The organism is Gilliamella sp. B3023 (genome assembly GCF_026536845.1).
Taxonomy (GTDB): Bacteria; Pseudomonadota; Gammaproteobacteria; order Enterobacterales; family Orbaceae; genus Gilliamella; species Gilliamella apicola_E.
The window spans coordinates 1-115,343 of record NZ_JAFNNH010000003.1; the positions used below are offsets into that span (position 1 = coordinate 1).

A 115,343-nucleotide genomic window follows, 5' to 3' on the forward strand; every position below is an offset into this window, starting at 1 on the left:
TCAATTTATTATTTAGGGATATCATCATAAAAAACACTCTAGTTACATATCTTTTGTTATCGGACTCTTGTTATTAAATTTCAAAAAAACTAACGCCATTATAATGATTAGTTTTGAATGATTATTCTTTTTAATTTACTCATTTATATCGGTTTACTTACCACCGTTCATAATTATGAGAGTGATAAGCATAATAATCGTTTGTTTACTACACAACCTTTAATTCAATTCATCAATTTGTTTATCCACAAATTTGCGTTCGACAAGCTCACCGTCTTTATAGGTTTCTGTGTACAAAAGTTTGCCTTTTTTAGCAGAAGAATAGGGAACATAATAGGGAATAGAGCCGTCTTTTAACTTATATTCTAATTTATAAAACTTGCCTTCACCCTGTATTAACCCATTTTTATATTCGGCTTCAAAATATGAAGTACCAATTAAATGGTTTACTTTCTTCTCAATCCATAAACCTTCGCGAGTATGGTTTTTAACTAAACCTTGCTCTTGATTATCTTTATAGTTACCATTTTTAGGATAGTAACGAATAAATTTGCCTTCGTCATTTAGTTGATATTGATAAAACGGTGTTTGTGTTATTCCGTCCTCAGTAAAGGAATAGTCTCGGGTGGAAATGATCAGGTTTTCATCTATATAAAAAATTTTACCATCTGTAAAACCCATTTCTCCTGAGCGATTATAATAAATTCTTCTAGAATCAACCTGTACTCCATTTTTTAAGGATAACAGATATATAGATAGATTTAGATAACTGTTAGATTCTGATTTTTGTATTGCTAATTTTAAGATTTTATCGCCTTTTTTGAGGTATTTGAATGAAATAATAAAAGGTATCGCTTCTTCTTTATATAAATTATATCTGCTAAAAACCTCATCAGAATCTGAATATTCTATTTTAAAAAGTTTAGGATTATAATTTACGGTTTCCTCACAACCAAGTAAGGAACAAAAGCTATCCCTACTTCCATATCTATGAACAAAATTATTGTACAACTCTGCAATTGAATCTTCGTTTTTTGCTTTATGGAGTATTGCCCGCTGCCCTAATGGTGGTGATATAAGTGCACCTGACAAATCTTTTGCTGTGTCGGGAGTGGCAGGTGTATAAGTTATTATCGGTTGCCCATACGAACAACCCAACCATAGAGTCAATGTAAGTAAAATAATTATTTTATGCATAGATATTAGGGATTTCTCCAAAGTTATAAATAGATAAATGAATATTATATACGGTATGTATTTTATTTCTATTTAGTTAAACTAATACAATCCGCATAATCACTCATTTTTATTCAGGAACAAAATCACTAATATTATTAAAGACGATATGATAACCATCACCCATGTTTAACTTTATTTTTTTATAGGTAAATTCAACAAACAGGCTTTGTAATGAGTGAAAATCACGCTCTTTTTTAGATAAAAACTTTTTTGCATATTCAATATACTCAGGGCAACAATCCTTATATTTTTCTGGGTTATCGATTATTTCATTCTGATAGAACTGTTTTTGAACCAAATAAGACTCTTTTCGGATCTCATCAAAATATCTTTCATGGCAAATGGCTTCTAGCTGTGGTGTAGTTTTAATCGCTGTTGATAAAATAAATTTACCTTTATTGTTATGTAGCAGTATATCTTCTTTAAAAGAAAATGGTAAAAATACATTTCCCCTATCAATATCATCAATTAAGTTTTGAGAAACCGCATATTCTATTTCACCAGTTAATAGGAAATCTTGATCCTTGTTATCTATAAATTCTATTTGGAGATCATCTATACCCAGATACAGCTTTTTAATGATAAAAAGCGTCTTACCTTTTTGTACCAGTGAAAAGTCTTCAGGGTTTAATCCTTTTAATGCTAATTTTTTACTGCCTAACTGAATTAAAACAGGATCATGGTCTAACACAATGACTTTGCTAGAGTTTATGCTTGTTTTTTCCTCTTTATGCGCATAAGCACAAGAAGTCAAAAAGCTAATGAGTAAAAGTATAGCTATCGTTTTCATTATTTTCCTAATTAAATAGTAGTATGTATAAAATCTATATTAAATCCCCAATGTTCATGATCATAATGATTTTGAACACCTGAGTTTACACCGGAAAACTCTACCAAACTTGTCGAAACGCCTATTCACACGCAGTAAGGTATTAGAAAAATGGAACAAATTCGCGAGGGCGATCTGGTTTGGTCGCAGCACGAAACCATTGAAACCACCGCCGCCCCCCCTTTTTACACCAAAGAAGGCTGGAAAGACGCCGCCGACCTTACCAAACAATACCACATACAAACCAAAAATAAAAAATGGTATTGTGTAAAAGGACAAAATTTTCTTTATACTAAGAAAAAAGTCTATAATTTTGAAGTTGAAGATTGGCATACCTACTTTGTCGGCAAACTCGCTTACCCGGTAAAAACAGCAAAATCGGCAGGGAGGTATTTGAAAGGATGATGCAAGGATTAGAAAGGCAGGAAATCAGCGAATTAAAGAATTTTGGGATAAACATTCTAATAAGTGGAGAAATATAAAAGATGCGGATATGTCCCATATAGAAGATGCCGTAAGTTGGTGGAACAGAGAAGGACGAAAATTTGGCCCCAAAAGCAAAGAAGTACGCGAATGGATGCTTGATAGTAATAATTATGAATTAGAATATTATAAAATTAACCGCAGCAGGGGTGGAAAGCTAAACGAAACGTATAAACCTCCGCTAAAATAAAAACAGAGATAAAATATGGCAAGTATAGAATTACCGGAAGAACTACAAAGTAAAATTAATACATTAGTTTTAAAAGCAAGAGATAGCATACAAAAGAAACACTATTCAGAATTTATCAAATTTCAATATGAAAAGTGGGATCTATTACCTGAACCTAAAAGTCAATGGGAAGAAAGTTATAGAATAGCAAAAACAATGATTACATTTTTCATAAAATATAATATTAATTTTTCAGAAGCTAAAAAATGGTTAATGACGTTAAAAAAACTAGATGATATCCAAAAACAACATCCAGGTGAATTTTTTTTAATGAAAGGTAAAATTGAATATGAGGAAAAAAAATATGATGAAGCTTTTGAATCTTTTTCTATTGCTTTTACAAAATCAGAAGGTCATTGTTTTGGACAAGAAGATAAAATTTATCAAGAGTTTTATTTAGAATACAAGAAGTAGTAACAAATATACCTACAAACCTCCGCTGAAATAAAATATCGATTTTTTAAAAATTTTTCCTTAAAAGAAGTTCGTAAATTAAAAAATATAAATATTTATGTCGATGTGGGATGTGATGCTTTTACATTCTATGAAAATGACGAAATGAACGAGCAACTTCAATCCATATTCGGAAGCAATTATAAAAACTATGTTACTGTTGCCAAAACAGAATTTTCAGAAAACGAAAGAATTAATGCCGATTATTTATCAATTAAATCTAGTAAAATATTGGGATATCCTCAACCAGAAGACTTAGATGGAAATGATGAATTGGAAAAATTTCCTTTTAATGTTTTTCCTTATTTAAATAACGTATTTGAAATAACAAAAAAAGTGAAAATTTTGGAATTATTAGAGGAAAGCAAATTGGAAGTATCTCATTATTAAGCGAACCTAAATGGAATAAAAAAGGTATAGGAACAATATATTGGCTTGAAGATACATTTTTTACTACACCTTCAATTTATGAAAATATATTTAAACCACTAAATATACAAAGCAAAAGTGTAATTGGGTATGGTAATCAAAAACCTCTAGTTACAGTAGTTCAATTGTTACCACAAGGAATATCCTCATCTAAATTAAATATAAATGATAATAATATAGATGAGAAAACACATATCCCAGAGTGGGAAATTACTAGGTTTCATTTAAACAATAAAGGATTTTTTCCGTCTTTTGAAAATCATCCTGGAAATTTTGATTTTTTTGTATCTCAAGAAAATTTTGGTTCCGGTCATGCAAATTATAAAGAAGTCTTTGTATCGCAAAAGCTATATCAACTTTTAAAAAATAATAATATAAAAGGACTAGATTATTACCCAATAAAGAAGTAATAAACCGAAAATTCCACCGTTAGGGAAAGTAATGGAGAAAACCGTGAAAAATTATATTGATAATACTGCAAAATATTCCAACGCAAAACTAAACGGAGCAGAACTTTCAGAAGAAATTTTCCTTCAAGTTCAAAATATGAAAGGAGTTTTCCAAAAAGTATTAGACTATGCCAAAAAGAAAAACGTGACTATTATTTTTTGCTAGTTCAGCTTTTAAGTAAAATATTTTCAGACTTAAAAGCATAGCAATGAATAAGAACAACATTATCCAGTAAACATTTTTGTGGTTGTTTTGATGATGTGTTTCTCATTTAATTCATTACATGGATTAGAAATATGTGATATCTCTTTCCTCTTATTCTTTCCAATTAAATTTTTCACCCGACTGTTTTTTTTGTAAACACTCTTCAGTAGTATATTGTTGTGGGCAGGCAAAGCAGTCTTTTGTATTTTCATTGGTAAAATTTAAATCATCAGGGATTTTTATGATGCCATTTATTGGTTTTATCTCTTGACTTAAGCAGATCAAATTTGCATTTGTATTATCATAATCATCTTTTGCTATTTCAAATTTATAAGATATACGATCCCAACCAGTTTGTTTGAAAATTTCCAACTTATTATTTCTTTCTCGAATAAATAGCTCATAGGCGCTAACACCAATTCTGTTTTGTATTTCGACAATGACATAATCCAATTTATTTATCAAAGAAATTTCAAATACTTGATCATAGGTATTTAGATAATCTATAAAAAAAACTTCGGATTGCAAAATTAATTTCTGTGAAAAAACATTGAAAATATCTAAAATATAAGTATTTCCGAAATTATCTTTAATAATGGGTGACTTTGTATTAGCTGTTTCATTTATATTCTTTTTTTCATTAATGAAACCAACTTCCGAATTTTCGTTATTTGATTGTTTATTACTACAACTACATAGTAATACTATAATAAAAAAGTAACTTATTTTATTTTTCATCACGTTATCCATCTTATTAAGTATCATATTTCATCGATACTTTTTATATCATTAATCGCCAGTAAATTATATCTAGCTCCGTTTGAATAAACCTTTAATAAAAATGCGTTATTTCGTGTTCGTATATTTGTTTTACTACAATATTTTGTAATTATTTCATGGTTAGTAACGGTTAAGTAAAGATTTGCATTATCTTGTTTAAAGTTAAATGCAGTGGGTTCTGTATTATTTTTTTTATATTGATAATAAAGGATAAATTTGAGTTTTTTAGGTAAAAAACCATCCATTTTTTCTTCATCATATATATAGTTTCCTTTCCCACAATAATCAGATAATGTTGCTTCAAATTGCACATTATCCACTTGTATAGAATCTATATTGTTAGGTATAGCATATATATTTGATAATGAGATTTTTTCACCATTTATTAGGGTGAGGGAATTACTAAGAATGAAGTTTACTTCTTCTGATTCTATATTTTTTTTAATGGCGTTAGACACATTTCCTTTGCTGCAATTAGCGATAAAGGGAACAAGTAAACAGAGAGCTATTATTTTCATTTTCTTTTAGATTTTCTTATTTGGGATACTATATATTTTTTTATATCCGGTTGGTGAAAAATAAGTATTTCTTTTATTAGCTACACCTTCAACTTTATATTTTTTGCATATAAAATACAATTTATTTTCATTGAAGGCACCTACGTTTTTATTTCCAATAGCATTATCATAAAATAATAAATATTTTCTAGCTGAATCATTCCTCATTCTCACTATTACAATAAAATGATCGGTGGTTTCATCCTTAATAGGAGAGCTAGGGTGATTATTAACTCGGTATTTCATTTTTAATTGAATCTTTACTTCATAAATACATGCATCAAGCTAAAACTATTTACCTTTTGGGTTTAGCCATACATTTTTCCAGTATTATTTTCATCTACAATTTTGATATTTTGATAAGACTTGCTCATTTTGATGAAATAAAATAAGAATATCTGCACTATCAATCACACTTAATTTATTGAAAATTAGCGGGAATAATACAAGAAGTATGTTCAAGGCTTTTTATTTAGATTTCGAGGCAAAAAAATATATTTTATTGAGACATCTTTATAAATGAGGTATAAAATTTATACACTGAAATTTAATTCTCATTGAAGGCAAACATGAAACGTAACGCAATTATCGCAATGTTTATGCTAGCAAGCTTATCTTGCGCCGCAGCAGAACATCACCCACATTGGGGGTATGAAGGACAGGAAAAACCAGAAAACTGGGGAAAACTTTCACCGGAATATTCAACTTGTGAAAATGGTAAAAATCAATCGCCAATCAATATTGATCATGTATTAAAAACAGAACATAGCAAGCTTAAACTTACTTTTGAAGCCGGTCAGCAAAATATTATTAACAACGGCCATACTATTGAGATCGATGTTTCCGGAAATAACCAATTAGAAATAGACGATGAAATATTCACATTACAACAATTTCATTTCCATACACCGAGTGAAAACACCATTAAAGGTAAATATTTTCCAATGGCAGCACACTTTGTTTATAAAAACAAAGATAATGAATTGGCCGTAATCGCATTAATGTTTAATAAAGGTGAGACTAATTCAGAATTAGCAAAAGCATGGCAACAAATGCCCACAGAATCAGGAAAAAGCGCCATTTTAGCAAACGCCGTTGATATTAAAGCGTTATTCCCAAAGGAATTGAATTATTACCGTTTTAGCGGATCGTTAACAACACCTCCATGTACAGAAGGGGTAAGATGGATCGTGTTACAGCAACAATCCCAAGCTTCAGCAGAACAAATCGAAAAATTCCACTCGATCATGCACCATGATAATAATCGCCCAATTCAGCCATTACATGGACGGGTTATTGTTGATTAAAAAAGATTGGGGGGGTTTTAGGGGAAGCGATCACTAAAGCTTCTTTAAAATATATCTGTGCAAGATAGTTGTTTATAAAATAAATAAAAGTTTGTTTTTGTAACAAAAGAATGATTATTCGTTGAATTTTGAAAAAAAACGAAGTTGAGCGGTTTTTAAATAACTAACTAAAATCTAACTAAATCAGCAAAATTTTAACTGAATGTTAATCTTTAACTGTGAAGTACCAAATAAATTACCTGTTGCTATTGAATTTGAGTCAGACATCTCTAATGTTTAAGTCCAAATTAAAATTTTTTTAAATTAGCAAATCCTGAGGTTGTTTGTGTATTATTAAGAGTAACACGAAGATTTATCTTAGATCCTTTAATTTCACCTTGGTAGTAACGAGCATAATCTCCACCATTTTCTTTATTTTCATGGATTGTAATAATTACCACTCCACAATCAGACATGTTGCTATAAAATCTTGCAAGATAAAGGCCATTTTTTATTATTTTGTTTCCTGCTTTAATATATATAATATTTTTATGGATAATGCAAAAAAACATGGAATCGTTTATTCTATGAAAAGTGATGTAATTGATTAGGATGTAATAATGCAAATTTTCGGAAATAAAAATCAAAAATTGACTATCTTAAAAGAAAAGCCGTTCAAACTAGAAAAAGAGATCCAGTCATTATTTGAACATAATTTAGATATTATTGGTAATTTAACCTTTGTAAAATCTGAATTTAAAATTAAAGATTATCGCATCGATACCTTGGCTTATGATACCGAAGCAAATGCGTTTGTCATTATTGAATATAAACGTGAACGTAATTTTAGTGTTATCGATCAGGGTGTGACCTACCTAAATCTTATGCTGGATTATCAGGCTGATTTTATTGTCGAGTATAATGAATCTTGCCAAGCGAATTTAAAACGTCATCAAATTGATTGGTCGCAAAGTAAAATTATTTTTGTTTCTCCTGCGTTTACTGACTATCAAAAACAATCGACTAACTTTAAAGATTTAGCCATAGAACTATGGGAAATTAAACGGTTTGATAATGACTTAATTTCGATTAACCCAATCAAACGTTCTAAGTCAGCGCCAAGTATTAAACAAGTACAACATACTAAAGATTCGGCATTAGATAAAGTAACTAAAGCGTTAGTTGTTTATGATGAAGATTATCATTTGAATGATAAATCAGATGATGTTCTAGAGCTATATGAAAGCTTTAAGAATGCTATTTTGGCGTTATCGACAGATCTAGAAATTTCACCTAAAAAACTTTATATTGCATTTAAACAAGGTAAAAATAATATTGTCTCTATACACTTACAAAATAAATCATTAAAAATCTGGATTAATGCTAAAAAAGGCAATCTTGACGATCCTAAAAAATTAACAAAAGACGTTTCTAATGTTGGTCATTGGGCGACGGGTGATTATGAGTTGACGGTAACTGATACTAAGAATTTAGAATATATTATGAGTTTGGTAAAGCAGGTGTTGTAAGAAGCTACGCTCTACATGAGGAATAATAAATAGTATGTGGAACAAAATAAGTGATTATTTAAATAGAAATAGTTTTTTTAACATGCCACTAAAACTATTTTGGTGTTTTGTAATACTTTATCTGTTAGCAAATCAATATTATGTTATTGCTGGAATTATCTTTTATATTCCCACTATTATTTATATTGTTACTCATTATCAACAATTATTATCACGTATAAAAAAATGGTGGAAACTTTTACTTAGTTTTGGTGTTTTATTTTTTTTTGCTCGCATTTATGCCGAGAAATCATTAAGCTATATCTATGACATCAATCCTGAGTATTTAAATTACTCTGTTAGTATATATGCTACTTTAGTTGCATTGTGCATAGGTGTCATCTTAATTTTTCTATTCTATTTTATTCCTTATCAAATAAAATCTTCATGGTGGGGATTTCTTAATTTTTACACTACAAAGGATAGAAAAAAGACACAATCAATTGAGTTTTGCTTTGCACCATTTGTGATGATAGGAATGTTTAGTATCATTCTTCCATTATTTTATGTTGCCGATGAATTGAGGGATTATTATATTATCGCTGATGCTTTTCCTATTTCTGACTGTGGTGAGAAACGTAAGGATATTGTTTATATCAGGAAAAACAGTGCTGAATGTTATTCAATTAAGTTAACGATTCCACCAGTATTTAATACCATAGAAACAAAGAAATAAACTTGACTATAAATAATAAATAACCGTCTTTATTGATATTTATGGTTTGTAAGTAGAATGCTTATTCTTAATTAATTGATTTTAATTAACTTTTAAAATTTTAATCCTGTTTTTTAAATCTATTTCATGTCATGTTTCTGGTGAGGAATAGACATGCTCTCACGTAATTAATTATGGATATTATTTATTTGCTAGTCAATAAATTTAGAATGTTTTATCATTGCATCTAATTATCTCTTGTATCGACTTTCAATATTATGAAATGTACTTTCAAGCGCAGCTTCCCGCTCTCTTTGATAAGTTTCTACTTGATTTAATTTTATATGCAAAAAATACTCTTTTTCAACATATTCGATTAATTCATCCTTAAAATTGTCTATAATTGACAAAACAATATCTCTAAGTTTTTTTATTTCTTCAAGTTCCAATGAAAAATCTTCATCTTCCTTTTCTATATACTTCCCGCCATGTGCAATTAAATTTCTATTTTTTAATAAGTGAGCATTAATGTGGTTTTCTTTCAATTGTAGAGGTGGTTTATATTTTAGACCGATGATAGCGTGAATATTCTTTAATCTTTTAGGTGTTAGATTTCCAGCTGTATCAATAATGGAAGAGTCATGGTCATTATCAACATCAATGTCAACGTTAAAGTTAATGTTTTCTAATTTTTCTAATTTATTGATAATAGTTATTTCATTTTGGAGAGTCAGGTGCTCATTATTTTCAATACACTGTGCAATCATTTTTTTCAATGAAACAGCTTTGAAGTTCTGCGTTAATTCGCTAATTCTTTTTTTTGATTCAGCAATATATTTGAGATAAATTTTACTGCTTTTTTTTATATAACCTTCCCAATGAGCATATAATAGTAGGATAATTGATTTTAATATAGCTTTATTATCCTCATGCCCTTCTGCGATTAGAATAAGTGATGATAGTTCTTTTTTACGCCAAGCTAAATCTTCCTCAAGATAATTGGTAAATTGCTCACATTTCATTTAAAAAATTCTCTAGAAAACTTGATCATACCTTGAATCCTTGGAAGCGCTTTTTTGCCTCGAGTAGATAAGTTGATAAAAGCCTCATCCTGATATAGTGACTGTATTTTATTTATAAATTGTTCTTCTGAAAGATTTTCCAATTTATCAATATTTAATGCAACACCACTAACTATGGCTTCAAAACTTGAAACATTAAATGGCCCTTCAAATTCATTTTTTGTTACGTTGAATTTTCTGAAAGCATTTTCTTTTAATCTACTGTACATCAAGTCAAAAACTCTTTTAAATATAATTATTTCGTTATCGATATTAAAATCAGGGTTATTTATTAAGTTTATTGTCTCTTCATCAATAAAATCACTCAAAAGAGCAGTACTCATTTTGTATTTACGAAAATCTATATGATTAAACTTTGATATAAAATATCTAAGAATTAATTCAGTATGGTATTCTATAGAGGATTTACTTTCATGAATATTTAAAGAACCTGTAAATGAACTGTACCCTTTTATTTGTTCTAATTTTTCATAGAAATCTTCATTTAGCATCATAATTAGACAATTTCTAATTTCTTGTGGTTCTAAGTGTAGTCCCCCAGTATTTAATCGTTGGAATAGTTCATATTGTGCTTGAATACTATTCTCAGTTAGAATTATATTGAAGTTCAATTTGGAACGCTTAATAATTCTTTTAATATCTTCAGATAAAGTAAACCAAGTTAATCCTTCAATTGATGGTAGTTTTTTGGTTGAGGTTAAGATTAATGGGGTTATAAGTTCACCTTGTTCGTTCTTTAGCTCTCCAACCAATTGTAAAATTGTAGAAAGTCTTTGTAAGCCATCGACCACACTCCACTCTGCATTTTGTTGTTGTGCAACAAAGATTGGAGGTAAAGGGATTCCTAAAATAATTGATTCAATAAATTTCGATTTATGTTCATTGTCCCAACGAAAAAGTCTTTGATAAGCCGGTTTAAGCTCAATATCACCGTCATGATATAAATTGATAATTTCACCTATAGACATACTTAAATTATCTGTTTTTACTTCCTTGCGAGCTATTTGGACCTCTTCCGTTAAGAGCTCATTTTGCTTTTTTATTTGTTGTTCAGGCATATAATTCCCTTTTATTGATTATGAGGACCTAAAAATCTATCACCATTAAAATGAATCATGTGTGTAGGTGCTTCAGCAACCCATACTTCTGTTTCCCACGAAATTTCACTTAAATATCTACCCATAATTTTTCTATCAGGGAAAGCTGTAACATAAACTAAACCTGCTATAGATTTCTTAAATAAGTGAGCTAATTCTTCATGTCTTTTACCATCAACAGGACCATGAGATGTAACTGATTCTACAAGAATTAGCCAATTTTTCTTTGGCCAATAGAGCACGACATCAGGCAGTTTGCCTTTTCTATTAACAACTACACCAAGTTTTTCTAAATTATTTTTTCTAAAAAAGTTTTCTTTTGCGCCTGTATCGCCCAAATAAATAACTTGTGCACCTGGAATAAATCTAGGACCAAATTCAACAACAATATCGTGTATTAATTGGCTATGTTTACCCGGACTTAATTTCACCTCAGTACCATCATCTAAAGTAAGAGGAATCATCTTCATATCTCTTTGCTTTGCATATTTGGAGATTAATGTTTCTTTATTTTTTAACCAACTATCTAATTGCTTTTCCCAATCAGGGGTTCCGTATGTTTTTAAAACATTAAATAATTCTTCAGTGATCTGATAGCAAGCTTTGGGACTATTCACCGCACGGCTAGGATCATCTGGATTATATAAACATAAGCCACCACTCACAAACTGATGTAAGGTTTGTCGGCGAAAAGTTTCACGAGTATTTGGAGCATACTCTTTTCCATATACACTCTTACACCAATCCATTATTGGTGTGACGCCTTTCATTGGGCACTCTATTTCTTCCCATGTTTTTTCACTGTGAAGATTTAATAATGCTAATAAAGTAAGTGCGGAGCGTTCATTTTGTTGAGTCCTTGGCAGCCCTAATAACTTTATAATTTCAAGGGCATTATCTATTTTTTCTTGCATTAGCAAAACATTGTTATCTTTCTTTCCTGTCATATTATAAATTTCCGTTTCTATTAAATTATCGATATCTTGCTGAGACAAATTGGTATTCTTTATTTGAGAACCAATTCTATAGAGACTATCTAAGTCGGGATATATAATATTACGCAAGTCTGTTGCATTAACTTGAGTATGCCCACCAAATAATCTATAGAATTTATCTAGTAATGTTGAGTTCAAATATACATACAGACCAAAAGCAAGTTCTTTATTTATTCCTTTTTTATTAAAATGAAATACATTTAATTTATTATCAAATCCAATCATTTCTGTTTTAATACTACCATCATATATAGAAGCAACAATTCTATGTTTTTCTTCTTTACTACTGAATCGTCGAACAACTACATAATAGCCATCATTTTTCCAAAGGTATGGCTTTGATTTATCGGAAACCATTATTGCATTAGGCTTTTTTGATTTTTTAGGCCATTCAACTGTGTTTTTAAGATGTATTGGATAGATTAAAGGAACACTATTTTTTTCGGGATTTTCTCTAAGTTCTTCTCGCAATCTGAAATCAACAACAGCTCCAGTACTAACAGAAATATTCAAATCGTTTAAACAGCTATTAAATGTTTTTATATGATTGAGAGTATTTTGATCTCTATCATTTGCAGTAATATAAATGAATTTATGCTTGTCATTTGAATGTATAACCGTATTAAACTCTACTTCTCTAATTGTCATATCAGGAACAGTTAATGTCTTACTTTCTTCATCTATGCTAAAGTCAGAATTAGGACTAGAAGTGATTGTAACATTTCCTTGTTCCGCCCCTTTAATTAAATGAATAATAATATTTTCTTGTAATACTCCATCTTCTGAAAAAGCATTGTTCCTTTTTTCAAAAATATGAATATGCTTTATGGCAGTTTCATTTAATATTTGTTCTCTCAAGGATTTATAGTAAGGGCCATTACAAAATGAACGCGGAATAATTGCAACTAGCTCACCATATTTTTTTAATCTTTTTATGGCTATTGAAATAAAACCGGAATACAAATTAATACTATTGAGATTTATCTCAGTAAGTAATTTACTTTGCTCGCTATTTTTGTTTATTTTCTTATACGGTGGATTCATGATTACATGTGAATAAGATTCAATTTCTACTGAATTATTTTTATTATTGATAAACAGATCTCGCGAATGGCGAATAAAATCGCCTAAAATAAATTGAGCTTGTAATTTAACGCCCAGTTTATTTGCTTTTTTTTCACAAATATTAATTGTTTGTAATACCTCTTTCTTAATGTTACTTTCAATATCATAAGCATCGATTTTTAAGGATGAAGTTTTACCTCTTCTGAAACATTCATTAATAAAAGCTGCGGATAAAATACAAGAACCACATCCGGGATCCAGTAAAGTTATATTAGATTCCAATTTACTAAATAGTGAAGACATAAATAATGCGATAGGTGCAGACGTAAAAAACTGCCCTAGTTCTCCTTTTTTTGTGCTTACAAGCTTTTTACCGGCCGAAATTCTTATCGAATCTACTTCATCAATAAATATCATTTATAATTTTACAGTATATGAGGATTTAATATGAATATAATACCATAAGAATAGCTAGGAATAATGTTATAACTAAATTCTATCTATCTTTCAGATATTAAACATAAAAATATTCATTTCCTCAAATAAACCCTAACAACATTAATCCGCTTATTTATAAAATCTACGCTAATTATCTACCGAGCCTATTGATCTTGTTTTACTACTAGGTATTAGCTATTTATTAGTTAATCCCCTTGCTTTCGGTGATTTCCAACCAGTAAACGTTTTTTATCGTGTAAAGAGTAAGCGTGCCTTAAGCCATGCATTTTATTGCCCCCGACTTTTTAGTATTGTCCGTAATAGATATTAAATTGTTTCTATTCACATTTTTTAATTCGCAATGCCCGAATTTTCTTTTTATAACGAGAGGGCCAAATCCGTTTAGCCTCTACACCTAATGCATTGGCAATAATCAGCTCGCCTTTTGTCCATGGACGTACAAGTGCGTTGGCCAGTGTTGAAGGTGCATAGCCAGATTGTCTAGATAACGCAGATAGCGTTGTTCCTTTCTTTTTCATTGCTGCAATAATATCGGCAGGATGCCAGTCCTTTTTGCTATTCATAATACCTCCTAAAATCATAAATTACATGAATTATTAATGTAAAGCTTTAATTATGATTAAATTAAAATCAAAATTCAAGTTATACATGATTTATTAAAGCATTCCATTACGAAATTCAAATCGAAGAAGAGGATAATTATTAATCAAAACTATATAAAATGAGCAGCAATAATCATGATTGGTAAGCGATTAAAAATAGCTAGAATTAATGCAGATCTGACACAAACTGAACTTGGAGTGAAAGCAGGGTTAGACGAAGAATCAGCAAGTTCCCGCATTAGTTCTTATGAAAATGAAGTTCATTCACCTGATTTTACTCTTGTAAAACGTCTCGCAAAAGTTCTTGATGTACCTAGCGCTTATTTTTATGCTGAAGATGATGAATTAGCCGATTTTATTATTCAATATAACAAGCTAAAAAAACAAAAGCCTAATGCGTTTGTGAGTTTAACGGCTTCATAATTGTGATGACATCCATTTATTTAGAACAATATAGGCTTGTTATTCATACACTGAAAGAAGTAAGAATTAAGCAAAACATAACCCAAGAAAAACTAGCACAAGCATTAAATCGGCCACAATCTTTTATTGCCAAGGTTGAAAGTGGAGAACGCCAATTAGATGTGGTGGAGTTTGTGCATATTGCTCGATTACTATCAATTAACCCTGAAACTGTCGTTAAAAAGATTAAATAAAAGACTTATATGTTAATTAAAATAGAAAGTTTTTATGGAGATTCATTACTCTCTGGCTTAGTGTCATCTGTTGCACAATTAAAACACCGAGTGATGGCGGTATTAGCCGATTGTGACTTAGGCGATTTTATATCTATTTTCTGTGCTCGTTATGGTTATTATATTTATCCATATGATGAACGCATTCAAGTAGATTATGTGGTTGATCTCGATATTTATAAGGTATATAAACCAATTTATTAAAATATGAGAGGTTTATATTATGTTTCTATTGCTAGACTAAATTGAGCTGATGAGCTAATGTGTGAAGCTTTCGATGAACGATGAAATTAAATGATTTTAAAGTATAAAAAATGAAACACTGTCTTAATACTTTTTATGAACGTTTTTGGAAAAATTGTTGGTGGAGCTGGCGGGAGTTGAACCCGCGTCCGAAATCTCTACATCCTTGGTACTACATGCGTAGTTTGTCTTTGAATTTCGCCTACCTGCTGCGGACAAACACGCTACCGATAGACTAGCTTGATTAAGTTTAATGCTTCCGCCCCAAGCAAGGCTTCCACACGATCTCGTTTGGGTTTGACTCCTCTTTATCCCCGTCCTACGAGCGGAGGCTAGGGAGAGAAGGCTCTATGCAGGTTATTAAGCTGCTAGTGCGTAGTTTTCGTCGTTTGCGACTATTTTTTTGCGGTTTATTTACGAGGCCTACCGCACCTCGGCATGCACCTTGGGTTTCGCAAATCCCGTCGAATCCAGAATCAGCCCCAATTGTGGTATAAGTAATATTAGGGCATTATAGGTGAATTCAAGTAGTAATACAAGTTAACCTATTTCTGGATTTATCTATCTTTCCATTGGTCTTGCAGGTTTTAAAATAGCGATATTAATGGTATGCTTTTTTTGTTTTCTCTGAATTGAATAGTTAATATCAAATAGTGAAAACTGTATATTATTTTGATTTAGGATTGTTTTTAAATATTTAGCCAATCGATGAAGTAGAGGGAATAATAACAGATTTATCAATCCCTCCGTTTAGCTGGTTAATAGACATTATGTGTTCTTTGAGCTAGTTCTTTGATGATATCAGGATAAATTTTTTCTAAGGTATAAAACCGTAATAATATAATGGTGATTGCGCTTAATACTAAGGGTGCATAAATAAATAATACTTGTAAAGTAGTTAATACACTTTCAGGTTGATTAGCAATATCTGTCGCAATATATCCTGCCATTCCTAATATCCAACCAATTCCTCCGGAAGCAATACCACTGCCTAATATCGCGCTAAAGCTCCCTCCACTATAGACTAGTCCATCATTTCTAATGCCAAATTTCCATTCGCCATAATCGATGGTATTGGCTAGCATAGAATATGCATTTCCCATAATAGGTGCAAAACCTGCTCCTCGTAAGATAGTTCCAATTATTGCAATATAGGTATCATGAGGTGCAATTGCCATGATAATACTACCTAATATAATGGTTGCCATACCAACAATTATAAATGTTAAACGGCTCATTATTTTTAAAATATAAGCTGAGCACATTAATACTACAACTAACGGTAGTGCAAAAGCCATATTGATTAAACCGATAAGTTGGCTATCGGCCAAAAGATATTTTGCGTAGTAAACACCCACACCATTGATTAGTCCTAAAATACTAAAACTTACTAACATGGTGAAGAACATTGTGACCCAATACTTATTTGCTAAAAGAGTTTTTAATGAAACACCAAGTGATGGCGCATTGTACTTAAATTGGTTAATTGGTTTAATCCGCTCTTTAGTATTAAAAAAAGTATAGAAAAAGGTAAAAATTAAAATTGCGGCATAAATTATCATGGTAAACTGCCAACCGCGTTCACCTCCACCAAAAAATTCGACTAAAGGTAGTGTAATATACGGAATGATTAACATGCTTGCAAAATAGCAAAGCATACGATAAGTATTTAATCGACTGCGTTGGTAAGAGTTTTGGGTCATTAATGCTGCTAGCGTGCCATAAGGGATATTGCTTGAAGTGTAAATAATCCAATGTATATTGAGCGTAATGGCAGCAAAAATTAATAATGCAAATTCACTCCAATTTTCTGGTGCACTAAATACCATTATCAAAGATAAACCAAATGGAATTGTCGACCATAAAATCCATGCTCTAGCTTTGCCATGTTTGCTTTTTGTTCTATCAACAATAAAACCCATAACGACATTAATCACAGCATCAAAAACACGTGAAAATAGTAGTACAGCTCCTAGTAAAGTAGCTGAAACTCCCACAATATCGGTATAATAGTAAAGCGCAAAGGTTCCAACGGTAACACCCGAAAAGCCTGTTGCAAAATCACCTAGTCCATAAGCGAGTTTTTCTTTAAATGAGATGTCATGGTCAGCCATATGACCATTGTTATCAATTACTGTTGTATTCATTATGATATCTCCAATGAATTTTCCATATTTAAATTACTGAAGATAATCGCCTATCTAAATTAAGGCTTTGATCATAAATAGTTGATGAAAGCCTTGATCATGATGATCATCTAACCTGATAGTTAAGTGACCTGATAGGCACGATTACCATTTTTCTGGAAAACATCCTTCATTTGAAAAAGAATTATTTTTACAGCTTAAAGTTCCATCACTGACGGCGATTGCCAAGCTATTTCCTAATTGATCATAACCACGAACGTTTAGCGCAGTACCATCTATGTATAAAGTAAATAGCGTATCATCAGCGATAATCTGTAACTCATATTCACGATCCGCTTCAAGATGAATAGGGCGCTCTAAACCTTTATTCATCACGCGATACCAAGGATAACAAGGGGTTTTATCGAAAGTTAATCGGTTATCAACAAGCGAAAAAATAAAATCATATGATTCGCCAGTATGTTTATCTTTCATCAAACGGATGGAAAAATCTCGAGTACCTTTACTGAATTTAACTGTCGTTGAAAAACGGAATGTTTTGCCTGTATTTTCAATTAATAATTGTTCTTGACGTGCGTAAGGAGAATTAATTGAAAAATCATCAATTTTTTGGGGATGAATAAAAGCATTCCATAAACTATCCACTACTTTTACACCAAGTGTATGATCAGCTTTTTGATAAACTTCATGAGGTACAAAAGTTCCTGCCCATTGGAAATTTTTTAAATCATCATTATCTTCTTTTGTTGGTACCCAACCAAAAAGAATACGACGTTTACCGTCAAAAGCGGTTCTTGCTGCATAGTAAGCTCGCCCATCAAAGGCATCGTCGTTAGGGGTGATCCATGGACCTTCTAAAGATTGGCTCATGACGTAGCGAGTTTTACTTTGATCGCTATATTCGGTATAAATCAAATACCACCAATTTCCAATTTTGAATAAGTCAGGCATTTCAATCATGGTATATTTACCCGCTACCCAAAAATCACCTTGGAATTGCCAATTTTTTAAATCTTTTGATGTAAAAGCAACAACTCGACCAGATTGTTCTGTTTTCGGTCCTTTTAATCTTGCGCCTAGAATCAATAAATATTCTTGCTTTTCATCATTCCAAATTACCCAGGGATCTCGCCAATCACTAATGTCATAACCAGGTTGTGGTGTTAGTGTTATAAGTTGCGAGGATTTATGCCATGTTTTAAAATCGTCGCTCCAAGCATGTAATAATACTTGTGATGTTTTTCCCTCTTTCTCCCAATTGCGGTTGTAACCTGTATAAAAAGCATGTCCTTTACCTTTTGCTTCGAAGACACATCCAGCATAGATAAATTGATCGACATCTTGTTCACCACCTTTTTTAATAGAATCTCCCAAATTTTGGTAATTAACAAAATCAGTCGTAGTGGCAAGTGACCATCCAAACGGTTCACCAAAAGGGCAAGGGTTGCGATTGTCGCGTTGATCATAAAGATAAAAAACCCCGTCTTTTCCAAATGGCATAATATCGCCAACCCAGAAGCCTTTTGGTTGATAATGTAATTTTTGCATTTTTTACTCCTTTTATTTATATGTGAATAAATGACATTTCTTTGTCATTCACTTTTGAATAATTTATTTCATTTCATGTCAACCGCGTTCATATGTCAACCGCGTCCACAATTAGAATGCAAAATTTGTGAGGGATATCACTTATTCCGAAGTGATTTTGTGATGAATGTCACTAAAAAATTTGATCTTAAAATTACAAATCAACTGAATGATTTACGTCATTATAAAAAGCATTATAATTATCTCGTTATAATATTAATGATAGTTAAAGGATGATTATGAAATTAAGCAGAGATGATGTTGCTAAACTAGCGGGTGTTTCCGCTACTACTGTTTCACGGGTATTAAATAATCGTGGATATATTAGTGCAACAACTCGTCAACGTGTGCAAGAAGCAATGGAAACGTTGGGATACTATCCTAATGAATTAGCACGTTCATTATCAAATAATAAAAGTAATTTAATAGGCTTGATTTTTCCAAGTTTAACTAATCCATTCCAAATGGAATTAATCAGTTATTTAGAAAGAATATTATCTCGCCAAGGTTATAAAATATTAATTTGCAACAGTCATCATAATCAAGAAGAGGAAAAAAATTTTTTATCGATGCTAAGGCGTCATCAGGTTGAAGGAGTCATAGTTAACTCTATGAATGAAAATTTAGCTGATTACCTAATACCCGATCTGAATATCGTCTCGATAGATCGAAAAATAAATGAAAAAATACCTGTTATTTCATGTGACAACTATGCAGGAGGACTTCTAGCTAGCCAACATTTAATAAAAAATGGTTGTAAGAAAATTCTTTATATTGGTTCGATTACAAATGATAAACAAGTTGATATGGATGCTAATAAACGGTATCAAGCTTACAAAGATAGCATTCAAGTTGCAGGTCTTAAGTCAATTACACTTGATATGGATTTTTCAATTAGTTATGAAGAAAAATATCAGTTAATTAAAAAACGGTTACAGTCCCAAACTATTGATGGAGTATTAGCTGATGATTCATCAGCGATTGCAACAATTAATGCTGCGCGAGATTGTGGATTATCTTTACCTTCGCAATTACAAGTAGTTGGATTTGATGGTGCTGAATTAACTCTACAACATATGCCGTTTTTAACTACAATCCGTCAACCAATTCTACAAATTGCCCAAAATGCAGTATCGATACTGTTAGCAATGATTAATGGTGAACCCTATCAAAGCATAACTAATTTACCAATTAGCTTGTATCAAGGTTATGATAATTCATTTTAAGTGATTTTATATATAAAAAAATTCAACAAATAAATATTTATAAATCAATCGCATACAATAATTTATATAAAAACTTTAAATTTTTTTGAAATTATTTGGAACTTTTTATGATTTAGTCTGTCTATATATTCAGATTACGTTAATTCATTTTTTGCCTTCCACTCAATTTTTGAGTGGATTTTTTTTATCTACTGCTTTTACTAATTCAATTGCACGCTTTTCTAATATTCAAATAATCTACCTAAATAATTGATGTATGGAAACATATTGAAAAAAGATTAGCAGCAAGTTAATCTAGCCGATCTTAAATTTCTATTAAAATAGTGATATTTTTATCATGACCAAGCCTTTTTCCTATATTTTTATTTTTTGTATGTCCAATCTGACAACCAAATGATAGGGAAATGATTAACATATAAATAGTAGATGGAGAGTAAGAACTTAAATGCTATTTTCATTGAGGACAAGAGGGCATCTGATTGCTTTGATGACAGTGTTTCTTTGGGGAACCACTTTTATTGCCACCAAAGTATTGTTAATCGATTTTAAACCTATTGAAATCTTATTTTACCGGTTTGGGTTGGGTTATTTAACGCTTTGGATTTTAGCGCCACGGATCTTTGCTTGGCAAGGTTTAAAGCAAGAGTTAATGTTTTTGTGTGCCGGGTTTTGTGGTGTAACCTGTTATTTTTTATGTGAGAATATTGCCTTAACTTATACCACTGCCTCAAACGTAGGGGTGATTACCACATTAGCACCCGTGTTTACCGCACTTTTATCAATCTTCTTTTTAAAAACTGAACGGCCAGCTAAGCGATTTTATATCGGGTGTTTGTTTGCAATCTTCGGCGTTGGATTAATAAGTTTGAATGGTAAATTTGTACTGTCACTTAATCCATTGGGTGATCTGCTTGCGGTAGGTGCCTGCTTGTTTTGGGCATGTTATTCAATTTTGACTAAAAAATGCAGTCATTATGGATACAATACGATTTTATTAACACGACGCTTCTTTTTTTATGGTTTAGTGATGATGTTACCAGCGTTGTATCTGTTTGATTTCAAATGGGGACTGGAGCGCTTCACGCACACGGCTAATCTTTTTAATATTCTATTCTTAGGCGTAGGGGCTTCGGCTATCTGTTTTGCTTCCTGGAATTATGCGGTGAAATTAGTTGGTGCAGTAAAAATTAGTATCTATCTGTATTTAGTTCCAATTTTAACCATTATTGCTGCAGTCGTTATTTTAAATGAGCCTTTTACTTGGATCGCGGCTATCGGTACGTTATCAACCCTCATTGGGGTATTGTTATCAGAAGGAAAAATCAGAATCAGCAAGCATTGATCTTATAAATCAGGTGAATCACTAAAAGGGGCTATTGCCCCTTTTTTGCTTATTTTAAGGTGTTATGCGTTTATCGATCGCTTCCATAATGATTTGACCGAGATGCGTATAGTTTTCATCAAAATGGTGACCACCAGGTAATTTATAAGCCTCTCCTTTCATCTCTGGCTGTAGACAACCGGTATCTTCTTTTTCTTCTTCACCATAGATGCAAAATAATTTATTTGCTGGAATCTGATTTACTTCCGGCGCGGTTTTCATTTCATCGCCAGATTGACCAAGCCAGCCACTTACTTCTATTTCGAAATTAGCGTCTTTTGAAAAGGCAATCATAATTAAAGCTTGTACACTTTCTTGATCGTCTTTGGATAATCGATTGTATAGTGCAGGTAAGATATCACCACCAAATGAATAACCAGCTAAAATAAATTTATTAACGCCCCATTTATCCCGATATTCTTGCATTAAATGAGTAAGATCTTTAGCACTACGTTCAACGGAACGATGTTGCCAAAATAGTTTTAGTGCATCGACACCAACGACAGAATAACCATGAGAAGCCATATACTCTGCCGAAACCTTGTCTAAATCTCGCCAACCGCCATCACCTGAATAATAAAAAGTAACACTATTGGGATGCGATTGTTTACCTTTAGCGGGTAATTCTATTACTGGTAATGATTCATGCTCACCAAATAAAATAGATGGTAAATGTAAACTTAACAGTTCAATTGGTGATGCTTGATATTCGCCAATTTTGGTGGTTACTTTAATCTGCTTTTGTTGTCGAGGAAAAATGGCAACTTGTTCATCTGGTGGATTATTCCAAATTACTTGCCATTCTCCATGGTTTGCCTGAGCGGGTAAAGGTGCATCACAATCTTTATGATCTAATGTAAATTCAATCGATAAAGCTTTGGCATCATCATTTTGTTGGGTTAACCACCGATAAGCAAAGGCGGCACCTTCTTGCATACCAGCAACAACAAACTTATCTTCATTTAAGACTTTCTGTGCTTGCTCAAAACGAGTTTGCTGCTTTGCACAACTTCCTTGCGGTTCTAATTCAAACTGTACTAATTTAGCACCTGTTGATTCAGATAAACTTAATAATTGATCAGCCGTAAAATGATTATCTTTAGTGGCAACAATTATAGCAGCAGCCTCAGCTGATTGTTTTGGGGTAGCCGATAAGATAGAAAAGTTTTGATTAATGGCTATGGTATTTACAGAAGCGGTTCGTTGGTTTTTATAAAAATACCAACCTACGACTATGCAAACTGCAATGAATACTAAAATCATAAAGAATAAAATATAACGTATGATATTTTTCATCTTATTTGTTCTTATTGTGAGTTAAATTCGTTTTACCGCCAGAAATTAACATAGTGGTGTCAATCAAGGCGACCAAAGGATCAAGTCCATTGGGAACCGCCATATAACGTGGTTCCCAATGAGTAGCAAATTTTTCTTTAAAGCGACGTAAACCTTGGAAGTTATAAAAACGTCCACCACGTCGAAAAACTAACGCCCCTAAGCGTTGGATCATTGGCGCACCACGTCGCCTTTGCATACCCGCAAGCGGGACCATCCCTAAACTAAAGTACTGATAGCCTTTTTCCTGATAATGTAGAATCAATCCTACCATCAAAAATTCCATAGTGGATTTAGGAATATCTTGTAAAACTCGCATTAAATCAATGGTTGCACTGTAGTTTTGATTGGTTTCAAGTAAATTCACAAAAGCAATAATTTTGCCTTGGTATTCAATAACTGCAATGGTGAAATTATCTAAATAAGATTTGGAAAAAGCGCCTAACGAAAATTTCTTTTCTTTTGAGTGTTTATTTTTTAACCATGCATCCGAGACTATTTTTAGCTCATCAAGCGGTGCAGTACCTGGTGGATAAAATTTTAAACTAAGTCCATCACGTTGCCCGCGATTCCAAGTATATCGAAGATCTTTATAACCTTTTGATGTTAAATCAAATTCATTTAAATTAACTAACGCTTCTTCACCAAGTTTGACCACTCTAAGCCCTATATCCATATAGAATGGTAAATTGTTTGCTCTAACTTGGTAAAAAACTGGGCGTAAATGGTGTTGATCACAAAGATCCCTAAATTCCCATATTAAATCTGCGCGCGCACTATCATTACCAATCGGATCATAAAGCGCAACCATACTTCTTCCTCGCCTTGCATACATGATAAAAGCGGTTTTTGATTGATTGAAAAGTAATGATTTATCACCACTCATCACTAATCCGCCTTCAGGTTGCTTCGAGTTGAGGATGATTTGATGAGCTTCGCTCAATTCTTCTTTAGTGGGAATGGTTAAGATGGGTAATGCCGGTTTGAAAGACCAAAATAACATCACACCACTTAATAATATAAAACTCCCTAATGCTGCACGCAAGGCTCGAGGAACACGGCTATCTAATTCAAATTGCCACCATAAATTGTGACTATAAGGAATATCTTGATAAATAAATAAAATTAGCCAAACAAATAGGATAAGTAAGCCAAAAGTGATCACAAAGGATTTTAACGAAAAAGGCAAAATACTTAGTCGGCTTTTACGATAAAAGGCGTGTCTAAAATAGAACAATGATATTGCTATCGATAATAAAGTAAAGGCTTCAATCCAATGTAAACCTCTTAATAATGAGCAGATACTACCTAATATCAACAAGATAACGGACAATCCCCAAGCAGAATAAAGTCGGCGACGTAATCCCATCGCTAGTAATAAACATAAAACACCAATTAAGCTGGCAGTTAAATGGGCAAAATTGACGATTTTGTTAGGAATGAAGGTGTTGACAAAATGATGATTGAATCCAGGGATGACACTTGAAAACATCATCACTACGCCAGCAAAGAATACCGAGGCGGCCATAATTGTTGCAGCAATGCCAGTATCGGTTTCTTTTACTTGTGGAACAGAAAGAAAGTTTTTACCTTCATTAATTAACAGCAAAATTCCTGCGGGAATGAGTGGTAATATAATATAAATTAATCGATAAATAACTAAAGCAATAGTTAATGATGCCGCACCAATTTGAGATGAAAAAGCGGCTAATATAATTGCTTCAAATATACCAACCCCTCCCGGAACATGACTAAGCACCCCTGCTACTAAAGCGAGAATATAAATCATGATAAAAACAATAAAATTTGGCTTATTCGGTAATAAGAAATAGAGGATCGCACCAGCTAAAATAGCATCTAGTAAGGTAATTAAAAATTGACTACTAGCTAAACGCCAGTTAGGTAAACGGATTTTCCAATGAAAAAATTGGTATAAACGCGTATCTTTATTAGGTTTTTCAGACAATCGATGAGCATGTAAAAATAATAATACACCGGCATAAATGATAAATACTGCACTACATATTAACTCGATACTGATTGCTGAAGTATGTAGTGCTATCGTGGTTTTTTCAATATGAATTAGTGCCGCGATTGATGCTAATAAAGGTAAGGTAAAGCCTAATGAAAGAGTAACAAAAATTGACATCCTTGCTACATCTATAGTGGTTAATCCATATTTGAAATAGAGCCGACAACGAATGGCGCCACCTGATAATGCTGATAATCCGACAGCATTACCAATCGCCGAAGCACAAATACCGCCGACCGCAATTGTTGATAATTTTAGCTCAACGCCTGCATAACGTGCAGCTGACCATTCATAGCAGATAAGCATAATATAACTAGCTATTGCTGATAAAAACGAAAGTAAAATTGCATGGTAAGGGAGTTGATGTAGAGCTGACCTTAAATCATTAATATTGATGGTTTTTAATAAATGCCAACACACTATCAGTGCAATACAAAAAATAGATAGTCCAAATAGTAGAGCGATGAATTGACGATATCGAGTGAAGCATTCTATAAGTTGCCATGGCAAAACTTTACGTGTTGATATTTTCACTTAATCAACTCCAGTTAGTTGCACTGATTATGAATTTTGATTAGCGCATTCTACCTCTCGGAATTAGTGAAAACAATCGAAAGAAATTAAAAAAAATATAAAAAAAACATTAAATACTAGGCATTTTTTAGTAAATGAGGCCAAACAGTCATTAATTATGATACCAATTTAGGATTAATGATTTTTTTTAATTGATTTTATTCATTTTTTATAATTAATTTCTTTGTAAAAATTATTAATTAAAAGGATAAATAGCGGTTGAGTTTTAACTGCGGTAATATAAACAATATTCAGGTTTTAATAAAATCTTACACTAAATTTTAATAAGCATAATAAAATGACTATATCACCCCAAACCACTCTTAATAACGTTAAAATGTATGTAAAGCAAAAGCTCTCCCATGATTTTTCTGGTCATGATATGGCGCATATTGAGCGAGTGGTTAAATTAGCCCAAAAAATTCTTAACCACCAGCCACAAGCAAATGCTTTTATTGTGTTGATGAGTGCTTATTTACATGATGTTATTGATGAAAAAGTTACGGAAGATGTTGATAGTGCCATAATTGAATTAAAAGAGTATTTACGCAGTTTGAAATTAACATCAGCCGAAATTAATGCTATTTTCGATATTATTGAAAATATGTCCTATCGAAAAAATCTTTCACAAAAAGCCACATTATCGCTTGAAGGGCAAATTGTTCAAGACGCGGATCGACTTGATGCAATTGGCGCTATTGGCATTGGGCGCACTTTTTATTATGGTGGTAATAAACACAATATCATGCATGATCCCAATGTCCCACCTCGAATTAAACTTGATGAAAACAATTATAAACAGACCAATACCGTAATTAATCACTTCTATGAGAAATTATTTTTACTTAAAGATATGATGAATACTGACACCGCTAAACAAATGGCCGAACAGCGCCATGAAATATTGGTTAAATTTGTCAATCAATTTGAACAAGAATGGCTTGGCATTGATTGATTTTATCCATCTATTATTTTTATTTAGATAGGTATTGGCGCACCAATTATTGAAAGAACAATAGGTAATGTAATTAAACTTAACAAAGTACTCACCAAGGTTGCACTAGATACCAGTTCAGGATGAGTATCAAATTGAACTGACATTAAGGTCGTATTGGCTGCACTTGGCATTGCGGCTAAAACGATAAGAATTTGTTTATACATGGGTGACAGTGGCATAAAATAAACCATCGCAAAAGCCACTATTGGAGATATAACCATTCTTGCAGTTAAAGCAAATGAGAGCTTTGGGTAATCAAGTTGGGTAATTTTTATTTTAGCCAGCTGCATTCCGAGAATAATCATAATGATGACAATAGATGAGTCACCGATCATTCCAATTGAAGTCATAATAGATTTTGAAAGTGGAATGTGGCAAAGCTGGAAAATAATTCCGGCAAAAGCACCATAGGCAACTGGCATTCTAATCACTTTTTTTATTACATCTTTTTGACTCACAATATCACTATGTGCACTGCCTTTAGCCGCATAATAAATACCAACGGTGCTCATAACAAATTGTTGTAACACCATCATAATGACACCCAAATCGAATCCAAGCGATCCAAAAAACACCAGTAATACTGGGGTGCCATAATTACCATTGTTCATAAAGCATGAACTTAAAATCAACGCACAACGCTCTTTTACCGAATAGCGCATAGCAATTGACCACATGCTGACAATAAATACCAAAGAAAAGCAGAGTCCAAAAATATAGGCGATATAGATTAAATAGTCGCTGGTTAAGGTATGCGTGTAAAACGTTTTAAAAGCCAAAAAAGGTGAAAGCACATACAGCGACATTTTGGAAAGATTGGCGACATCAAACTTCAGAACTTTTTGGGCAATAAATCCTACAATAAAAATAGAAAAAATAGGAAATAAAATAATAAAAAATTGCATTGTGTTAACTTTTCGATAATTAGTTTATTGAATCTATAGCCAATACTATCGATTCGCGTAGTTTTTGACAGGTGTTATCATCAAGGGCTTTATTGTGTTTATCTGTTAGAATAAACAGATCTTCAATATGCTCACCAATTGTCGCTATTTTAGCACTACTCAACGATAAGTCTAACTTTGCAAAGACTTCACCAACACAAGCAAGTAATCCCGGTTTATCAAGTGCGATTAATTCCATATAAGTATCGTTAATTGAAGAGACAAAGTTAACTTGAGTCGGAACAGAAAATGATCGTAATCTTTGTTTAGTCGGCTTAATCGTCACACCTTTATAAACTGATTGATGAAGAACTTTATTTAAAGTTTGAATGATATCTTGGTGACGATTTTCAGGCACCACTTGCCCATTAGGTTCAAGTACAATAAAAGTATCAAGCGCAAATCCGTTTTTATTGGTAATAATTAAAGCATCATGAATACTTAAATTTAGCATACTTAAAGCATTACATGCCGCTGCAAATAGGAAAGGTCTATCTGATGAGTAGATAATTATTTCCGTACCACCATGATAAGGATTTGGATTAATTGAAACGAGTGTTTGATTCAATTCATGGTTCAAAAGAAGCTGTACATGCCAAGCAATCTGTTCAGCGGTATATCGCAAAAAGTAGTCAACACGATAGCTTTGCCAAAAATGTTTAATGGATTGTTCATCGTAATTTTGTGCAAGCAATTGAGCTAATGCTTGCTGTTTATGTTGACGTGCAATACTGCGTTGTTCTGGTATTTGATGAATGCCAGAATCAAGCGAGCGCTTCGCTGTTAGATAAAGCTCACGCATTAAGCTCTGTTTCCAGCTATTCCACAAGGTTTCATTGGTTGCACAAACATCGGCAACCGTTAAACAAAGCAAATATTGTAATCGTCGTTTGCTTTTAACCAGTTGAACAAATTCACGAATAACTTCCGGATCTTGCAGATCACGGTTTTGGGCAGTTACTGACATCAATAAATGATAACGAACTAACCAGACAATCAAATCAGTATCTTTCGCATCTAATTCATGTAATTGACAGAAAGATTCCACTAATTTTGCGCCAATTTCTGAATGATCGCCATGCCGTCCTTTGCCAATATCATGAAATAATCCGGTAATAATAAGCAATTCAGGTTTTGATAATTTAGCCAATGCCATTGAACTATTTGGATGTTTTTGTTTGCCATCTTCTGAACGTAAAAGATCCAGTTCTAACAATAAACGGATAGTATGTTCATCTACGGTATAAGCATGAAATAAATCAAACTGCATCATTCCTGAAATCTGTTGCCAACCGGGAATATAAACCGCCAGAATACCATATTGATGCATGGGTAAAATGGCTTTTTTGATTGCATCAGGATGTTTGATGATCTTCATAAACAACGTTCTTGCCTCTGGCTTTTCACATAATAAATACGTGAGTTTTCGCCTTGCAGAACGGAGTTGTCTAATGGTATTAGAGTAAAGTCCGGTAATTTGAGGATTAAGTAAAAGCGTATAGAACAGCTTAAGAATCGTTACCGGATCATCGGTAAAAACACTATTATGTTTAACATCAATAAGGTTATCTCTACTTTGGAAATGCTCATCGATATCATAAGTTTTATATTGTGAGTAACTTTTCAATATTGATTCATCAAATAACTGTAAAAGCATTTGATTGAGTTCAGTAATATTATGTGCTACCCGATAATAATCATGCATCATGTTTTCAACCGGGGCATTTCCTTCTCCACTATAACCTAACATTTTAGCGATGCTTAACTGGCGATCGAATAGTAGGCGGTTGTCATAGCGGTTAATAACACAATGCAGGGCAAAACGCATCCGCCATAAAAATTTGCGACAGGCTTTGAATTCTTCGACTTCCTCGGGTGTGAGATAATCAAAATGTCCAATTTTTTGCAAAAACTCTCCCCCGAAATGGCGAATAGCTAACCATTGGATAATTTGCATATCACGCAAGCCACCAGGACTATTTTTTAAATCGGGCTCTAAATTATAGGTAGTGCTATGATATTGCTGATGTCTTTCTTGTTGTTCCTTGATTTTTGCGCGATAAAACGCTGGCGAAGGCCAAATTTTATCGCTAAAAATTTGTGTTTGGAGCTCCTTAAGTAATGACTCACTTCCTGCAATCAATCTTGATTCAATTAAGTTTGTCATAATTGTGATATCATTTTTAGCTTCTTGCAGACAGGTCTTTAATGTCCTGACGCTGTGACCAATATCCAGATGAAGATCCCAAAGTAAACGAACTAGATCACCTATCTGTTTTTCAAGCTCTTTGGTGAGTGAGTTATCACTTAGTATCAAAATATCGATATCAGACAAAGGATGCAGTTCACAACGGCCATAACCACCAACAGCAATAAGTGCAATCCGATTTTTTTTAAATAGCGATGAAATTTGTTCTGGAATTTGATTGTAATGCCATAAACGTTCCAGTAGCTGATCGATAAATTGACTACGCAGATGTACTAAATCATCAATATCCGCATTGTTTTCGAATTGAGTAATCGACCATTGTTGAAACGCATTGAGTTGCTGTTTTATATAAGGAACTGTGATTTGGTTATCATTAAAATTAAGCGGAGAGACAGAATAAAACAAATGCGCATTAGCCATAGTCATCATATCAAATTGAGATAATTCAATTGTCATATCGTCTCCCGATTTTAAAAGAGTGTCAAGTTAGAATACCTTTACTTTTAATTAAAGAGCATTTGCACCTTTTAAAATTGATTTTTGTTTTTTTTTGTAAAAATAATTGAGGAGTGTATACCATTTGATAATGTTTATTAAAGACACATTCACCTAAAAACAAATCCTTTGTTACTCAGAATAAGTATTAATAAATCATAACTTGGTTCATTTCATACTTTATGAATAAGGTAAGTTAATACTTTGTGTAAAAATAATTGAGGAGTGTATACCGTTTTATAATATTTATTGAGGATACATTCACCTAATACAAATCCTTTGTTACTTAGAATAAGTATTAATAAATCATGACTTAGTTCATTTCATACTTAATGAATAAGGTAATTTGATACTTTGTGTAAAAATAATTGAGGAGTCTATACCATTTGCTGATATTTTATTTAATCTTAAGAATAGGGTAGATAAATTTGGAAGAACTAAATTACTTAAATTTATCAAAATGATAAATGTTTAGTTTGGCACTGATTGCGAATAATTAAACATAGCTTGCACAGTTTTATTTTTTCAATCCATGCAAGCTACTATCAATTATAATTTGAAATCACTTAAATCATCTTCGCTGATTTCTGAGTCAATCTGACCAACAAGATATGAGCTCATTTCTGCTTCTTGTGGTGCGACTTGTACGTTATCGGAAACAAGCCAATTGTTGATCCAAGGGATTGGGTTGGATTTTACTTCAAATGGTAATTTAAGCCCAACAGCTTGCATACGAATATTGGTGATGTATTCAACATATTGGCAAAGGATATCTTTATTTAATCCAATCATTGAGCCACCTTCAAATAGGTATTCTGCCCACTCTTTTTCTTGATTGGCTGCTTGTAAGAACAGGTCATAACAATCTTGTTCGCACTCTTTGGCGATTTCGGCCATTTCAGGATCGTCTTCACCACTTCTTAGGGTGTTGATCATAAATTGAGTACCAGTTAGATGAAGCGCTTCATCACGAGCTATCAATTTGATTATTTTGGCATTACCTTCCATTAATTCTCGTTCTGCAAAGGCAAATGAGCAAGCAAAACTTACATAAAAACGAATAGCTTCAAGGGCATTAACGCTCATTAAGCAGAGATAAAGTCGTCTTTTAAGTTCACGCAAGTCGATAGTGACGGTTCGATTATTGACAGTGTGTTTGCCTTCCCCAAGTAGATTGTAATAACTTGCGTAGCTAATTAGCTCATCATAGTAACCCGCAATATCACCGGCTCTTTTTTGGATCTCTTTATTGGTAACAATATCATCAAACACTACAGAGGGATCATTGACGATGTTACGGATGATATGCGTATAAGAACGTGAATGGATAGTTTCTGAGAACGACCAAGTCTCTACCCATGTTTCTAGTTCAGGGATAGATATTAGGGGAAGTAAGGCAACATTGGGGCTTCGTCCTTGTATTGAATCAAGCAATGTTTGATATTTTAAATTGCTAATAAAGATATGTTTTTCATGTTCAGGTAAAGCCGCATAATCGATACGATCTTGTGAAACGTCGACTTCTTCTGGGCGCCAAAAGAAAGAAAGTTGTTTTTCTATTAATTTTTCGAACATTTCATATTTTTGCTGATCATAACGAGCAACATTCACCGGTTGACCAAGAAACATTGGTTCTTTAAGTTGATCATTATGGACGTGTGAGAAGGTGCTGTAATTCATACTCATAGTCGAACTCCTAATTTTGTTTACTTTTTCACTAAATATTTGGAAAAAGTAGGAATAGTAAGGATAACTTATCGTTACCCTATACTTTTGTTATAGTGCTAAACAGGGCAATTAAATTTTACATGCTCCGCCTTCACAACCATCATCACTTGATGTGAGTTCAATATCGCCTTGAATATCTTCAGCACCATCACGTGTATTATGATAATAAAGGGTTTTTACACCGTATTTATAAGCTGTTAGTAAATCAGCTAAAAGTTGTTTCATTGGTACTTTGTCATTCGGAAATTTGGTTGGATCGTAATTAGTATTTGCCGAAATTGATTGGTCAATGAACTTCTGCATAATGCCTACTAAATGCAGATAACCTGTATTATTTGGAATTTGCCAAAGTAATTCATATAAATCTTTTAATTTATTATATTCAGGCACAACTTGTTTCAATATGCCATCTTTCGATGCTTTAATGCTGATATAACCACGTGGAGGTTCAATACCGTTAGTGGCATTGGAGATTTGGGATGATGTTTCAGAAGGCATTAATGCTGATAAAGTTGAATTACGTAAACCATGAGTTTTTATTGATTCACGTAAAGACTCCCAATCATAATGTAGTGGCTCTTTAGTGATTGTATCGAGATCTTGTTTATAGGTATCTATAGGTAAGATCCCTTGTGAATAAGTCGTCTCATTAAATAGTGGGCAGGCGCCTTTTTCTTTGGCTAAGTTATTCGATGCTTTTAATAAATAATATTGCATCGCTTCAAAAGTACGATGCGTTAAATTATTAGCACTGCCGTCAGAATATTTAACGCCATGTTTTGCTAAATAATAAGCATAATTAATCACACCAATACCAAGCGTACGGCGATTAAGTGATGCGTTTTTAGCCGCAGGAACAGGATAATCTTGATAATCAAGTAATGCATCAAGGGCTCGAACAGTTAAGTCGGCAAGTTCTTCAAAATCGTCAAGCGATTCGATTTTACCTAAATTGAAGGCAGATAGGGTGCAAAGTGCGATTTCGCCTTTATCGTCATTAACATTATTAAGTGGTTTGGTTGGTAACGCAATTTCCATACATAAATTAGATTGATGTACCGGCGCAAGTTGTGCATTAAACGGACTATGCGTGTTACAGTGATCAACGTTTTGTATATAAATTCGACCAGTCGATGCGCGTTCTTGCATTAATAATGAGAAGAGTTCTACTGCTTTTACTACGCGTTTTCTGATATTAACATCTTGTTCATATTGATGATAAAGCGCTTCAAATTTCTCTTGATCGGCGAAAAACGCATCATAAAGCCCTGGTACATCTGATGGGCTAAATAGTGTAATGTTTTCGTTTTTAATGAGGCGTTGATACATTAATTTATTGATTTGTACACCATAATCCAGATGTCGAACGCGGTTTTCTTCAACACCTCGGTTGTTACGTAATACTAATAAACTTTCAACCTCTAAATGCCAAATTGGATAAAATACGGTAGCCGCGCCACCACGAACACCACCTTGTGAACAAGATTTAACCGCGGTTTGGAAATACTTATAAAATGGGATACAACCAGTATGGAACGCTTCGCCACCACGAATAGAGCTACCTAATGCCCGAATTCGACCCGCGTTAATACCGATACCAGCTCGTTGAGAAACATATTTTACGATAGCACTTGCGGTGGCATTGATGGAATCTAAACTGTCATCACATTCAATTAGTACACAGGAACTAAATTGACGAGTCGGGGTACGAACACCTGCCATGATTGGCGTGGGTAGTGAGATTTTAAATGTCGAAACGGCATCATAGAATCGTTTGATATAATCTAGTCGACTATTTTTAGGGTAATTCGCAAATAAACATGCTGCCACTAAGATATATAGGAATTGGGCGCTTTCATAAATTTCCCCAGTCACTCGATTTTGAACTAAATATTTACCTTCAAGTTGTTTAACAGCTGCATAAGAGAAGTTCATGTCACGCCAGTGATCGATAATTTTATCCATTTGTTCAAACTCTTCTTGGCTATAATCTTCAAGAAGATGTTTGTCATAACGTTCGCTGGCAACAAGTTTTTTTACATGTTCATAAAGCGGTGGGGGGGTAAATTGGTTATAGGCTTTTTTACGTAAATGGAATATCGCTAATCGAGCAGCTAAGTATTGGTAATCTGGTGCATCTTGAGAGATGAGATCTGCTGCTGCACGAATGATTGTTTCATGAATGTCGGAAGTGCGAATACCATCATAAAACTGAATATGCGAACGTAATTCAACTTGAGAAACCGAAACATTTTCTAATCCTTCAGCTGCCCATGTAATGACTTTATGGATTTTGTCTAGGTTTATAGGTTCTTTTTTTCCATCACGTTTTGTGACTAGTATTGATTTATTCATTTTCCATCCATTTTTGTGGTTTTTAATGGTGATTATAATAATTGATATTTATCAAAATATACAATATATAGTGCCTATTAATCATTTTATTACTATATATAGTGTATTTAATAAGCGGTGATCTTTAATTTATTGACGAAAATCAATGACTACGGGTGATATTTAAAAATATGAACTTTTTTTGTCAAAAAAGGCAATGATAGGTAGTTACTTACTAAATGAGATATTGGGGAATGATAAGATCTACCTATCTATAATTACAACTCGAAATTCATATCATAAATATGAATCTATTTCGTTTATTGAGCTATATATATTTAGCAATATATTATTCATTTTTATCTTGAGATTTGCTTTTATAATGCTATCTCTCAAATATAATTTTAATTAAATATGCTCAAGAACTAGGATAAGCCTTTGCTAAGGATCTCTCATTTACCTATCAGTGAATCAATTTTTTAGGTATTTACAAATTTACCAAAAAGTTTGTTTAAACATGCATGATTTAGTTTGATCAATTTAAGATCAGTCAACATGTTTGCTCAAGCAAGAACTTTCGGTAACTATTAATATATTCAATCTAATTCTTTTTGTAGCGCTGATTTGTGCTAGCTTTATTTTGAGACTCTAGCCAAGCCAGTTTTTCCGAGTAATTTTTCTCAGCACCCCGTTGTGTTGGGTGGTAATATTTGCTGTCGGCCATTTCTGGAGGAAAGTAGTTTTCACCAGCTGCATAGGCATTAGGTTCATCATGTGCATAACGATATTGTGCACCATAACCTAAATTTTTCATTAAACTGGTTGGCGCATTGCGTAGGTGTTCTGGAACATCATAGTCAGGTTTGGATGTTGCATCTTTCATCGCTTGGTTAAATGCAAGATAAACCGCATTACTTTTAGGTGCACATGCTAGGTAAACAATTGCTTGTGCTATAGCTCGTTCGCCTTCTGCTGGTCCAACTCGAGTAAAACAGTCCCATGCTGCTAAAGCGACTTGCATTGCTCTTGGGTCGGCATTACCGATATCTTCTGATGCAATAGCCAATAATCGACGAGCGACATATAGCGGATCTCCACCGGCGGAAATGATTCTTGCATACCAATAAAGTGCTGCATCAGGTGCAGATCCTCTAATTGATTTATGAACCGCCGAGATTAGGTCATAATAACGGTCACCTTGATTATCAAATCTTGCACTACGTTCGCCGATGACTTCTTTTAGTAATTCAGGCGTTAATGGTTTTCCATCAGACATATCGACCAGCAATTCAAGCGTGTTGAGTGCGCGTCTTGCATCACCGTCAACAAATTCGGCAATCTGTTTTCTGGTTTCCTCAAGTAGCGTAATTTTTTGGTTGCCATAACCACGTTCCGGATCATCCATCGCTTGTTGTAAAATTTGCTCAATATCTTCATTAGTTAATGATTTAAGCAGATAGACTCTGGCACGGGATAGTAGTGCTGAATTTAACTCAAAAGAGGGGTTTTCAGTGGTAGCGCCAATAAAGGTTACAGTACCATTTTCGACATAAGGTAAAAAAGCATCTTGTTGGCTTTTATTAAAACGATGAACTTCATCAACAAATAAAATGGTTCTTACTCCTGATTGTTGATTAATTTTGGCGCGTTCAATCGCTTCGCGAATATCTTTAATCCCTGAAGTGACAGCTGAAATTCGTTCTACTTTAGCATTAGCATGATGCGCAATAATTTCTGCTAAAGTGGTTTTGCCGGTTCCAGGTGGTCCCCAAAGGATCATAGAATGTAAATGACCTGCTTCAATTGCTTTAGGCAGGGGTTTATCTTTACCAAGTAGTTGGCTTTGACCTATATATTCAGATAAATTACGTGGACGCATCCTTGCCGCTAAAGGTTTAAATTCATCTGACCCAAATTCAAAAGAGAGACTAGGCATGCTACACCATCCAAATTTACAAAATACAGTTATTATATACTGCTTAACTGATAAGTGAAAAAGAAAAGAAAATATCTTTCACAGCTAACAGAAAAACGGTAATATTTTGAACTAAATTAAAATGATTGTTTAATTTATTGTATTAAACAAAATGCATAAGGATTGGTAATGAAGAAGTTTTTAATTTTAATTGGGTTAATTACAAGCTGTGCAGCATGGGCTGGTGATAAAGAGGTGTTGCAAGAGCGATTAGCTAAAATTGATGGGTTTTATGCTCGATTTTCACAAGATGTGAAAACAGCCGATAAACAACCAGTTCAACAAGGTAAAGGTGATTTGTGGGTAACAAGGCCTTATTACTTTAATTGGACAATGACTGAGCCAGACGAGACGTCAATCATTTCAGATGGGCGTAACATGTGGGTCTATACTCCTGCCGTTGAACAAGTTAGTGTAATGAGCTTAAAAAAATCGGTGGATAATCGTTTAATGCTTTTGATTACGGATAGTCATAATCCTATTTGGAATGCATATACTGTTACACGTAAACAAGACTCTTTTACATTGAAACCAACTGATGGTTCTAACCAAGATTTTGTTATTTCTGTTTTGCCTACTGGGATGATTTCAAATTTTACGATTATCGAGGAAGATGGTCAGCGTAGTTTTTATGATTTATCTCGTCAAACCCTAGGTAAGGTAGCACTTGATAAGTTTAAGTTTACTCCACCAGCTGGAGTAACGGTTGATGATCAGCGTTAATAGTTTAAACAATAGTTAATTATTTAACTTTTGCGAATTAATACACTTTGCGCAATGGCGCAAAGTGTATTGCCTTTAATAGAATCTACTCATTTTCATTAATACTAATAACGGGGTTATCTGAAAATAGATAGTGATCTCGTTTTGTTTCAAAATCTTCGCTAGCAGCATCAAATAACATTTTTTTTGTGTTCTCTAGATGTTGCCACATGGCTAACTTAGCCGCTTTGGGATCACGATTAATTAGCGCATCTAATATTTTGTCATGTTCATCCCACCAGCTTTCAATGTCTTGTTGTTGTACATGTTCATGAAGTTTTTTCCATAATGGGTTTAATGTTCTTTGTTGCCAAGCTTCTTGAACGATGGTAATTAAAGCGGTATTCCGTGTGATCATGGCAATCTGTGTATGGAATTTTAGATCCCAATCAGAATCACGATAATGATCTTCTTTTTTAGCATTATGTTGAATTTCTAATAATTTGACGATGTCGTCTTTAGTAATTTGTGTTGCTGCAAATTCGGCAATGTTACTTTCAATAAGTTGTCGGGCTTGCAATAATTCAAAAGGCCCTGTCGTAGAAAAATTTAATCCTTTCTGTGAGGTTAGAATATTGGTCTGTAAACTATTTGCTATAACATGAATTCCAGAGCCTTTTCTTGCATCAACATAACCTTCAACTTCAAGCATAATAATAGCTTCACGGACAACTGAACGACTTACTTTTAGTTCTTCACATATCAATCTTTCAGATGGTAATTTGCTTCCTACTGGATAAATGCCGTCAATAATTCGGTTTTTAAGTTCAGTTGCGATAACTTGATAAAGTCTTTGATACTCGTGCTGTTCTTGGGTCATGATGAATTTTGCATAAATCCTTTAAGTTTTTTTAGACTTTTAAAATAACATCTAATTGCTTCAAATTAAATAATGTTGTTCCAATTTTTTTAATTAAATTTTTTAGTTACAAACTTTTTAGTTTAAAAAATATCCCTTTAATTATTAGGGATATAGTTCATTTTTGTGATGTATGTCAACTTTTTTAGTTGTCAGGCATGTTATTATGCGCCAAAATATCTATATATTTAGGAGCAATTAAAGATGTACAAAACGATAAAAAACCTACGATGGTATATGATAGCATTAGTCACTGTAGGGACAATTCTTGGTTATCTTACGCGAAATTCGATAGCGGTAGCCGCCCCAGTTCTTAATGAAGTAATGGGATTAACAACGCAGCAATATTCATATGTGGTAGCTTCTTATTCAGCTTGTTATACCATTATGCAACCAGTTGCCGGATATATTTTGGACTTGTTAGGCACGAGAGCGGGATATGCGGTTTTTGCTATTTTGTGGTCAGTATTTTGTGTTAGTACCGCATTTTCAGGTAGTTGGATCGGACTGGCTTTTGCTCGAGGTGCTGTTGGTGCAACAGAAGCAGCAATGATCCCTGCGGGACTTAAAGCGACTAGTGAATGGTTCCCGGCAAAAGAAAGGTCGATCGCGGTTGGTTGGTTTAATTTAGGTTCATCAGTGGGGGCCATGATCGCACCACCATTAGTTGCATGGGCAATTTGGTTCCATAGCTGGCAATGGGCATTTATATTGTGTGGTTTATTAAGTTTTATTTGGGGAATTTTTTGGTTAATCCTTTATCGCCATCCTACAAAACAGAAACGTCTCTCTGAAGAAGAGAAAAAATATATTTTATCTGGTCAAGAAGCAAGTCATCAAACTTCAAATAATGAAAAATTACCAGCGAGTAAAATTTTAACCAGCCGCCGTTTTTGGGGAATTGCTTTACCAAGATTTTTAGCAGAGCCTGCATGGGGTACCTTTAATGCGTGGATTCCATTATTCATGTTCACAGCTTATGGTTTTGATTTGAAACAAATCGCTATTTTTGCTTGGATGCCAATGCTTTTTGCTGATGTTGGATGTGTTCTTGGTGGTTATATGTCACCATTTTTCCAAAAACATTTTAAAGTAAGCTTAATTAATTCAAGAAAAATGGTAGTGACGGTTGGTGGTGTGCTTATGATTGCACCTGGTCTGATAGGTCTATTTTCAAGTCCTTATGTTGCTATCTTTTTATTCTGTATTGGTGGTTTTGCTCACCAAGCATTATCAGGAGCATTAATTACTTTATCGTCTGATGTATTTGGCCGTAATGAAGTGGCAACAGCGAATGGATTTACCGGCATGGCTGCATGGCTAGCTAGTACTATTTTTGCACTTATTGTTGGTGCACTTGCTGATACTGTTGGCTTTAGTCCTTTATTTGTAATTTTATCTTGTTTAGATCTTTTAGCTGCCTTAGCGGTTTGGACTATTTTGAAAGAACCAACATCAGATCAAAATTAATCAATAAATTAATAAGATTACAGGATGTATTTTCCTGTAATCTTTTAATAGTTAACTACTATTTATGGAGAATAAAATGAGTTTTTTAACTGAAAACTTTTTACTAGATACCGAATTTTCTCGTCAGCTTTATCATGATTTTGCTGCTGATCAGCCAATTTTTGATTATCACTGCCATTTACCACCGGAACAAATTGCTAAAGATTATCAATTCAAGAATTTATACGATATTTGGTTAAAAGGTGATCATTATAAATGGCGTGCAATGCGTACCAATGGTGTTGCCGAAAAATTCTGTACTGGTACTGATATTAGTGATTTAGACAAATTCAAGGCTTGGGCAGAAACTGTTCCTCATACTATTGGTAATCCTTTATATCATTGGACTCATTTAGAGCTTCGTCGTCCTTTCGGTATTGATAACGTTCTATTATCTCCTTCTACAGCAGAGCAAATTTGGAATACTTGTAATGAGATGTTAGCGACTCCAGAGTTTACAGCTCGTAGCATCATGAAAAAAATGAATGTTAAGATGGCAGGTACAACAGATGATCCTATTGATGATTTAGCTCATCATAAAACTATTGCAGAAGATAGTTCATTTGATGTTAAAGTTTTACCAAGCTGGCGTCCAGATAAAGCATTCAATATTGATTCAGAATTCTTTGCGGCATATATGGAAAAACTTTCTGCAGTAGCCGATGTTGAAATTTCATCATTCCAAGCGCTTTGTCAGGCTTTATCAAAACGTATGGATCATTTTGCTGCTCATGGTTGTAAGATTTCTGACCATGCATTAGATACAGTTGTTTATGAAGAAGCTACTGAAAAAGAGTTAGATACCATTTTAACTAAACGTTTATCTGGCGAAGTTTTAACCGCTAAAGAAGTTGCTCAATTTAAAACTGCTGTACTTATTTTCTTAGGTGTTGAATACAACAAACGTGAATGGGTTCAACAATATCATATAGGTGCATTGCGTAATAATAATTCAAGAATGTTTAATTTAATGGGGCCTGATGTTGGGTTCGATTCTATTAATGATTCACCTATTGCTCAACCACTTTCTCGTCTATTAGATGCTCAAGCAAAACAAGATGCATTGCCAAAAACGATTTTGTATTGTTTAAACCCTTCTGATAATGAAATTCTTGGTACGATGATTGGTAACTTCCAAGGAGCAGGTATTCAAGGAAAAATGCAATTTGGTTCAGGCTGGTGGTTTAATGATCAAAAAGACGGCATGATTCGTCAAATGACACAGCTTGCTCAACTTGGATTATTAAGCCGTTTTGTTGGTATGTTAACCGATAGTCGTAGTTTCTTATCTTACACTCGCCATGAATATTTTAGACGTATTTTATGTCGAATGATTGGACGTTGGGTTGAAGATGGCGAAGCACCACGTGATATCCAATTATTAGGTCAAATGGTTAAAAATATTAGTTTTGATAATGCTAAAAACTATTTTGGTATTGAACTAAGCTAAAAAGCATTAAGTCGTTGTGATTAGATTAATTAAAGAAGAGTTAGAGTAATGAAAACATTAAACAGAAATGATTTTCCGGGTGCAAAATATACGACACGTGTTGTTCAGTTTGGCGAAGGTAATTTTTTACGTGCATTTTTAGATTGGCAGTTAGATATTCTTAATGAAAAAACTGATCTTGATGCTGGTATTGTTGTGGTTCGTCCGTTAAATACGGACTTCCCACCATCATTAAGTATTCAAGATGGGTTGTATACAACGCTTGTTCGTGGTTTGAATGAACAAAATGAAGCAGTGAAAGAGTTTAGATTGATTCGTTCAGTTAATAACGAAATCAATGTATATACTCAATATGATGAATATCTTGAGTTAGCTAAAGATCCGAATATTCAGTTTATTTTTTCAAATACTACCGAAGCTGGCATTAGTTATGTTGAAAGTGACAAATTAACAGATAAACCTGCAACGAGTTATCCAGCAAAATTGACTGCATTTTTATATGAAAGATTTGTTCACTTTGCCGGCAGTAAAGAAAGTGGTTTGATTATTATTCCTTGTGAATTAATTGATTATAACGGCGATGCACTTAAAAAATTAGTACTTAAATATGCGAATCAGTGGAACTTGTCAGACCAATTTATCAATTGGCTTGAAAATGATAATTTATTCTGCTCAACTTTAGTAGATAGAATTGTTCCAGGATACCCAAAAGCACAAATCGCTGAGCTTGAGACTGAATTAGGTTATAAAGATAACTTTATTGATTCAGCGGAATATTTTTATCTATTTGTTATTCAAGGACCGCAATGGCTAGCTGAAAAATTATGCCTTGATAAATGCAATATGAACATCAAAATTGTTGATGATATTAAACCGTATAAAGAGCGTAAAGTAGCTATTTTAAATGGCGCTCATACTGCATTAGTTCCTGTTGCTTATTTATCAGGTATTGATACTGTTGGCGAATCAATGAATGACGCTCAGATTTTATCTTATATAAAAGAAACCATTTTTGATGAAATTATCCCTGTTTTAGATTTACCTCATCAAGAATTGGTTGATTTTGCTCAATCAGTTATTAGTCGTTTTAAAAATCCATTTATTGAACATCAGTTGATGTCAATTGCTTTAAATAGTATGACTAAGTTTAAAACACGTATTCTTCCTCAATTAATTAATTATCAGAAAGAAAAAGGAACATTGCCTAAACATTTGGTGTTCTCTTTTGCTGCATTGATCGCATTTTATCGTGGTGTGCGTAATGGACAAAGTTATTCGTTACAAGATGATGCAATCTGGTTAGAACGCTTCAGTAATAGTTGGGCAGCCATTGCAGAAGGGAAAAGCTCATTAGAGGATTTAATCAAAGTTGTTTTAGGTGACACGGCTCATTGGGAGCATGATCTATTAACTATTCCTCAATTAGCGCAAACGTTAACACAATATTTAACCGTCATAACCGAAGAGGGAATGCGTCAAGCAATTGAAAAATGTGTTAATGGTAGCAAATAACATGAGTGATTCAATGGTTAAATATATAAAAATAAACAATAAAGATAATGTCGGTGTGGCATTATCTGATTTAGAAGCACATGAAGAAAATATCGTCGTTGATGGACAGATAATTGATCTAAAAGATCCTATTAAACAAGGGCATAAATTTGCCCTTATCGATATTGAGCAAGATGAAAATATTATTAAATATGGCTTACCAATTGGTCATGCTACTCGCTTAATTAAAGCTGGAGAGCATATTCATTCTCATAATTTAAAAACCAATTTAAGTGATATTAATGATTACAAATATCAACCTACGTTATCGAAAAATGATCTGTTACATGAGATTGCCGATAAGGAAGTACAAATTTATCGACGTAAAAATGGTGAAGTTGGTATTCGTAATGAACTCTGGATTATTCCAACTGTAACTTGTATAAACGGGATAGCAGAACAAATTGTTAAACAGTTTTGTGATGAGTTAAATAATCAATTAGAAATTGATGGTATAACTGTACTTGAACATCCTTATGGCTGCTCTCAGCTTGGACAAGATCATCAAAATACTAAGACAATTTTACAAAATTTAGTTAAACATCCTAATGCTGGTGCTGTATTGGTCATCGGACTTGGTTGTGAAAATAATCAGGTTTCAGAATTTAAGGCTAGTTTAGGTGAATATGATGAATCTCGAGTTAGATTTTTAATCGCTCAGCAAGAAACCGATGAAGTTGAATCAGCATTGGTTCATTTAAGAGAACTTTATGCCATTATGAAGCAGGATAAACGTGAAGTAGGGCATTTAAGTGAATTGAAATTTGGATTGGAGTGTGGTGGTTCTGATGGTTTTTCAGGTATTACAGCTAATCCAATGCTTGGTCTGTTTTCTGATTATGTTATTGCTCATGGTGGAACAAGTGTTCTTACTGAAGTACCAGAAATGTTTGGTGCTGAGAACATTTTGATGTCACATTGTATTGATGAGTCGACTTTCGACAAGACTGTACACATGATCAATGATTTTAAACAATATTTTATTTCAAATAATCAACCAATCTATGAAAACCCTTCTCCTGGGAATAAGGCTGGTGGCATTACAACTTTAGAGGAAAAATCTTTAGGTTGTACGCAAAAAGCGGGTGGTAGTGAAGTTATTGATGTTCTTAAATACGGTGAAATGTTAACTAGACATGGATTAAATTTACTAAGCGCACCTGGTAATGATGCAGTAGCTACTGGAGCTTTATCAGCAGCTGGATGTCATATGGTGCTTTTCACCACAGGAAGAGGCACTCCATACGGCGGCATTGTGCCAACAGTCAAAATTGCGACTAATACACAATTAGCTGATAAGAAAGCCAATTGGATCGATTTTAATGCCGGTAAACTTATACAAGGAGTTTCTATGCAATCTTTGTTGATAGAGTTTATTGACTATATCGTTCTTATTGCTAGCGGGAAAAAAACTCGTAACGAAATTAACAACTTTAGAAATTTAGCCATTTTGAAAAGTGGCGTAACTCTATAGATAAAAATCCAAGAATAAATATCCACGTCATTAAGTCCTTCGGGACTTGATGCGAGGGATCGTTTTTTTTAAATATTATAGGTATCTTTTATGAGTAAGGAAAAAAAGAATAAAATTACATGGTTAGTAAGATTTTCTTATGGCAGTGGTAATTTAATTGGTAGTGGTGCATTAGCAATTAGTGGTGCTTGGCTTCTCTATTTTTATACCACTTTTTGTGGATTAAGTGTGGTGCAAGCTGCGTTGATTTTTTCCATCGCTACTTATTTGGATGTCATACTGAATCCATTGATGGGCTTTATTACAGATAATTTCTATCAAACTAAAATAGGGCAACGCTTTGGGCGACGTCGATTTTTTATTTTGATTGGTATTCCGTTAATGGTCATTTATCCTATGTTATGGGTTGATGGTATGGGATTTTGGTATTACTTAGTAACATATATTTTATTTGAGATTATTTATACCAGCATCATGATTCCATTTAATACGTTACCTGTAGAAATGACATCTAACTTTTCAGAACGTACTTATTTAACTGGTTCAAAAGCAATGTTTGGTAAAGTAGCTAATTTCTTAGGTGCGGCAATACCAGGCGTATTCTTTTATTTCTATAGTAAGGAATCAGCAACCCCATTTTTATTAACTGGGATCACATATGCCTCTATCATGATGTTAGCTTTGATTTTGCTTTATTGTAATAGTTGGGAAAAACCTAAAGAAGAAGTAAAAGATGAATCTGTACATAGCTTTTTTGAGGCAATTAAAAAGCTTTTTATCGATATCTTGTCAACATTCCGTGTTAAAACTTTTAGAACGCATTTAGGAATGTATCTATTTGGATTTGGTGCTGAATGGTTATTTACAGCGGTATTTACCTATTTCATCGTATTTAGTTTAGGTGAACCTCGTTCATTTGTTGCTTCAATGAATTCATTAAGTAGTATTTGTCAGTTGATTTCAACCGCATTTTTTATGATGTATTGTGCTAAGAAGGGCTTCAAAAAACCATTTATTATCGCATTACTCATCGTTATTTCATCGATGATTGGTTATGTCGGTATTTATTACTTTAATCTGCCTCATATCACTTGGATTGTAGTGGGTATTACAATTTGGTTTGGTTTGGGTACTGGTGGTGTTTACTATATTCCTTGGAGTGTATATGTATTCTTAGCTGATGTAGATGAGGTTGTAACTAATCGACGTCGTGAAGGGGTATATGCAGGAGCTATGACCATGGCAGGTAAACTAGTTCGCGCTTCAATTGTTTTTGTGCTTGGTATGATATTAAGTGCTTATGGCTTTGAATCGAAATCACATATACAGCCACAAAGCGCAATTGATGCTATTAATGGTATTATTTTATACGGCGTTGTAGGAATGGCATTAATTGGGGCATTTTTTGCTTGGAGAATGAAGCTCGATCACTCTACCCATTCTATTATTATCAATGAAGTTGCCCGCATTCGACAAGGTGGCAAAATGGAAGATGTTACGCCTGAAACACGAAAAGTGGTTGAGGAATTATCTGGCATCGCTTACGAAAAATGTTTTGGTAATAATAACATTGGATTTAAGCAAAAAGAGACCACAACTAATTAAAGAAAAATATTTATCAGGATCAGTATGCTGATCCTGTAACCTAAAGCTGCAAACATTAAAGTAAATTAAAAGGTTTGTAATAATATAAAGGATAAACTCATGACGACTGTATCTGTAACAGATTTTGGCGCTATTGGTGACGGAAAATCAATAAATACTCAAGCTTTTGAAAAAGCAATTCAACATATTGATCAACTAGGTGGTGGAACGTTAATTGTTCCTGTTGGTACCTATTTTACTGGGGCAATTAAGCTTTGTAGCAACATAACGCTTGTTATTGAGCAAGGGGCGACTTTATTATTTTCTGATGATGCTAAAGATTATCCTGTTGTTAATTCTCGTTGGGAAGGGGTTAAGCAGGATGTGTATATGCCTTGTATATATGGCCAACATATTGAAAATGTGGTTATAACTGGAAATGGTAAAATTGATGGTAATGGTCAAAAATGGTGGCATACATTCCGTCATGATCGAAGCAATCTTAAATATCCAAGACCTTATTTAATTGGTTTTGATTTTTGTGAACGAGTTACGATTGAAAAAGTTTTTCTAACTCAATCACCTAGCTGGACTGTTCATCCGATGGAATCAAATAATGTCGTTGTCGATAATATTTCAATTCTTAATCCAGCTGATTCTCCGAATACCGATGGTATTAACCCTGAATCATGTCGTAATGTGAGAATTTCAAATTGTTATATTGATGTTGGCGATGATTGTATTGCAATAAAAGCAGGCACTGAAGAAACAGCCGAAAAAAGTCCATGTGAGAATATTTTAATTACTAATTGTAATATGATTCATGGTCATGGTGCGGTGGTTCTTGGTAGTGAGATGAGTGGTTGCATCCGTAATGTAACTATTACAAATTGTGTATTCCAAAAAACCGATCGAGGTGTAAGATTCAAAACTCGTCGAGGTCGAGGAGGAACTATTTCTGATATCACATTTAGTAATATTGTAATGGATGAAGTTTTATCGGCATTTGTTATGAACTACTATTATTATTGTGGTCCAAAAGGAAATGATCCAATTGTTTGGAATAAAGATGCTCTACCCGTTAATGAGTTTACACCAGCATGCCACAATATTAGCTTTTCGAACATTATTGCTAAAAATGTTCGTGCTTATGCCGGCTTTTTATATGGTATTCCAGAATCTCCTATTTCTAATATCTCTTTTGATAATATCCGTGTTTCAATGCAACAAAATGCCCAAGCAGGCGAGGTTGATATGTTTAAAGATGTCAAACCGGAGGCTGGTAAAGGGTTCTTTATTGAGAATGCGAATAGTATTTTGTTTAATAATGTGATTATTGATAATGTACTAAGTGATCCACTTTGTACTAAAAATAGTAATGACGTGCATGTAACACAATCTTTTGTTAAACAAAATGGTCAATTATTTGGACTTAAAACTGAATAATGTGTTTGAAAATAACCGCTAAGTAGCGGTTATTTTTTATTGATGAATATTAATTCAATATGACCTTATTTTATACATTACTTTGATAAGAAAAAATTATTTTTATCAAAATGTTGTTATATTTTATGATTATTTTATTTTTCCAAATTTGGACTTTTCAAGAAAAATTATTCAGTTACTCCATTTTTAAATATTGATAGGTCACGAAATTCATTTATTTCATTACAGGTTTGTTTACCGTTTGCAAGCTGCACAATTAAATTAATAAATTGCTCTAAAAGTTTCTCCATCGGTGTTCCATTAACTAATTGCCCCGCATCAAAATCGATCCAGTGTTTCTTTTTTTGGGCAAGTGTTGAGTTAGTTGAAATTTTTACAGTTGGTACAACGCCACCATATGGAGTGCCTCTTCCGGTTGAAAATAACACCATTTGACAACCAGCAGCAGCTAATGCACCTGTAGCAACTGCGTCATTCCCCGGAGCTGATAATAAATTTAAACCTGATTTTTGGAGTCTTTCACCATATTCTAATACATCAATAACATTACTATTACCTGCTTTTTGGGTGCAGCCCAATGATTTGTCTTCAAGTGTTGTAATTCCTCCTGCTTTATTACCTGGAGAAGGATTTTCGTAAATAGGTTGATTATATGTCATAAAATATCTTTTAAAATTGTTAACCATATTTACTGTTTTTTCAAAAATTTGTGAATTAATACAATGAGACATTAGGATTGTTTCTGCTCCAAACATTTCGGGAACTTCGGTTAAAACGCTAGTTCCGCCATTGGCAATTACATAATCAGAAAACTTGCCTAATAATGGGTTTGCTGTGATGCCAGATAATCCATCGGATCCCCCACACTCAAGTCCAAATTTAAGTTCACTAAGCTTACCTGTTTGGCGACGATCTAATTTCATTACTTGATATATTTCGAGTAAATACTTCACACCTTGTTGAATCTCATCTTCCACTTCTTGTGAAATCATAAAACGGACTCGCTCATGATCATATTCACCAAGGCTTTCTTTAAATGCTGAGAGTTGATTATTTTCACATCCTAAACCAATAACTAATACTCCACCAGCATTAGGATGTTTGACCATATCTTGTAATATAGTTTTAGTTGTTTGATGATCTGCTCCTAATTGCGAACAACCATAGGGATGTGAAAGTAGATGGACACCATCAAAAAAAGCGTGATCTAACTCAATGTCTTTCGCTATTTCTGATAAAAATCGTTTACGAATTTGTTCCGCGATACCATTAACGCAACTAACGGTTGGGATAATCCAAAGTTCATTACGAATACCAACATCACCATTTTTTCGGCGATAAAGATTCACATCTCTATCCGGTAGTGATGATGAAATATGACTAGCAACAGGTTCATATTGATACTCATCAAGCTCACCAAGATTGGTTTTAACATTATGAGTATGTACGTGTTCACCAACTTGAATAGCTTGCGATGCATGACCAATGGGAAAACCATATTTAATGATGTTTTCACCTTGTAAAATCGGTTTAATCGCTATTTTATGACCTGAAGGAATTTCTTGTAAAACAGTAATTTGTTGATTATCTTTTAATAGCTCACTATTTATTTTATCGCCTGGGTATAATGTTTCTAATGCAATAATAACATTATCGTTACCATTGATTTTAATTATTTTTTTCATGAACTCTTTCCTAAAAATACACTTTCCGCTACTTGTTAGTAGCGGAATAATTGAGAGATAATTATTTAGTTAACCTATCTTTATTACTGATTTAAGTCGATTACTTGGATCATCTCGCATTTCTTTAAAAGCATTTTCGGCATTATTCAATTCGTATATGTCGGTAATGATTTTTTTAACATCACATTTTCCAGAACTAACTAAATCAATCAATTCGATAAAGTCTTTTTTTAGTGCATTACGTGAACCAAAAATATCTAACTCTTTAGTTTGAATTTGTGTAAAAGCAAAATCTAATTTTTGTTTACTTACTCCAACTAGACCTACACGACCACGGTAAGCTGCTGCATCAATACAATTTTGGAAAGTTTGTGGTAATCCAACGCATTCGATACAAACATCAAAACCATCACCTTGGGTAATCTCTTTTACTCTTTCTTCAAAATTCTCTTTATCTGTTCTGATAACACCTTTTGCACCTAATGATAATGCTTTATCTAATCTTGATTGCATGACGTCACTTACATATACGTCAGCCTCTTTTAATACTGCAGCCATGACAGCAAATAAACCAATAGGTCCGGCACCAACGACTAATACTTTATCGCCTTTTTTTACTGACGTTCGTTGAATTGAATGATAGCTAATACAAAATGGTTCAATCATTGATAGCGTTAATGCATCTAATCCTTTACCATCATAAATACGTTCAATTGGCATACTATAATATTCTCTGAAAATACCATCACGTTGTGCGCCAAGAGTTTGATTGCCAGTACAGCAGTTAACAAAACCGCGTCGACAAGAATAACATTTACCACAGTTAAAATAAGGATTGGCGGTAACAATCATTCCTTTTTTGATACCGTAATCATTTTCATCTATTTCAACCACTTCGGCTGAAAATTCATGACCAGGGATTCGTGGATAGCTTGCATAAAGAAAAGTTCCTTTATACGTTCCCATGTCAGAACCGCAAATACCACCATATAATACTTTTAGGATTGCTTCACCTTTTTGTAAGGTTGGTTTTTCCATTTCTTTGACTTCAACTTTTCCTGGTTCTGGAATAACAATATATTTCATTTTAGTCATATGTTTGACTCCTGCTGTTTAGTTGTTTGGAATATAATTTTTAATATCTTGAGCTAAAATGTTTTCCAGATTTTTAGTCACTAAATCAGTTAATCCGGTAACATTATTGAGATCTTGTCCCCAATGATCAGTCATTTTTAATACGTTAGAGACGAGTGTTTTTACGTCGTTTTGATAAAGTGGTTGCCACTCTTTAAACTTCTCTAGTAAATGAGCATCATCAGTTAATGAAATAGCTTGACCTTGGTATTGGCCACGATAAAAAGCAATAAGAGCAGCTAAGGAAAACGAAATATACTTTGGTGGTTTGTTAAATCGTTGACTATATGTTAGTAATTGTGGCAGTAGTCGAGTTTTAAATTTTGTTAATGAATTTAATGAAATTGACATTAACTCGTGTTTAATGAATGGATTTCTAAAGCGTTTTAAAACCTCATCGGCAAATTGTACTAATTGTTCTTTGTCTAAAGATAAAGTTGGAATCACCTCTTGATTAATTAAATTTTTAACGAATGTTTCAATCTGCGGATCATCCATGCTTTCGCCAACGGTTTTCAACCCAGCAAGGTAAGCAACAGGCACCATCGCAGTATGAGCACCATTTAAAATACCTACTTTTCTTTCTTTATAAGGTTTAATATCATCAACAACTAAAATATTTAGGTCGACTTGATCTAATTTTAATTTCTGTTTTAACCATTGTGGACCTTGAATAACAAACAGATAAAAATACTCAGCTGTATCTAAAAAACGATCTTGATAACCAAGTTGTTGTTCAAGTTGTATTGCTTCATCTTTTGGATAGCCTGTCACAATACGGTCAACTAAAGTTGAGCAAAAGGTATTACACTCATTGATCCATATTGTAAAATCATGATCTAATTGCCATAATTTAGCATATTCCAGAACCAATTCTTTTAGTTTTTCTCCATTATAATCAATAAGTTCACATGGAATGATAATCAAGCCTTTATCTTTTTGGCCTTTAAAAAATTTAAAACGATGGTGTAAAAAACAGGTTAATTTTGCAGGAAAAGTTGCTGGAGGTAGATCTGTAGCTTTATCTTTATCACTAAATGCAATACCTGCTTCAGTAGTATTTGAAAAAATAAATTCCAACTCAGGATTTTCAGCACAAGCTAAATAGGATTGATAGTCTTGATATATTAGTATTTCTCGATTAACCGAATAAATAATTCGCGGTGTAGCAATTGTGCAACCTTGTTCATTCAGCCCCCGAATAATAGTCGTGTAAAGCCCATCTTGTTCATTGATAGATGGTTGATGTGTATCAATAGGTCTAACAATAGTAACACCACTATTGAAATTTGTTTTTTCATTTAGATTATCAATAATCCAATCTATAAATGCTCTTAAAAAATTTCCTTCACCAAATTGAAGTATTTTTTCAGGGTAAATTGGACCAGGAAAGTTGGATCTATTTAATTGTTTTGTCATATGATTGTTCTCTTTAATTATTGGTAGTAAGTAAAGAGAACTATAGAAGAAGATAAAAAGTAGTATGTTTTTTTTTTGTAGTTTCGTGTTGAATATATAATTTTTTTGTTTTTTATCTGTTTTTTATTTCTAATGCGCGTCCAATTGACTCTTGCATTGACCTTTTAGCTGTATTTAAATGACGACACAACGCTGCAATGGCGAGTGGTTCGTTTTTTTGTAGAATTGCAGTTAATATTGCAATATGTTCTGATACAGCAATACTGTTTCTTTCTTTAAGATCACTACTGTCCCACTGGTAATGGAAATGAAATATAACGGAAATTAAATCAAATGATTGTAAAAAAAAACGATTTTCTTTACACGATAAAATGAGTTCATGGAAATCACGGTCAAGTGTTGAAAAAAGTTTATATTCATCTTGTATATTTTGTTGAAGAATTTTGTGCCGTTGTAGTAACTCTCGTGCTTTTATCCAATTAATATGATTGTCAGATTGGGCCATAAATGCTTTTAGTGCAAAAATTTCTAAAACACTTCTAAATTCATATAGTTTTTCGGCATAGTTTTTATCGAATGTAGCTAACTCCCATTCTCCTTTTTTAACATTATCAATAAGTCCATAATGTAAAAAACGTAGTAGAAACTCACGAACCACAATGGGACTAACGTTAATTTCTTTTGCGAGTTGAATTTCATTAAAATGATCACCTGGTAATAATTTTTTGCTATTAATTAAGTGGTAAAAATAAGTTTCAACTTTTTTATCTTGTATAGATCTTTTTTCGAAAATACAGGCAATTTTATCCTTTTGCGTTGGTTCACGTGCTAAATGGTATTGATTATTATCAAACAGTAAAATGCCTATTTGACATAAATAGTTTAATACTGCGCGAATGGTTGTTCGACTAACATTGAAAGCTTCTGCTAGAATTGAAATAGAAGGTAAAGGAAAAGATAATATATTATTGTTGATGCAATCAATAAATTGATTAATAGTATTTTGTCTTAATGTTTGACTTCTACTCATCTTACGTTTCTCAGTAATTTAATTATAACAAACTAACTTGTTGAAAATTCTATCAAAGTTTTTGATAGAATTTTCTAACGAAATTTATAGTTATTAAATAGATGGATTCGCTGTAATAGGTTTGATATCTTTTAATACAAGTAAGTATACAAGTGCACCAATAGCACAAGCACAACCAGAAACGACTAGGGCATACATAAATGAACCTGTTGCACCAATAATATATCCCGTTACGATTGGACCTAAAATACCACCACAATTTGAGACAGTATTTTGGATGCCGCCTAAGACAGACGTCATATTTCGTGGAGCAATATCGCCAGGAAGACACCAAATGGCTGAGCCAGAAAAAGCAAGCCCAATATATGAAATACAAAGTAGCATCATCATTACAGTAATTGAATCAACTAACCCAGCAAGCGAAATGGAAGTCGCAATTAACATTCCACCGACTAAATTTATTTTTCTAGCTAGATTAATATTATTGGTTTTGATGTAGATGAAATCAGTTAACCATCCACCAATCCATTGACCAATTATGCCGCATAATGGTGGTAGCATAGCTAAAAATCCCATTTCGGTTAAACTTAAACCGCGTTCTTTCATTAAATAAGTTGGAAACCAAGTAATGAAAAAATAAACAGCATAGTTAAGCATGAAAAAGCCTATACACATCGCTATCACATTACGGTATTTTAGTAATTGATACCATTTCATTGGTTGTACTTTATCGATTCCTTCTTTTTTTATTTGGCCGTCACGGATATATTTCAATTCTGTAGGACTTATACTAGGATGTTGTTCAGGATCTTGATAAACACATAACCACCAAATAACCCAAACAAGACCTAATGCACCACAAATGAAAAATGCTGCATGCCATCCTAATGAAGCTATAATCCAAACCACAAGTGGCATAGTAAATGCTGTACCAAATCGAGAGCCACTATCAAATAAAGCTGTTACACGACCTCGTTCTCTATCGGGAAACCATTTCGCGGTAATGCCTCCGTTACAAGGATATGCAGCAGCTTCACCAATTCCCATAAATACACGAGCAAAGATGAAACCGATAGGGGAGGTTGCTAGTGCTGTTGCACCCGTTGCTAACGACCACCAAGTCACTGAACCTGCGAGTGTTTTCCTTTGACCAAAACGATCAGCAATAAAGCCAGCAGGAATTTGACAAAGAGCATAACTTAAGAAAAACGCTGACATTATCCAGCCCATTGCTTCAGGAGAAATATTTAAATCAGTAGCAATAATTGGAGCAGCAGCGGACATTACTGTTCTATCCAAATAATTAATTACAATAGCAAATAACATCAGTATGGCTATATGGAATCGAATACGACTATTTTTTTTAGGCATAAAAAAACCTCTTTTTATAAATTATTTAATAATATATTCATTTAGTTATCTTAATTTAATATTGAAACTTTTAATTAAGGTAATAAGTGAATAAGTAACTTCTATTTCATTCAAACGGCATATTGATAGTAGTGAAAAAATTCATTCAGATAAGGAATTGTTTGTTTGATTGTGGTAGGGATAATATTTTTCTGTTTTTTATTTGTTTTTAATCTTTAATGTCATTTCTTATTGAACATCATCATTACCTATTAAAATAATTTTGATGTAGATCACATTTATCTAATAAAGCCGTTAAAGCTAAATTTTTAGCTATTCATACTCAAAACAGTGCTTAACTCTTTATAGGATAAATTATGACAAGTGCATTTTATAAAAAACCAACTTATTGGTTTGCTTCGTTTTATAGCATTATGTATTACGCGGCGGGTAGTTTTGTTTTTTCTTTTTATGCAATATGGCTTAGTAAAGAGATTGGTTTAACAGCAAAACAGACGGGTATTATCTATTCTTTTAACTATTTTATTTCGTTAATTATCATGATTATTTATGGTGTTTATCAAGATAAATTAGTCTTAAAAAAACATCTAATTTGGTTTCAAAGTGTCATCATAACATGTGCTGCACCTGCATTAATCTATGTTTACGAGCCACTTTTAAGACATAATTTTTATGTTGGTGTTATCTTTGGCAGTTTCTTCTTAGGTTTTGGTTGGGTTGCCGGTATGGGCTTGATCGATTCTTACTGTGAAAAAATCAGCCGTGCTTTCGATTTTGAATTTGGACAATGCCGGACTTGGGGCTGTATTGCTTACGCAGTGGGTACCTTTATCGCTGGTATTTTAATTAGTATCAATCCTCATCTTAACTTTTGGGCTGCTTCAGTGGTCGGTATCTGTTTTATGATACTCAATCTGAATTTCAAACCAGATTTAAGTAAATCATCGGCAGCAGTATTTCAGAAGAAAGATAAACTAAGTTTTAATGAAATTGTTTCAGTCTTTGGACTGAAAAAGTTTTGGATATTTGTTGTTTATGTACTTGGTACTTATAGCTTGTACAACATTTATGACCAACAATTATTTCCTGTCTTTTTTACTCAGCAATTTACCGATGTAAATGATGGTTATCGTTTATATGGTATTTTAAATTCATTTCAAGTCTTTTTAGAAGCAGCTGTTATGTTTTGTGTGCCATTCGTGGTTAACAAAGTTGGTGCAAAAAATGCATTAATCTTTGCTGCATTCATATCTGCAACTCGAATATTTTTAACTGGCCATGTGGAAAGTATTGCAATTATTTCCGTAATCAAACTTATGCACTGTTTAGAGATCTCAACTATTTTAGTCTCAGTATTTAAATATATTGATAACAATTTCAATGCACGCTTGTCAGCTACAGTGTTTTTGATCGGTTATCAAGTAGCCGGTTCAGTAGGCGTAATATTATTTTCTACCTTTGTCGGTAATTTTTATGACACTGAAGGTGCTGCGACTACGTTTAATTATTTAGGCTTAGTTGTTTTAGGCTTCATGATATTTGCTATGGCCTTCTTAAGTCGTGATAGAAAGTCAGACAAAATTGAAAATGAAAGTAATTAAGCAAACAAGATTTATATTTTAATTAATAATATTTGTTAAAACTTATTAAGGACGCAAAATGAATATATTTGATTCAGTAACACAGTTTCACTTCGAACAAACAAGAACTATTTCACCTGAAAATTTGACTGGTGAAAAGGGTAAATCGTGTATGAAAGCTAGTGCCTTAGGTCCATGTAGGAAAGGACAAGGTTTTATATCCATTCCTGCTGGTGAAAAAGTGACTATTGCTGAAATTACCGGCCCAGGGGAAATTCGTCATATGTGGTTTACTTTAACTGATAAAACACATCGTGGAAGCTTTGTATTACGTGATGTTGTGATTCGAATTTATTGGGATGATGAAACTGTTCCTTCAGTGGAAAGTCCTATTGGTGACTTTTTCTGTAATGGTTTTGGTGCGAGATGTGATATTAATTCTATGCCAATAGTGGTTAATCCAACAGGTGGTTTTAATAGTTATTTTAGAATGCCATTTAATAAAAAAGCTAGAGTTGAAATTCATAATGAACATGAAGCTGATTTGCAACATTTCTTCTTTGCTATTAATTATGCGTTGATGCCAAAACCATTTGAAAATCCACTTTACTTTCATGCTCAATGGCGTCGTCAACGTGTGACTAATCATGCACAAGATTATGTCATATTAGATAACGTTCAAGGTTATGGTTATTATGTAGGTACTTACTTAGCTCTTACAGCTTTAGAGCGTTATTGGTGGGGAGAAGGGGAGTTTAAATTCTATCTTGATGATGATAGCGATTATCCAACACAACATTCAACTGGTTCAGAAGATTACTTTGGTGGAGCTTGGGCATTCCATAACCGTGATAGCCAAGGTCGTCCAAAAGCGAAATGTTTCCAAACAATGTTTATGGGATATCCATATCAAACAAACCGGGATGCAACACGTGACTTTTTCCAAACTGGAGATTCTAATCCAGTACATGGTTTTGGTGATGATGGTTTGCCTTCACATGGTTTATATCGTTGGCATCTTCCAGATCCAATTGCATTTCACAAAAATATCAAATTAGCGTTTCAACAAATCGGTAATGATGATATAAGACTATATGAACGTTGTGATGATATTGCGAGTGTTGCTTATTGGTATCAAAGTCCATCGGTGAACCACAATCCAGTGTTCCCGAATAAACAACAACGTACTCCACGTTAGTATTAAGGTGATCTATGGCGAGTAATAAACTAAAAATTAATGATATTGCTCGTTTGGCTGGCGTGTCGGCAACGACCGTCAGTCATATATTTAACAAACGAGATAAAAAATATCGTATTTCTCCACAAACTCGGCAAAGAGTCTTATCGATCGCGGAGAAATATAGCGATCAACCCCATATTCGTCAATATTTGGTGAAAGCTAACAGCACCAATACGATTGGTGTTATTGTCCCCGATATGTCAAATTCATTTTTTTCTATGTTTTTGCATCATCTTGAATCATCTTTTCGGCAAAAAAATATCCAATTATTAATTACTTGTAGTCACTATAATAAAGAGGTTGAAATCAAAGTAGCTCAAAACTTAGTAGAGCGAAAAGTTGATGCGATGATTGTTGTAACCTCATTAGACAGTGATAAATTGTATGTAGATATTAATCAAAATACACCGGTACTACTTTTTGACCGTTATCTCAAAGATACCGTGTTACCCTTTATTACAAGTGAATCATTACAGTCTGTAAGTGATTTAATTAAGCCTTATGCAAAGAATTTAGACGAATTTTATTTTATTGGTTGTGATATTCAGTTAACTTCGATATGTGCAAGACTTGAGGGTTTTAGGCGTGGCTTAGAAAGTGTGGGATTAACTGTAAAACCAGAATGGATTGTGAGTGATGATTATTCTCCTAATAAAGGTTTTGAATTACTTAAAGGTGTTCATGAAAGATTAGGCCGAATGCCAAAAGCTATTTTTACACCATCAGGTAATTTATTGGAAGAGGTCTTAGGTTATTTGGTTACAGCTAGAATTGATCCAGAGCAGGTGTATTTGTGTTCTTATGATTACAATAACTATCTTGGCTATTCGTATTATCCGATAGATGCTATTGTACAAGATATCGAAAATATGGCGCTAACTTGTGTAGATGTGGTTGATGATTTGCTAAATTTTAAAGAATTAAAACATCTAGAATTTTTTATTGAGCCACAAATTATACGCCATCGTTAATTTAAACGTTATGATTAGCGATTCGCATTTTTCATTATGCGTGCTTTGTCAACTTGCCATTGGCGTTCTTTAATATCAGTACGTTTGTCGTATTCTTTTTTACCTTTTGCAACGCCAATTTTTACTTTTGCCCATGCATTTTTCCAATACAATGAAAGTGCAACAACAGTGTAACCTTGACGATTTATTTGTCCAAAAAGCGAGTTCAATTCTCGTTCATTTAGTAGTAATTTTCGTGTGCGTATAGGGTCACACACTACGTGTGTAGAAGCAACACTCAATGGAGTTATAGTTGCACCAAATAGCCATGCTTCGCCATTTTTAAGCAACACATAACTGTCACTGATATTAGCTTTGCCAGCTCGCAGTGATTTAACTTCCCAACCTTGTAGGGATAAACCTGCTTCAATTTCCTCTTCAATAAAGTACTCATGACGCGCACGTTTATTTAATGCAATGGTAGCCGAACCGGGCTTATGTGATTTTTTCTTAGTCATAATGTGCGTTATTATAGAGTTACATGATACTATATGCCACTAATTTTAACTTTTAATTTTTTAATATTATGGCACATGTTTTTCATGAAGTGATCGAGCCTTATTCAATCCAACAAATGTTTGCGTTGGTAAATGATATAGCTAGATACCCTGAGTTTGTTCCTGATTGTATCGCAACTGGGATTATTAGCAAACAAGATAACCTTTTAACTGCATTTATTGAGGTTGAAAAATTGGGATTTAAAAAATCTTTTACCACCATAAATCAGATTAATGAGCCTAATTCAATTGATATGGCATTGATAGATGGTCCATTTAAACATTTAAAGGGGCGATGGGAATTTACTAAAATTGATGAGCAAAAAAGTAAAATCAGCTTAAATTTAAACTTTGAGTTTAATAATAAATTAATGAGTGCTGTTTTTACGCCAATATTTAAGGAGGTGATGACCAACATGGTTAATGCATTTTCTCAAAGAGCAAGGCAGATATATTAATATGATAAATATTCAAGTTGTCTATGCGCTACCTAATCAACCTACGATTATTGATTGCGCAGTTGATGAGCAAACTAATGTCTTGCAAGCCATTACAAAATCCAATATCTTATCAATATGTAAAATTCGATTAGATGAACATCTTGTTGGAATTTATGGAAAACGTTGTGAACTGAATGAACAAGTAAAAGACGGCGATCGTATAGAAATATATCGAGCTTTAATCAATGACCCAAAAGAAATTAGAAGAAAAAAAGCGGCATTGAAAAAGTAACAAATAAAGTGAAGGGAACTTAACTGAATGCATAATATGCTGATTGAGAAAATTGAAACTTTATGCAAAAAACGTGGCATTAAGCTGACAACTCAGCGTAAAACCGTTTTAGATATCATGCTTAAAGCGAATAAAGCTATGAGCGCATATGATCTTTTAGATCTCTTAAAAGTTAGTGAGCCACAAGCAAAACCGCCAACGATTTATCGAGCTCTTGAGTTTCTACTTGAGCAAGGTTTTATTCATAAAGTTGAGTCAACCAATTGCTATATCATTTGCCCTCATTTTCAGGATCCTCAGCATATATCAATCTTATTTATTTGTGATAATTGTCAGCAAATTATCGAAAAACATTCTGAGAATATCGAGTCGCAACTTAAACAACTTGCTAGCCAAAGTCAATTCTTAATAAAGCATAGTGTGCTTGAAATTCATGGAATTTGTCACTCATGTCAACCTTAATCTTTTTTTTATGGTTAATTAATATTGCTTGTGACACGGTAGGGCAGATTGCATTCAAATATGCTGCGATTACTTCTAATGATGAGAAGGGTTTAAATTATTGGCAGAAGTTATTTGGTAACATGTGGTTATGGTTAGGTTTTGGAGCTTACTTCATCGGTTTTGTATTTTGGTTGGCTTTTTTGAGTGAAGTTTCTTTGTCTAAAAGCATACTATTAGGCTCTTTTAATATTATTACAGTAATGATTGCTGGGCGTGTTTTATTTAAAGAACATTTAACGCCATTTCGTTTAATTGGTATTTTTTTTATAACTCTTGGCGTAGTACTAGTAGGATTAACTTAATGAAAAAGTTCTATATTATTGGTTTTATTTTACTACTTTTTTTTGATACTTTTGGGCAAACCAGCTTTAAACTTACTGCTATTTCAGCGTTGCCATTTGAACCAGATATTGCTTGGTTGTTAAGAGTTTTTAGTCATGGTTGGGCATATTTAGTTATGATTGGGTATGCAGGTGCATTTATAACATGGATGGTATTATTGCAAAAAGCACCAGTTGGTCCAGCTTTTGCTGCTTCTCACCTACAAGTGGTAACAGTAATGATAGTGTCGGTCATTGCTTTTAACGAACAAATTACCATTTCACGATTATTAGGTGCTTTATCTATTATTGTTGGGATTATCTTTCTTGCGTTGGCTGAACAAAGAATACACAATAAATCTTCTAGTTAAATTATTTTAATGATTTTATAAAATCATTAAATAGCTATTTACGAAGTGATTATTAATTCTAAAATAGAAAACGTGTTTTTATTTCACCTGTCCTCTATCTCGCTCCATCACAATTAGATAGGCTTCACGTTGCCAGAATAAAAATAAGCGACGGATATCTTTTTGCATTGTAATTACGCGCCAGCCTTCTTGGGCAATATTATTTAAAAAAGCGGAAAATTTGTCAGCATTTGAATTAGCTGTACCGAAAACTAATGAAGACAAAGCCCCTTCTTGATAAATGACAACTTTATATTCTTTCATTGTTTTTATAGAGTCTAATTAAAATTAAATAAGGAAATAACTTAGATCTGTTTGTCTAGGTTCTTAAGCATTTCGATAATCGGTCTGTTAGCATCTGGAAATTCATCTGCATTTAGATCTTCCTGATCTATCCAACGGCTTGGTTGTCCTTCTTTTGCAAAAGGAACACCATCCCACTCTTCTACTAGGTAAGCATGAATAGTGATATCACGATCATCATAACTATGTTCAAAAGTTTTTAAAAATTGTGATTGATGAATATGAATATCAACTTCTTCTGCTATTTCACGCTCTAAAGTTTGATAAGGTGTTTCGCCGGCTTCGATTTTTCCCCCAGGAAATTCCCAAAAACCAGCAAGATGAGAGTCTTCACCGCGTTGGGTGATAAATATTTGGCAATCTTGCGAACGAATGATACCTACAGCAATTTCAGTATGTTTTCTCATGATCCAATTTGTATGTGATTAAAGTTTGGGAAAGCAACTGCTTTCCCATTTGTTTTTACCTTAATTGGTTATTTAAACATCAATGATTATTTATCATACTAAATTTTTGATTTAATTAACAGCACCATGACAATGTTTATATTTTTTGCCTGATCCACAAGGACAAGGATCGTTACGGCCAACTTTTGCCTGAGCACGAACAACAGGTTGTTGTGAGTTTGCTGATTGTTCATCATTGCCCATGCCACCGATTGATTCATGATTAGCTTGCTGCTTAGCCATTAATTTTTCGACTTCAGCTTGGCGTTGGCGTTCAGCTTCTTCAACTTCCTCTTGTGAACGAATTTGTACTCGGCTTAATATACCAATTACGTCATATTTCAATGTATCTAACATGCTTGCAAACATGTTGAAAGATTCTCGTTTATATTCTTGTTTAGGATCTTTCTGTGCATAGCCTCGTAAATGAATACCTTGGCGTAAGTAGTCCATTGCTGCTAAATGTTCTTTCCACAATGTATCAAGTGTTTGCAACATAACACTTTTTTCAAACTGTCTGAAGGCTTCAGAACCCGCAATATTTTCTTTTTCAAGATATTTATTTTGTGCAAGTTGTATAATACGTTCACGTAAAGTTTCTTCATGAAGATTTTGTTCTTCATCAAGCCATTTTGCAATTGGTAAATCTAAATCAAAGTCACTTTTTAATGCTGCTTCAAGTCCAGGAATATCCCACATTTCTTCAATAGATTGTGGTGGAATATATTGATCAATAACAGTGGTAAATACATCTCCATGTATAGAATCAATAGTTTCTTTTATATCTACGTTATCTAATAAATCATTACGTTGGCTATATATAGCTTTACGTTGATCATTTGCAACATCATCATATTCAAGTAATTGTTTACGAATATCGAAATTGCGGCTTTCAACTTTTTTCTGAGCATTAGCAATAGCTTTAGTGATCCATGGATGTTCGATTGCTTCACCTTCTTTCATACCCAATTTACGCATCATGTTACCAACACGCTCTGATGCAAAAATACGCATAAGTGGATCTTCTAATGATAAGTAAAAACGTGAAACACCTGGATCACCTTGACGGCCAGCACGTCCACGTAATTGGTTATCAATACGACGAGATTCATGACGTTCAGTACCTAAAATATAAAGCCCACCAAGTTGAATGACTTCTTCATGTTTAATTTGCCATGCTTGTTTAGCTTTCTGGATATCGTCATCAGTTGGATTTTCTAATTTTGCAACTTCACTTTGCCAATTACCACCAAGCATAATATCGGTACCACGACCTGCCATATTTGTTGCAATAGTTACAGCGCCTTTACTACCTGCATCAGCAATAATTTCAGCTTCTTGAGCATGGAATTTAGCATTAAGTACATTATGTTTAATCCCTGCTTTTTTAAATGCATGAGAGACAAGTTCGGATTTCTCAATTGAAGCAGTACCTACTAAGACTGGCTGTCCTCGTTTGACACAATCTTGCACATCAGCAACGATTGCATTAATTTTCTCTTTTTCTGTCATATAGACAAGATCAGGTAAATCTTTCCTAACCATTGGACGGTTGGTTGGAATAACAATGGTATCTAAGCCATAGATTTGGTTAAATTCAAAGGCTTCAGTATCAGCTGTACCGGTCATACCAGCTAATTTTTCGTATAAGCGGAAATAATTCTGGAAGGTAATAGAAGCTAACGTTTGATTTTCATTTTGAATTTTTACATGTTCTTTAGCTTCTACTGCTTGATGTAAACCATCCGACCAACGGCGACCATCCATTGTACGGCCTGTATGTTCATCAACTATAATGATTTCATTATCCCTAACAATATAATCTACGTCACGGTGGAATAAATGATGAGCTCGAAGAGCTGCATTGACATGGTGCATCAACACAATATTACTTGGTGCATAAAGTGATTCATCACCTTTCATAATTCCTTGTTTTATTAATAGTTCTTCAACTTTAATTAAACCTCGTTCAGTAAGATTTACTTGGCGTGATTTTTCATCAATTGAGAAATCGCCATCTCCTTGAAATTGCTCTGAATCTTCTTTTTCTTGTTTAATAAGATGAGGGATGATTTTATCAATACTGATATATTTATCTGAACTATCTTCAGCCTGACCTGAGATAATTAATGGAGTTCTTGCTTCATCTATTAAAATTGAGTCAACCTCATCGACTAAAGCATAGTGTAACGGTCGTTGGACACGTGATTCTTTGTTAAACACCATATTATCGCGTAGATAATCGAATCCATATTCATTATTCGTACCATAAGTGATATCAGCATTATAAGCATCACGTTTTATTTCTGGAGGCATGTTAGGTAAATTGATACCGACTGTTAAGCCCAAAAATTCAAATAGAGGGCGGTTATTTTCTGCATCACGCTGAGCTAAATAATCATTAACAGTTACAACATGTACACCTTTACCGGTTAATGCATTTAAATAGGCAGGTAATGTAGCTGTTAATGTTTTACCTTCACCAGTACGCATCTCGGCAATACAGCGCTCATTAAGTACCATGCCCCCAATGAGTTGGACATCAAAATGACGCATACCAAATACACGCTTACTTGCTTCACGAACTACTGCAAAAGCTTCTTCTAATATGTCATCTAACTTAGTACCATTTGCAATCTTCTGCTTAAATTCATTGGTTTTTGCTTTAAGTTCATCATCGGTTAGCGCTTCCATAGATGGTTCAAGAGCATTAATATTTTCAACACGTTTACGCATAGATCTTAAAACGCGTTCATTACGGCTACCGAATACTTTTGTTAATAATTTTAATAACATAACTGTTCTCTTATTCTTTTTTTATAATGGGACTAATAAGGAATAAACCTTATTTAATAAATTAATGTAATTATATAAAAACACGTTAAGCAGTAGCTTGAGGACCCGCTCTTATTCCATTATATGGTGATAATCGAATAACGGTATTTGGAGTAACTTCATCATAATTGAGTGAGATAATTTGCTTATCGTAATGCTCTTCTTTTAACAAAGATGAAGTTTGAGATTTTGTTCTTATTGGTGCTTGGTGATCTTGTACTATTGCTGTTATAGCAATAATACCAACCTGTGTAGAAGATGATTGAACTGGTAATGCATTTTCCTCATATAAACCGAACCCAGCAGCGATTACACCTAATAATAAGTGCGATAGGGCTGTTTTGATGATGAGGCGTTTACTAATTTGTTGCCAGTAGTTAATCAAGGTCATAACTATAATATCTTAGCATTTTTTGCCAAAATGAAAAACTATTATTATTTATTAGTAAATGTATTAAATTTTATTATTTTATTTATTAAAAAATACCCACGATCTTTTTTTGAAAGTGGGTAATTTATTTCATTATTCTTTAACCATTAATTGCCCCATCATACCCAGCGTTTCATGCTCTACAATATGACAGTGATACATACGTAGTCCCGGCATATTTTGCTGAATTTTAATAACAAGCGTTTCGTGCGGGCGTAAGTTAGTGGTATCTTTCAAAGCAACAAACTCGGGTGTAGTTTTAGTGCCATTTAATTCACGAGATTGCACAATAAATTGCGCTCCATGTATATGGAAATTGTGATCCATATGTGAGTTATTAACAATTGTCCACTCTTCAACATCGTGAAGTTTACTTTCCAAGTCGATTCGTGACATATCATGCCGTTTGCCATTAATTAAAAATAGCATACCACCTCGAGGCTCACTTTTATCCATTACTTCAGTATATTCAAGTGATTTTTTGGCGACGGCTTCGCCTAAAGTGGGTACTTGTTTTAGATGCGTTGGTAGAACTGTACTGGCCGTTTGAGTTAACTGGAGCTGTGAAAGAATGATGTTTGGTTCCGGCGGTACATTTCCCATTTTGCCACGATCGTAGCCGATGTTTTGCAGATAAAGACTGGCGGTTTTTTTCGGAACGATAACCACTTCAGCCCGTTCTGCCGGAGTAAGTAATAACGGTTTATTGAGTTGATGCGGCTCGGCAATGAAACCGCCGTCGGTAGCAACTAAAAAGACATCACAATCCGGTATTGATAGATTTAAATATCGGCCAGAACACGCATTCCAGATTCTGACTCTGGTTGCTCCTTCTACTTTTATATTGGGTTGGTAAGCGCCATTGATTAACACAAATTGTCCTTCCCGCCCATTCATCCAGTCGGTCATGGAATTTTCGGCGATTTCGCCGTTTTCAGTTAATTTTAAGTCAGAAAAGAACCAATGTTGCTCCGGTAGCGAAGCAAGCGGATCATTTTTACTGCGCACAATAAAGGTACCGGCTAAACCACGAAAGACTTGTTCTGCAACGGTATTATGTCCATGTGGGTGATACCAATAGGTTCCGGCTGTGCCTTCCGGTATGGTAAATTCATAAACTCTGCTGCCACCTGCCGGAATAGCATCTTGCGGGTTGCCGTCTTGATCTGAAGGAATCAGCAAACCATGCCAATGAACGGTTGTTGGCTGTGAGAGATCATTTTTAACGGTTATTTTAACATGATCGCCTTCAAATACTTCGATTTTCGGACCAGGAATCATGCCATTATATGCCCAAAATTCGGTGGTAATTTCCGGTGTTAAGGCTATTTTAACCGGTTTTAAATGTAGCGTTGCTTCAAATACGCCAGCTTGGGTGCTGGTATTTTTTAAATTAGTTAACTCGGGTAAGTTTTTACCGTGTGGTAGCGCTGTAGTCGATAACAGTTTTTGTGGCATGTTGTTATTCATGTTCATATTCATATTCATATTCATATGATCGTGCATGTTGTCCCCCTTATCACAATTATCAGATTTAACATCACAAACCATGTCAGACATTGGTGAATTATCCAATTTGGCTATGGCTTTAGTTGCAATTAAACCACCGACAGCAGCGGTAATATTCATTATAAAATTTCGGCGTTTCATAGTATTCCTATAATTATTTATTACGTTAAACAATAACCTGCATACAACCGTCAAGACTATAAAAAGTGAGATTGTGTTATTGATTTCCAGTACTTATTACTAATATTTAACTGCGTAAATTAGATAAATTTTGGTGGCTTTAACTCAGGAATAAATTCTTTATATTCAGGAATAAATTTAGTAAGTAGATATTGTTCACTATGAATCGGATAATCAAAATTAACAATATAATTAGTTATAATTGTACTGCAAGTGGCACAATGATTAACCGATTTACCAATAAAAGATTTTGTTGATTTAGAAGTCGGCAAATCTGTATTTGCATAATTAAGATTTGCGTTCACCTGAGATGATATTAAATTTGGTGAATGATGATCTGAACAAGGTTTAGATATAATTAGAGAAAAATGCCCAATAGAAGAAAAAAGCAAAAATATTGCCAATATAATTAAAATATAAAATTGCTTCTTGTTAATGATTTGCGACATTATTCATCACACAATTAATCTCCTCGAATCCATTTTACTAAAAATAGCAGCAAATTTATACAGTTTTAACTCTTGATATAAAAATTTGATTTTAATACCAAGGAATTAAAGCTGTTCAAACGTTTAATGATAAATATCACTTACTCATTTATTTGTTATAATCATAAAATAAATAAGCCAAATATAAATGGTTCTGGTATCATATTTGCATAAAAATAATATTCTGATTAAAAACGATATGAAAATTCTTTACGGAGTTCAAGGAACAGGAAATGGCCACATCAGTCGTAGTAGAACTTTAGCGAAAGCTTTAAAAAAGGCTGGTGCTGATGTTGATTACATTTTCAGTGGTCGTGATCCTAAAGATTATTTTGATATGCAGGCCTTTGGCAATTATCGAACATTTAGCGGTCTATCTTTTGCAACACTTAATGGAAAAATTAATTATCGAAAAACTATCCAAAAAATTCGCGCCTTTAGGTTAATTAAAGATGTTCGTGATCTCGATTTATCAAAATATGATTGCATTATTAGTGATTTTGAGCCAGTAAGTGCATGGGCTGCACATTATCAAAATCGAGAATGTTTAGGGATTAGTAACCAATCTGTCTGCCATTACCTTAAGCCAAAAGAATACGGCATGATAGCCAATGTTATTATGAAATATTATGCACCTGTTACAAAACCAATTGGCTTACATTGGTTTCACTTTGGTCATAAACTAATTCCACCAATGATTGATTCATTTGAAACTGTACCAACTGAAGATGGTAAAATTGTTGTGTATTTACCTTTTGAAGATTTAAATGAAATTGCAGAATTAGTTACTCAATTTCCACAATATCAATTTTGTTGTTTCCATCCCGATGTAAAACAAGTTACAGAGCGTAAGAATTTATTATTACAACCGTTAAGCCGAGATAATTTTACGCAAGCTTTGCTTAGTTGTTCTGGGATTATTTCAAATACTGGATTTGCATTAATATCTGAAGCGTTATCTTTAGGGAAGAAGATTCTAACTAAGCCAGTAGCAGGTCAATTTGAACAAGTTTATAATGCTCAATGTTTGCAATCTTTGGATATGGCAACGGTGATGGAAAATCTAAATAGCATGAAGCTTAAATATTGGGTTAGCTTGCCTTCTCCGAAACCAGTTGTTTATCCAGATGTGGCGACCGAGTTAGCTAATTGGATTGTTTCAGGTCAAAAAGAATCATTACTATCTTTAAGTCAAAGACTTTGGCAGCAGACTATATTCCCTGACAATGTGAATGAGCGTATAAAATCCTTAGGGTATGTGTGAAGGAACTAATATGATATTAAGTATTATTGTTGCCATGGCGGATAATCAAGTTATTGGGTTAAATAATCAAATGCCGTGGCATATGCCAGCAGATTTAGCATGGTTTAAAAAAAATACATTAAATAAGCCAGTTATTATGGGGCGAAAAACGTTTGAGTCTATTGGTAGACCATTGCCAAATCGCCATAACATTGTCATTAGTCGTCAAGCTGATAACAAAGCTTCAATAAACTCTGATGTTAGCTGGGTTCAATCGGTTGATGAAGCAATATCGTTGCTCAATGAACGGTCGGTTGAAGAGGCATTTTTTATAGGTGGGGGTAATATATATAGTCAGGTATTACCTTTAGTTAACCGTCTTTACTTAACTCATATTGATGCTCAATTACAAGGTGATACTTATTTTCCAGATTATTCTCAAATAGCATGGCGACAAATTCACTCAGAACAACATAAAGCTGATGAAAAAAATCAATATGATTATCAATTTGAGATTCTAGAAAAAACGAATCAATTAAAATAAATGAGTTGCCACCTAGAATTAGTGGCAACTTAATCAATAGCTACCCTTGAAACCGTTTTGCCTCAATTACATCTGGAAGTTGTTTAATTTTGTTTAATACTCTTTCAAGTGAATCTTGATCAAAAATTTGCATATCCATATCAATAGTCGCAATTTGTTGTTTCATTTCAATTCGGCTTGAGACACCTAAAACATTTACTTTCTCGTTAGCCAATATAGTGGTGATATCTCGCAATAAACCACTCCTGTCGTTAGCTATGATTCTAACAACCATTGTATAACTTGAATTGTGATTGCCACTCCATATAGCGCTAGTAATGCGCTCTGGAGCATGATTTTTTAACTCTTGCAATTGTTCACAGTCAGCTCGATGAATAGAAATACCTCGTCCTTGTGTTACAAAGCCAACAATCGGATCGCCAGGAATAGGTCGACAGCAATTAGCAATGGTGTAAAGTAAATTGTCGACACCTTCAATAATAATTTCACCACCTTTTATAGCGGTCGATTTTCCTGTATTTTTAGCTTGAGATGTTGATTTTTGGGTAATTTGTTTTAGAACAGCTTCATCTTCTTCTTCTGCTGTCGGTTTATTAAATTGGGCATTAATGAAGTTAACAAGTTGATTAATCCTAACATCACCACTACCTATCCCAGCAAGTACCTCATCAAAAGAGTGGGCATTGTATTTACTAATAAGAATTTTTTCGACACTTTTTAAGCTAATATTTAATGGCTCTAGCTCGTTTTCTAAAATTTGTTGTCCGGCAGCAATATTTTTATCTCTATCTTGCTTTTTGAACCAAGCTTGTATTTTTGCTCGAGCGCGACTGCTATTAACAAATCCCGTATTAGGATTTAACCAGTCACGACTTGGATTTGGTTGTTTCTGAGTAATAATTTCAACTTGATCGCCAGTTTTCAAAATATAAGTGAACGGAACTATACGACCACCCACTTTGGCGCCGATACAACGATGTCCAACATCACTATGAATATGATATGCAAAATCTAAAGGGGTTGAACCAGTTGGTAAATCGACTACATCACCTTTAGGCGTAAATACATAAACCCGGTCATCAAAAATTTGGCTACGGACGGTTTCTTGAATTTCGCCACTTTCGGACATTTCTTGTTGCCATGTTAATAACTTACGCAACCAAGAAATTCGTTGATCGTAAGCCGTCATTTTATCCGTGCTGCCTTCTTTATATTTCCAGTGTGCGGCTACACCTAATTCAGCATCATTGTGCATTTGTTCAGTACGGATTTGAATTTCAATAGTTTTATCTTGTGGACCATAAACAACCGTATGGATCGATTGATAACCATTGGGTTTGGGGTTAGCCACATAGTCATCAAATTCTTTAGCAATATGTTTATAATGGCTATGCACAATCCCTAATGCATTGTAGCAATCTTCAATTCGGTCACAAATTATACGCACAGCTCGAATATCATATAATTCTTCAAATTGTAGATGTTTGCGTTCCATTTTTCGCCATATACTATAGATATGTTTTGGACGACCGTAAACTTCAGCACGAATATGATCTTTATTCATCATATCCTGTAAATTCTTAACAAATTGATTAATGTATGATTCACGATCCAATCGTTTTTCATGTAACTTATGAGCAATGAAACGATATTGATCTGGATGTAAATAACGGAAACAAAAATCTTCAAGTTCCCATTTTAATTGCCCAATTCCTAATCGATTGGCTAGAGGAGCATAGATATTAAAGCACTCTTTAGCTGCGAGGACTTGATCTTCTTTTGGGGCATTCATTAGATTACGTAAATAAGTAATACGCTCTGCTAATTTTATTACCACACTACGGAAATCATTTACCATAGCCAATAACATACGACGAATACTGTCAATTTGCTCAGTAGTTGCATGTCCATTACGGATGGCTCGTAGTTGCCTGATATCCTTCATTTTGATAACACTGGAAAGGATGTGAATAATGTCGCGATCGAAATTTTCAGGCAGATCTTCTCGGCGGATAATTTTAGTATCAAGGAATGGCAGTAAAAGGGCTGTACATAAACTGTTAATGTCCATGTTCAAGGTTGATAAAATCTCAACCATCTCAATTGCATTTTGGAAGCAGTAGGTTTGTTCAGGCGCACCAGCACTGTGTTCAAAACAAAAATCCCAGATATCCTTAAACTTTTGATAGGATTCAAAATTGGTTAATAAAAGTTCATGTTTAGCCCATTGTTCAACATCAAACTGTGTTAGAGTATAATGCTCGTCATTTTGTTGATGGGCGCCTCTAATTGATACCATAATTATTACCCTGATCTGGTTAACATCAACATTGATTCAATATGCTTAGTTTGTGGAAACATATCCAAAATAGCAATCTTTGCAATATTGTATCCTTCCTCAATAAAGAGTTTGCAGTCCCTAGCTAATGTAGCAGGATTACATGAAATATAAACTATTTTTGATGGTGATAATTTAACAATTTCTGCTGTAGCATTATAAGCGCCTGCTCTTGCAGGATCTAATAATACTTTGTCAAATACTGTTTGATTCCATATCGAAAATTGTTGTTTATCTTCTAAATTACAGGTAAAAAATTGGGTTTTAGCCTGAATTTTATTTTGATTTAAGTTGGCATTAAGTTTAGCTTTTTCGACTAATTCCTCTACGCCTTCAACACCGGTAATAGATTGGCAATATTTTGCTATAGGTAATGAAAAGTTGCCCATGCCGCAAAATAGGTCAAGTATTTTGTCATTTGATGATATATCTAACCATTCAAGTGCTTTATTTACCATCTTTTGATTAATCTGGTTATTTACCTGAATAAAATCGAGTGGGCTAAAGCTTAGTTTTAATTGATCGATAAGGTAGTAATGTTCTTTATTGCCAAAAACATGAACCAGATTATCACCATGTAAATAGAGTGATATGTTATGAATTTCAGCAAACTGTTTTAATAAATGACTATCTTGCTCAGTCAATAGCTCAGTATGCCTTAACACTATAATTATTCCACTATCAACTGCAATTAATTCAATATGACCAAGTGCTTTTTTCTGTTTGATTTGTCTTAAGCAAGATTGTAATGGAATGAGTAAATCATCTAGCTGTTCAACTAATACTGGGCAGTGGTCAATATTTATAATTTTGTTCGATTCGGATTGTCTGAAACCAATAAGTAATTCACCTTTGAAGAAATTAATTGATAACCGAGCACGTCTACGATAATGATAGGGTTGATCAGCAATGATATTAGGTGTGTTATCTTCCAACAAAGCCCCAGTTTCTTTTTGTATTAGCTTAATTAGTGCTTCATATTTTGCTTGTTGTTGTAGATCTGGCGAAATATGTTGTAATTCACAGCCACCGCATTGGGTAAAATACTTACATTGTGGTTTAACCCGATATTGACTGTAATTATGGTACTTTATTACTTTGGCTTTAGCGTAATTTTTTTTATCTTCGGTTAATTGAATATCGACGGTCTCGTCCGGCAAGGCTGATTTAATAAAGATTGTTTTACCTTTATGATTTGCTACCCCTTGTCCAAAGGCATCTAATTTTGTAACTGTAACTGTCAGTTTTTGAGAGGCTAGTTTTTTTTTCGGAGGAGTATAAAAATTGACCATATTAATAAATCGATATTATGTTAACCGTTTCAATAACTCTGTTTTAACATGCAAGGGGACTAAATTGGATATATCACCACCATGGTAAGCAACGTCTTTAACGATGGTAGATGAAATAAATCCCATTGCAATTGAAGGCATTAAAAAGATGGTGTCTAAATCTGGTTTTAATGCTCGATTCATTTCTGCAAGTTGTCTTTCATATTCAAAATCATGAGTTGTTCTCACACCTCTAACAATAACTGTTGCTCCGTGTTTCTGGGCAAAGTCAGCCATAAGATTATCAAAGCCAATCACTTCAACATTCAGTAAATGTTCCACTGGTGTTGAGGCTAAGTTAACTCTTTCTTCTAAAGTAAATAGCGTTTTTTTATTAGGGCTTTCCGCTATTGCGACAATCAAACGAGGAAAAAGTTGGGATGCACGGGTAATCAGATCAATGTGACCATTAGTAATTGGATCGAATGTTCCCGGAAAAATAGCCGTGAGATTTTTACTTTTCATTTATCTTATCCATTAGCGAATAGGAGAATATCATACCTAATTTTGAGTTGGATTGTTAGTTTAACCGTACAAAATCTTCGTTTTTTATGTTCAAAAACCCCGTTCCTCAACTTTTTTTATTATCATAAATCTATTTGAGGTATGGTTAAACTTGTAGAATTTTTATTATTGATGAAGTTATTTATTTTTCATCAATAATAAAAAGAGAAATTTATCAGCTTATAAAAAACTGATAGGTAATTTGGTGATGGTAAGTTTGTCCCGGTTCTAAGAAGCAGCTTGGTTGTGGCCATGTCAAATGATGAGGGCTATCGGGTAAAAACTGAGCTTCTAATGCTACTCCTGCAAAATTAGCATATTTACCATTGTGACGATTTGGTGTGTTGGCTAAAAAGTTACCAGTATAGACTTGTAGGGCAGGATAAGACGTTGTTACGTCCATTGTCACTTTTTTGTCTGACGATATAAGTTGAGCTGCAATTGGTTTTGATTTATCTAATAAGTAAGCGTGGTCATAACCGCCTGTGATTTTTCGTGCTGGGCTAGTTAGCAAATTATCGGATAGAACTCGTAACTGTCTTAAATCCATATCGTCTTGAGTAACATCAAGCAAATCATTGCATGGAATACCATTGGCATCGACAGGTAAGTAATAGTTAGCATTTACTTTTAAACTGTGTGCAAGTATATCATTAGTTTCACCATCTAAATTAAAATAGGCATGGTTAGTTAAGTTAACTGGCGTACATTTGGTTGTGCTCGCATTATATTCGACGATGACTTGATTATCGTCAGTTAATGTATAACTAGCGGTAACTTTAAGTTCGCCAGGAAAGCCTTGGTCACCATCTGGAGAAATTAATCCAAATGTAACTTGTTGTTCCGATTGTGATTCAATTTTCCATATTTTTTTATCAAAGCCTGATTTGCCACCATGTAACTGATTAACGCCTTGATTGGCAATAAGCTGATAATGTTTTCCTGCTATATCTATTTCAGCATTTGCAATGCGATTGGCATATCGTCCAACAGTAGCACCTAAATATGCATCTTGTTGTTCGTATTCTTCGAATGATTGGCAACCAAGTATTAGTTCTCGGTTTTTTCCTTCAACTTGCATGGTACAAGAAAGCCAAGTGGCGCCCCAATTGGACAATTTAATTTTCATGCCTTGGCTATTTTTAAGGGTAATAATTTGTTTTACAGACATAATTTATGAGCCCCTTCACTTGGCTGACAGATATAAAAATCTTCCTTAATATTAAATTTCTTATGATAGTTTTGGCTAACCACATCTTTTACCTCATCAACTTTGTTCTTAGGAACTAAGGCAACAACACAACCACCAAAACCACCACCCGTCATCCGTACCCCACCTTCATTTCCAATAACGTCTTGTATAATTTTAACCAGGTAGTCTATTGCAGGTACTGTGATTTCAAAATCATCGCGCATCGAATTGTGGCTTTCAGCCATTAATTTTGAGAGTAATGGATAATCTTCATTAGCAAGCGCATAAGCGGCTTTAAGTGTACGTTCATTTTCGGTAATGACATGATGAGCACGTTTAAATACTAGCGGATCGAGTGAGGATTTGATCTGTAGTAAATCAACCAATGATGCATCACGAAGGGCATTTACACCTAGCGCTTTGGCTGCGGCTTCGCATTGCTTACGACGAGTATTATATTCGCTATCAACTAATCCACGTTTAATGTTGGAATTAATGATTACAACTGCTAGATCTTTGGGGATAGAAATAGGTAATGCTTCTAATGATCGACAATCAATTAATAAAGCATGTTGTGCTTGGCCAAGCGCGGATATTAATTGATCCATTATGCCACAGTTGCAACCAACATATTTGTTTTCTGCCTCTTGACCGATTAAGGCTATTTTTTTGCCATCAAAAGGTAGATCGTAAAGCACCTGAAACATTTTACCAATTGCAACTTCAAGTGAAGCGGATGAACTTAATCCTGCACCTTGTGGCACGTTACCACTGATAGCTAAATCAACACCTCTAATATCCTCTGAATATTTTACGATATATTGAATTACACCCCGGACATAATTCGCCCATTGGTAATTTGGATGTTTTTCAATTGAAGGATTAAGTAAAAATTGATCCTGTTCATTATTATAATCAACCGCTATTACCCTAATTAAGTTGTCAGAACGTTTGTGACAGCTAATTACAGTTTCATAATTGATGGCACAAGGTAATACAAAACCATCATTGTAATCTGTGTGCTCGCCTATCAAGTTTACTCTGCCCGGTGCTTGTACAATGGTATCGGGTTTATAACCAAATTGATCCTCAAATGCTTGCGCGGTTTTATTGATTAATGCTTTCATTTATTTATCCTTCTTATCTTTATAATGCACATCACTAACGTTGCGCAGTCTTTCGGCTGCTTGCTCTGGCGTTAAATCTCTTTGTACTTCAGCTAACATTTCATAACCTACCATGAATTTTTTTACGGTAGCTGAACGTAATAGCGGAGGATAAAAATGGGCGTGTACTTGCCAATAATCAGTATTTCCTTCCACAAACGGTGCACCATGCCATCCCATAGAGTAGGGGAAAGAGCAATTGAATAAATTATCATAATGACAGGTCAGTTTTTTTAATGCTAAGGCCAAATCTTTTTGCTCAGATTGGTTAAGCATTGTTAATCTAGCAATATGTTTCTTTGGCAATAGTAGGGTTTCAAATGGCCAAATAGCCCAAAAAGGAACGACGGCTAACCAATGTTCTGTTTCTACCACAATGCGTTCTTTATTGGTCAACTCTTTTTCTACATAGTCTACTAATAAATTTCGTCCATTTTTTTGAAAATAGTTGCGCATATTGAGATCTTCTCGCGCTATTTCATTAGGGATAAAACTATTAGCCCAAACTTGTCCGTGCGGATGAGGGTTTGAACAGCCCATTGCTGCCCCTTTGTTTTCAAAAACTTGTACCCAAGGGTACTTTTTTCCTAGCTCTTGTTGCTGGGTGATCCAAGTTTTTATCACCGTTTCAATTGCAGGTAAATCAAGTTCAGGTAGAGTTTTACTGTGATCTGGTGAAAAACAGATAACTCGGCTTGTTCCTCTGGCACTTTGGATTTGAAATAGAGGATCGTTACTATCGGGTGAATTAGGCGTATCTTCCATTAATGCAGCAAAATCATTCGTGAAAACGTACGTTCCAGTGTAGTTAGGATTTATATCGCCAGTGACACGTTTATTGCCCGGACATAAATAACAATTAGGATCATAATGGGGTTTCTGTTCTTCATTTAAGGTTTCTTGTTGACCTTGCCAAGGGCGTTTTGCTCTGTGGGGCGAAACTAACACCCATTGTGCGGTCAATGGGTTATATCGGCGATGAGGATGATCAACTGGGTTAAAAATATCCATATTTGCCTCTTTAATTATAGTTTTACTGCAATTTTGATGTAAACATTTCTCTAATCAGGATAACCTTGCGGATTCTTTGATTGCCAATTCCATGAATCTTTTACCATATCATCAAGGGTTAACTTTGTTTTCCAACCTAATTGTTGTTCAGCTTTTTTCGCGTCAGCCCAAAATGCAGGTAGATCACCGGCTCGCCTTGGTGCGAAATGCCAATTAAGTGATTTTCCTGATGCCTTTTCAAAGGCTTTAATCACTTGCAGTACACTGAAGCCTACACCAGAACCTAAATTATAGATATGAACTCCAGCTTTATTTCTATCAGTTTTAAGTGCTGCAATATGACCATCTGCTAAATCCACAACGTGAATAAAGTCACGCACACATGTGCCATCAACTGTTGGGTAATCATTACCAAATACTGATAGCGATTCTCGTTTACCTATCGCAACTTGGGTAATGAAAGGCATCAGATTATTGGGCACGCCAAGCGGATCTTCTCCCATTAAACCGCTAGGATGAGCACCTACAGGATTGAAATATCGCAGTAAAGTTAAGGACCAATCAGGTTCAGCAATAGCTAAATCCATCATACATTGTTCAACCATAAGCTTACTTTTTCCATACGGGCTAGTTGGTAAACCTTGTGGTAATGTTTCGACGTAAGGAACTGGCGCTAGCTCACCATATACGGTAGCTGAAGAACTAAAGACTAATTGTTTAACGCCAGCATCACGCATTGCTTTCATTAAAACAATACTGCCATAAACATTATTTTCATAGTATTCAAGTGGTTTATATACTGATTCACCAACGGCTTTCAATCCTGCAAAATGAATAACAGCTTTAATATCGTGTTCTTTAAAAATTCTTGCAAGCAAATTTCCATCACAAACATCACCATGATAGAAATCGACTGATTTTCCTGTGATGGTTTTTATTCTTTCTAATACTGAGGCTTTACTATTAAATAAATTATCAATAATAATAGGAGTATAGCCAGCAAGAATTAATTGAACACAAGTGTGACTGCCTATATACCCACAACCACCTGTTACTAGTATTTTCATTTTGATACCTTAATTTTTTGAATTGTTATTATTTAACTATTCTTCAATTTCAACGTTGCTTTTCTTTTTGAAAAGATCCAAAGGTCCACGTCCTGATAAGGTGAAAGCAGAAATAAGTGTAAAACTTAATGCAATTAAGCCAAGCACTAAATATGCCCCTTCAAATCCAATTTTAACATACATTAAACCAGCAAAGGTGGACATAAACATTATAGATAATTGTTTTGCAAAACAAAAAGCAATTAAGTAAACCGTTGCTGATAATCGAATTGGGAAATGTTTTGTAATATATTTAAATGCACCAACTAACAATAAAGGTGCTTCGAACATATGTAAGGTTTTTAAAATAATAACTTCAACTGCGCTACTAGCAAATGCTGAACCTGTAATACGAATAGACATAATTGCACCAGCAACGAGTAAAGTATTTTTACTTCCGATTTTCATGACAATAATTGGAGCAAAAAACATTACAGTCGCATTTAAAAATTCACCCAGTGTTGTGACGTAGCCAAATGCTTCACGACCAACTTGTTCACTTGAGAAAAATGAGGTGAAGAAGTTAGCAAATTGCTGATCAAATACATCATAAGTACAAGCCACACCAATAATGTAGAGCATAAAATACCAAGTTTTAGGCATTTTAAGTAAATTAACCGCAAGTTTTAAATTAAATGGTTCAGGTTTATTTAGTCCCATTTGGTCGACAACATCTGTGGTTGCTGTTTTAGCTGGATCGGCTATTTTGACTAAAATAAGTAACACTAAGGCAAAGCCAGAACATAACCAAAAAACAGCATTAATATCCTTAGAAATCATGATTCCAACAAATGAAGCACAAATCGCCCAGCCGAAGCAACCAAACATACGGCAACGACCAAATTCAAATCCACTACGTCTACTGATTTTTTCAACCAATGCTTCAATTGCAGGAGCACCACCACTAAAGACCATACCAAGATATAAGCCGCCTGCAGTAGCCCCTAGAGTAACATTTAGTTTAAGTAAAGGACCTAATATAAATATAAAGAATGGTCCAAATAAAACTAAAAGGAAGGTGATAATCCAAAGAAGGTGTTTTCTTAAACCTAACTTATCGGATATCAACCCAAATAACGGCTGAAAGAATAGTGCAAATAATGAGATAAATGAGAAAACATATCCAGTATCCGCTTGATCTAAACCTATCATTTTTAACCAAACTGGGAAAAATGGAAAGTAAGCTCCCATAATGAAAAAATAAAGAAAAAAGTAGAGGCTAAATACCCAATAATTTTTGTTATGCATTGCAGATTTAATTTTCTGATTCATAGTGAATTTCCTTTGCTAAGCTTTAAATGATTACCTAATCATTCAGAAATCGTTTATGTAAGAAATAAACTAAAAGCTATAAATTGCTCAGGATAATAACATTAAAAAAATGCAAAAAAAGTGATCTAGTTAACATTTTGTGAAATCGATTACATTTTTATTAAATTATTTTGGATTAGTTAAATAACATTCAAATAAGTTATATTAAAATTCAATATGTGCCTAATTGAAATAGTAATTAATAGTATTTTAATTAAGTTTTAAGTAACAAATTTTATACAATGAATAGATACTTATGAAAATTATTATCTATTTTGTGGTATCGATTACATTTTGAGGCGAAATTAAAATAACAATTTTAAATGTGTCTGATATTTATAGATTGCCTAATGATTTGAAACTTAAAGTCATATCGGCAATCTAATCTGAAATTTTATTGAAACTCTTTTAGCCTATTTTCAAAATGTTGCCATGGGTAGAATCCATCACTGTTTTGTTCTGCATTAAGCAACTTAAGTTGATAATGTTGTGGTGGATTATTAATATCAATAGCTTCACCAGTAAATAGCTGATCAAAACTTTGGTAGACATATTCAGCTTTGAAGAAGTATTCACCTGATGGTAGATGGCGGTAACGTTGAAATATAACCATTCCGCCAATTGGTGTATTTTCAAATTGATTAGGCAGTTGATATTCAGCAAAATCCAAAGCACCGAGCAGTGCAGCAATAGTACTATCATGACCAACCAATAAATTGACTTTATGAGATTGACTGTGTATTAAATCATCTATCTTATTGATTAATAATTTACTAATACTTCGTGCAATCGTTTTAGAGTGAAAAACTAAGTTAATATAGTGGTTACGAATTTGTATTATTTGTTGCCATTGTTCTTGGCTGGTTATTCTTCCCCAAGCAATTTGTTCTTTAGGAAATGCAGAGTAATACTGTAATAAAAAAGCATCAACGGCACAGATTCCAATTGCTAATGGTCCATGTAATTCGGGTTCTTCATTTTTCACAAAATGAAGCTCATAAGGAATATCAGCAAAATCACATTTAAGTTCAGAATATAATTGCGAATTTTTATAATCTAATATATCCGACACGATTTGATAAGCCGGCGCTAAATTTTTGAAAATTGATGCTGCTTTGTCTGCATCATTAATATCTTTTAAGACTTTTTGTTTAATTTCTGGGGAGTCATCTTGTACACTTGGATCAAAAATAGGATCCATTTTTTCGATGGTATATTTGTGATGAACAGGTATGTCATAACCAGCATAAGCACCGCCAACTAAGAATTGAGCCGTAGCTACTGTTCTTTGAAGGCTATTTGCATAAACATATATATCAGGATTCTCTGGTGAGAGCTTAATATTTCGTTGCTCTAGCCATTGTGATAGATAATGTCCAAAAAACGTTTCTAAAACGGCCCCTCGTGTTGTTAGATAACCATAAGCATGATCCCAAATTGGCCATTTAAAAGGGCTTGATTTTTCTAAGAACGCTATCGTGTTTTCTAATGGAGTACGTATGCCATGGCGACTTAGTATAACGACTTTGTCTAACTGATATTGAGTGTTGTTCATTTAGTTATCCATCCTTGTTCATGCAAATAAGTTAAAATGAAATCTCTTTGCCCTTTGATAATTGTTTCAGCAATTTTATCACTCCAACCACTTGCTTTTTGATTTGTCTGTCGATGACTATAGTATTCACTCATTTGAGTATCGTATTTTGCTAATAGTTGATCATCTATTGGTTGATAGTAATTTTCAAAAAACACTAATTCTTTCGGTAATCTTGGTTTTATTTCTGGATTTTGATCAGGATAACCGATACAAAGCCCAAATAAAGGAAGGACATATTTAGGTAATGCAAGTAATTCGGTAACTTTCGAAATATTATTGCGTAATCCACCAATGAAAACAGTTCCTAAACCTAATGACTGTGCTGCAATAACGGCATTTTGCGCCATAAGTGCCGTATCGATACAGCCAACTAAAAGCTGCTCAGCTTTTTCAAGTGGAATAGTTGAATCAATTTGAAAGTGGCGATTAAAATCGGCACAGAATACCCAAAATTCAGGAGCTTGATTAATATAACTTTGCTCTCCTGAATAATGTGCTAGCTTTGAACGATTATCGCTGTCTGTAATTCGGATAATTGTGGTGCATTGTAGAAAATTAGAGCTCGGAGCCGATTGTGCCGCTTGAAAAATTGATTCCAACTGTTCATTAGTCAGTGGTGTTGATTTGTAAGACCGAATTGAGCGGCGCTGACAAATTAAATCGATAGTTTCATTTTGCATATTGGCTCCTAGGCACCATTATTTTTTTATAAATTGCAAATCCCAAACACCATGCCCTAGATTTTGCCCACGTTTTTCAAACTTGGTAATAGGTCTGTCATCAGGTCTCGGGATATAGTCATTTGTTGTAGATAAATTTTTAAACCCATCAGCTTGACTTAATACTTCAAGCATATGCTCAGCATAATGTTGCCAGTCAGTAGCTAAATGTAATACTCCATCAACTTTTAATTTTTCATGAATTAATTTAACAAATTCAGGTTGAATAATTCTGCGTTTATTGTGCCTTGCTTTATGCCAAGGGTCAGGGAAGAAAATTTGAACTTTATCTAATGATTCATTAGGTATCATATTTTCTAATACTTCAACTGCATCATGACACATTACTTTTAAATTGGTTAATTTATTTTCTTCGATTGCCATTAAGCAAGCGCCTACGCCAGGTCGATGGACTTCAATACCTATAAAATTTTTGTCTGGTGAGGATTTTGCCATCTCAATCAATGATGCACCCATACCGAAACCGATTTCTAGAACCAGCGGTTTGTCATTTTCGAAAGTGATTTGTGAGTGTGCATTATATTCAATGCCATATATAGGCCATAAATGAGTTAAAGCTTGTTGCTGCCCTTTAGTTAAGCGGCCTTGTCTCAATACAAAACTACGTATTGTTCGTTTAGATTCTGTCTCTTGATTATTCGTTTTTAATTGTTCACTCATTGTGTGTCTGCTGTTAGTATTAAATGATTTATCAAGGTAATTATTCACCTTTGTGGTACAGTATTTTAACCGATTTTTAATCTACTTCAAAAAACATCATTTTAACTTATATTTCTATATATTATTGTGATAGATATAAAATATTTGTAATAATTTTTTATAATGTAGTTGAGGATGATCTGTAAATGATTATATAATTATCACTCCGATTTAACCGATTACGTTTTATGTAATCATGATTACATGCTTGAGGATTTCTCGTGCCTGATATGAAGCTTTTTGCTGGTAACGCCACACCCGAACTAGCAAAACGTATAGCTAATCGTCTTTATACTTCTCTTGGTGATATTATTGTTAGCCGTTTTAGTGATGGTGAAGTCAATGTCCAAATTAATGAAAATGTCCGTGGTGAAGATGTTTTTATTATCCAATCAACTTGTGCGCCTACAAATGACAATTTAATGGAATTACTAGTAATGATTGATGCGATGCGTCGAGCATCTGCCGGTCGTATTACTGCTGTTATTCCTTATTTTGGTTATGCAAGACAAGATCGTCGAGTGCGTTCAGCCCGTGTGCCTATTACAGCTAAAGTTGTTGCAGACTTTTTATCAACTGTTGGTGTAGATAGGGTTTTAACGGTTGATCTTCATGCTGAACAAATTCAAGGCTTTTTTGATGTACCTGTTGATAACGTATTTGGTAGCCCTGTAATTTTAGAAGATATGTTACAACGTGATTTTGAACGCCCAATCGTGGTATCACCAGATATTGGTGGTGTTGTTCGTGCACGTGCAATTGCAAAACTTTTAAATGATACTGACATGGCCATTATTGATAAACGTCGTCAACGTGCAAATGAAGCAGAAGTGATGAATATTATTGGTGATGTAGCCGACAGAGATTGTATTTTAGTTGATGATATGATTGATACTGCCGGAACACTTTGTAAAGCGGCTGATGCATTGAAAGCTCGTGGTGCAAAACGTGTTTTCGCTTATGCAACTCACCCTATTTTCTCAGGAAAAGCGGTAAGTAACATTAAAGATTCTGCCATTGATGAAATTGTAGTTTGTGACACAATTCCATTAACAGCAGAAGTGAAAGCATTGAAAAATGTGCGCCAACTTACATTATCAGGTATGCTTGCTGAAGCAATTCGACGTATTAGTAACGAAGAATCAATTTCAGCAATGTTCCATCAATAATCTTTTTTTCTGAATTAGATAAATGCCCCTTCTAGGGGCTTTTTTGCTAATAATAATTGACGACAGACTATTATGACAACAATTAAACTTATTGTAGGTTTAGCTAATCCAGGTAACGAATATGCTGCAACTCGCCATAATGCAGGTGCTTGGTATGTAGATCTTCTTGCTGAACGTTATAACCAACCGCTAAAAATTGATCCTAAATTTTTTGGATATAGCTCACGGATTAATATTCATGGTCATGATGTCCGTTTGTTAGTACCAACTACCTTTATGAATTTAAGTGGTAAAGCTGTTCAAGCAATGGCTTCTTTTTATCAAATTCAGCCTGATGAGATATTAGTTGCTCATGATGAGTTAGATCTTAATCCAGGTATTGCTAAATTAAAATTTGGTGGTAGTCATGGTGGTCATAATGGATTGAAAGATATTGCAAATAAACTTGGCAATAATTTGAATTTTTATCGGTTAAGAATTGGTATTGGACACCCTGGTGATAAGAATAAAGTAGTTGGTTATGTATTAAATAAACCATCTAAACCAGAACAAGATTTAATTGATAAAGCAATCGATGAATCAGTATATTGCACAGATATCTTACTGAAAGATGGAGTAGAAAGTGCAATGAATCGTTTGCATTCATTCAAAGCTTAAATTTGCTAAGATTAATATTTTCTGTATTCAACTAAATAAAAAAAATCCACCTGATTAACAGGTGGATGACAAATCACGTATTCATTCCAGACTAAGAAAATAAGTGAGTAACGTTACCACCTTTTTCAGCAATTTTCTTCATAACTTCTTTAATCAACCATGTATTCATTGCTGCTGTATCGTCTGTACTACCGGTATAATTAAGTTCAGTTGCTAATTTTTTACGTGCATCTAAACTGTTATCAATACCTAATAATTTCAATAAATCAACAATTGATGTCTTCCAGTTAAGTTTTTCAGGAAATTTTTTAGCTAAATTATCTAAAATTGACATCACATCGATTTCAGAAATCGGATTTTTATTTTCTGATGTATTTTGTTGATTTTGGTCTGTATTACTATCTGTGTTGTTACTTGATGTGTTGCCTTTAACGGTGTCAGTGATTTTATCAACTTGCTCTTTCACTGCATCTTTTGCATGACCTACAGCGGCTTGTGCGCTTGGAAATATTTTAGAAAAAATATTATTTAAGATACCCATTTTACACCCCTTATGTTTAAACTGCTTATTAAAAAACTGCTTAACGATATAGATGTAGAAAATATCCCTTAAAGTATAGCTGTTAAATATAAATTGTGTCAAAGCAACAATGAATCAATAGCATTTTTTGTAATAATGCTATTAGGGTTTTAGAAATATATTTTTATTCAATAGCTCATATTTTCAAATTAATTAAAGCTATCGACAATCAAAAAACTTATTATACCAATTTGAGAAAGTATTGTGATATACATCACAAATTCAATAAATAACTCAATACAGCGACTAAAAATAATAGTAGTATTTGGTTCACCAATTATTGGTTATATTTTATTTGAATAAATAATTGGATAGACAGTAAAATTTCTTTTTTTAATATGATGTTTTTTTAAGCAGTGCTTATTCGGCTATCTTTGTGGCGTTGCTTTAAATAAAAAATATCGATAATAAATATTTAAAATCATGATGTAAAATAAAGACATTCTAACTATATAAGAACAATAGCGTGTATATCACGCTATTTTTATGTTCAAATTAAAAAAGCCCAATATTATGGGCTTCTCTAGTCAAAGGCGATTAGTCTTTATTCAAAAAATGCACGTCTAATCGCATATTCAACGCCGCGAATTTCCGCTAAACCTCTTAAGCGTCCTATTGCAGAATAACCTGGATTGGTTTTCTTTTTAAGATCGTCAAGCATTTGGTGACCATGATCAGGACGAACTGGTATTAAACGTTTGATTCCCGCTTTTTTACGTCGTTCTTCTTCAGCAATAAGCACTTTAATTACGCCATACATATCAACATCACCTGCTAAGTGATCACCTTCGTGGAAAGATAATGGATTATCTTCACGAACTGTTGCGCGCAAATGAATAAAGTGAACTCTATCAGCAAATTTTTCAGCCATTGTAACTAAATCATTATCGCTACGAACGCCATAAGAACCAGTACAGAAGCAGAATCCGTTATGAATGCTATCAACTGTTTCTTTTATCCACTGCATATCTTCAATAGTTGAAACAATGCGTGGTAAACCTAAAATAGGTCTAGGAGGATCATCAGGATGAACTGTCAGAACAACGCCAACTTCTTCGGCGACTGGAACGATAGCTTTCAAGAAATAAGCATAATTCTCACGTAATTTAGCTTTATCAATACCGTCATATGTTGCAAGATGTGCTCGAAATTGATCTAGTGAGTAACCTTCTTCGGCACCTGGTAACCCAGCGATAATATTTCCAACAAGTTTATCTTTATCGGCTTGCGTCATATTTTCAAAATATTTTTTTGCTGAAATCTGATCTTCTTGTGAATAATCTTTTTCGGCATTAGGTCGTTTTAAAATATGAATATCAAATGCAGCAAAAGCAATTTGATCGAAACGTAGAGCTCTTGAACCGTCTGATAATTCATAACCTAGATCGGTGCGAGTCCAGTCTAATACTGGCATAAAATTGTAACAAACAGTATCAATACCACAAGCGGCTAAATTACGAATTGATTGTTGATAATTGGCAATATGTTGTTCAACGTTGCCAGAATGGGTTTTAATTTCTTCGTGAACAGGAATACTTTCAACAACTGACCAAGTTAGACCTTTGTCTTCAATCATTTTTTTTCGTTTTTTAATTTCGTCGATTGTCCAGATTTCACCATTGGGAATATGATGTAAAGCTGTAACAATTCCTGTTGCCCCTGATTGTCTAATATCGTCCAATGATACAGGGTCGTTAGGTCCAAACCAACGCATTGTTTGTTCCATTTAAATTCTCCTCAAAGATACTTCATTTACAAAATTATTCTAAAATGAAGATCCATAAACAATGCATATTTGTTTCTATTGGTTAACGATAGTGACCGGTATAGAGTCAAATAAATAACCATCAAAATTTGGATCTTCACTGTCAGAAACAGTCATTAATGTTTGTTTAACATTTTCTAAGTGCTGCCACATAGCATGGCGTGCAGCCATTGCATCTTTCAACTGTAATGCCTGTAGAATTTTTTCATGATCATATAACCATTTTTTTCGATAACTATGATCGGTTATTCTACTTTGTAGTTGGTCCCACATTTTACTTGATGAACGTTTTGTCCATAGATCTTCTAATAACCGCTCAAGTATTGAGTTCTTTGTGGCTCGAGCTATTGCAATATGAAACATTTCATCAGCACTATAGTCATCAAGTACATCTTGTTCTAAAATTTGACGTTCTTGTTCTAATATAGCTCTTAACTCTACAATATCAGCTTTTACAATTTGTGAGGCAGCAAAAGCGGCAATATTACTTTCAATTAATTGTCTCGCTTGTAATAATTCAAAAGGACCAAAATCCTCTTCTTCTATTTCCCTGTCTTTTTCAGACAAGAACTCGCTTGGTAAACCAATTACATAAACACCAGAGCCTTTTTTTACTTCAACTAATTTTTCAAGCTCTAACATAATTAATGCTTCTCGAACTACCGTTCTGCTAACATCAAAGGTCTCAGCAATATCTCTTTCTGGTGGTAGACGGTCACCAATTTTAAAAGTTCCACTTTTTAATAACAATTTTAACTCATTACCAATTTCTTGATAGAGTCGTTTGCCTCTTGGCATAATCTATAATCCTCAGAATACTATTAAGTTTATTGAAGATAATTATACGCTAATTATTAAACTCCTCTAAGTTAATAATAAAAGAAATCCATTACATCTTTAAATTGGTTTACCAATATTGTCGGCCATTATAAAGATTTTAGCAAACATCCCTATAAAATAAACCAAAAAATGTGACGCGAATCACAAAAATTGAAAAATAAAGATGAAAATTTTGTCAACAAATGAAAATATGTCTAACCAATAAATATTGCAGTTAGTTAATTACGGTGTATAAAATGTTGAATTTATTAGAAATACCACAATCAATCAAAAATAAACCTTTGTACAATAGGGAGAAAATGACCGCTCGTATTGTACATATAGGTTTTGGTGCATTTCACAGAGCACATCAGGCACTATTTACTGATCGTTTATTGAATAAAGGTAATAGTGATTGGGCTATCTGCGAGGTAAATATTGTTGGTGGTGAAGAGTTAATCAATGATATTAGAAAACAAGATCATCTATATACAGTGCTTGAAAAAGGCGCGACATCTAAACAAGCCTATATTATTGGAAGTGTAAAAGAATCATTATTAGCACCAACAGACGGTATTGAAACAATTTTAGAAAAAATGGCTGATCCTATTGTCGAAATTGTTTCATTAACCGTAACTGAAAAAGGTTACTGTATGTTGCCTGGTGGGACTGGTTTGGATTTGAATAATGAATTAATCAAAGCAGATTTAGCTTCTCCAAGTAAACCTATGTCAGCGCCAGGTGTTATTGTTGAAGCTTTATATAGAAGAATGCAAAGAGGATTGAAATCGTTTACGGCTTTATCATGTGACAACATGCCAGAAAATGGTTTAGTTTTGAGGAAAGCTATTTTAGATTTAGCGAATGCACGCGATCTTGAGCTGGCTAAATGGATTGAAAATAATACAACTTTCCCTTGTACGATGGTTGACCGTATTGTTCCTGCTGCAACATCTGAAACCTTAGAAGAAATTCAAGATGTATTAGGTGGCATGTATGATCCGTGTGGTATTGCTTGTGAGCCATTTATTCAATGGGTTATTGAAGATAATTTTGTGACTTCTCGACCTAATTGGAACGAAGCTGGTGCTGAATTTGTTGATAATGTAGTGCCATATGAAGAAATGAAACTTCGAATGCTAAATGGTAGCCATTCATTTTTAGCCTATTTAGGTTATTTAGCTGGTTATGAGCATATCAATGATTGTATGAATGACGAAAATTATAAAAAAGCGACTTTATCGTTAATGATGCAACAGCAAGCACCAACCTTAAATGTTCCATCGCACGTTAATTTACAACAATATGCTGAAAAACTTATTGAAAGATTTAGTAACCCATCACTAAAACATAGAACATGGCAAATCGCTATGGATGGTACACAAAAACTACCGCAACGCATACTTGATTCTATCCGTTGGCATATTAAACATAATTCTGATTTTTCATTACTAGCTTTAGGGGTAGCTGGTTGGATGCGATATGTTGGTGGTATTGATGACCATAAACAAGTAATCGATATTCGCGATCCAATGGTTGATGAGTTGAAAAAACTTGTTGCTGAGAGTGATGATGGGGTAGAAAGAGTTAACTCGTTATTAAGTTTAGAAGCTGTTTTTGGATCAGATTTACCCGCCAATTCATTATTCAGAGAAAAAATAACAGAACATTATCTTTCTTTAATGAAAAAAGGTGCCAAACAGACTATTAAGGATTTAGCTTTATAAATTGGAAAGAAAAACAATGAAAAAATTCTTAGATGATAACTTTTTGTTACAAACTGATGCGGCACAAAAGCTTTATTTTGATTACGCTGAAGATCAACCTATATACGATTATCATTGCCATTTACCACCAAAAGATATCGCTGAAAATAAAAATTTCCGTAATTTAGCTGAAATTTGGTTAGCTGGTGATCATTACAAATGGCGAGTGTTACGGACAGCTGGAATTGATGAAAAATATATCACAGGTGATGCATCTGACTATGAAAAATATCTTACTTGGGCAAAAGTTGTTCCTTTAACGCTTGGAAACCCGATTTACCATTGGACTCATCTGGAGTTAAAAAGACCATTTGGTATAAAAAATATTCTTCTTAACGAAAAAACAGCTGATAAAATTTGGTCTGAGGCTAATGATAAATTAGCGACTGCTGAATTCTCAACCAGAGGTATTTTGACACAAATGAATGTCAAAGCAGTAGGAACAACTGATGACCCTATTGATTCACTTGAATATCACAAACAAATCGCTTTAGATGCTTCATTTAAAACTAAAGTAAGACCAAGTTGGCGACCAGACAGAGTTTTTAAAATAGAACTAACAGGCTTTGTTGATTATATTGTTGAATTAGGAAAAGTAACTGATATCGAAATTAATAGTTTTGAAAAATTACTTTGTGCGTTAACCAAACGATTAGATCATTTTGAACAACATGGTTGTGAAGCTGCAGATCATGGCATCGAAATTCTCCGTTATGCTGATATTCCTTCGGAAAAACAGCTTGATCAAATAATAGCAAAACGTCTTGCTAATCAGTCCCTTTCTGAACTGGAAATTGCACAATTTAGTACGGCAGTACTTGTTTGGTTAGGTAAGCAATATCATAAACGTAATTGGGTTATGCAATTACATTTAGGAGCTTTGCGTAATAATAATCAACGAATGTTTAAAATGCTTGGTCCTGATGCTGGGTTTGACTCGATTGGTGATAGACCCATCGCCGAACCACTTTCTTCATTATTAGGTATTTTGGACTTAACTGATGAACTGCCTAAAACTATTTTGTATTGTCTAAACCCTCGTGATAATGAGGTCTTAGCGACTATGGCTGGTAACTTTCAAGGTTCAAATATTGCAGGAAAAATTCAATTTGGTTCGGGCTGGTGGTTCAATGACCAAAAAGATGGAATGGAACGTCAGATAATGCAACTTTCTCAAATGGGATTATTAAGTCAATTTGTCGGTATGTTAACTGATTCCCGTAGTTTTTTATCATTTACAAGACATGAATATTTTAGACGAATTCTTTGTAATATGGTGGGGAATTGGATGGAAAATGGAGAAATTCCTGAAGATTTTGAATTAGTTGGCAACATGATTAGAAATATTTGTTTTAACAATGCAAATCATTATTTTTCTAAATAATACGAATTAACAATAAATAAGATGAAGGAAATAAAATGAGAACAATTCCAAAATTTCGGTGGTACATGATTTTACTTGTCTGTGCTATTACAATAATCAATTATCTTGATCGAACGGCATTAGGGGTTGCCGCGCCGACAATTTTAGAAACCACAGGTATTACTAAAGAGCAATATTCTTGGATTGTTAGCGCATTCCAGTTAGCGTATACAATAGGTCAACCTATCATGGGCTTTTTTATTGATACTATAGGTCTAAGACTTGGGTTTGCTATCTGTGCGGTAATTTGGGGATTAGCAACCATGGGTCATGCATTGACAGGTACATGGCAAGGTTTAGCTTTCATGCGCGGTGTAATGGGCTTTAGTGAAGCATCAGCTATCCCAGCAGGAATAAAAACTGCCTCTATATGGTTCCCTGCAAAAGAAAGAGGGATCGCATCAGGTGTGTTTAATATGGGGACATCTTTTGGTGCTATGTTAGCTCCCCCTCTAATCGCTTGGTGTATTTTATTCCAAGGTTGGGAATTTGCTTTCGTTGTTTCTGGTTCGTTAGCATTAATTGCTGCTCTTGCTTGGTTTATTTTTTATCGTGACCCTAAAGATTCAAAAATATTGTCTCCTGAAGAAAGAGAATATATTGAAGCAGGTCAAGAAAAATATTTAGACAATGATAAAGAAAAAGTATCTTTAAAAACGATCCTTACTCAGCGTAATTTCTGGGGTATTGGTATTGCACGTTTTCTTGCAGATCCAGCTTGGGGGACAATCAATTTTTGGGTGCCAATTTTCTTCGTTGAAACATTACACTTTAGTTTAAAAGAAATTGCTATGTTTGTTTGGCTACCGTTTTTGATGGCTGATCTAGGCTGTTTAGCAAGTGGTTTTGTTGCGAAGTTTTTTAATGACCGTGGAATATCATTAATCAATTCAAGATTGATCACCTTTACCATCGGCGCTGTGTTAATGATGACCATTGGTTTTGTTAGTATTGTTGAAAACCCATACTTAGCGGTATTTTTAATCAGCCTTGGTGGTTTTTCACATCAATTGTTATCTACTGTTGCATCAACTTTAGGCGGCGATTTATTTAAGAAAAATCAGGTTGCTACAGCAGTTGGGATGGCCGGTGCTTGTGCTTGGACAGGTCAATTAATATTTAACCTTTTCATTGGTGCATTTGTAGGCATAATTGGTTTTGGTCCTTTCTTTATTGCATTAGCTTTCTTTGATGTAATCGGTGCAATTGTGCTTTGGACATTTATTCGCGAGAACCAAGTTAATCAAAGTACCACTAATTAATCATAACTAGATAACTAACAAATAATTAATAATAACTAACATAGGTAGGATCAAAATTTTTGATTCTACCTATTTTTTTGAAATTGATTAATTATTTTAATTAGCCTTATTATTTATTTCATTTTTAATAGTTCAAATAATGTGTAAATATTATTTTTTTACACGACTTTTTTGAATAGATCAGGTAAATTATTGAGTATTGAGTTATTTATATTATAAATAGATTTGTTTTAATTTTAGCAAGAACTAAGGATGAGCCTAATTCATGCGTGATAATGAGCCAAAAATGTTGACCAGCCTTTTGTCACAAGGGGCTCTATTATCCCAAATAAAAGAAAGAACATTAGCACTGAGTCAATTAACGAAGGTTATTGATGAATTGCTTCCAGCACCGTTGAATCAGCAATATAGAGTTGCAAATTATCGTCAAGGTATTCTTATTCTTGAGGTTAGTTCAGCTAACTGGTTAACAAGAATAAAATACGAACAAAGTAATTTGATTTCAGGTATACGTCAAAAAATCTTACCTTCGTTATCCTCTATTCAATATAAGATTAATCCCACTATTGCGACAAATAACTCACAATTAGTTAATTTTTCAAATAAGAATGCTAAAATTAATAATGTGATTACGATTCAAACAGCAATATATTTAAATGCTTTGGCTGAGCAAGCACCTGAAAAACTAAAAAAACAATTGATAAAACTTGCTAACCATGCAAAATAAGCTAAACAATATTTAGAAATAATAAATGAGAAGATACAGGAGTGAAATATGGATAAAAGTATGATGACCTATATTATCATCGGCCTAATAATTGGTTTTATTGTGGGTATAATTTTCATCAATTTTGTTTCTCAAAAAGGACGTAAATATGCCAAAGTTAAACGCGAATTGGAACAAGCCCAAGAAGAATTAGCATCTCAAAAACAGATGATGGTTAAACATTTTTCTCATAGTGCTGAAATATTGGATAATATGGCCAAAGATTTTCGTCGCTTATATCAACATATTGCTGAAACCTCTGGGCAATTTGTAACTTCTGATGATATGCCTATGATTGATTTAGAAGCCGTCAATAATGATATCAGTGTCAAAAATGAATTAACACTTGAAAAGCAGCCTAAAGACTATTCAGATAATCCTTCAGGATTATTCAAAAATGATGAAGTGAAATCTTAATTAATTTTCAACATTTCTTAGTTTTATTAGGCTATTTATGTTTTAAATATCAAATTTCTTAAATAAGAGAGTTTTATGATGAGTCATTCTTTACGAAAACCAAAAAAATTATTAAGTATAATTGCATTAAGTTTAGGTTTAAGTTTAGCTACATTATCTAATGCCAATGCGGCATTCCCATTTTTACCAACGGATAATAACCAACAACAACCATCGTTGGCACCAATGTTGGAAACCGTTTTACCTTCGGTAGTAAGTATTAAAGTTGAAGGCACTGCTCAAATGCAAAATAATATGCCGGAAGAATTTAGACGATTTTTCGGCTATCCGGATAGTCAATCTAGGCCTTTCTCGGGATTAGGTTCTGGTGTCATTATTGATGCTGAAAAAGGTTATATTGTTACCAATAATCATGTAATTGATAGCGCCGATAAAATTACGGTAGTAATAAATGACGGTCATGAATATCAAGCAAAACTAATTGGTAAAGATCCACAAAGTGATATTGCTTTATTAAAAGTGGATAATGCAAAAAAATTAACCTCAATCAAACTTGCTGACTCAGATAAAACGCGAGTTGGTGATTACGTTGTTGCGATTGGTAATCCATTCGGTATCGGTCAAACTGTTACTTCAGGTATCATTTCTGCGTTAGCTCGTAGTGGGTTAAGTATGGATGGCTTTGAAAATTTCATTCAAACTGACGCGTCAATTAACCAAGGTAATTCCGGTGGTGCTTTAGTTAACTTAAATGGTGAACTAGTTGGGATAAACACTGCTATTATCGCGCCAAGTGGGGGTAATGTAGGAATTGGTTTCGCTATACCTAGTAATATGGTTAGAAGTTTGACTTCTCAACTTATTGAGTATGGTGAAGTTAAACGAGGTGTTTTAGGTATAAAAGGTAATGAATTAACATCAGATATTGCTAAAGCTTTTGACCTTGAAGTACAAAAAGGTGCTTTTGTTAGTGAAGTTATAGATGATTCTGCTGCAAAAGAAGCAGGAATTAAATCTGGTGATGTCATCATTTCTATGGACGGTAAACCGGTTGATAGTTTTGCAGAGTTACGCGCAAAAATCGCGACAACTGGAGCTGGTCGTACAGTTAAATTAGGTTTGATTCGAGATGGCAAAGAGATTTCTGTTGAGGTTAAATTGAAAAACGGTGATGCATCCAGTACCGAAGCAAAATCTTTACATCCAGCACTTGAAGGTGCAACACTTGTTAATGGTGATATAAAAGGACAAAAAGGTGTATTAATTGAGAGTATTGTTAAAAACTCTCCTGCTTCACGTTTAAGTTTACAAGAAGGTGATCTTATCACAGGGGTCAATAAGTCTAGAGTTAATAGTATTTCTGAACTACGTAAAGTGATTGATAGCAATCCTTCTGCAATCGCTTTAAATATTGTCCGAGGAGATAGCCGTCTATATCTTATCTTACGCTAAGTAATTATATAGCTAAAAATCGTCGATGCTTTGCATCGACGAAAACTTCATTTTAACCATCGGTTAGATATGATAGAATCCTATCAACTATTCTCATCTTTATAATAATAATTATGCTTAAAAAGTTTCTTTGGCCAATATTAATTGGTGGTGTGTTAGCGATAGTATTACTCATTATTTTCCCTTCTTTAAGAAATGGAACGCAATCAGATTTTTCCAGATCTATTTTTAATGAAGAACCTATGAGTTATTCTGATGCGGTTAAGATTGCTGCTCCAGCAGTAGTAAATATCTACAGTCGATCGATTAATTCTGTTCCAAAACAATCACAAGATGGCCCAATTACACCGCTAGGTTCTGGTGTAATTATGAGTGAGTATGGCTATATCATTACCAATTATCATGTTGTTGATGGAGCTGAACAAATTATTGTTGCCTTGCAAGATGGTCGAATTTTTGAAGCATTACCTGTAGGTTCCGATAAGTTGGTTGATATTGCTGTGCTTAAAATAGAGGCAACTAATATCCCGGTCATACCTATTAATTCTAAACGAGACCCCAAAATTGGTGATGTTGTTTTAGCTATTGGTAATCCATATAACATTGGTCAAACGATTACCCAAGGTATTATTAGTGCGACAGGGCGTGACGGATTAAGCCCATATCGTCGACAAAACTTTATTCAAACTGATGCATCGATTAATCATGGTAATTCAGGTGGAGCTTTAGTAAATACTAAAGGTGAGTTGGTAGGCATTAATACATTAACATTTGCTAAAAATCTAGGTAATGATGTTCCTGAAGGAATTGGTTTTGCCATCCCAACAGCATTAGCCGTTAAAATAATGGATAAATTAATTCAAGATGGGAAAGTGATTCGAGGCTATATTGGCATTGATGGGTTAGAATTCGCCCCAACGCAAAATCCTAGTGATTTACCGAAGGTATTAGGTATATTAGTTACCAATGCTGAAGGACCTTCATTACAGGCCGGCGTTGAAGCAAATGATATATTAATTATGGTTGATAATAAACCAGTAAAATCCATAGTAGAAACTATGGATCAAATTGCAGAGTTGAAACCAGGAACAATCGTCCCCATATTAGTTTTGCGAAATGGAGAAAAGATTGAACTTCAAGTAACTATCGGGCAATTACCGGTTTAGATTGGTCGATTATTACTTGATTATCTTTCATATAGGACGTATAATTCGCACCCTTATCATGTTATTTAACACTCGTATGGTGTATAGATTTTGCGATTAAGCCGTTTATATAGCGATACGAACAAACTTTAGAGGTTTATTATGAAAGAAGGTATCCATCCAGAATACACTGCAATTACAGCAACTTGTTCTTGTGGTAACACAATTAAAACTCATTCAACTATTGGTCATGATATTCATCTTGACGTATGTGGTGAATGTCACCCGTTTTATACTGGTAAACAACGTGATGTTGCAACTGGCGGACGTGTTGATAAATTCAAACAACGTTTTGCAATGGTTGGTGGTAAAAAATAGTTTTACTAAACTAACGTTGTCAAAAAGGCGCTTTAAGCGCCTTTTTTGTATCTATTATTTTATTTTAATTCAATCATTCGTCGATTAAATCCGGATCGATGCCTAAATCTCTCATCATTTTTTGTGCTTGTTGTGGAATTCCATCATCACGATCTTTCTGAAGATCTTCATCACAAGGTAGTGGTTGACCAGTATAAGCGTGTAAAAAGGCTTCACATAATAATTCACTATTCGTTGCATGACGTAAATTATTGACTTGTCGCCTTGTTCGCTCATCAGTTAATATTTTAAGTACTTTCAACGGAATTGAGACTGTAATTTTTTTTACTTGTTCACTTTTTTTACCATGTTCAGCATAAGGGCTGATATAATCGCCGTTCCATTCCATCATATTTTTCACCAAATCACATCACAAATAATGTGGGTAATTTTAGCGTTTTTTTTATTTAGCTGCAATCTATACACCAAGATAGTTAGACGTCTAGACATGTTGACGTCTTTTTTTATTGTGCTATTCTTATACAATTATTAGATATATAAAATGCTTGGTAGGAAGGTTGTTATGGCTAGTGATTCTAAAAATCTAAGACAAGGTACTAATTTTAGCCAAGGCACGATAGCTGTTCGTGGTGGAATTAATACAGATGATCAATTTGGTAGCGTAGTTCCTGTTATTACGCCTTCAACATGTTATCGTTATGAAGAGTTTGCAACACCGAGGAAGTTTGATTATGGTCGCAAATCCAATCCAAGTAGACGATTAGTCGAAGAAACCGTTGCTAAATTAGAAGGTGGGGTGGATGCTATTTTAACTAATTGCGGTATGTCAGCAATACATCTAATTAGCGTTGCCTTACTTAGTCCAAATGATGTTGTTGTTGCGCCTCATGACTGTTATGGCGGTAGTTATCGATTATTTAATAGTTTGAGTCAAAAAGGCTATTTTAAAACAAAATTTGTTGACCAATCAGATTCTGTTGCTTTGAAAGAAGCACTTAGCTTAAAACCTAAATTAGTCTTAATTGAATCACCAAGTAACCCTTTGTTACGAGTTGTCGATATAGAAGCGATCACTCGACAAGCTCATGCGGTTGGTGCTTTGGTTTTAGTCGATAACACCTTTATGACGCCAATTTTACAAAAACCATTAGAGCTTGGTGCTGATATTGTTAGCCATTCTTGTACTAAGTTTTTAAATGGCCATTCAGATTTACTCGCTGGAATATTGGTGTTTAAAGATCAACAATTAGCAACGGATGTACTATGGTGGGCCAATAATATCGGAACATCTACCTCGTCATTTGATAGTTATTTGTTATTACGTGGTTTAAGAACGCTAGCAGCAAGAGTTAAATTACAGCAAGAAAATGCGCAAAAAGTGGTAGAATTTTTAGCAAATCACCCTAAAATTGCAAAAGTTTTTCATCCATCATTACCTTCAAATCTTGGACATGATATTGCGAAAAGACAACAAAAAGGTTTTGGTTCACTGCTAAGTTTTGAATTAGCAGGTGATGCTAATGTTATGCCGAAATTTTTAAATGCACTCAATATATTTACATTAGCCCAATCACTTGGTGGTGTGGAAAGTTTAATCTGTCATCCTGCAACTATGACTCATTCAGGAATTAGTGCTGAAGCACGTAAAACCGCAGGTATATCCGATCAATTATTACGTATTTCGGTTGGTCTTGAAGATATCAGTGATCTTCTTAATGATTTAGAACAAGCACTAGCTCAAATCTAAATTTTATCTGCTAATCAATAGGATTGAGAAATAATTGATTTTATCAATCCTATTTTCCTTTACTTTCATAATAATGCACTATTTTACTTTTTGACTAACTAAAGTGGTTAAATTAGTGTTTATATTTGCCTCAAAAACCCCGTTCCTCAACTCAAAAATTCAATATCACTCCATATCTATAAATCATCTAATTTACATTAAAACTGAATTATTATCAGGCTAATAAAATGATGTAGTTCATATTTGAAGTTATGACAAGATTAGGCAAACAATCATTTCCAGTATAGCTGTTTGTTTCAACAACTATCATGATGGGCTTTTTTAAAGCCCATCCCTGTTTTTAATCTTTAATACCATTATCTTTGATGACTTGCTGATACCAATAAAAACTATCTTTTTTAATTCGATTAAGTGTTTTTAAGTCATGATCATCTCGATCAACATAAACAAAGCCATAACGTTTTTTGAAACCTTGATGAGAACTTAGTAAATCAATTACTGACCATGGACAATATCCAAATAGTTCAACCCCATCTTCAATTGCATCATGACAAGCTAATATGTGCGATTTGATATAATCAATTCGATAATCATCATGTACTTTATTGTCAGCAGTTAATGTATCTGGAGTACCTAATCCATTTTCAGTAATAATTAATGGTAAACGATATTGGCGATAATATTCATTTAATACTAGTCTCAACCCCATCGGGTCAATTTGTGCGCCATAAGTAGAAGCGGTTAAATTTGGGTTTTTCTCGATCTTGAAATAGCCATATAGATCGAAATCAATATCTTTTTCTTTAGTGCCAAATGGATGAGCATCATCTTCCGGTAAATAGCTTGCGACTAATGTTCGATAGTAATTTACGGCAATAAAATCAGGTTTAGCTTTTTTTAATATTTCGGCATCTTCTGGTTGTGTAATAGGGTAGATACCACAACGTTGCAAATAATGTTTGTAGTATCCCGGATAATCACCAAAACAGTACATATCTAGGGCATAATTAGTTTTAAAATTATCATTCATTTTAGCTGCCCAAACATCCATTGGTTTATTACTTGCAGGATAGGTCATGGTGGATGATACCGCTGGTCCTACTTTGCTTCCAGCAATTAGTTCATGGCAATCATTTGTTGCCATCGCATGAGCAACAAACATGTGATAATCCATTTGAGCTCTCACTTTTTCTGTGTCGGCTGGTGCGACTTTGTACATGTTCATTCGTTCATTAACACGAATCATCAAATTTTGTTCATTATTGATTTGCCAGTTTTTTACCCGATCACCAAATGCTTTATAGCAGACCTGAGCATAGCGTCTAAATGCATCGACACAACGGCGGTCTTGCCAACCATTATATTTATCAACTAAGGCAAATGGTAAATCAAAGTGATAAAGAGTAATAAATGGAATGATATTATTTTTGATTAATTCGTTAATTACTCGATTATAAAAATCAATCCCAGCTTGATTTATTTCACCGTCCCCATCAGGAATAATACGTGCCCATGATATTGAAAAACGATAAGTTTTTAATCCCAATTCTTTAAACAAAGCGATATCACTCTCTACATGATGATAGAAATCACTGGCAACTTTGCTATCGGCTTGCACTGCAGAGCGTTGAAATGAGTTATAATCAGCAACGGTCATCCCTTTTCCATCAGCATCCCATCCACCTTCAATTTGAAAGGCAGAAGATGATGCTCCCCACCAAAAATCCTTAGCAAAAGCTTTCATATATTAACCTCTAAACTTGAATAAATAATAAATTGTCTTTTTTACTGACGTGATCTTCTTGACAATATTCTATATTTTTATATTGATTCGAATTAACGACAATAACCGAAGTCGTTAAATCGAATTCTTTTATTTTATCAATATCAAATGAAACTATTTTGGTTCCTTTTGTAATGTGTTGGCCTGCTTGTACATAGGATTTAAAATATTTACCTTGTAATTTAACGGTGTCAATTCCAATGTGAATCAACAGTTCAATACCATTATCTAATGTTAGACCAATAGCATGTAAAGTAGGGTAGAGTACTGATACTGTACAATCCGCTGGTGCAACTATTTCTCCTACCTTAGGATAAACCGCGATCCCTTTGCCCATCGATCCTGAAGCAAATACTTCATCTTTGACTTGATTTAAGGCAATGACCTCACCCTCAACAGGCGATAGAATAGTTGTATCAGTGGTTAATGGAGTTTGAATTGTTTTTGATTCTTTTTCGTTTGGTATGTCATTAAATCCAACAATCATTGTCATAATGCATGAACCAAAAAATGCAAAGCCTATACCAATTAAATAGCATAAGAACGCTTTTGTACCTGCTTCCGCATAAACAGGTATTGTTAATACCCCTTGGTTGGCAAAGGCTGTACCATAAGATCCTCCCCAACCCATTAATCCTCCAGCAAGTGCACCACACACAACCGCACAAATCATTGGTTTTTTCAATCTTAAGTTAGCGCCATAAATCGCTGGTTCGGTAATGCCGAACAAGGCTGTGATTGTTGCCGATGCGGCAACGGTTTTTAAATTTTTATTTTTGGTTTTGAAAAATACACCTAATGCGGCTCCAGCTTGTGAAAAGTTCGCCGCTCCAGCGAAAGCAAGTAAGTTCTGGCGTCCAGTTTGAGCTACGTCATTAATGCCGATTGGTACAATAGCACGATGTGCGCCAAAGATGACTAAAATACACCATACACCACCGATAAATGCTCCTAATAATATAGGGCTAACGCCCATAATGTAGTAATAGATCCAGTTTATAAATTCGCCAATATAGATACCAATAGGACCGAAAATAAGTAAAGTAGCTGGTATCATGATAAGTAATGAAAAAGTTGGCACCATGATAATTTTTAATACTTCAGGGATAATATATTCCAAAAATCTTTGTACATAACTTAAAATAAATACCGCTAATATAATTGGGATAACGCTAGACGTGTAACTTGCTTTGGTTAATTCAATGGTAAACAGAGTGACTTCAGTTTTACTTGTCATTAAATTGACAATTGATGGATAACATAATGTTGCACCAATTATCATCGATATAAATTCATGTGCTTTAAATACTTTAGCAGCGGTATAGCCAAGTATTATTGGCATGAAGTAGAAAACTGCATCTGATGCAGCATGTAAAATCGTGTAGGTGTTATAAGTTTTGATATCAGTTTGATAGTAATAATTACCTATCATAACCGCTATAGCTAAAATTCCCTTTAACATACCTGATGCTGCAATAGCAGGGATGATTGGTGTAAAAATAGCTGCAAAAGCATTAAGTATTTTTACCCCTAATGAAACTTTAGGTTCCGTTTGATTACTTTGTTCTAACTCGCCAATTAGAGGGAGAAGTTGCTCATAAATTTTGGTGACTTTATTGCCTAATACTACTTGGTATTGTCCACTACTTTCAACAACGGAAATCACACCTTCTGTCTGTAATAATTTTTCGCGATTAGCTTTTTTACTGTCATTTAATTGAAACCGTAAGCGAGTAAAGCAGTGTGTTAAGTTGATAATATTCTCTTTACCGCCGACTAATTCGAGTATTTGATGTGCAATTTTTTGATAGTCCATTATTTTCTCCATTACTTAAAGAATGGTTATTCATTGATAAAAAGCTTAATACACTAAAAATTATCATTATTATATAAATCATAAAGTTAAGATGTTTGTATTATGAATTTAGTAAGATCAATTTTTATCACTTTTTAATTCACTTCAAGCTAGCATAGTTTAAAAAATTAGACAAGTTTGTCATAATTATTGCTAAATAATTTATTTAGATATATTTTTAGAGCAAAAATTATCAGTATTAAAATTGTGGATAAATGAAGTCAGCCAAGAAGAAGTCTTATTTATTGTTGTGTATTGTGTTTTTTTTCTGGTATGCACAATATATCTATATTCCTTATCAAACCCCTTATCTTGCGGCGATAAATATATCGACTACTATGATTGGAATGGTGGTTAGTGCTTATGGATTTTCGCAATTATTCTTAAGATTGCCGGTTGGTTTATTAGCCAATGTAAAAGAGAAACATAAAATTTTTATTGTATTAGGCACCTTTTTTGCTGGAATTGCATCAGTGATTCGTATTATTGAACCGAATGGAACTGGTTTTCTCGTTGGTAATATAATTTCAGGTTTCGCCAGTGCAATGTGGATCTCTTTTATGGTGCTTTTTTTAGGTTTTTATCCCAAATCTAAAAAAGGGTATGCAACTAGTTTAATTATAATGGTTAATAATCTAGGTGTGTTTTTAGCCTTTTTAACAGGTACATTATTGTATGATTATATTCATATGGTAGGAATTTGTGTGCTTAGTTGCTTTAGTGGGTTATTGGCTTTTATTTTAGCAATAAAGCTAAAATATCCGGAAAAGATCCATCATGATTTTAACTATCATCTTTTGTTTAGCGCATTATGTAATCGAAAATTATTGTTTTTCTCATTTCTTGCTTTAATTCAGCAAGGCATTCAAATGTCTACCACAATGTCTTTTACTAATCAGATATTGAGTGATTTAGGGGGGAATGCCTTTTTAATTGGCATTTCTTCAATTGTCTATATGTTATCTTCAGTTCTATTTGCTAAATTGGGGGCGACTAAGTGGATTAATCTGATGAGAATTTCAAGCTGGGTAATTTTATCTTTTCTATTACTAGCACTTTATTGTATTTTAGTACCTCAGGTCTCTTCTGTTTATATTATTCTTCTATTGCAAATTATCCCTGGTATAGGGACTGGTATACTATTTTCGTTTTTAAATTTTGAAGCGATGATAGATGTGCCATCGTATGCTCGTTCTGCTGCCATGGGATTATTTCAAGCTATTTATGCACTAGGTATGACGCTATTTCCAATTATTGTTGGAATAATTAGTTTGAAATGGTCGATGATAATCGCCTATTTTGCCTTAGCCGGTATAGCAATAATAGGCGCAATTTTATCAATGATTTACTGGTTAAAATTTAGAAAGCAGACCACTTAAAATTTTATATAGTGACACACTATCTTATTAGTTAAATGGTTTACTATTGAAATTTAGCCTAATAATCATTAGGTGATGCTTGTGCAAGTACTTCGCGATTACCATTATGACTTGGCGCACTTATAATGCCTTCAACTTCCATTTGTTCTACTATTCGTGCAGCGCGATTGTAACCAATTCTAAATTTGCGTTGGACGCTTGATATTGATGCTCGACGGGTTTCAACCACAAATGCTACTACTTGATCGAAAAGTGGATCGAGTTCTTCGTCGGTCATATCAAAGCTATTACCTTCATTATCATCAGTTGAAACTGTTACATTCTCGATATATTTAGGTGTGCCACGCGCTTTCCAATCTTGTACAACTGCATGAACCTCTTCATCACGTACAAATGCGCCATGAACACGAATAGGAATTGAGCTATTGGGTGCTAAATAGAGCATGTCACCCATACCTAGAAGTGATTCAGCCCCCATTTGATCTAAGATTGTACGTGAATCAATCTTGCTTGAAACAGTAAATGCTATTCGAGTTGGTATGTTGGCTTTGATTAAACCAGTAATCACATCAACTGATGGGCGTTGGGTTGCAAGCACTAAGTGGATGCCAGCCGCTCGAGCTTTTTGCGCAAGCCGTGCAATGAGCTCTTCGACTTTTTTTCCAACGGCCATAATTAAGTCGGCGAATTCATCCACCATAACCACAATATATGGAAGTTTTTCAAGCGTTGGCATTTCAAGATCCATACTATCAGTGGGTTTCCAAAGAGGATCTGGAATTGGTCGTCCCATTTCTTCGGCAAGTTTGATTTTTTCGTTAAAACCAGCAATGTTACGAACGCCCAATGCTGACATCAATCGATAGCGACGCTCCATTTCATTAACACACCAGTTAAGTGCATTAGCCGCATCTTTCATATCAGTTACTACTTGGGTCAATAGATGAGGAATCCCTTCATAGATAGATAGTTCTAACATTTTAGGATCAATCATTATAAACCTAACATCTTCAGGTTGTGATTTGTATAAAATGCTTAATATCATGGCATTAACACCTACTGATTTACCTGAACCGGTCGTTCCTGCAACCAATAAATGTGGCATTTTAGCTAAATCTGCAACCACTGATTGTCCTGCGATATCTTTTCCTAATACAATTGTTAAAGGAGATTGTGCATTTTTAAATTGTGGACTATCTAATACTTCTCTGAAATAAACAGTTTGTCGATTTTTATTTGGTAATTCAATTCCGACATACGGTTTACCTGGAATAACCTCGACCACCCGTACTGAAGGCATTGATAATGAGCGAGCTAAATCTCGGTCAAGTGTCGAAATTCTTGCTGCCTTAATGCCTGGTGCAAGTTCAATTTCGAAGCGAGTAATAACGGGGCCAGGTAAATAATCGACAACTCTAGCTTTTACTCGATAATCAGAGAGGCTTTTTTCGATTTGCTCTGACATTGCATTTAATGCCGCGTGATCAACTTCAATTCGAGTTGTTGGTGGTGGCGTTAATAAATTTAACGAAGGTAACGGTGTTGTTGGTTTAGGTAAAGGCTTATCATTGCGTTTTAGCAAAGGATGAATAAGGCTTTCTTCCTCATCCTCATCCGTAACTTCTTTTATTTCATTTTTAGTTTGTTGTTCATTTGATTCGTTTACTACCTCATTTTGATATATGTCATCAATGAGAGGATTTTCTTCTTTAAGAAGTGATATATCAACATCTTCGGGTATCTCAAATTCGGCTGGAATATCATTAGTATTATGATATTCAGGTGTAATACTTGGTGATGTTTCCGCTAAAGGTTCGATTACAATTGGATCAACTGAATCTTGAGATGCAATATGATTTAGATTAATTTTTGGCTCATTATGCTCCATAGTGAATAAAGGTTTACTTGGTGCATCGGCAATAGCGTATTTATCTTCTTCAAAAGGTTCTAAGGCCTCACGACTATTAATTTCTCCATCAGATTCTGTTGAACTCATATCACTCGTGGTGCTTTCATTCATATTTTTCAAAATAGTTTCCATTCGCGCTAAAATCGCGTCAGGATCCATTTCTTTTTTAGATATATCTTTAGTCGGTTGGTTGGTTTCGTTAGGAGATGTATTTGCCTCAATAGATTGCAATAATTGAGCAGCAGTTTTTATAAATACTTCATCATCTTTTAATGAAATAGGTTTAGTTGTACTAATATCTGATTCTGTCGCCAATTTGGTTGAGTCAATATTATCACTACTATCAACATCAATAGGTAGATCAAATTGTGGCTGTTTTTCTGTTGTTAATTTGTCTTCTTGATTCGAATCAGCTGGTTGTGAAACTTTATCCGGAGTAAATAACCATTTTATTGGTGACAAGATGAACATAACTAACGCACCAATTTTTTCAAACAGATAAAGCCAAGAGAAACCAGTTAAAAGCGTAATACACGCTAGTGTTGTTGCAAGCAAAGCTAGAGAGGTAGCTAAGCTACTCATAACAGGTAGAAGGCTTTCAATTATTATCGAACCTAAATAACCACCTGCTTGGAATTGTTCTGGATCGCGAATATTAAGGGCAAAAAAACCACAACAACTAAGTACAAAAGCTAAAATGCCGATAATTCGGAATGAAACACTAAAATAGTTAATAGGATCACTGGCATGACGGTAAAAGTAACCCATTAATTGTAAACAAAAAAAGATAATAATAACCGGTAAACTATAGGCGATTAATCCAAAAAACTGAAATAAGATATCAGAAATATATGCACCAATATAACCGCCTAAATTGCTAATAGGATAGTGCCAAGCTGTACGTGACCAGCCAGGATCTGATGGGTTATAAGTAAACAGTGATAAAAATAAGTAAACAGATAAGCCTATTAATGATAATAGAATTAATTGTGCAACAATCTGTCTTCTTGTAATTTTAGATTTTTTCAAACACGTACCTAAAAACTATCTTAATTAAAAATTTTGAGTATTTTATCATAAATTGAACCTACTCATAGCGTGAAAGGTGTATAAAAACTAATTTATTAGCAACTATTAATTCGATAGCGTTAAGGTTTGATTAAATCTTTTTGCATTCAACACGTAATGTTGAGCATTTTTAATATTTGCTTGAATTTCTTCATCTGTGAGTTTACGAATAATTTTAGCTGGAGATCCCATAATCAAACAACCTTCCTCATAAGGCAGACTATGTGTAACTAGTGAGTTAGCACCTACTAGGCAGTTTTTGGCAATTCTAGCATTGTTTAAAATAGTACTTCCCATACCAATTAAACTATTATCCTCAATATTACAACTATGCAAAATAACATTATGGCCAACGGTGACATTCTCACCAACAATACAGGGAATGTCAGTTTCTGTATGAATAGTACTGTTATCTTGAACATTACTATTTTTACCAATATGAATCGTTGCGATATCACCTCGCAAAACTGCGTTAAACCATATAGATACGCCTTCTTCTAAAATAACATCACCAATGATGTCTGCTGATTTAGCAATAAAACACTTAGAATTAATTTGTGGTTTTAGATTTTCTAATTGATAAATCATGGTTAATTCCTTTTTATATTTTTGACACTCAAAAACAATCCGGCCGCAAAAAAGTTACAGATAACCATTGAGCCAACCATTAGCCATTCTGTTAAATTATTCGTAACAGTTGCTGTATTATGAGTTGAAACGAGTGTTGAAAGTAAGACTCCGATAGCACCAGCGACGGCAAAGCGGATGGTGCCTGCAAGCGAGGAGGCTGTGCCTGCTATATGAGAATAATAATCGAGTATTACAGCCATGCAATTACCACCTATGGTTGAAATACAACCGATATAACCAGCAATACATGCCACTAAAAAGACAAAACCTAAGTCAAATATACTCACTGTAGCCATACCTATGGCTGTAATAAATTGGAGGAGTAAGCCTAACTGAATCATCTTAATAGAACCAACCCGTTTTACAATACGGCTATTGAGCGTATTCATTGAAACCATGACCATAACATTAATAGCAAAGTAATAGCCGAAATTGGTTGATGCAACACCATGTAAGTTCATATAGACAAATGGTCCTAAACTTAGAAAGGAAAATAATCCGGCTCCGGAAAATGCACCAATCATCATGTAAGTAAACACTTGTCTATGTCTAAATAGGGCAATGAAGTTACTTAAAATTCGAATTATACTGAATTTATCACGTTTGGATTTGGCTAATGTTTCAGGGATATTGATTGTTACTAATGCAAAACAAATAATCGCCATTAAGCAAAGCGCATAGAAGTTAGCTTGCCAATCGAACCAATAAAGAATAAAACCACCAATAATCGGAGCGAGTAATGGGGCAACATTCGATATCAATGTTACAAAAGACATCATTTTAGAAAAATCATCACGATCGCGATAGATATCTTTCATTAATGCATTAATAACAATAGTGGTTGCTGATGCTGCTATTCCATGAAAAAATCGGGCTGTGATTAACTGATTTATATTAGCAGCAAGACCACAACATAATGCTGCAATTATGAAAATAATTAGTCCAGCAGTTAAAACTTTTCTTCGTCCGTAACTATCGGTGAGTGGACCAAACAAAAGCTGACCTAATGAAAATCCTAATAAATAGAAACTGATTGTCAACTGCACAGTTGAATCGGCGACATTAAATTTGTTCGCAATAGTTGGCATACTTGGTAAATACATATCAATAGATAATGGCATTAACATTGAAATGAAACCAAGAATAAAGATAAGTGCTTGTTTAGAAACTTTAATTTCTACTTGTGGTTCTTGTGTTTGCACGTTGTCATTCCTTTGGATACAAAGTTACTAAGTTTTAACAATAAAACCTAGTAAAAGAAAACATTAGTTAAGAATCAAACGGCTAATTAAACGAATTGATCTCATCTTGAGTAAGAGGGCGGTATTCGCCCTCAGGTATATCAAGAATAATATTGCCAATCTGTTTACGATGCAACTGGGTGACATGGTTATTTACAGCTGCAAACATTCGTTTCACTTGGTGATATCGGCCTTCACTTATTGTAAGTTCTGCATGGTAATCATCAAGGATAACTAATTTAGCTGGTTGAGTAAGTGTTTTTTCACTTTTTAGCTGAATACCTTGTTTAAATATCTCAATAAGATCATTATTAAGAGGTTGCTCAACGGTTACTTGATAAACTTTTTCACAATGATGTTTAGGAGAAGTAATGCGATGTGACCACTTACCATCATCGGTTAATAAAACTAGCCCAGTGGTGTCTAAATCCAGTCGACCTGCTGAATGCAGCTTTTCAGACATAGGTTCATCAATAAAATAGAGGATAGTTGGGTGATCAGGATCATCAGTAGAACAAACATAACCTTGTGGTTTATTGAGCATGAAGTAACGATTTTCGGTAATAGGTATAATTTCGAAACCATCATATTCTACAATTTGATCATCTGAGATATGGTAAGCACCTGATTTTACAACAGCTCCATTAACAGTTACCTTTTGGGCTTTCAGTTCTTTATTGACTATTGTTCGGCTTACCCCTAGATGGTGAGCTAGAAATTTATCCAGTCGCATTTTCAAATACTATTCCTATAAACATGGTGTGTAAATATCAAAACGATGATTTTTAGTTTTAATTTCCGCCGTTGGTTTTTGATTGGCTAAAAATGGTGCATAATCAGGTCGTTTAACCACAACGCGTTTTTTAGCTAATCGTCTTGCGGGTTCAAGTAGGCTTTCTGCATCGAGATCGTTACCAACTAATTGTTGAAAAATGCGCATCTCTTTTTTCACTAATGCACTTTTTTGTCGATGCGGAAACATCGGATCAAGATAAACAACGTCAGGTTTTTCTTGATGTGAATTGAGCCCAAGTAAACTTGAATTATAAATTAAATGTAACAGTTTTTGTAATTGCTGACCAATGATTGGATCTTGATAAGCACGATTAAGCCCATCTTCTAACAAGGCAGCAACAACAGGATGTCGCTCAAACATAGTAACATGGCAACCAATAGAAGCTAATACGAATGCATCTCGTCCTAATCCAGCTGTTGCATCAATAATAGTGGGTAAATAATTACCTTTAACGCCAACAGCTTTAGCTATCGCTTCACCACGACCACCACCAAATTGACGACGATGAGCCATCGCACCAGACACAAAATTAACCGCGATTGCACCTAATTTAGGTTCATCAGTTTTTTGTAACTCAAGTTGATTGTTTTGATTAACGAGAGTAAATGGAAGATCAGGATGCTCGAATAGCCACTGCTCAGCTAACTTTTTGAGCTGAGCAGTGTTAACTTTAGTGGATACCATAGTGACGAAGTAATGCCTCAAGTTGCGGTTCACGACCACGGAAATTTTTGAATAATGTCATTGGTTCATCACTGCCACCTTGAGATAATATATTGTCAAGGAAAGCATTACCTGTATTTGCATTGAAGATACCTTCTTCTTCAAAGCGAGAAAACGCATCAGCAGATAAAACTTCAGCCCATAGATAACTGTAATAACCTGCGGCATAACCTCCTGCAAAAATATGACTAAATGCGTGAGGGAATCGTCCCCAATCTACGGTTGGTACTACTGCAACTTGTTCTCTGACTTGTTTTAAAGTTTCTAAAATATCAGGTGTTTTTTCGCTATGTAATTTAAAATCAAATAAACCGAATTCTAACTGACGCAGAATAAATAATGCAGCTTGGAAGTTTTTGCTATCAAGCATTTTTTCTAGCATTTCTTGAGGTAATGGTTCGCCAGTTTGATAATGACCTGAAATAAATTCTAAAGCTTCAGGCTGCCAGCACCAATTTTCTAAGAATTGACTTGGTAATTCAACGGCATCCCATGGAACACCATTAATACCAGCCACTGATGACACATCAATTTCAGTTAACATATGATGTAGTCCATGACCAAATTCATGGAATAATGTGGTTACCTCATTATGAGTAAATAATGCTGGTTTATCACCGATTGGTCGATTGAAATTACATGTTAAATAGGCAACAGGTTTTTGGATATGGCCATCAGCAAAACGCATTTTACCAATACAATCATCCATCCAAGCACCACCTCGTTTATGTTCACGAGCATATAAATCAAGATAGAAGCTACCCTTTAATTCACCATTGGCATTATATAAATCATAAAATTTTACCTCAGGTGCCCAAACTTCAACATCATGACGCTGTTTTGCAGTAATGCCAAAAATACGACGAACGACTTCAAATAATCCACTAATAACTCGATCCTCTGGAAAATATGGACGAAGTTCTTCATCATTGATGGTATAAAGATGTTGTTTTTGTTTTTCGCTGTAATAAGCGATATCCCATGGTTTGATATCACTTGCACCAAAATATTCATAAGCATATCTTTTAAGTTCGGCTAATTCTTTTTCACCTTGAGGTTTAGCTTTGGTTGCTAAATCGGTTAAAAATGCGGTAACTTGCGTTACAGTTTCAGCCATTTTAGTTGCTAATGACTTATCGGCATATGTGTCAAAACCAAGTAACTGAGCAAGTTCAGCTCGAAGCGATATAATTTGTTTAATGATTTCTGTATTATCCCACTTACCGGCATTAGATCCTTGGTCAGACGCTCGAGTATTGTATGCTTGATAGAGTTCAAATCGTAAATCTCGATTATCGCAATAAGTCATTACCGGTAAATAACTTGGAATATCGAGCGTTAATAACCAACCATCTTGCTCTTTTGCCTTAGCTTGTTCTTTAGCTGCGGCTAAGGCACTTTCAGGCATTCCGGATAAATCTTCAATATTCGTGATTAATTTTGACCAGCCCATAGTGGCATCTAATACATTATTACTATATTGAGATGATAATTCTGAAAGTTTGGCAACAATTTCACCATAACGTTTTTGTTTATCATCTGCCAATCCAATACCCGATAATTCAAAATCCCGCAATGCATTGTTGATTACTTTTTTTTGTGCTTTGCTTAAATTTTCGAAGTGTTTGCTATCTTTAAGTTGTTTATAGGCATTATATAGTGGTTTATGTTGTCCTACCCAAGTACTGTATTGAGATAGCAAAGGTAAGCAAGCTTCATATGCTTCACGTAGTTCTGGGCTGTTTTTCACTGAATTAAGATGACTAACCGGTGACCATGCTCGGCTAAATTTTTCATCCATTTCATCAATGGGTTGAACAAGATTATCCCAAGTATATTCACTATTTTGTTCAAGCACAGATTCAATCGTTTTACGACAATTGTTTAATGTCTCTTTAATCGCTGGTAAAACATGCTCAGGTTTGATTTGTGAAAATAGGGGTAATGATGAATTACTTAATAGTGGGTTAGTCATTCTGGAATACCTTATGCAATGATTATGTTTATTTATAAAACATGTGGCTAAAAAAACTTTATTCAAGTTTCTATGTTCATGGGGGTTAATTATAAACCCATTAATTTTCGCTCACGTTGCCATTCAGTTGGTGTATAGGTTTTGATTGATAATGCATGGATTCGATTATCATTAATAAATTCCGCTAATGGTGCATAAATAGCTTGTTGTTTTTTTACACGACTTAATTCAGCAAACATTTCACCAACGGCAATAACTTGAAAATGGCTGCCATCATTTGTCATTACATGAACATCGTCAAGTTTAAGTGAATTTTTTAATTTAGCTATAATTTCTTGTTTATCCATTATTTAAACTCAGTATTAACTATTTTATAAAAAAAAGTTGAGGAACGGGGTTTTTGAGCTTTCAAATTGCATCATTTTTAATGATTAATCACTGTTTGCAAATCATAAAGCTCAATGAGTGTTTGTAATTGTGGGCTGATCCCAGTCAATTTTACATTATATTGATTACAAAAATAGACAAGCGTCGCGAGTCCAGAAGAGTCAACCCGTGTTACTCTAGATACATCGATATGGCTTACATTGCTTAATAGTGTATCTTGAGCAATCCATAAATCATTTAAAGAGTGAAAATCAAGTTCACCGATTAAATTAAGTGCATTTTGTTGTTTTTCTGCTTGGATTCGCGACATAATGAACTAACCTTTTTGTTTAGCGTTTGGATCAATTTTGCGATTGGATAGATCATTTAATTGTTTGGTTAATGCATCTATTCCATTTTGGCGAAGAATAGCTGCCCATTCGTTTTGTTTAGTTGTAACCATGCTTACTCCTTCAGCTGTTAAGTCATAAGCTTTCCATTCACCTGTTACTGTATTTTTTCGCCATTGGAAATCGATACGAATAGGTTGTTGATTTTTATCTGGCTGATTTAAAAGCACGCGAATTGAAATAAGTGATTTGTTAGTTAAATCTTTTGGTGCTTCAACTTGGTAAGTTTGACCGTTGTACATAGAAAGTGCTTGAGCAAAAGCTTGAACTAAATAGTTTTCAAAAGCTTTGAAATAAGCTGTTCGTTGTGCGTCAGTTGCTGATTTATAAGCATCACCTAAAATTAATGCGCCTGCATATTTAACTTGGACATAAGGCAATAAATCCGCTCTTACAATATCTTTAAGTTTATTTGGATTTGACTTAATTGATGCTGATTGAGCTTTCATCGTACTAAATATTTTGTCAGCAGCAACTTGCATATCGTTATAAGGATCGTTTGCAAATGCTGAAGAACTTATTACTAATGCAAGTACTAAAAAAAGGGCTTGTTTAAATTTGGTTAACATAGTTACTCCTTACTATCATTGGTATCTTGTTTTTTATCTGATGATCCGCCAGTGCTATATAAAAATTGTCCAATCAAGTCTTCGATCACCATGGCTGGTTTTGTATTGTTAATGACATAACCATCTATAAGATAAGCTGGTTTATTATTACTATTACTCGTTGTTGTAGTGGTATCAGAATCTAATGAATCAAGTTCATGTTCAATGCTTTGATCTAATCCAAAATTGATATCAATAAATTGTTCACCTAATAGGCCAGAAGTTTTGATTGAAAGTGAGCTAGAACTTGGAATTCTATTGTATTGAGCATCTAAATCCATAGTGACATAAGGTTTATACGTTGCACCTTTTTCTGATTTAAGACTAATATTACTTACACGACCAATCACTACACCGCCAATTTTAATTGGTGATCTTACTTTTAATCCACCAATGTTATCAAATACAGCATAAACACGGTAGGAGTTATGACGAGCGAAAGACGTTGGATCGGTAACCCTAAAACATAAAAATAGCACTGAGCAGATAACCAGCACCATAAATAACCCTACTGTAATTTCAACTTTACGACTCATGTTTAATGACCTCAATTACTAAACATTAATGCGGTTAAAATAAAATCTAACCCCAAAATAACTAATGATGAATAGACAACGGTGTTCGTTGTTGCCCGACTGATTCCTTCTGATGTTGGCACACAATCATAGCCATTAAATAGAGCAATCCAAGTACTAGCGATTGCAAATGCAAAGCTTTTAATAAAACAATTGCCTAAATCGTGCCACCAATCGACATTACTTTGAATGGATGACCAAAAAAATCCTGCATCAATACCTTTCCAATCAACACCTACTAATACACCACCTAAAATGCCAACAGCGACAAAAATTGCTGTTAGAAACGGCATACAAAAAAATCCAGCCCAAAATCTTGGCGCGATAATTCGTCTTAATGGGTCGATCGCCATCATTTCCATGCTTGATAATTGTTCGGTGGCCTTCATTAGACCAATTTCAGCGGTTAACGCTGAGCCGGCACGGCCTGCAAATAGTAATCCTGCTACTACAGGCCCAAGTTCTCTCAACAGGGCAAGTGCGACTAGCATCCCCAAACTGGCTTCAGCACCAAAGGTGGTTAAAATGAAGTAACCTTGTAGTGCTAGTACCATTCCTATGAAAAGACCGGATACGATAATAATTGATAGCGATTGTACACCGACAAAGTAAAATTGTTTAACAAGTAATGGGAATTGTTTGCTAAATTGAGGTTTACCGATAAGTGCACCAAATAGCATTACGCCTGAGCGACCTAGCATCGCGATAATATTGATTATTGATCGCCCAAGTTTTGCAATTAAGTTTAACATTAGTTTGCACCTCTACTTAGGTCTAATTTGTAATCATCCGCAGGATAATGAAATGGTACTGGGCCATCGGCTAATCCTTCAAGGAATTGTTTTACTCGTAAATCATCATTATTGCGTAATTCTTCAGATGTACCGCCAGCAATAATATGTTGTTCAGCAACAATATAGGCATAATCGGCAATACTTAATACTTCACTAACATCATGGCTAACAACAATACAGGTTAATCCAAGTGATTGGTTAATTTCAGATATAAGTTTGACAATTACGCCCATGGATATAGGATCTTGCCCAGCAAAAGGTTCATCAAACATGATTAGATCAGGATCGAGTGCTATTGCTCTGGCTAATGCTGCCCGCCGTGCCATTCCACCAGATAGTTCTGAAGGCATCATGTTAGCTGCACCACGAAGTCCTACTGATTGTAATTTCATTAATACCAAATTATGTAAAATAGGTTTTGGTAAATTAAAATGTTCTCTTAATGGATAAGCAACATTATCAAATACTGATAAATCAGTAAATAGAGCCCCAGATTGGAATAACATACTCATTCTTTTACGGACTTCATATAACCTTGAACGAGTCATACTAGGTATATCTTCACCATCAAATAGAATTTGACCTGATTGTGGCTTAAGTTGCCCGCCAATCAGTCTTAATAGTGTAGTTTTACCTATTCCCGATGGCCCCATAATTGCGGTAACTTTGCCTTTGGGAACCGTCAAGTTCATATTTTTATAAATTGGACGAGTCCCACGATAAAAAGACATATCGTGTATTTCGACCAGATTTTGTTGTAATGTGTTGGTCACAATGAGTTCCTACACTACCATAATTAAATGTCGGTTATTTTACTTGATTATTACAAATAAACAAATGTATTAACCAAGTAGCTGATTTAGTGATGGTAATCATAAAATATGCTGAATTTATTTGTTCGTCATTTTATGCTAAAACTTTTTTAATATTTTAACTATATGAGAATATTGAATTATATTTATAGATTTTTTGTAGTAAATAGTGGCGTTTTGAAATAAACGCCAGTATAAAGTATTGCAATAGGGTTTAATTAGTTGAGATCATTCGTGTCTTGCCTTGCGTGCCAAATAATTACCAATGCTTTGTACAATTTGTATTGCAATAACTAAGATCACAACACAGATATATATGACGGTATCATCAAAACGTTGATAACCTTGCGAATAGGCGACATCTCCAATACCACCTGCGCCAATAGCCCCTGCCATTGCTGTTGCCCCAATCAAACCAATTGTGGCGGTTGTGAAAGTTAAAATCAATGAACTAAATGCTTCTGGTAGCATAAAGTGCCAAATAATTTGTACTGGCGTTGCGCCCATCGATTCAGCTGCTTCAATAATACCACTTTTTACCTCTAATAATGAGTTTTCAACAAGCCGAGCAATATAAGGAGCAACATAAAAAGTTAAGGGCACAATTGCTGCTGTCGTACCGATTGATGTGCGAACTATAAAGTAAGTAAATGAATGAAGTGAAAAGAGTAAAATAATAAAAGGTAATGAGCGAACAAAATTAATAATTGGGTTGATAATCTGATAAACCCGTTTATTTTCGAGTAAACCAGATGGTCGGGTGGTGACTAAGCAGATCGCTAATGGAACGCCGATTAATGCGCCTAATATTAATGAAAAAACAACCATATATAATGTGTCTAATGATGCTTGTGCATATTGCTCAACGGTTACTCTGGTTAGAAAATTAGTATTTATATAATTGATAAAATCGTTGACTATTTCCATTAGTTGTTCTCCCAATGTTTGATTTCTGTAACGTTAACCCCATTTTCGCGAAGAAATTGCACTGATTGTTCGATATTATTATCACTTCCTTTTAATTGAACAAACATACTGCCTAATACCGTTTTTTCGATTTCAGACATATGGGCAAATAAAATATTCACTACTACTTTCTGCTGTAAGATCAATGCGTTCATAACCGGCTCTGAGGCCGAACGACCTAAAAATTCAAGCTTAAACAACTTAATATTATGTTTATCACCCTCAATTTTTAGCAGATTTTCAACAACACCTTCAGGGATTTGGTCATTAATAACTGAACTAACAAATTTTTGTGTGGTTTTATGCGTTGGATGACCAAAGACATCAAGTACATTGCCATGTTCGATAATTTTACCTTTTTCCATAACTGCTACTTTGTGACATATTTGCTGTATTACATGCATTTCATGGGTAATTAGAACGACAGTTATTTTATATTTATCATTAATTTTTTTTATTAATTCCAAAATAGCTTGAGTAGTTTGTGGATCGAGTGCCGATGTGGCTTCATCACAAAGCAAAATATCGGGATCGTTCGCCAAGGCCCGAGCAATTCCAATACGTTGCTTTTGCCCACCTGATAGCTCTTTAGGATAGCTATTAGCTTTATCGCTTAATCCAACAAATTCGAGCAGTTCATGAACTTTCTTTTTAATCGTTTGTTTATCTTTTTTGATGAGAACTAGAGGGATCGCAACATTTTCATATACGGTTTTGGATTCAAGTAAATTGAAATGTTGAAAAATCATGCCTATTTTACGGCGAACTTGGCGTAATTGAGAGTTTGATAACTGATTCAATGGTTGGTTTTGAATAACAACATTGCCTTGAGTTGGTTTTTCAAGAAAGTTTATCAGACGAACTAGCGTACTTTTTCCTGCACCACTATAACCAATAATGCCGTAGATATCGCCTTTTTGGATAGTTAAGTTGATGTTTTGTAATGCTTGGGTGGTAACTCCATTTCGTTCGTATTGTTTCGATACATTTTCAAATTTTATCATTATGTGATACCTATCAATGTTGTGCTACTTCAATTAATCCTTGCTTAGCGAGATTGGCTAAATAGTTGGCTGCTGGCATTATCATGTCAGTATTAACTAAAAATTTTGGATGATGTAAAGCATAAGGGCTTTGTGAACCAAGATTGATAAATGCGCCAGGTACATGATGCAAATAGTGGGCAAAATCTTCACCACCAAGT

The 115,343-nt window shown here is 34.0% G+C and carries 108 protein-coding genes and 1 other RNA gene (1 of these 109 running past the window's edge); 44 read left to right on the forward strand and 65 right to left on the reverse strand.

The features are described 5' to 3' along the window. Positions 1–219 precede the first annotated feature (219 nt). Entirely contained in the window at positions 220–1,197 is a 978-nt protein-coding gene (locus tag J3U16_RS02355) for a hypothetical protein (protein WP_267337124.1), read from the reverse strand. Positions 1,198–1,306: 109 nt separating this feature from the next. After that, positions 1,307–2,029: a hypothetical protein gene (locus tag J3U16_RS02360; RefSeq protein WP_267337123.1), complete on the reverse strand. Its 723-nt coding sequence runs from the start codon at positions 2,027–2,029 to the stop codon at positions 1,307–1,309. A 150-nt stretch (positions 2,030–2,179) separates the two neighbouring features. Between J3U16_RS02360 and J3U16_RS02365 the strand changes: the two genes are divergently transcribed. The 6 genes from J3U16_RS02365 to J3U16_RS02390 all read left to right on the forward strand — a co-directional run bounded on the left by J3U16_RS02365 (position 2,180) and on the right by J3U16_RS02390 (position 4,277). Continuing rightward, positions 2,180–2,473 carry a polymorphic toxin-type HINT domain-containing protein gene (locus J3U16_RS02365; protein WP_267330408.1) on the forward strand — a complete coding sequence of 98 codons (294 nt, stop codon included), beginning with the start codon at positions 2,180–2,182 and terminating at the stop codon, positions 2,471–2,473. A gap of 88 nt (positions 2,474–2,561) precedes the next feature. Further along, entirely contained in the window at positions 2,562–2,741 is a 180-nt protein-coding gene (locus J3U16_RS02370) for a hypothetical protein (RefSeq protein ID WP_416379934.1), read from the forward strand. A 15-nt stretch (positions 2,742–2,756) separates the two neighbouring features. Beyond that, entirely contained in the window at positions 2,757–3,194 is a 438-nt protein-coding gene (locus J3U16_RS02375) for a hypothetical protein (protein ID WP_267330409.1), read from the forward strand. Between the two features lie 144 nt (positions 3,195–3,338). Continuing rightward, a complete protein-coding gene (locus J3U16_RS02380) occupies positions 3,339–3,623 on the forward strand; it encodes a hypothetical protein (protein ID WP_267338804.1) in 285 nt (94 codons plus the stop codon). A gap of 164 nt (positions 3,624–3,787) precedes the next feature. Next, positions 3,788–4,072: a hypothetical protein gene (locus J3U16_RS02385; RefSeq protein ID WP_267330411.1), complete on the forward strand. Its 285-nt coding sequence runs from the start codon at positions 3,788–3,790 to the stop codon at positions 4,070–4,072. Between the two features lie 31 nt (positions 4,073–4,103). After that, entirely contained in the window at positions 4,104–4,277 is a 174-nt protein-coding gene (locus tag J3U16_RS02390; protein WP_267337119.1) for a hypothetical protein, read from the forward strand. Between the two features lie 150 nt (positions 4,278–4,427). On the opposite strand, the gene J3U16_RS02395 is transcribed toward J3U16_RS02390, so the two are convergent. The 3 genes from J3U16_RS02395 to J3U16_RS02405 are packed head-to-tail and all read right to left on the reverse strand — an operon-like array spanning position 4,428 to position 5,899. Beyond that, positions 4,428–5,054: a hypothetical protein gene (locus J3U16_RS02395; protein ID WP_267338805.1), complete on the reverse strand. Its 627-nt coding sequence runs from the start codon at positions 5,052–5,054 to the stop codon at positions 4,428–4,430. 23 nt (positions 5,055–5,077) lie between these two features. Next, positions 5,078–5,614 (reverse strand): hypothetical protein, encoded by a 537-nt coding sequence (locus J3U16_RS02400; RefSeq protein WP_267330414.1) that lies wholly within the window; start codon positions 5,612–5,614, stop codon positions 5,078–5,080. A 6-nt stretch (positions 5,615–5,620) separates the two neighbouring features. Next, positions 5,621–5,899 (reverse strand): hypothetical protein, encoded by a 279-nt coding sequence (locus tag J3U16_RS02405; RefSeq protein ID WP_065735141.1) that lies wholly within the window; start codon positions 5,897–5,899, stop codon positions 5,621–5,623. Positions 5,900–6,222: 323 nt separating this feature from the next. On the opposite strand from J3U16_RS02405, the gene J3U16_RS02410 reads away from it, so the two are divergent. Further along, on the forward strand, positions 6,223–6,960 hold the full coding sequence (locus J3U16_RS02410; protein ID WP_220225647.1) for a carbonic anhydrase: 738 nt from the start codon (positions 6,223–6,225) through the stop codon (positions 6,958–6,960). Between the two features lie 287 nt (positions 6,961–7,247). Here the strand turns inward: J3U16_RS02410 and J3U16_RS02415 are convergent, their stop codons facing one another. Continuing rightward, positions 7,248–7,415, reverse strand: coding sequence for a hypothetical protein (locus J3U16_RS02415; RefSeq protein WP_267330416.1), 168 nt, complete (start codon positions 7,413–7,415; stop codon positions 7,248–7,250). 144 nt (positions 7,416–7,559) lie between these two features. Between J3U16_RS02415 and J3U16_RS02420 the strand changes: the two genes are divergently transcribed. Further along, positions 7,560–8,468, forward strand: coding sequence for a DUF5655 domain-containing protein (locus tag J3U16_RS02420; RefSeq protein ID WP_267330417.1), 909 nt, complete (start codon positions 7,560–7,562; stop codon positions 8,466–8,468). Positions 8,469–8,502: 34 nt separating this feature from the next. Beyond that, a complete protein-coding gene (locus J3U16_RS02425; protein ID WP_267342454.1) occupies positions 8,503–9,183 on the forward strand; it encodes a hypothetical protein in 681 nt (226 codons plus the stop codon). A 230-nt stretch (positions 9,184–9,413) separates the two neighbouring features. On the opposite strand, the gene J3U16_RS02430 is transcribed toward J3U16_RS02425, so the two are convergent. The 4 genes from J3U16_RS02430 to J3U16_RS02445 all read right to left on the reverse strand — a co-directional run bounded on the left by J3U16_RS02430 (position 9,414) and on the right by J3U16_RS02445 (position 14,423). Further along, positions 9,414–10,184 carry an MAE_28990/MAE_18760 family HEPN-like nuclease gene (locus J3U16_RS02430; protein WP_267330419.1) on the reverse strand — a complete coding sequence of 257 codons (771 nt, stop codon included), beginning with the start codon at positions 10,182–10,184 and terminating at the stop codon, positions 9,414–9,416. After that, positions 10,181–11,302, reverse strand: a complete 1,122-nt coding sequence (locus J3U16_RS02435; protein ID WP_267330420.1) for a DUF262 domain-containing protein — start codon at positions 11,300–11,302, stop codon at positions 10,181–10,183. The genes J3U16_RS02430 and J3U16_RS02435 overlap by 4 nt, the downstream gene beginning before the upstream one ends. Before the next feature lie 11 nt (positions 11,303–11,313). Further along, on the reverse strand, positions 11,314–13,818 hold the full coding sequence (locus J3U16_RS02440; RefSeq protein WP_267330421.1) for a BsuBI/PstI family type II restriction endonuclease: 2,505 nt from the start codon (positions 13,816–13,818) through the stop codon (positions 11,314–11,316). Positions 13,819–14,177: 359 nt separating this feature from the next. Further along, complete coding sequence (locus J3U16_RS02445) at positions 14,178–14,423, reverse strand: helix-turn-helix domain-containing protein (RefSeq protein WP_267330422.1); 246 nt, start codon at positions 14,421–14,423, stop codon at positions 14,178–14,180. Positions 14,424–14,597: 174 nt separating this feature from the next. On the opposite strand from J3U16_RS02445, the gene J3U16_RS02450 reads away from it, so the two are divergent. From J3U16_RS02450 to J3U16_RS02460, 3 genes are read left to right on the forward strand one after another with little or no spacing between them, the layout of a single operon-like run. Then, a complete protein-coding gene (locus J3U16_RS02450; RefSeq protein ID WP_065563680.1) occupies positions 14,598–14,885 on the forward strand; it encodes a helix-turn-helix domain-containing protein in 288 nt (95 codons plus the stop codon). 5 nt (positions 14,886–14,890) lie between these two features. Beyond that, the gene (locus J3U16_RS02455) at positions 14,891–15,118 is read left to right on the forward strand and encodes a helix-turn-helix domain-containing protein (protein WP_267330514.1); all 228 of its coding nucleotides are present in this window, start codon (positions 14,891–14,893) and stop codon (positions 15,116–15,118) included. Positions 15,119–15,127: 9 nt separating this feature from the next. Next, positions 15,128–15,361 (forward strand): hypothetical protein, encoded by a 234-nt coding sequence (locus tag J3U16_RS02460; RefSeq protein ID WP_267342455.1) that lies wholly within the window; start codon positions 15,128–15,130, stop codon positions 15,359–15,361. Between the two features lie 158 nt (positions 15,362–15,519). Here the strand turns inward: J3U16_RS02460 and ssrA are convergent. The 3 genes from ssrA to J3U16_RS02475 form a co-directional block, all read right to left on the reverse strand. Beyond that, positions 15,520–15,884: a transfer-messenger RNA gene (gene ssrA, locus J3U16_RS02465) on the reverse strand. Between the two features lie 274 nt (positions 15,885–16,158). Further along, the gene (locus J3U16_RS02470) at positions 16,159–17,547 is read right to left on the reverse strand and encodes an MFS transporter (protein WP_081303387.1); all 1,389 of its coding nucleotides are present in this window, start codon (positions 17,545–17,547) and stop codon (positions 16,159–16,161) included. A gap of 144 nt (positions 17,548–17,691) precedes the next feature. Further along, positions 17,692–19,095 carry a hypothetical protein gene (locus J3U16_RS02475; RefSeq protein ID WP_267342456.1) on the reverse strand — a complete coding sequence of 468 codons (1,404 nt, stop codon included), beginning with the start codon at positions 19,093–19,095 and terminating at the stop codon, positions 17,692–17,694. Between the two features lie 278 nt (positions 19,096–19,373). Here J3U16_RS02475 and J3U16_RS02480 point away from each other — a divergent pair, with 278 nt between their 5' ends. Beyond that, positions 19,374–20,360, forward strand: coding sequence for a LacI family DNA-binding transcriptional regulator (locus tag J3U16_RS02480; RefSeq protein ID WP_065734732.1), 987 nt, complete (start codon positions 19,374–19,376; stop codon positions 20,358–20,360). A gap of 445 nt (positions 20,361–20,805) precedes the next feature. Beyond that, positions 20,806–21,702: a DMT family transporter gene (locus tag J3U16_RS02485; protein WP_065734731.1), complete on the forward strand. Its 897-nt coding sequence runs from the start codon at positions 20,806–20,808 to the stop codon at positions 21,700–21,702. A gap of 54 nt (positions 21,703–21,756) precedes the next feature. On the opposite strand, the gene J3U16_RS02490 is transcribed toward J3U16_RS02485, so the two are convergent. Beyond that, positions 21,757–23,037 (reverse strand): virulence factor family protein, encoded by a 1,281-nt coding sequence (locus tag J3U16_RS02490; protein ID WP_267342457.1) that lies wholly within the window; start codon positions 23,035–23,037, stop codon positions 21,757–21,759. A 1-nt stretch (position 23,038) separates the two neighbouring features. Beyond that, on the reverse strand, positions 23,039–25,642 hold the full coding sequence (gene mprF / locus J3U16_RS02495) for a bifunctional lysylphosphatidylglycerol flippase/synthetase MprF (RefSeq protein WP_267342459.1): 2,604 nt from the start codon (positions 25,640–25,642) through the stop codon (positions 23,039–23,041). Between the two features lie 337 nt (positions 25,643–25,979). On the opposite strand from mprF, the gene J3U16_RS02500 reads away from it, so the two are divergent. Beyond that, positions 25,980–26,636 (forward strand): HD domain-containing protein, encoded by a 657-nt coding sequence (locus tag J3U16_RS02500; protein ID WP_267342461.1) that lies wholly within the window; start codon positions 25,980–25,982, stop codon positions 26,634–26,636. A 23-nt stretch (positions 26,637–26,659) separates the two neighbouring features. On the opposite strand, the gene J3U16_RS02505 is transcribed toward J3U16_RS02500, so the two are convergent. The 5 genes from J3U16_RS02505 to J3U16_RS02525 all read right to left on the reverse strand — a co-directional run bounded on the left by J3U16_RS02505 (position 26,660) and on the right by J3U16_RS02525 (position 36,324). Beyond that, positions 26,660–27,583 carry an AEC family transporter gene (locus J3U16_RS02505; RefSeq protein WP_065563672.1) on the reverse strand — a complete coding sequence of 308 codons (924 nt, stop codon included), beginning with the start codon at positions 27,581–27,583 and terminating at the stop codon, positions 26,660–26,662. A 19-nt stretch (positions 27,584–27,602) separates the two neighbouring features. After that, positions 27,603–30,287 (reverse strand): bifunctional uridylyltransferase/uridylyl-removing protein GlnD, encoded by a 2,685-nt coding sequence (gene glnD / locus J3U16_RS02510; protein ID WP_267342463.1) that lies wholly within the window; start codon positions 30,285–30,287, stop codon positions 27,603–27,605. 588 nt (positions 30,288–30,875) lie between these two features. Continuing rightward, positions 30,876–32,006 (reverse strand): class Ia ribonucleoside-diphosphate reductase subunit beta, encoded by a 1,131-nt coding sequence (gene nrdB / locus J3U16_RS02515; RefSeq protein WP_416380036.1) that lies wholly within the window; start codon positions 32,004–32,006, stop codon positions 30,876–30,878. A gap of 117 nt (positions 32,007–32,123) precedes the next feature. Beyond that, positions 32,124–34,409: a class 1a ribonucleoside-diphosphate reductase subunit alpha gene (gene nrdA / locus J3U16_RS02520; RefSeq protein ID WP_267342466.1), complete on the reverse strand. Its 2,286-nt coding sequence runs from the start codon at positions 34,407–34,409 to the stop codon at positions 32,124–32,126. 580 nt (positions 34,410–34,989) lie between these two features. Continuing rightward, complete coding sequence (locus J3U16_RS02525; RefSeq protein ID WP_267342467.1) at positions 34,990–36,324, reverse strand: replication-associated recombination protein A; 1,335 nt, start codon at positions 36,322–36,324, stop codon at positions 34,990–34,992. A 168-nt stretch (positions 36,325–36,492) separates the two neighbouring features. Here J3U16_RS02525 and lolA point away from each other — a divergent pair, with 168 nt between their 5' ends. Next, complete coding sequence (lolA, locus tag J3U16_RS02530) at positions 36,493–37,086, forward strand: outer membrane lipoprotein chaperone LolA (protein ID WP_220225662.1); 594 nt, start codon at positions 36,493–36,495, stop codon at positions 37,084–37,086. Between the two features lie 85 nt (positions 37,087–37,171). Here the strand turns inward: lolA and exuR are convergent, their stop codons facing one another. Next, positions 37,172–37,945 carry a transcriptional regulator ExuR gene (gene exuR, locus J3U16_RS02535; RefSeq protein WP_065734724.1) on the reverse strand — a complete coding sequence of 258 codons (774 nt, stop codon included), beginning with the start codon at positions 37,943–37,945 and terminating at the stop codon, positions 37,172–37,174. Positions 37,946–38,188: 243 nt separating this feature from the next. On the opposite strand from exuR, the gene J3U16_RS02540 reads away from it, so the two are divergent. The 6 genes from J3U16_RS02540 (at position 38,189) to J3U16_RS02565 (ending at position 46,998) form a co-directional block, all read left to right on the forward strand. Continuing rightward, positions 38,189–39,454 (forward strand): MFS transporter, encoded by a 1,266-nt coding sequence (locus J3U16_RS02540; protein ID WP_220225663.1) that lies wholly within the window; start codon positions 38,189–38,191, stop codon positions 39,452–39,454. Positions 39,455–39,530: 76 nt separating this feature from the next. After that, positions 39,531–40,943, forward strand: coding sequence for a glucuronate isomerase (uxaC, locus tag J3U16_RS02545; RefSeq protein WP_065734722.1), 1,413 nt, complete (start codon positions 39,531–39,533; stop codon positions 40,941–40,943). Between the two features lie 48 nt (positions 40,944–40,991). Then, positions 40,992–42,455: a tagaturonate reductase gene (locus tag J3U16_RS02550; protein WP_267342468.1), complete on the forward strand. Its 1,464-nt coding sequence runs from the start codon at positions 40,992–40,994 to the stop codon at positions 42,453–42,455. A gap of 13 nt (positions 42,456–42,468) precedes the next feature. Continuing rightward, positions 42,469–43,968 (forward strand): UxaA family hydrolase, encoded by a 1,500-nt coding sequence (locus J3U16_RS02555; RefSeq protein ID WP_065734743.1) that lies wholly within the window; start codon positions 42,469–42,471, stop codon positions 43,966–43,968. Between the two features lie 90 nt (positions 43,969–44,058). Continuing rightward, on the forward strand, positions 44,059–45,573 hold the full coding sequence (locus J3U16_RS02560) for an MFS transporter (RefSeq protein WP_267342469.1): 1,515 nt from the start codon (positions 44,059–44,061) through the stop codon (positions 45,571–45,573). Between the two features lie 99 nt (positions 45,574–45,672). Further along, positions 45,673–46,998, forward strand: a complete 1,326-nt coding sequence (locus tag J3U16_RS02565; RefSeq protein WP_267342470.1) for a glycoside hydrolase family 28 protein — start codon at positions 45,673–45,675, stop codon at positions 46,996–46,998. A gap of 167 nt (positions 46,999–47,165) precedes the next feature. Here J3U16_RS02565 and J3U16_RS02570 read toward each other — a convergent pair whose 3' ends face one another. From J3U16_RS02570 to J3U16_RS02590, 5 genes are all read right to left on the reverse strand, one after another. Beyond that, on the reverse strand, positions 47,166–48,683 hold the full coding sequence (locus J3U16_RS02570; protein ID WP_267342471.1) for a UxaA family hydrolase: 1,518 nt from the start codon (positions 48,681–48,683) through the stop codon (positions 47,166–47,168). Positions 48,684–48,752: 69 nt separating this feature from the next. Beyond that, on the reverse strand, positions 48,753–49,769 hold the full coding sequence (locus tag J3U16_RS02575; protein ID WP_065734742.1) for a zinc-binding alcohol dehydrogenase family protein: 1,017 nt from the start codon (positions 49,767–49,769) through the stop codon (positions 48,753–48,755). A gap of 27 nt (positions 49,770–49,796) precedes the next feature. Then, positions 49,797–51,236 carry a tagaturonate reductase gene (locus J3U16_RS02580; RefSeq protein WP_267330435.1) on the reverse strand — a complete coding sequence of 480 codons (1,440 nt, stop codon included), beginning with the start codon at positions 51,234–51,236 and terminating at the stop codon, positions 49,797–49,799. A 112-nt stretch (positions 51,237–51,348) separates the two neighbouring features. Further along, the gene (locus J3U16_RS02585; RefSeq protein WP_267342473.1) at positions 51,349–52,266 is read right to left on the reverse strand and encodes a GntR family transcriptional regulator; all 918 of its coding nucleotides are present in this window, start codon (positions 52,264–52,266) and stop codon (positions 51,349–51,351) included. A gap of 93 nt (positions 52,267–52,359) precedes the next feature. Then, a complete protein-coding gene (locus J3U16_RS02590; RefSeq protein ID WP_267342476.1) occupies positions 52,360–53,637 on the reverse strand; it encodes an MFS transporter in 1,278 nt (425 codons plus the stop codon). Positions 53,638–53,993: 356 nt separating this feature from the next. Here J3U16_RS02590 and J3U16_RS02595 point away from each other — a divergent pair, with 356 nt between their 5' ends. The 3 genes from J3U16_RS02595 to J3U16_RS02605 are packed head-to-tail and all read left to right on the forward strand — an operon-like array spanning position 53,994 to position 57,428. Further along, positions 53,994–55,238, forward strand: a complete 1,245-nt coding sequence (locus J3U16_RS02595; protein ID WP_065563662.1) for an oligosaccharide MFS transporter — start codon at positions 53,994–53,996, stop codon at positions 55,236–55,238. Positions 55,239–55,296: 58 nt separating this feature from the next. Further along, entirely contained in the window at positions 55,297–56,415 is a 1,119-nt protein-coding gene (locus J3U16_RS02600; RefSeq protein WP_065563661.1) for a glycoside hydrolase family 172 protein, read from the forward strand. Positions 56,416–56,429: 14 nt separating this feature from the next. After that, the gene (locus J3U16_RS02605) at positions 56,430–57,428 is read left to right on the forward strand and encodes a LacI family DNA-binding transcriptional regulator (RefSeq protein WP_065734713.1); all 999 of its coding nucleotides are present in this window, start codon (positions 56,430–56,432) and stop codon (positions 57,426–57,428) included. Positions 57,429–57,442: 14 nt separating this feature from the next. Here J3U16_RS02605 and smpB read toward each other — a convergent pair whose 3' ends face one another. Continuing rightward, the gene (gene smpB, locus J3U16_RS02610; protein WP_065563659.1) at positions 57,443–57,925 is read right to left on the reverse strand and encodes an SsrA-binding protein SmpB; all 483 of its coding nucleotides are present in this window, start codon (positions 57,923–57,925) and stop codon (positions 57,443–57,445) included. A gap of 68 nt (positions 57,926–57,993) precedes the next feature. Here smpB and J3U16_RS02615 point away from each other — a divergent pair, with 68 nt between their 5' ends. From J3U16_RS02615 to J3U16_RS02635, 5 genes are read left to right on the forward strand one after another with little or no spacing between them, the layout of a single operon-like run. Next, complete coding sequence (locus tag J3U16_RS02615) at positions 57,994–58,422, forward strand: type II toxin-antitoxin system RatA family toxin (protein WP_065734712.1); 429 nt, start codon at positions 57,994–57,996, stop codon at positions 58,420–58,422. A gap of 1 nt (position 58,423) precedes the next feature. Next, positions 58,424–58,696 carry an RnfH family protein gene (locus J3U16_RS02620; protein WP_065563657.1) on the forward strand — a complete coding sequence of 91 codons (273 nt, stop codon included), beginning with the start codon at positions 58,424–58,426 and terminating at the stop codon, positions 58,694–58,696. Between the two features lie 27 nt (positions 58,697–58,723). Next, complete coding sequence (gene zur, locus J3U16_RS02625; RefSeq protein ID WP_065734711.1) at positions 58,724–59,158, forward strand: zinc uptake transcriptional repressor Zur; 435 nt, start codon at positions 58,724–58,726, stop codon at positions 59,156–59,158. Beyond that, positions 59,146–59,502, forward strand: coding sequence for an EamA family transporter (locus J3U16_RS02630; RefSeq protein WP_065563655.1), 357 nt, complete (start codon positions 59,146–59,148; stop codon positions 59,500–59,502). Before zur ends, J3U16_RS02630 begins: the two co-directional genes overlap by 13 nt. Then, positions 59,502–59,891: a DMT family transporter gene (locus J3U16_RS02635; RefSeq protein ID WP_065563654.1), complete on the forward strand. Its 390-nt coding sequence runs from the start codon at positions 59,502–59,504 to the stop codon at positions 59,889–59,891. Before J3U16_RS02630 ends, J3U16_RS02635 begins: the two co-directional genes overlap by 1 nt. A 78-nt stretch (positions 59,892–59,969) precedes the next feature. Here J3U16_RS02635 and J3U16_RS02640 read toward each other — a convergent pair whose 3' ends face one another. The 6 genes from J3U16_RS02640 to J3U16_RS02665 all read right to left on the reverse strand — a co-directional run bounded on the left by J3U16_RS02640 (position 59,970) and on the right by J3U16_RS02665 (position 66,082). Continuing rightward, entirely contained in the window at positions 59,970–60,194 is a 225-nt protein-coding gene (locus J3U16_RS02640) for a DUF4177 domain-containing protein (RefSeq protein ID WP_065563653.1), read from the reverse strand. Positions 60,195–60,235: 41 nt separating this feature from the next. Then, positions 60,236–60,640: an 8-oxo-dGTP diphosphatase MutT gene (mutT, locus tag J3U16_RS02645; protein ID WP_065563652.1), complete on the reverse strand. Its 405-nt coding sequence runs from the start codon at positions 60,638–60,640 to the stop codon at positions 60,236–60,238. Between the two features lie 111 nt (positions 60,641–60,751). Beyond that, positions 60,752–63,475 (reverse strand): preprotein translocase subunit SecA, encoded by a 2,724-nt coding sequence (gene secA, locus J3U16_RS02650; protein WP_267342478.1) that lies wholly within the window; start codon positions 63,473–63,475, stop codon positions 60,752–60,754. A gap of 85 nt (positions 63,476–63,560) precedes the next feature. Then, complete coding sequence (locus tag J3U16_RS02655; protein ID WP_065563650.1) at positions 63,561–63,905, reverse strand: hypothetical protein; 345 nt, start codon at positions 63,903–63,905, stop codon at positions 63,561–63,563. Between the two features lie 132 nt (positions 63,906–64,037). Beyond that, on the reverse strand, positions 64,038–65,594 hold the full coding sequence (locus tag J3U16_RS02660; RefSeq protein ID WP_065734707.1) for a multicopper oxidase family protein: 1,557 nt from the start codon (positions 65,592–65,594) through the stop codon (positions 64,038–64,040). Positions 65,595–65,713: 119 nt separating this feature from the next. Next, the gene (locus J3U16_RS02665; protein ID WP_065563649.1) at positions 65,714–66,082 is read right to left on the reverse strand and encodes a hypothetical protein; all 369 of its coding nucleotides are present in this window, start codon (positions 66,080–66,082) and stop codon (positions 65,714–65,716) included. Between the two features lie 205 nt (positions 66,083–66,287). Here J3U16_RS02665 and J3U16_RS02670 point away from each other — a divergent pair, with 205 nt between their 5' ends. Beyond that, on the forward strand, positions 66,288–67,385 hold the full coding sequence (locus J3U16_RS02670) for an MJ1255/VC2487 family glycosyltransferase (RefSeq protein WP_267342480.1): 1,098 nt from the start codon (positions 66,288–66,290) through the stop codon (positions 67,383–67,385). 10 nt (positions 67,386–67,395) lie between these two features. Continuing rightward, the gene (gene folA, locus J3U16_RS02675) at positions 67,396–67,908 is read left to right on the forward strand and encodes a type 3 dihydrofolate reductase (RefSeq protein WP_416379935.1); all 513 of its coding nucleotides are present in this window, start codon (positions 67,396–67,398) and stop codon (positions 67,906–67,908) included. A 40-nt stretch (positions 67,909–67,948) separates the two neighbouring features. Here the strand turns inward: folA and relA are convergent, their stop codons facing one another. The 11 genes from relA to trmB form a co-directional block, all read right to left on the reverse strand. Beyond that, positions 67,949–70,207 carry a GTP diphosphokinase gene (relA, locus tag J3U16_RS02680; protein WP_065563647.1) on the reverse strand — a complete coding sequence of 753 codons (2,259 nt, stop codon included), beginning with the start codon at positions 70,205–70,207 and terminating at the stop codon, positions 67,949–67,951. Positions 70,208–70,212: 5 nt separating this feature from the next. After that, the gene (gene rlmD, locus J3U16_RS02685; RefSeq protein ID WP_267330439.1) at positions 70,213–71,538 is read right to left on the reverse strand and encodes a 23S rRNA (uracil(1939)-C(5))-methyltransferase RlmD; all 1,326 of its coding nucleotides are present in this window, start codon (positions 71,536–71,538) and stop codon (positions 70,213–70,215) included. A 15-nt stretch (positions 71,539–71,553) separates the two neighbouring features. Next, on the reverse strand, positions 71,554–72,042 hold the full coding sequence (gene coaD / locus J3U16_RS02690) for a pantetheine-phosphate adenylyltransferase (RefSeq protein WP_065734703.1): 489 nt from the start codon (positions 72,040–72,042) through the stop codon (positions 71,554–71,556). A 214-nt stretch (positions 72,043–72,256) separates the two neighbouring features. Further along, positions 72,257–73,252 carry a galactose-1-epimerase gene (gene galM, locus J3U16_RS02695; protein WP_267330440.1) on the reverse strand — a complete coding sequence of 332 codons (996 nt, stop codon included), beginning with the start codon at positions 73,250–73,252 and terminating at the stop codon, positions 72,257–72,259. Then, positions 73,243–74,400, reverse strand: a complete 1,158-nt coding sequence (gene galK / locus J3U16_RS02700; RefSeq protein WP_267330441.1) for a galactokinase — start codon at positions 74,398–74,400, stop codon at positions 73,243–73,245. The genes galM and galK overlap by 10 nt, the downstream gene beginning before the upstream one ends. Beyond that, positions 74,401–75,450 carry a galactose-1-phosphate uridylyltransferase gene (gene galT, locus J3U16_RS02705; RefSeq protein WP_065563642.1) on the reverse strand — a complete coding sequence of 350 codons (1,050 nt, stop codon included), beginning with the start codon at positions 75,448–75,450 and terminating at the stop codon, positions 74,401–74,403. A 50-nt stretch (positions 75,451–75,500) separates the two neighbouring features. Then, positions 75,501–76,517 carry a UDP-glucose 4-epimerase GalE gene (galE, locus tag J3U16_RS02710; protein ID WP_065563641.1) on the reverse strand — a complete coding sequence of 339 codons (1,017 nt, stop codon included), beginning with the start codon at positions 76,515–76,517 and terminating at the stop codon, positions 75,501–75,503. A gap of 36 nt (positions 76,518–76,553) precedes the next feature. Then, entirely contained in the window at positions 76,554–77,828 is a 1,275-nt protein-coding gene (locus J3U16_RS02715) for an MFS transporter (protein WP_256122109.1), read from the reverse strand. Between the two features lie 433 nt (positions 77,829–78,261). Continuing rightward, positions 78,262–79,422: a histidine-type phosphatase gene (locus J3U16_RS02720; protein WP_267331820.1), complete on the reverse strand. Its 1,161-nt coding sequence runs from the start codon at positions 79,420–79,422 to the stop codon at positions 78,262–78,264. Further along, a complete protein-coding gene (nfsA, locus tag J3U16_RS02725; protein WP_267342482.1) occupies positions 79,419–80,144 on the reverse strand; it encodes an oxygen-insensitive NADPH nitroreductase in 726 nt (241 codons plus the stop codon). The genes J3U16_RS02720 and nfsA overlap by 4 nt, the downstream gene beginning before the upstream one ends. An 18-nt stretch (positions 80,145–80,162) precedes the next feature. Further along, a complete protein-coding gene (trmB, locus tag J3U16_RS02730) occupies positions 80,163–80,864 on the reverse strand; it encodes a tRNA (guanosine(46)-N7)-methyltransferase TrmB (RefSeq protein ID WP_065734697.1) in 702 nt (233 codons plus the stop codon). Positions 80,865–81,124: 260 nt separating this feature from the next. Between trmB and J3U16_RS02735 the strand changes: the two genes are divergently transcribed. Together J3U16_RS02735 and pth are read left to right on the forward strand one after the other, a co-directional pair. Then, on the forward strand, positions 81,125–82,072 hold the full coding sequence (locus J3U16_RS02735) for a ribose-phosphate pyrophosphokinase (RefSeq protein ID WP_086319756.1): 948 nt from the start codon (positions 81,125–81,127) through the stop codon (positions 82,070–82,072). 72 nt (positions 82,073–82,144) lie between these two features. After that, positions 82,145–82,729: an aminoacyl-tRNA hydrolase gene (gene pth, locus J3U16_RS02740; RefSeq protein WP_065563637.1), complete on the forward strand. Its 585-nt coding sequence runs from the start codon at positions 82,145–82,147 to the stop codon at positions 82,727–82,729. A gap of 91 nt (positions 82,730–82,820) precedes the next feature. On the opposite strand, the gene J3U16_RS02745 is transcribed toward pth, so the two are convergent. From J3U16_RS02745 to J3U16_RS02755, 3 genes are all read right to left on the reverse strand, one after another. Next, positions 82,821–83,270, reverse strand: coding sequence for a DUF3597 domain-containing protein (locus tag J3U16_RS02745; RefSeq protein ID WP_267330444.1), 450 nt, complete (start codon positions 83,268–83,270; stop codon positions 82,821–82,823). Positions 83,271–83,853: 583 nt separating this feature from the next. Next, positions 83,854–85,035 carry a mannonate dehydratase gene (uxuA, locus tag J3U16_RS02750; protein ID WP_065734695.1) on the reverse strand — a complete coding sequence of 394 codons (1,182 nt, stop codon included), beginning with the start codon at positions 85,033–85,035 and terminating at the stop codon, positions 83,854–83,856. Between the two features lie 75 nt (positions 85,036–85,110). Next, entirely contained in the window at positions 85,111–85,872 is a 762-nt protein-coding gene (locus tag J3U16_RS02755) for a GntR family transcriptional regulator (RefSeq protein ID WP_065734694.1), read from the reverse strand. Positions 85,873–86,150: 278 nt separating this feature from the next. On the opposite strand from J3U16_RS02755, the gene J3U16_RS02760 reads away from it, so the two are divergent. The 8 genes from J3U16_RS02760 (at position 86,151) to rpmE (ending at position 94,502) form a co-directional block, all read left to right on the forward strand. Next, a complete protein-coding gene (locus tag J3U16_RS02760; RefSeq protein WP_267330446.1) occupies positions 86,151–87,620 on the forward strand; it encodes a mannitol dehydrogenase family protein in 1,470 nt (489 codons plus the stop codon). Between the two features lie 16 nt (positions 87,621–87,636). Beyond that, positions 87,637–89,043, forward strand: coding sequence for a glucuronate isomerase (gene uxaC, locus J3U16_RS02765; RefSeq protein ID WP_065734692.1), 1,407 nt, complete (start codon positions 87,637–87,639; stop codon positions 89,041–89,043). 35 nt (positions 89,044–89,078) lie between these two features. Further along, positions 89,079–90,344, forward strand: a complete 1,266-nt coding sequence (locus J3U16_RS02770) for an MFS transporter (protein WP_065563631.1) — start codon at positions 89,079–89,081, stop codon at positions 90,342–90,344. Positions 90,345–90,609: 265 nt separating this feature from the next. Next, complete coding sequence (locus J3U16_RS02775; protein WP_065734691.1) at positions 90,610–91,071, forward strand: DUF721 domain-containing protein; 462 nt, start codon at positions 90,610–90,612, stop codon at positions 91,069–91,071. Between the two features lie 48 nt (positions 91,072–91,119). Then, a complete protein-coding gene (locus J3U16_RS02780) occupies positions 91,120–91,527 on the forward strand; it encodes a YhcB family protein (protein WP_065563629.1) in 408 nt (135 codons plus the stop codon). A 78-nt stretch (positions 91,528–91,605) separates the two neighbouring features. Further along, positions 91,606–92,979, forward strand: coding sequence for a Do family serine endopeptidase (locus tag J3U16_RS02785; RefSeq protein ID WP_065563750.1), 1,374 nt, complete (start codon positions 91,606–91,608; stop codon positions 92,977–92,979). A gap of 113 nt (positions 92,980–93,092) precedes the next feature. Further along, positions 93,093–94,145 (forward strand): outer membrane-stress sensor serine endopeptidase DegS, encoded by a 1,053-nt coding sequence (gene degS / locus J3U16_RS02790; RefSeq protein ID WP_065563628.1) that lies wholly within the window; start codon positions 93,093–93,095, stop codon positions 94,143–94,145. A gap of 141 nt (positions 94,146–94,286) precedes the next feature. Beyond that, on the forward strand, positions 94,287–94,502 hold the full coding sequence (gene rpmE, locus J3U16_RS02795) for a 50S ribosomal protein L31 (protein WP_065563627.1): 216 nt from the start codon (positions 94,287–94,289) through the stop codon (positions 94,500–94,502). A gap of 73 nt (positions 94,503–94,575) precedes the next feature. Here the strand turns inward: rpmE and metJ are convergent, their stop codons facing one another. Beyond that, entirely contained in the window at positions 94,576–94,893 is a 318-nt protein-coding gene (gene metJ / locus J3U16_RS02800; protein WP_065563626.1) for a met regulon transcriptional regulator MetJ, read from the reverse strand. A gap of 171 nt (positions 94,894–95,064) precedes the next feature. Here metJ and metB point away from each other — a divergent pair, with 171 nt between their 5' ends. Beyond that, a complete protein-coding gene (gene metB / locus J3U16_RS02805) occupies positions 95,065–96,249 on the forward strand; it encodes a cystathionine gamma-synthase (RefSeq protein ID WP_267330447.1) in 1,185 nt (394 codons plus the stop codon). Between the two features lie 340 nt (positions 96,250–96,589). Here metB and J3U16_RS02810 read toward each other — a convergent pair whose 3' ends face one another. Together J3U16_RS02810 and J3U16_RS02815 are read right to left on the reverse strand one after the other, a co-directional pair. Further along, complete coding sequence (locus tag J3U16_RS02810; protein ID WP_267330448.1) at positions 96,590–97,993, reverse strand: glycoside hydrolase family 1 protein; 1,404 nt, start codon at positions 97,991–97,993, stop codon at positions 96,590–96,592. A gap of 10 nt (positions 97,994–98,003) precedes the next feature. Beyond that, positions 98,004–99,848, reverse strand: coding sequence for a beta-glucoside-specific PTS transporter subunit IIABC (locus J3U16_RS02815; RefSeq protein ID WP_267342483.1), 1,845 nt, complete (start codon positions 99,846–99,848; stop codon positions 98,004–98,006). Between the two features lie 254 nt (positions 99,849–100,102). Here J3U16_RS02815 and J3U16_RS02820 point away from each other — a divergent pair, with 254 nt between their 5' ends. After that, the gene (locus J3U16_RS02820) at positions 100,103–101,266 is read left to right on the forward strand and encodes an MFS transporter (RefSeq protein WP_267342484.1); all 1,164 of its coding nucleotides are present in this window, start codon (positions 100,103–100,105) and stop codon (positions 101,264–101,266) included. 58 nt (positions 101,267–101,324) lie between these two features. On the opposite strand, the gene J3U16_RS12090 is transcribed toward J3U16_RS02820, so the two are convergent. The 15 genes from J3U16_RS12090 to J3U16_RS02900 form a co-directional block, all read right to left on the reverse strand. After that, positions 101,325–104,204, reverse strand: a complete 2,880-nt coding sequence (locus J3U16_RS12090; protein WP_416380742.1) for a DNA translocase FtsK 4TM domain-containing protein — start codon at positions 104,202–104,204, stop codon at positions 101,325–101,327. 105 nt (positions 104,205–104,309) lie between these two features. Continuing rightward, entirely contained in the window at positions 104,310–104,831 is a 522-nt protein-coding gene (locus tag J3U16_RS02835; RefSeq protein WP_065734685.1) for a gamma carbonic anhydrase family protein, read from the reverse strand. A 2-nt stretch (positions 104,832–104,833) separates the two neighbouring features. Beyond that, positions 104,834–106,075 (reverse strand): Bcr/CflA family multidrug efflux MFS transporter, encoded by a 1,242-nt coding sequence (locus J3U16_RS02840; RefSeq protein ID WP_220225695.1) that lies wholly within the window; start codon positions 106,073–106,075, stop codon positions 104,834–104,836. Positions 106,076–106,157: 82 nt separating this feature from the next. Beyond that, positions 106,158–106,847, reverse strand: a complete 690-nt coding sequence (gene rsuA, locus J3U16_RS02845) for a 16S rRNA pseudouridine(516) synthase RsuA (RefSeq protein ID WP_220225696.1) — start codon at positions 106,845–106,847, stop codon at positions 106,158–106,160. 15 nt (positions 106,848–106,862) lie between these two features. After that, positions 106,863–107,594 carry a class I SAM-dependent methyltransferase gene (locus tag J3U16_RS02850; RefSeq protein ID WP_267331803.1) on the reverse strand — a complete coding sequence of 244 codons (732 nt, stop codon included), beginning with the start codon at positions 107,592–107,594 and terminating at the stop codon, positions 106,863–106,865. After that, positions 107,581–109,608, reverse strand: coding sequence for an oligopeptidase A (gene prlC, locus J3U16_RS02855; RefSeq protein WP_267342485.1), 2,028 nt, complete (start codon positions 109,606–109,608; stop codon positions 107,581–107,583). Before prlC ends, J3U16_RS02850 begins: the two co-directional genes overlap by 14 nt. A gap of 89 nt (positions 109,609–109,697) precedes the next feature. Then, positions 109,698–109,955, reverse strand: a complete 258-nt coding sequence (locus tag J3U16_RS02860; protein WP_267330453.1) for a BolA family protein — start codon at positions 109,953–109,955, stop codon at positions 109,698–109,700. A 77-nt stretch (positions 109,956–110,032) separates the two neighbouring features. After that, entirely contained in the window at positions 110,033–110,305 is a 273-nt protein-coding gene (locus J3U16_RS02865; protein WP_267330454.1) for an STAS domain-containing protein, read from the reverse strand. A 6-nt stretch (positions 110,306–110,311) separates the two neighbouring features. Beyond that, complete coding sequence (gene mlaC, locus J3U16_RS02870; RefSeq protein WP_065563614.1) at positions 110,312–110,953, reverse strand: phospholipid-binding protein MlaC; 642 nt, start codon at positions 110,951–110,953, stop codon at positions 110,312–110,314. A 2-nt stretch (positions 110,954–110,955) separates the two neighbouring features. Next, on the reverse strand, positions 110,956–111,528 hold the full coding sequence (gene mlaD, locus J3U16_RS02875) for an outer membrane lipid asymmetry maintenance protein MlaD (protein ID WP_065563613.1): 573 nt from the start codon (positions 111,526–111,528) through the stop codon (positions 110,956–110,958). An 11-nt stretch (positions 111,529–111,539) separates the two neighbouring features. Then, the gene (gene mlaE / locus J3U16_RS02880; protein WP_065563612.1) at positions 111,540–112,319 is read right to left on the reverse strand and encodes a lipid asymmetry maintenance ABC transporter permease subunit MlaE; all 780 of its coding nucleotides are present in this window, start codon (positions 112,317–112,319) and stop codon (positions 111,540–111,542) included. Further along, a complete protein-coding gene (mlaF, locus tag J3U16_RS02885) occupies positions 112,319–113,137 on the reverse strand; it encodes a phospholipid ABC transporter ATP-binding protein MlaF (protein ID WP_081299570.1) in 819 nt (272 codons plus the stop codon). Before mlaF ends, mlaE begins: the two co-directional genes overlap by 1 nt. A 264-nt stretch (positions 113,138–113,401) precedes the next feature. Beyond that, positions 113,402–114,001 carry a methionine ABC transporter permease gene (locus J3U16_RS02890; protein ID WP_065563747.1) on the reverse strand — a complete coding sequence of 200 codons (600 nt, stop codon included), beginning with the start codon at positions 113,999–114,001 and terminating at the stop codon, positions 113,402–113,404. 98 nt (positions 114,002–114,099) lie between these two features. Further along, positions 114,100–115,143, reverse strand: coding sequence for a methionine ABC transporter ATP-binding protein (locus J3U16_RS02895; protein ID WP_267330455.1), 1,044 nt, complete (start codon positions 115,141–115,143; stop codon positions 114,100–114,102). A gap of 13 nt (positions 115,144–115,156) precedes the next feature. Then, positions 115,157–115,343: the end of an amidohydrolase gene (locus tag J3U16_RS02900; protein ID WP_267342487.1), read on the reverse strand. The gene runs 950 nt beyond the window's last position; 187 of the gene's 1,137 nt are visible here — the last part of the coding sequence; its start codon lies off the right edge, out of view; the stop codon is at positions 115,157–115,159.

Bases quoted from the DNA above. Each gene is read 5' to 3' on its own strand.
- J3U16_RS02435 (WP_267330420.1), bottom strand. From the start codon at position 11,302: ATGCCTGAACAACAAATAAAAAAGCAAAATGAGCTCTTAACGGAAGAG.
- J3U16_RS02780 (WP_065563629.1), top strand. From the start codon at position 91,120: ATGGATAAAAGTATGATGACCTATATTATCATCGGCCTAATAATTGGT.
- J3U16_RS02595 (WP_065563662.1), top strand. From the start codon at position 53,994: ATGACAAGTGCATTTTATAAAAAACCAACTTATTGGTTTGCTTCGTTT.
- uxaC (WP_065734692.1), top strand. From the start codon at position 87,637: ATGAAAAAATTCTTAGATGATAACTTTTTGTTACAAACTGATGCGGCA.
- metJ (WP_065563626.1), bottom strand. From the start codon at position 94,893: ATGATGGAATGGAACGGCGATTATATCAGCCCTTATGCTGAACATGGT.
- J3U16_RS02430 (WP_267330419.1), bottom strand. From the start codon at position 10,184: ATGAAATGTGAGCAATTTACCAATTATCTTGAGGAAGATTTAGCTTGG.
- J3U16_RS02860 (WP_267330453.1), bottom strand. From the start codon at position 109,955: ATGGATAAACAAGAAATTATAGCTAAATTAAAAAATTCACTTAAACTT.
- mlaC (WP_065563614.1), bottom strand. From the start codon at position 110,953: ATGTTAACCAAATTTAAACAAGCCCTTTTTTTAGTACTTGCATTAGTA.
- metB (WP_267330447.1), top strand. From the start codon at position 95,065: ATGGCTAGTGATTCTAAAAATCTAAGACAAGGTACTAATTTTAGCCAA.
- J3U16_RS02570 (WP_267342471.1), bottom strand. From the start codon at position 48,683: ATGAAAAAAATAATTAAAATCAATGGTAACGATAATGTTATTATTGCA.
- J3U16_RS02590 (WP_267342476.1), bottom strand. From the start codon at position 53,637: ATGCCTAAAAAAAATAGTCGTATTCGATTCCATATAGCCATACTGATG.
- J3U16_RS02410 (WP_220225647.1), top strand. From the start codon at position 6,223: ATGAAACGTAACGCAATTATCGCAATGTTTATGCTAGCAAGCTTATCT.
- J3U16_RS02720 (WP_267331820.1), bottom strand. From the start codon at position 79,422: ATGAACAACACTCAATATCAGTTAGACAAAGTCGTTATACTAAGTCGC.
- J3U16_RS02565 (WP_267342470.1), top strand. From the start codon at position 45,673: ATGACGACTGTATCTGTAACAGATTTTGGCGCTATTGGTGACGGAAAA.
- secA (WP_267342478.1), bottom strand. From the start codon at position 63,475: ATGTTATTAAAATTATTAACAAAAGTATTCGGTAGCCGTAATGAACGC.
- J3U16_RS02785 (WP_065563750.1), top strand. From the start codon at position 91,606: ATGAGTCATTCTTTACGAAAACCAAAAAAATTATTAAGTATAATTGCA.
- J3U16_RS02600 (WP_065563661.1), top strand. From the start codon at position 55,297: ATGAATATATTTGATTCAGTAACACAGTTTCACTTCGAACAAACAAGA.
- J3U16_RS02475 (WP_267342456.1), bottom strand. From the start codon at position 19,095: ATGCAAAAATTACATTATCAACCAAAAGGCTTCTGGGTTGGCGATATT.
- galK (WP_267330441.1), bottom strand. From the start codon at position 74,400: ATGAAAGCATTAATCAATAAAACCGCGCAAGCATTTGAGGATCAATTT.
- J3U16_RS02390 (WP_267337119.1), top strand. From the start codon at position 4,104: ATGGAGAAAACCGTGAAAAATTATATTGATAATACTGCAAAATATTCC.
- uxaC (WP_065734722.1), top strand. From the start codon at position 39,531: ATGAGTTTTTTAACTGAAAACTTTTTACTAGATACCGAATTTTCTCGT.
- J3U16_RS02745 (WP_267330444.1), bottom strand. From the start codon at position 83,270: ATGGGTATCTTAAATAATATTTTTTCTAAAATATTTCCAAGCGCACAA.
- lolA (WP_220225662.1), top strand. From the start codon at position 36,493: ATGAAGAAGTTTTTAATTTTAATTGGGTTAATTACAAGCTGTGCAGCA.
- J3U16_RS02585 (WP_267342473.1), bottom strand. From the start codon at position 52,266: ATGAGTAGAAGTCAAACATTAAGACAAAATACTATTAATCAATTTATT.
- J3U16_RS02620 (WP_065563657.1), top strand. From the start codon at position 58,424: ATGATAAATATTCAAGTTGTCTATGCGCTACCTAATCAACCTACGATT.
- J3U16_RS02395 (WP_267338805.1), bottom strand. From the start codon at position 5,054: ATGAAAAATAAAATAAGTTACTTTTTTATTATAGTATTACTATGTAGT.
- galM (WP_267330440.1), bottom strand. From the start codon at position 73,252: ATGTCTGTAAAACAAATTATTACCCTTAAAAATAGCCAAGGCATGAAA.
- nfsA (WP_267342482.1), bottom strand. From the start codon at position 80,144: ATGCAAAATGAAACTATCGATTTAATTTGTCAGCGCCGCTCAATTCGG.
- exuR (WP_065734724.1), bottom strand. From the start codon at position 37,945: ATGACCCAAGAACAGCACGAGTATCAAAGACTTTATCAAGTTATCGCA.
- J3U16_RS02665 (WP_065563649.1), bottom strand. From the start codon at position 66,082: ATGTCGCAAATCATTAACAAGAAGCAATTTTATATTTTAATTATATTG.
- J3U16_RS02360 (WP_267337123.1), bottom strand. From the start codon at position 2,029: ATGAAAACGATAGCTATACTTTTACTCATTAGCTTTTTGACTTCTTGT.
- folA (WP_416379935.1), top strand. From the start codon at position 67,396: ATGATATTAAGTATTATTGTTGCCATGGCGGATAATCAAGTTATTGGG.
- J3U16_RS02490 (WP_267342457.1), bottom strand. From the start codon at position 23,037: ATGAAAAATATCATACGTTATATTTTATTCTTTATGATTTTAGTATTC.
- galT (WP_065563642.1), bottom strand. From the start codon at position 75,450: ATGGATATTTTTAACCCAGTTGATCATCCTCATCGCCGATATAACCCA.
- J3U16_RS02555 (WP_065734743.1), top strand. From the start codon at position 42,469: ATGGTTAAATATATAAAAATAAACAATAAAGATAATGTCGGTGTGGCA.
- degS (WP_065563628.1), top strand. From the start codon at position 93,093: ATGCTTAAAAAGTTTCTTTGGCCAATATTAATTGGTGGTGTGTTAGCG.
- mlaD (WP_065563613.1), bottom strand. From the start codon at position 111,528: ATGAGTCGTAAAGTTGAAATTACAGTAGGGTTATTTATGGTGCTGGTT.
- galE (WP_065563641.1), bottom strand. From the start codon at position 76,517: ATGAAAATACTAGTAACAGGTGGTTGTGGGTATATAGGCAGTCACACT.
- J3U16_RS02895 (WP_267330455.1), bottom strand. From the start codon at position 115,143: ATGATAAAATTTGAAAATGTATCGAAACAATACGAACGAAATGGAGTT.
- J3U16_RS02655 (WP_065563650.1), bottom strand. From the start codon at position 63,905: ATGACCTTGATTAACTACTGGCAACAAATTAGTAAACGCCTCATCATC.
- J3U16_RS02865 (WP_267330454.1), bottom strand. From the start codon at position 110,305: ATGTCGCGAATCCAAGCAGAAAAACAACAAAATGCACTTAATTTAATC.
- J3U16_RS02615 (WP_065734712.1), top strand. From the start codon at position 57,994: ATGGCACATGTTTTTCATGAAGTGATCGAGCCTTATTCAATCCAACAA.
- J3U16_RS02485 (WP_065734731.1), top strand. From the start codon at position 20,806: ATGCTATTTTCATTGAGGACAAGAGGGCATCTGATTGCTTTGATGACA.
- J3U16_RS02355 (WP_267337124.1), bottom strand. From the start codon at position 1,197: ATGCATAAAATAATTATTTTACTTACATTGACTCTATGGTTGGGTTGT.
- uxuA (WP_065734695.1), bottom strand. From the start codon at position 85,035: ATGGAACAAACAATGCGTTGGTTTGGACCTAACGACCCTGTATCATTG.
- J3U16_RS02455 (WP_267330514.1), top strand. From the start codon at position 14,891: ATGACATCCATTTATTTAGAACAATATAGGCTTGTTATTCATACACTG.
- J3U16_RS02820 (WP_267342484.1), top strand. From the start codon at position 100,103: ATGAAGTCAGCCAAGAAGAAGTCTTATTTATTGTTGTGTATTGTGTTT.
- mutT (WP_065563652.1), bottom strand. From the start codon at position 60,640: ATGAGAAAACATACTGAAATTGCTGTAGGTATCATTCGTTCGCAAGAT.
- J3U16_RS02755 (WP_065734694.1), bottom strand. From the start codon at position 85,872: ATGCCAAGAGGCAAACGACTCTATCAAGAAATTGGTAATGAGTTAAAA.
- nrdB (WP_416380036.1), bottom strand. From the start codon at position 32,006: ATGAATTACAGCACCTTCTCACACGTCCATAATGATCAACTTAAAGAA.
- J3U16_RS02850 (WP_267331803.1), bottom strand. From the start codon at position 107,594: ATGGTATCCACTAAAGTTAACACTGCTCAGCTCAAAAAGTTAGCTGAG.
- J3U16_RS02540 (WP_220225663.1), top strand. From the start codon at position 38,189: ATGTACAAAACGATAAAAAACCTACGATGGTATATGATAGCATTAGTC.
- zur (WP_065734711.1), top strand. From the start codon at position 58,724: ATGCATAATATGCTGATTGAGAAAATTGAAACTTTATGCAAAAAACGT.
- J3U16_RS02760 (WP_267330446.1), top strand. From the start codon at position 86,151: ATGTTGAATTTATTAGAAATACCACAATCAATCAAAAATAAACCTTTG.
- glnD (WP_267342463.1), bottom strand. From the start codon at position 30,287: ATGACAATTGAATTATCTCAATTTGATATGATGACTATGGCTAATGCG.
- J3U16_RS02445 (WP_267330422.1), bottom strand. From the start codon at position 14,423: ATGAATAGCAAAAAGGACTGGCATCCTGCCGATATTATTGCAGCAATG.
- J3U16_RS02815 (WP_267342483.1), bottom strand. From the start codon at position 99,848: ATGGACTATCAAAAAATTGCACATCAAATACTCGAATTAGTCGGCGGT.
- J3U16_RS02480 (WP_065734732.1), top strand. From the start codon at position 19,374: ATGAAATTAAGCAGAGATGATGTTGCTAAACTAGCGGGTGTTTCCGCT.
- J3U16_RS02770 (WP_065563631.1), top strand. From the start codon at position 89,079: ATGAGAACAATTCCAAAATTTCGGTGGTACATGATTTTACTTGTCTGT.
- J3U16_RS02630 (WP_065563655.1), top strand. From the start codon at position 59,146: ATGTCAACCTTAATCTTTTTTTTATGGTTAATTAATATTGCTTGTGAC.
- J3U16_RS02810 (WP_267330448.1), bottom strand. From the start codon at position 97,993: ATGAAAGCTTTTGCTAAGGATTTTTGGTGGGGAGCATCATCTTCTGCC.
- smpB (WP_065563659.1), bottom strand. From the start codon at position 57,925: ATGACTAAGAAAAAATCACATAAGCCCGGTTCGGCTACCATTGCATTA.
- rlmD (WP_267330439.1), bottom strand. From the start codon at position 71,538: ATGGTCAATTTTTATACTCCTCCGAAAAAAAAACTAGCCTCTCAAAAA.
- prlC (WP_267342485.1), bottom strand. From the start codon at position 109,608: ATGACTAACCCACTATTAAGTAATTCATCATTACCCCTATTTTCACAA.
- J3U16_RS02605 (WP_065734713.1), top strand. From the start codon at position 56,430: ATGGCGAGTAATAAACTAAAAATTAATGATATTGCTCGTTTGGCTGGC.
- J3U16_RS02420 (WP_267330417.1), top strand. From the start codon at position 7,560: ATGCAAATTTTCGGAAATAAAAATCAAAAATTGACTATCTTAAAAGAA.
- J3U16_RS02715 (WP_256122109.1), bottom strand. From the start codon at position 77,828: ATGAATCAGAAAATTAAATCTGCAATGCATAACAAAAATTATTGGGTA.
- J3U16_RS02375 (WP_267330409.1), top strand. From the start codon at position 2,757: ATGGCAAGTATAGAATTACCGGAAGAACTACAAAGTAAAATTAATACA.
- trmB (WP_065734697.1), bottom strand. From the start codon at position 80,864: ATGAGTGAACAATTAAAAACGAATAATCAAGAGACAGAATCTAAACGA.
- J3U16_RS02660 (WP_065734707.1), bottom strand. From the start codon at position 65,594: ATGAAACGCCGAAATTTTATAATGAATATTACCGCTGCTGTCGGTGGT.
- J3U16_RS02640 (WP_065563653.1), bottom strand. From the start codon at position 60,194: ATGAAAGAATATAAAGTTGTCATTTATCAAGAAGGGGCTTTGTCTTCA.
- J3U16_RS02580 (WP_267330435.1), bottom strand. From the start codon at position 51,236: ATGACAAAACAATTAAATAGATCCAACTTTCCTGGTCCAATTTACCCT.
- nrdA (WP_267342466.1), bottom strand. From the start codon at position 34,409: ATGAATAAATCAATACTAGTCACAAAACGTGATGGAAAAAAAGAACCT.
- J3U16_RS02460 (WP_267342455.1), top strand. From the start codon at position 15,128: ATGTTAATTAAAATAGAAAGTTTTTATGGAGATTCATTACTCTCTGGC.
- J3U16_RS02380 (WP_267338804.1), top strand. From the start codon at position 3,339: ATGAACGAGCAACTTCAATCCATATTCGGAAGCAATTATAAAAACTAT.
- J3U16_RS02440 (WP_267330421.1), bottom strand. From the start codon at position 13,818: ATGATATTTATTGATGAAGTAGATTCGATAAGAATTTCGGCCGGTAAA.
- J3U16_RS02635 (WP_065563654.1), top strand. From the start codon at position 59,502: ATGAAAAAGTTCTATATTATTGGTTTTATTTTACTACTTTTTTTTGAT.
- J3U16_RS02525 (WP_267342467.1), bottom strand. From the start codon at position 36,324: ATGCCTAGTCTCTCTTTTGAATTTGGGTCAGATGAATTTAAACCTTTA.
- J3U16_RS02450 (WP_065563680.1), top strand. From the start codon at position 14,598: ATGATTGGTAAGCGATTAAAAATAGCTAGAATTAATGCAGATCTGACA.
- J3U16_RS02575 (WP_065734742.1), bottom strand. From the start codon at position 49,769: ATGAAATATATTGTTATTCCAGAACCAGGAAAAGTTGAAGTCAAAGAA.
- rpmE (WP_065563627.1), top strand. From the start codon at position 94,287: ATGAAAGAAGGTATCCATCCAGAATACACTGCAATTACAGCAACTTGT.
- J3U16_RS02400 (WP_267330414.1), bottom strand. From the start codon at position 5,614: ATGAAAATAATAGCTCTCTGTTTACTTGTTCCCTTTATCGCTAATTGC.
- J3U16_RS02775 (WP_065734691.1), top strand. From the start codon at position 90,610: ATGCGTGATAATGAGCCAAAAATGTTGACCAGCCTTTTGTCACAAGGG.
- J3U16_RS02505 (WP_065563672.1), bottom strand. From the start codon at position 27,583: ATGCAATTTTTTATTATTTTATTTCCTATTTTTTCTATTTTTATTGTA.
- coaD (WP_065734703.1), bottom strand. From the start codon at position 72,042: ATGAAAAGTAAAAATCTCACGGCTATTTTTCCGGGAACATTCGATCCA.
- J3U16_RS02370 (WP_416379934.1), top strand. From the start codon at position 2,562: ATGTCCCATATAGAAGATGCCGTAAGTTGGTGGAACAGAGAAGGACGA.
- J3U16_RS02405 (WP_065735141.1), bottom strand. From the start codon at position 5,899: ATGAAATACCGAGTTAATAATCACCCTAGCTCTCCTATTAAGGATGAA.
- J3U16_RS02550 (WP_267342468.1), top strand. From the start codon at position 40,992: ATGAAAACATTAAACAGAAATGATTTTCCGGGTGCAAAATATACGACA.
- J3U16_RS02425 (WP_267342454.1), top strand. From the start codon at position 8,503: ATGTGGAACAAAATAAGTGATTATTTAAATAGAAATAGTTTTTTTAAC.
- pth (WP_065563637.1), top strand. From the start codon at position 82,145: ATGACAACAATTAAACTTATTGTAGGTTTAGCTAATCCAGGTAACGAA.
- J3U16_RS02890 (WP_065563747.1), bottom strand. From the start codon at position 114,001: ATGGTTGTTTTTTCATTAATATTAGGCGCATTAATCGGCGTTCCATTA.
- mlaE (WP_065563612.1), bottom strand. From the start codon at position 112,319: ATGTTAAACTTAATTGCAAAACTTGGGCGATCAATAATCAATATTATC.
- J3U16_RS02500 (WP_267342461.1), top strand. From the start codon at position 25,980: ATGACTATATCACCCCAAACCACTCTTAATAACGTTAAAATGTATGTA.
- rsuA (WP_220225696.1), bottom strand. From the start codon at position 106,847: ATGCGACTGGATAAATTTCTAGCTCACCATCTAGGGGTAAGCCGAACA.
- J3U16_RS02560 (WP_267342469.1), top strand. From the start codon at position 44,059: ATGAGTAAGGAAAAAAAGAATAAAATTACATGGTTAGTAAGATTTTCT.
- relA (WP_065563647.1), bottom strand. From the start codon at position 70,207: ATGGTATCAATTAGAGGCGCCCATCAACAAAATGACGAGCATTATACT.
- J3U16_RS02415 (WP_267330416.1), bottom strand. From the start codon at position 7,415: ATGTCTGATTGTGGAGTGGTAATTATTACAATCCATGAAAATAAAGAA.
- J3U16_RS02365 (WP_267330408.1), top strand. From the start codon at position 2,180: ATGGAACAAATTCGCGAGGGCGATCTGGTTTGGTCGCAGCACGAAACC.
- J3U16_RS02470 (WP_081303387.1), bottom strand. From the start codon at position 17,547: ATGAATACAACAGTAATTGATAACAATGGTCATATGGCTGACCATGAC.
- J3U16_RS02835 (WP_065734685.1), bottom strand. From the start codon at position 104,831: ATGATTTATCAATTAGAAAATCTAAAACCACAAATTAATTCTAAGTGT.